Source organism: Streptomyces sp. TSRI0107 (assembly GCF_001905845.1).
GTDB lineage: Bacteria > Actinomycetota > Actinomycetes > Streptomycetales > Streptomycetaceae > Streptomyces.
Genome location: NZ_LIVZ01000003.1, coordinates 288357 through 399609 on the forward strand (window position 1 = coordinate 288357; position 111253 = coordinate 399609).

Sequence of the window (111253 nt, forward strand, 5' to 3'; positions counted from 1 at the left end):
GCCGCGAGCGTGTCGTTCAGCTCCATCCTGCTGCCGTTCGGCCTCGGCGCGGCACTGGCGCTGTATCTGATGCGGGACCACGGCACCGCGGACCGGACGGCGTTCATGCTGTTCATGGGCATCGCCATGTCGATCACCGCCTTCCCGGTGCTGGCCCGCATCCTCACCGACCGGGGCATGGCGGGCACCCCCTTGGGTGTGCTGGCTCTAGCGTGCGCGTCGATCGACGACGTCCTCGCCTGGTCGCTGCTCGCGGCCGTGGTCGCCATCAGCGGCTCGGCCGGCCCCGACCAGTGGCGGATCCTGCTGGCCCTCCCCTATCTGCTGGGCATGCTCTTCGTGCTGCGCCCTCTGCTGCACCGGGTCATGGGCCGCCGTACCGCCGGCGGGCTGACTCCGACCCTGTTCGCCTGCATACTGGCGGGCCTGCTGCTGTCCGCCGCCGCCACCGAGTGGCTGGGCCTGCACTACATCTTCGGCGCGTTCCTCTTCGGCGTGATCCTCCCGCGCACCGGCACCGAACGGCTCCGCGGCGCGGTGCACGAACGCCTCGGCCAGATGAGCAACACCCTGCTGCTGCCGGTGTTCTTCCTGGTGGCCGGCCTCCAGGTCGACCTGTCGGGGCTCGACGCGAGCGGGCTCGGCGACCTCGGGCTGATCCTTCTGGTGGCCGTGGGCGGCAAGTTCGCCGGCGCCTTCACCGCAGCCAGCCTGAACCGGATGCCGGTGCGCCAGTCCGCCGCGCTGGCGACCCTGATGAACACCCGCGGCCTGACGGAGCTGATCGTCCTGAACGTGGGTCTGCAACTGGGCATCATCGGCCAGGAGCTCTACTCGCTGATGGTCGTCATGGCCGTGGTGACGACCGCGATGGCGGGCCCCCTGCTGAGCCGGCTCCTGGGCCGCCCCACCGGGAACGATCCCGCGGGCCCCACCGGTTCCGCCGACTCCGCCGAGTCCGGCAGGACACCGGGACGCGCCGCTTACGGACCTGCCGCCGAGCCGGCCGTCAAGGAGGTGTGACCGCCGACACGCCCAACGGCCACCGTGAGATGGATCACAACTCCCGGGTGCAGCGCTGTGCGGTGTCCAGCGCCTTTACCAGGGTGTAAGGATTCATCAGGGGTGGGACGGTGAGGATGCAGCGATTTCGGGCAGAGGGCTTCGACGACTTCGTCGCTGCCCGGTGGTCGGCGTTGCTCCACGTCGCGCGACTCCTCACCGGCGGCGACCGGCAGCGGGCCGAGGACCTGGTGCAGGAGTCCCTGGTCAAGCTGTGGTTCGCCTGGCCCAAGGTCGCGGATCAGGCCCCGGAGGCGTACGTCCGCCAGGTCCTCGTGCGGACGGCGGCGCGGTCGGCCCGGCGACGGTGGTGGGGTGAGCGGCCCGTCGACGAGCTGCCCGACCGGCCCGGCCCCGGGGACGTGTCGTCGGACGTCGCCGAACGGTCCCGTCTGGAGGCGGCGTTGGCGCTGCTGACGCCGAAGCAGCGGGCCGCGGTGGTGCTGCGCTACTGCGAGGATCTGCCCGACTCGCAGGTCGCTCAGGCGCTGGGCTGCCCGGTGGGCACCGCCCGCTCGCACGCCTCACGGGGAGTCGCCCGGCTGCGTCAGATCCTTTCCGAGACCGTCAGGGCCGTGGGGTGAAGGGAGACGCCATGGACGACTTCGAGCGGGAGCTGGCGCAGCTGATGCGCGACACCCGGCAGTACACCCCCTTCGAGCCCCCGCACCGGCAGCGGTTGCACGAGGGCATCCGGGCCGAACGCCGCGTCCGGCTGCTGTGGCGGGCGGGCGGCTCCGCCGTGGCGGTGGCCGGACTGAGCATCGCGCTCGCGGTGCTGCCCGGCGTGCTGACCCGGGCGCAGCCCGCCGAGCCCCGGCCGCTGCCGGCGACCAGTCCCCGCCCCTCGGCCACCACGGAACCCGCCAGCCGACCCCCCGAGCCGAGCGTCACCCCGTCCGTTCCCCCGTCGACCACTCCGCCCGTGACCGGGAGCGGCGGCGCGACGCCCGAGGGGACGACGCCCCCGGCCACCGTCCCGCCCTCGTCGACGGGCTCCGGGGGCCGGACGGTGTCGGCGCCGCCCCCGTCGTCGGAGCCGCCGCCTCCGCCGACGCCCACGGCGACGCCGTCGGCCCCCGAACGCACGCAGGAGGCGTCCCCGTCGGTGAGTGTCCACGCGGAGTCGACCTAGAACGGCCCCGCGTCGCCCCGGCAGGGGCTCCGTCCGTTCCACCGGCCCGTGGTACGCCACCGCGCAAGCCGGGCTCCACCTCTCCCCCAGTCGTCACCCCTGGGCGCCCGCGGGCGTGCCACGGGCCGGAAAGAAACTGTGAACCAGCCATGAAGACCGCAGGGCAGTCCGCCCGCACAGACCGCCGGACGTCCGAACCGGCCCCGGCAGCGCTGCCGCGCCGCGCGCCGCTGCCCGCGCATCATCCGGATCCCGTGCTGGACGTGGTCGTCCCCGTGTTCAACGAGGAGAACGACCTGGAGCCGTGTGTGCGGCGCCTCCACGCCCACCTTGCGGAAACCTTTCCGTACCCGTTCCGGATCACCATCGCGGACAACGCGAGCACGGACCGGACTCCGCGGATCGCGGCCCGGCTGGTCGCGGAACTGCCCGACACCGACTGGATCCGGCTGGACGAGAAGGGGCGGGGACGGGCCCTGCACGCCGCCTGGTCGCGCTCCTCCGCCCCGGTGCTGGCCTATCTGGACGTGGACCTGTCCACCGACCTCGCGGCGCTGCTGCCGCTGGTCGCGCCGCTCATATCGGGCCACTCGGACATCGCGATCGGCACCCGGCTGGCCCGCGGCTCCCGGGTGGTGCGCGGCCCGAAACGGGAGTTCATCTCGCGCTGCTACAACACGCTGCTGCGCGGCACGCTCGCCGTCGGTTTCTCCGACGCGCAGTGCGGGTTCAAGGCGGTGCGGCGGGACGTCGCCGAGCGGCTGCTGCCGCTGGTGGAGGACCAGGCGTGGTTCTTCGACACCGAACTGCTGGTGATAGCCGAGCGCGCCGGGCTGCGGATCCACGAGGTGCCGGTCGACTGGGTGGACGACCCCGACAGCCGGGTGCGGATCGTGTCCACGGCACTGGCCGACCTGCGGGGCATGGCCCGGCTCGGCCGGGCCCTGGCCCGCGGCCGGCTGCCGCTGTCCGCGCTGCACCGCAGCGAGGACCCGCTCGACGGCCCGGAGCTGCCGCCCGGACTGCTCCCGCAGCTGCTGCGGTTCGCCGCGGTGGGCGTCGCCAGCACCCTGTTCTACCTGGCGCTGTACACCGCCCTGCGGCCGGCCACCGGGGCCCAGGCCGCCAACGCGCTCGCCCTGCTGATCAGCGCGGTCGCCAACACCGCCGTGAACCGCCGCCTCACCTTCGGCATCCGGGGCCGTACCAGTGCCGTGCGCCACCAGCTCAAGGGCCTGGCCGCCTTCTTGTTCGGACTGGCCGTCACCAGCGGTTCGCTCGCCCTGCTGCACCACACCACCCCCGGGGCCGGCCGCCGGGTGGAGACCGCCACGCTGATCGCCGCCAACCTGGCCGCGACCCTGCTGCGCTTCCTCCTCTTCCGGGCCTGGGTCTTCCCCGCCCGCCATTCCCGCCGTACGACAGGACAGACCACCTCATGACCACCGCCCCGGCCCTTCCGGCCGATCCGCACACCTCCGGCGGCGATGAAACCGACCGCCGTGCCGACGAGCCGGACCTGCGGCGGCGCCTGCGCCGGGCCGCGGCGCACCACGGGCCGGTGCTGGCGACGTACGGCGTGCTGAAGCTGGCGGGCTTCGCCGTCTTCATGTACCTGCTGGACTCGGCGGGCGACTTCCGCAAGAAGCACCCGCGGTTCGGCGGCGGGGCCCACGTCTGGGACGTGCTGGGCAGCTGGGACGGCTGGTGGTACCAGCAGATAGTCCTGAACGGCTACGACCCCGCCCTGGAGCCGGTCCGCAACGCCACCGGACTGATCACCCTGGAGGGCAACTCGGCGGCGTTCTTCCCGCTGTACCCGGCGCTGATGCGCCTGGTCTCCGAGTGCACCGGCCTCGGCCCGTACGGCGCGGGCATGACCGTCTCGGTCCTCTCCTCCTTCGTGGCGGCGCTCGGCATCCACGCCGTGACCAGCCACCTCGCCGGCCGCCGGGCCGGGCTGATCGCCGTCGGCCTGTGGGCGGTGTGGCCCGGCTCGGGGTCGGAGTGGTCGGTGTACTCCGAGTCCGTGTACGTGGCGCTCGCCGCCTGGGCCTGCTACGCCGTGATGACCCGCCGCTGGCTCACCGCCGGTGTGCTGACCTTCACGGCCGGGCTCAGCCGCCCCACCGCCGTCGCGCTGATCGCCGCCCTCGGCGTCGCCGCGCTGGTGGCCGTCCTGCGCCACCGCAAGGACGGCTGGGTCCGCCCGCTCGTCGCGGTGGCGATCTCCCCGCTGGGCCTGGCCGGGTATCTCGCCTGGGTCGGCTACCGCATGGGCGACTGGAACGGCTACTCCAAGCTCCAGGACGGCGCCTGGGCCCACAAGTTCGACTATGGCCGGCATTCCCTCGACGTGCTCACGTCCGTTCCGGTGGGTCACTTCGACTATCTCTTCGCGATGCCCTTCCCGGATCTGATCGGGGTGGGTGTGGTGCTGCTGGTGCCGGTGCTGACCGTGCTGCTGCTCCAGCTGCGCCCGCCGGCCGTGCTCGTCGTCTACACGGTCGTGTCCTTCGCCATGGTGATGAGCACGCAGCAGTACTTCGCCAACGTCTCGCGCTATCTGCTCCCCCTCTTCCCGCTGTTCGTCCCGGTCGCCGTCGGTCTGCGCCGCCTCACCCGTCCGTCGCTGGCCGTGCTGCTCGGCGTCGCGGCGCTGGCCTCGGGCTCGTACGCCGGGTACGCACTCTTCGAACTCGGGGTGCCGTAGCCGGGCCCGGCCGGTACGGTCCCCCGCAGGGCGGGCCCGCGACGGTCGCGCGGGCTTCGCCACGGCACCGAGGGAGTGACGTCATGGAGCAGATGCTCGCCGCCCGCCTGCACCTTCCGAGCCGCGCCCTGCGCCTTGAGGAGGTGCCCCGCCCCCAGCCGGGGCCCGGGGAGGTGCTGGTGAAGGTGGCGGCGGCCGGTGTCTGCCTGTCCGACGTCCACCTGATCGACGGCACGCTCAGTCCTCTCCTGCTGGACGGCGACACCGTCACCCTCGGCCACGAGGTGTCCGGCACCGTCGCCGAGACCGGCGAGGGGGTCACCGCGTGGACACCGGGACAGCGCGTCGTGCTGCACGCGGGCGAGCTGCGCGACGGTGTCGTCCACACCCGCGGCGTCGACTACGACGGCGGCTGGGCCGAGTACGCCCTGTCGTCCGCGGACGCGATGACGGCGCTGCCCGACACCATCCCCTTCGAGCAGGGGGCGATCATCCCGGACGCCGTGTCCACGCCGTGGGGCGCGATCACCGTGACCGGCGAGGTCCGGCCCGCCGAGGCGGTGGGCGTGTGGGGCGTCGGCGGTCTCGGCGTGCACGCCGTGCAACTGCTGCGGGCCGTCGGGGCGTGCCCGATCGTCGCCGTGGACCCCAGCGCGGCCGCCCGGGAGCGGGCGCTGTCCGCCGGTGCCGATCTCGCGCTCGACTCCGCCGACCCGGACCTGCGCACGACGGTGGCCGGGGCGACCGGCGGGCTCGGGCTCGCCGCCGCCTTCGACTTCGCGGGCGTGCCGGCGGTGCGCGAACAGGCGCTCACCGTTCTCGCGCCCAAGGGGCGCCTCGTCCTCGTGGGGCTGACGAACCAGCCGCTCACCGTCACGCACGGCACCCGCTTCAGCTACCTCCAGCAGCGGATCCTCGGCCACTACGGCTCCGACATGCCGGTGGCGCTGCCGCAGCTGCTGCGACTGGTGAACGGCGGGCGGCTGGACTTCTCCGGGTCCGTCAGCGGCGTACTGCCCCTGGCGCGGGCCGCGGAGGCGGTGGAGCGGCTGGAGAAGAAGGCGGGCGACCCGATCCGCCTGATTCTGCGCCCCTGACGGCCGGAACGCGTCGCCCGCGGGGCCCGCCCCGGTCGTTAGGACTCCTGCACGGTTGTGCGGAGCACTCGACGATCAGAGGAGTTACGGTGGCGGATCTCGCGGACTCGGTCGAATCGATGGAGCAGCTGGCGACGGTCTGGCGTGCCATGGTGCTGGACAGGGATGCGGACGCCGACGTCCGGGATCTCCCGGGCATCGCGGTGCGCTGGGCGGACTGCCGGTTCGCGTTCTGGAACTGCGTGACGCTGACCGAGGTGGGGGCGGACGCGGCGCTGGTGGAGCGGCGGCTGGGCGAGGCGGCGGAGATCATGCGCGCGAAGAGGCATCCGGGCTTCCTGTGGGTGTTCGAGGACCTGCTCGGCACCGAGGCGCGCGCGGCCCTCCCCGCGGCGGCCGAACGAGCGGGCCTCGCCTACGCGTTCCCGGGCACCGGCATGGCCGGGGACCTGCTGCCCCTGCCCGAGCCGGCCCACCCCGACCTCACGTTCGTCCGGGTCCGCACCGACGAACAGCTGCGCGCGTACGCGGACCTCAATTCACGCGCGTACGGCTTTCCCCTGGAGGACGGGCGCGACGGGCTCGCCGGTTCGGCGCTGTGGAAGGAGGAGGTGCACGCCTATCTGGGGATGCGGGGCGACGTCCCGGTGACGTGCGCCGCGACGGTGGCGGCAGACGGCCGGCTGTTCGTCGTGCTCGTGGCCACGGACCCCCGGTGGGAGCGCAGGGGATACGGCGAGGCGGTGACGCGGAAGGCGCTGTACGAGGGCGCCCGGGCCACCGGACTGACCCGCGCGACCCTGCACGCGACCGCCGCCGGGGCGCCCGTCTACCCGCGCATCGGCTTCCGGCCGAACTCGCCCATGGGCTTCTACGGCCTGGGCTGATACGCCGCTCGGGTGGCCCCGGTGGCGCGAGCGGCCGGATCGCGCGTCTCTGGACGAAAGACGTGCGGCCGGAGGGCGAATGACCATGGAGCAGCAGGGAGAGCGCCTCGGGACCCCCCGTGCCGCCGGAATCGCCGGAGTGGTGTTCGCGGTGCTGATGGCCGCGGCGATCGTTCTGGTGCGTCTCGCCCTGCCCGGCGGGGCCGAGGGGGACGGCGTCGCCGTCGACGGCGGGCAGCGTGACTCCGTGCGGACGGCGCTGGAACTGCTGCCGTTCGCCGGAATCGCCTTCCTGTGGTTCATGGGGGCCCTGCGCGAGCAGGCTGGTGCGGGAGAGGACCGGTTCGTCGCCACCGTGTTCCTGGGCAGTGGTCTGATCTTCGTGGCCACCCTGTTCGGCTGTGGCGCGGCGGCCGGCACGGTGCTCGACGAGGGCGAGCAGGACCCGCCTTTCGGCCGCCAGTTCGCGTACGCCCTGCTGACCACGTACGCCATGCGGATGGCGGCGGTGTTCGTCATCACGACGTCGACGATCGGCCGGCGGCTCGGCGTGCTGCCGCGCCCGCTCGTGGTCCTCGGCTACCTGGCGGGGCTGATCCTGCTCGTGGTGGGCTCGAGCCTGCCCTGGTCCGAACTGGTCTTCCCGGCGTGGGCGCTGGTCGTCAGCCTGCACATCCTGCGGGGCCGGCGTCCCACTGGCCTACGGCAGTCCGCCGGCCCGGCCTGAGCCGGCCGCGCCGCTCACTCCAACGGCGTCCGCCGCGTCGCCGCGGTCCCCGCGCCACCCGAGGGTGGTCCGTGGGGGCAGCCGATCCACCGGAGAGGACCGATCCCTTGGTACGGATTTCCGTCGACCTGAACCGCTGTCAGGGGTACGCCCAGTGCGCTTTCCTCGCCCCCGACGTCTTCACCATGCACGGCGAGGAGGCGTTGCTCTACGACCCGGACGCCGACGAGGCGCAGCGCGGCAAGCTGACGCAGGCCGCCGCGGCCTGCCCCGTGCAGGCCATCCTGGTCGACTCGGTGGACGCGCCGGCCGAGGCGGTGTCCGGTGTTCGGTGACGGATCCCTGGAGCGCTTCAAGCGGGAAGGCCGCATCGTCGTCGTGGGCGCCTCGCTCGCGGGCCTGCGCGCCGCGGAGACCCTGCGGGAGAAGGGCTTCACGGGCTCACTGACGATGATCGGCGACGAGCCCCACGAGCCGTACGACCGGCCCCCGCTGTCCAAGCAGGTGCTGCTGGGCAGGGCGGCCGCCGACCGCACCGCGCTGCCCAGGCGCCGCTCCGTCGACGCGACCTGGCGGCTCGGCGTCGCGGCCACCGGCCTGGACATGGCGGCCAGGCGGGTGCGGCTGGCCGACGGCGACGAGGTGCCGTACGACCGGCTGCTGATCGCCACCGGTGTGCGGGCGCGGCCCTGGCCACGCGAGGCCGAGGCGGAACTCGACGGGGTCTTCGTGCTGCGCACCCGCGACGACGGTGCCGCGCTCGCGCGGCGGCTGGCCGAGGGGCCCGAACGGGTCCTGGTCATCGGGGCCGGGTTCACCGGCTCGGAGATCGCGTCGGCCTGCCGTGAACGCGGCCTCTCCGTCACCGTCGCCGAGCGCGGCTCGGCGCCCCTGGTCGGCGCGCTCGGCGGGGTGGTCGGCTCGGTCGCCGCCGAACTCCAGCGGGAGCACGGTGTGGACCTGCGGTGCGGTGTCATGGTGACCGCTCTGGAGGGCGACGCCTCGGGACGGGTGCGGGCCGCGCAGCTGTCCGACGGCTCCACGGTGGAGACCGACGTGGTGATCGTCTCGCTGGGCGCCCGGCGCAACACCGACTGGCTCGCCGGGTCGGGGCTCGGGGCCGGGCCCCGCGGCATCGCCTGCGACGCCGGCTGCCGCGCCTTCGACTTCCGGGGGATCGTGACCGACGACATCTACGCGGCGGGCGACGTCGCCCGCTGTCCGCACCCCCTGTTCGGCTACCAGTTCCTGTCGCTGGAGCACTGGGGCAACGCGGTGTCCCAGGCCGACATCGCGGCGCACAACATGCTCAGCGAGAGCACCGACCGCCTCCCCCACATGGAGGTGCCCGCGTTCTGGTCCTCGCAGTTCGGAGTCAACATCAAGTCGGTCGGGGTGCCGTCCCTAGGGACGGAACTCCTCGTCACCCAGGGGTCGCTGGAGGATCACCGGTTCGTCGCCGTCTACGGCTACCAGGGCCGCGTCATCGGCGCGGTCGCCTTCGACCATGCCCGGTGGCTGCCGTTCTACCAGGAGCTGATCGAACGCACCGCGCCGTTCCCGCCGCAGTTCCCGACGGTCGACCGGCGCTCGGACGGCCAGCGGCCGGTCGCCGCGGACTTCCCCGACCCGTCGGTCCCCACCCACGGTCCCACTGTGACCCTCAGCGGATACTCGCCGGCCGACCGCCGGATGACGTTCACTCCCGCGCACTGACCCGCACGGCCCGAGGACTCGCCATGACACCATCCCCGCTGCACCGGATCCTGGACTTCGCCAACCGGGCGAATCCGTACCCGATCTACGAAGAGCTGCGGAAGACGCCCGTCCACCACGAGGACGACGGGCCGTACGTCGTCAGCACCTACTACGAGATCCGCAGTCTCCTGCACGATCCAAGGATCAGTTCCGACGCGCGGAACCTGGCGTCGACCGCCCACGACCCGCTGGCCGAGCCCGCGCAGGACGACGGCGCCCTGCCGCCGAGCTTCCTGCGGCTCGACCCGCCGGAGCACGACCGGCTGCGGCGCATGACGAACCGGTCGTTCGGCCCGCCGCACTGCCCCCGCCGCGTCGACGGGATGCGCGAGGAACTGCACGGCATCGTCTCCGGCCTCATCGACGGCATCGGCGACCCGGGGCGCATCGACCTGGTGGACCAGTTCTCGTACCCGTTCCCGGTGACGGTGATCTGCCGGCTGCTCGGGGTGCCGCGCGAGGACGAGGCGCGCTTTCACACCTGGGCGGACACCATCGCCGCGAGCCTCGACCCGGATCCGGACGCGGATCCCGCCGAGCGGGGCAAGGGCGCGCACGACGCCCGTATGCAGCTGGGCATGTATCTGGCCGGTCTGATCGAGGAGCGGCGCAGGAACCCCGGGGACGACATGCTGTCCGAGCTGGCCACGGCCAAAAGCCCGGACGGCACGATGACCACGATGGAACTGCTCAGCACCGCCGCGCTGCTGCTGATCGCGGGACACGAGACGACCGTCAACCTCGTCACCAACGGCATGCTGACCCTGCTGCGCAACCCCGACGTCCTGCGGCGGCTGCGCGAGGACCCCCGGCTGGCCGTGCCCGTCGTCGAGGAGCTGCTGCGCTTCGAGCCGCCGGTGCAGCTGGTGCCGCAGCGCACCACCCTCGCCGACGTCGAGGTCCGCGGCGTCACCATCCCCAAGGGCGCCTCCCTCTGGCTGGTCCTGGCGTCCGGCAACCGCGACCCGCAGCGTTTCGAGGACCCGGACCGCTTCGACCCGGACCGTGGGGACATCCAGCACCTGGGACTGGGCAGCGGCATCCACAGCTGCTTCGGCGCGCCGCTCGCCCGGCTGGAGGCGCAGCTCGCCCTGTCGGAGCTGGCCCGCAGGCTGGAGAACCCCCGTCTGCTGGAGGACCCTCCGCCGTACCGGCAGAACGCCGTGCTACGCGGACCACGGCATCTGCACGTCGCCTGCGACGGGATCCGCCCCTGAGCAGGGCCCCTATGCTCGAAGGACGAGGTCTGCGGATGCCCGAGGCGGCATCGCTTCCGGCATGGTGATCGACTGCTCCGCGAGTGAGCGGGAAGTGGTCCGATGACGACGACCGCCGGGACCGTCCGGCGGCGTGGCGGGAGGGGACGAGTGGTACCGGTGGTCAAGGAGTGGGCGCACAGACGTCAGGCCTGGGCGGCCAGGGCCGCGCTGCTGTGTGCCGCCGCGGCGTTGTCGCTGCCGCTGGTGGAGGGGGGCATCGGCGGTCTGGTGCTGCTCGTCGTGGGCGTGGCGGGTCTGGCCGTCACCGGCGCCGCGCTGTGGTGGACGCTGTCGCGCCGGGGCGTCCTGCGGATGGCCGCCGCGACGCTGGGCCTGGTCACGCCCGTCGCGGTCGTCACCCTCTTCGCGCAGGCGAACCTGTGGTGGGTGGTGATCGTGTCCGCGCTGCTGTGGTCGGCGGCCGTGTGGAGCGGCCGGTACGCGCTGCGCACCACGGGGCTTCGGTCCAGCCGTGCCAGGGAGTACCGCACGCCGGCCCCGCAGCGGCCCGTGCTGTTGCTCAACCCGCGTTCCGGCGGCGGGAAGGTGGAGCGGTTCGGGCTGCGGGAGAAGGCCGAACGGCTCGGTGCGCGGGTGATCCTGCTCGACCCGGAGCAGCGGCAGGACGTGGTCGCCCTGGCCCGGGAGGCGGTCGCGGACGGCGCCGACCTCCTCGGCGTCGGCGGCGGCGACGGCACCCAGGCCCTGGTGGCGGCGGTGGCCGCCGAGCACGGGCTGCCGTTCATGGTGATCTCCGCCGGTACCCGCAACCACTTCGCGATGGACCTGGGCCTGGACCGCGACGACCCCGCCGCCTGCCTGGACGCGCTCAGCGACGGCGTCGAAGTGCACGTGGACCTGTGCTTCGCGGGTGACCGGCCGTTCGTCAACAACGCCTCGTTCGGGGTGTACGGGACGGTCGTGCAGAGCCCCGGCTACCGCGACGACAAGGTGGGCACGGCGCTGCAGCTGCTGCCCGACCTGCTGTCCCGGCAGCGGGGGCCGCGTCTGACGGCGACCGTCGGCCGCAGCACGATCACCGATCCGCAGGCCGTCCTGGTCAGCAACAACCCCTACCGCCTGGACGACCCGTTCGGCTTCGGCCGGCGCGCTCGGCTGGACTCGGGGCGGCTCGGAGTCGTCACCGTGAAGGTCGACAGCGCGGTCGACGCGGCGGAACTGATCCTGGATCCGCGCGGGATGAGTACGACGACGTCCCACGAGGTGGTCATCGACGCGGACGCGCCCGAGGTGGAGGCCGGTCTCGACGGCGAGGCCCTGGTCCTGCCCACCCCGGTCCGCTGCCGTGTCGAACGCCGCGCGCTGCGCGTCCGCGTGCCCCGCGAACGGCCCGGCGTCCCCGAGCTGCCGCCCCGGCTGGACTGGCGCCGGCTGCGGAAGCTGGCGGCCGCGGTGGGCCGTACGGCCGTGCCGGTCCGGTACCGCGCCGAGGGGTGGGACCGGCGGTGAGCCCCGGCTCCCGGGGCCGCCTGGCCTGCCGTTCGGGGTCGCGGTGAACCGGGCGCCGGTGCCGGCCGTGTTCCTGGACGTCCGACCGGGCCGGTGGCCCGGAGACCGGCGAGAGGAGCGGTACGTCCCGTGCCCACCGACCACGCCTGCCGTGCGGCCGCCGAGCAGGCCGCCCGCGGCCTCACCCCCGTGCGCGCGGTGCTGGTGCCCGCCGACGACGGCGATCCGCCTCCCGCCGAGGTCATGCCCGTGGTGCTGCGCAACTACCTGGGCGGGAACGCGCGGCCGCCCGCACCGAGGGTGTCGGCAGGCAGGCGTCCGGCGCCGGTGGGTCTCGCGACGGGCGCGGTCGTCGTACGGCTGTGCCTCGACGGTCTCGCCGCGGAGACGGCCGGGGCGTTGACGGCGTGGCACGCGGACCTCGGGCGCCGGCTGCGGGAGCTGCTGACCGGTCCGGGTTCGACCGGGCGGCAGGCCGACGCCTGGCAGCCCCTCACGGATCTTCAGCACCGTGCGCACGAGGTGCTGACCGTCATGGCCGACCCCGGCCGGGGTGGTCCGGCGGGACCACGGTTGGTGGCCGCCCGGTTCGACCTGCTGGAGGACGCCGTGTCCGGTGTGCTGCGGCGGATGGCCGTACCGCCCGACACCGCCGCCGTGTGCGCGGGCGCGCTCGCGGGCGCGGCCGGGTCGTTGTTCGGGCTGGCCCGGGACGCGGGCGCGGAGGGCGGGCGGTACTGACCGGCTCAGCCGAGGGTGAGGGTGGCGGCGACCGGCAGATGGTCGCTGCCGGTCTCGGGCAGCGTGCGGATGCCGGTGACGGTCGCCGAGCGGGCCATCACCTGGTCGATCCGGGCCACCGGGAACGCGGCGGGGAAACTGAGGGCGAAGCCCCGCTCCGGCACGTTCATGCGCGAGGTCAGCGGGGACAGCCCGCGGTCGTCGACCGTGCCGTTGAGGTCGCCCAGCAGGACGACGGTCCGCTGCTCCTCGGCGGCGACGGCCCGGCCCAGCAGGGCGGCGCTCTCGTCACGCCGGGCGGACGCGAGGCCGGTCGCGCGGACCCGGACCGAGGGCAGGTGCGCGACGTGGACCGCGATGTCGGCGCGCGGGGTGTGCACCACGGTCCGCAGGCCGCGGTCCCACGGCTCCACGATCCCGGCGGGTTTGATGTCGAGCGGGCGTACACCGCTGATCGGATGCCTGGACCACAGTCCGACGGTGCCCTGGACCGCGTGGTACGGGTATCGCGGCGCGAGCGCCTTCTCGTAGCGCGGCAGCGCCTCGGGCAGCAGTTCCTGCAGCGCGATGAGGTCGGGCCCGGCGTCGGCGAGGGCGCGGGCCGTGCCCTCCGGGTCGGGGTTCTCGTCGCTGACGTTGTGCTGGACGACGACCAGGTCGTGCGGGCCGGGCCGCGCCGCGGGCAGGAGCAGGCCTGCGAAGAGGTGCGTCCAGGCCGCGACCGGCAGGAGGACGGCCAGCAGGGCCAGGGCGGACCGGCGCAGCAACGCCAGGACGAACAGCAGGACGACGAGCAGGCCGAGCCACGGCAGGAAGGACTCCAGCAGACTGCCCAGCCGGCCCACCCGGTTGGGCACCGCCCGGTGGCAGGCCGGCAGCGCGGCCGTCAGCACCGAGAGCGCGGCGAGCACCCGGCCCGGCCGCCGGCGCCACGCCCACCGGGGCCGCGGCGCCGGGCCGGTCGCCGGTCCCGGAGCCACCGAGGTGGTCATCGGACCGGCTCGCGCATCATGAACACGTCGACCGGATCCTCGCTCTCGAGCGTGAACCCGTGCCGCTCGTACAGCCGTCGGGCCGGGCTGCCCCGCAACACGTTCAGCCGGACGGGGACACCGTCGCGGTCGCACCGCTCCAGGAGAGCGCGCAGCACGGCCGTACCGATCCCGCAGCCCTGGAGGCGCGGCGCCAGGTAGAAGTGCTCCAGCCAGTGGGCGTCCTCCGCCGGGCGCAGTGCCACGCTCCCGGCGAAGGCGCCGCCGACCTCGATCACCCAGGTGTGGGCCGGGTCGAAGCCGTCGCGCAGCCGTCGGCGCACCCGCTGCGCGTCGTACCGCCCGAGCCGTTCCAGATCGGCTCGCAGCACGGTCGCGCGCAGTTCGGCCACGGCGTCGACGTCCGACGCCGACGCCGGCCGTATGTCCCAGTGCGCCATGACCGCGTCAGCGGAGGAAAGTGGTGCGCATGTGCTCGTCGATGCGCTTCGTCCAGGCGTCCTGGTCCAGTTCCGCGTACTCGAACAGGTGCGGGCCGGACGAACCGGTGATCAGGTCCAGCGAGTCGGGACGGGCCACGAACACCGACTCCAGCTGGCCGGCCCGGCCGTAGTGCTGCGGGAACCAGGTCTCGATCTCCTGCCAGTAGCCGACCTTCGAGTTCTGCCCGCCCCTCGGCGTGCCGAGCTTCACCTCGGCCTCGTCGAAGCGGAAGCCCAGGTCGGCGTAGGCCTGGAGGATCGCGTCCTGCGCGGGCAGCGCGTGCACCTGGAACTCGTCGAAGTCGCCCTTGTCGACGGACTTGTCGATGGCCAGCTCGGTGCGCACCGCCACCCGCGCGCCCCGCAGCGACCGGCCGCCCAGCACATGGGTGAGCGGCATCTCCCACGGCAGCTGGACGGCGATCCGCTCGGTGCGGTGCTCGCCCGCGTGCAGGGTCAGCGGGCCGTCGACGGCCGCCGAGACGATCGTCAGCGGGTTCTCCCAGCCGGTCTCGGTCTGCTCGCGGTCCTCCGCGCGCGTCACCACGTCCAGCCGCAGCCGCTCCACCTCGACGTCCGCACCGCCGCCGCGCAGGTGGACGGTCGCCTCCAGCACGTCCCCCGGACGTACGACGGCGGTGCCGAGCACGGTGTCCACCTCGGGGGCGTTGATACCGAGCGAACTCAGGAACTTGCGGAATGCCATGACGGGTTCCCCTCCCCGGACGATCACGACGATCTTCTCCGGGGCACCCTACGCTCGGCCGGGACGAAGATCGAGGCTGGGGCGGCCCCGAACGTGATCCGCCGTGCGGCCGGGGCCGCTCAGGGGAAGTACGACTGGAGCGTGCCCCGGCGCCGGATGTCGAGGGTGGCGCAGTGGAACGAGCCGCCGAACGCCGCGTAGTGCAGCAGGTCGCAGGGGATCGGTTCGAAGCCCCATTTCTCCAGCGCGCGCAGCATGCCGGTGTGATGCCGCTCCGCGATGACCCGCCTTTCGTCGATCATGAGCACGTTCATGCTGAGCCACCGGCCGCACATCGAGGTGACCTTGAGCAGGCGGTCCCTGATGGGCTCCGGCTCCGGGGCGACCAGGATGTCCCACGAGTCCAGGATCCCGGGCAGGCGGTCGGCGTCCACGTACTCCGGGTTGATCAGCACCTTGCCGGGGGCGAGCGGCACGAACGTCGTGTCGATGTGCATGGGTGTGCGGCAGCGGCTGTCGATCTGGTGGATGCGGTAGGCGGGTCCGAGGTGGCGGCGCAGCCACTCGATGCCCATCCGGTTGGTGACGTTGCTCCGCGTGACGAACAGATCGCGTCCCGCCCGTACGAAGTCCGCCGCGTCGAACACCGGCTCGAACTCGGTGAGGATGTAGCGCATCGGCTCGCCGTCCCGGGGGATGCGGAACCCCTCCTCGAACAGCGCGTCGGTCAGCTGCGGCTTCGGCGCCGACGTCCAGCGTGCCCCGCGCCGGAAGTAGTCCTTGAGGATCGAGCGGTACGAGTGGGTCTCGAAGTACCGGCACGGCCAGGCCATCGGGGTCTCGATGATCTCGTCGCCGATCACGAGCATGCTGTCGCGCGGACAGGTGTTGCAGAAGCCGCGTGACGACCAGTCGGGCGTGCTGAAACGCTGCCGGTGGTCGACGGGGTCCGGGCGCCGGACCGTGACGCCGAGCGACCGCAGCAGGGCGATGAACTGGTCCAGCTCCTCCTGGGCGCGCTCGATCATCGCGCGCGGGTACCGGTGGCCGGCGGCGAGCCCCTGCACGCGGGCCGCCCACGGCGGCATGTTGCAGGCGACGACCGGATGACTGGAGGGGATGGTCGCGCCGTCGAGACGGCCCACGACGATCTCCTCCAGCGGGTCCCACTCGTTGTGGGAGTTGACCGGGGAGACCAGCGGTTCGACGAGGTCGGCGGTCGTGGCCGAGGGCGCCGCCATCACACGCGCCCTTCGGTCCGGGCGGCGGCACCGCAGACCGCCGCCACCACAACCGCCGTCGCTGTCGCTGTCGCTGTCGCCGTCAGAACGCCGGAACCCCGTACCAGTGCCATGCCCAACCGCCCCAGATCACACGAAATCATGATTGAGTGTAATCATTACTTCACGCTGAGTGAAGCACCGTCAGGTGAAACCTCCCTCGTCGGGAGGGAGGAGGGGCCCCAGCGGTCCGAGGTCGAGGTTGAGGTCTTCGAGAGTGAGGCCGTAGCGGTCGCACAGTTCGGCCATCCGGTCGTGGAGGAGCATCAGGGTCAGGCCCAGCCGCTCCTCCTGTTCGTCGGTCAGGTCGCCCTGGTCGACGCGGTGCAGGGCCTGCCGTTCCATCAACTGGCGCAGCAGCTCGACGAGGGTGAGGACCAGTCTGACGAGGTCGCGTTCCACCGTGTCGGGGTCGGCGTGCAGCCGTCGCAGGGCGGGCTGGCCGGCGGCCGGCGGCGTGATGTCGTCCGGCCGGGCGGGCAGCAGCGAGAACGCGCGGTTCGCGGCCTCGGTCACCTGCCGCAGCCGGTCGGCGCGCGGACGGTCAGCCGGACTCGTCATGGCCGCCTTCGTCGAGTTCCGGGGACGCCTGGGGCGGCAGCACCGGCGCCCACTGCTCCGCCAGCTGCGCCCGGACGGAGACCAGCACCGCGCGCAGCGAGATCCGCACCAGGTCGATGTCGGCGATCGACAGCACGACGTCGCCGGTGATCACCACCCCGCCGCTGAGCAGGCGGTCGAGGAGATCGATCAGCGCGACCTGCCGCCCGCTGATCGGGCGGTCGTCGTCGCGGTGGGCCGGGTGCTCCGTCATCACCGCCGCGCCCCCTCCGGCAGCGTGGTGAAGGAGTACGGCGCCCACGGGCCGGTGACCTCCACCCGTACGCCGGGCAGGTCGTCGGCGGCGTGCCGCATCCGCTCGCGGAACTCGTCGGCGAGCCGGCGCGGGACGAGATAGGCGTCGTTGGCGACGTTCCGGCCGGGCCCCTCGGCCAGGTCGCCCTGCTGCGGACGGTGCCGGGCGCGGTCCACCGCCAGTCCCCGGGCCTGCTCCTCCGTCCGCCGCACGGCGGCCTCGGCGGCCCGCCAGACGTCCTCGCGGCTTTGGTACTGCTGCCTGCGGCGCCGCAGGTACGCGCGTCCGGAGTCCGGCTCGTCGGCGGATGCGCCGGGGGAGCCGTGGCCGCCGGACGCCGGCGACGGGGCGGCCTGGGCGGGCGCGGCTTCGGCGTACACCTTCACGCCCCATTCGACGTGCCCTTCCAGCCGGTCCAGCAGCGCGGTGAAGGCCTGCTCCCGGTCGCTCAGCATCTCCTCGACGCGGGCGTCGTCGCGGTACACGGTGGCCAGTCGCAGCGGGAGGACCGTGGTGTGCGCGGCCAGCGTGTCGACGACGAGGTGGTGTGCCCGGGCCGTCGCCTCGAGCCAGTCCAGGTCCTCCAGGCGCGATCTCAGCGCCGTCTCGGAGAACTCGTCGCCGGGCACCGTGCTGACGGCGCCGGACACCGTACGGGCGCCGACCACCGTCACCGGCGCCCCGGCCACCCCGCGCACCCCGGCGAGTGCGGTACGGGCCGACGCCGTGGCCGCGCCGGGGACGACGGCGTAGACGTAGCTCAGCTGCCCGCTCACGGCTCTCGGTCCCGCCCCTCTTCGGCGCTGCGCTTGCGCCGGGGGCGCCGCGGCTCGGCGCCGGGCTCCCGCTCCGCGTCGCGGGAGCGGCGGGTGCCGCTCGATCCGCGCGGCGGCAGCTCGGCCCGGGTGTCCGACTCCTCGACGCGTTTGCGCAGCTCCCTGAGCTCGGCGCGCAGTTGCTCGTTCTGTTCCTCGAGGCTGTTCCGCTCCTCGATGGTGGGCCGGTTGTCCGCGCGTGAGGACAGCTCGGGATCGCGCTCCCACCAGTCGATGCCGATCTCCTTGGCCTTGTCCACCGAGGCCACGAGGAGGCGGAGCTTGATGGTGAGCAGCTCGATGTCGAGCAGGTTGACCTTGATGTCGCCGACGATCACGATGCCCTTGTCGAGCACCCGTTCAAGGATGTCGGCGAGGTTCGCGCCGGAGCCGGACTGCTGGCCGTACGGTGCGAGGGACCGGGACGGCGGGAAGCCGGCGGAGTCGGGCTGGGTCACGACTCACTCGGCCTGTCGTCGCGGTTCCGGTCGTCTTCTTCGTCTTCTTCGTCTTCCTCTTCCTCGTCCTCCTCGTCCCAGTCGTCCTCCTCGTCGGACGCGTAGTCCTTGTCGGAGGCGGCCGGCTGCTCCTCGTCGTCGTACTCCTCTTCTTCCTCCTCTTCGTCCTCGTCCCGCCCCTCGGGCTCCTCTTCCTCCTCTTTCTCCTCTTCCTCCTCTTCCTCCTCGTCCCGCCCCTCAGGCTCCTCTTCCTTCCCTTCCCCCTCGTCCCGCCCCTCGGGCTTCTCCTCCGCTGCCTTCTGTTCCTCCTCTTCGACCTCCTCTGGTGTGCGCACCACCTCGCCGTCCTGGATCTCGCCGCGCCAGCCACCGGTGGCCTCGCCGCGCATCATCACGAAGGTGCGGTAGAGCTTCAGATCGAGGCGTGCGCGGCGGCCCTGGGCCCGTACCAGGCCGCCGATCCGCTCGACGGGTCCCTTGGGGTAGTACCGCAGGACGAGGAGCACCTTGGTCAGGTTCTCGCCGATCGGGTGGAAGGTGACGACGCCCTTGGTGGTGGCCTTCTGGCCCTCCGACGTCCAGGCGATCCGCTCGTCGGGCACCTGCTCGGTGATCGTGCCCCGCCAGTCGCGTTTCGCCTTGGCGACCTTCACATGCCACTGCGTGGTGGTGTCGTCCGTCTGCTCCACCCCGACCACGCCCTTGGCGAACCGTCCGAACTCCTCGAACTGCGTCCACTGGTCGTAAGCCTCGCGCACGGGGACGCCCACGTCGATGTCCTCGATGATGGTCAGGCCCTTGCCCGCCGCGTCCGGGGTCTTGTCCCCCGCCCCGCCGCCCTTGAGGCTTTCGAGCCCCTGGCGTCCGACGTCCTTGGCCTTGTCCACCACGGCGTCCTTGGCGTGGACGGCGGTGCTCTTGGCGAGCGAGGTCAGCACTCCCCCTTTGGAGGGCATGTGGCCCTGGAGCAGCTTGCCGCCGCCCCGGGCGGCCGCGCCGACCAGCCCTCGCGGGCCGATGTGCGCCTCGCCCAGCCGGCGTGCGCCCTCTCCCATCCGGCGGCCCACGTCCTGCAGCATCAGCTGGACCCGGGCCTCGACGTAGCTCTGCAGTTCCTCCTTCAGCCGGTCCATGCCCTGCGGCTGCTGCCGCGCCTTGCCGCCTGCCTTGTCCGCCTTGTCCGCCTTGCCCGCCGCCGAGCCGCGTCCCTTCACGGCTTGCTCAGCCATCGTCCGGCCTCCTCGACTTTGAGGTGCCGCGGCGCGGACGGCTGCGGGCGGAAGACGCCTTCTTCGTGCCGTCGTCACCCTCGTCAGTCCCCTCGGTCTCGTCGGTACCGGTCTCCTCGGTCTCGGCAGCCTCCTCGGCCTGCTCGGCCTCGGCCTCGTCCTCTTCCTCTTCCTCGTCGGTGTCCTGGTCCTCTGCCGCGTGTGCCTTGTCCCGCAGTCCGGTCGTACGCGCGTGCAGGGCGTCGGCCAGGTTGTCGGCCTTCGCCGTGAGCACCGAGGTCGCCGCCGCCTTCCCCGCGCCCGCCAGTTCCGTCCGCACCTGCTTGGTGAGGGTGTCGACGAAGGGGGAGTCCTGGAGCATCTTGCCGACCTGCGCCGGGTTGATCCGCGAGCCGGCCAGCATCGAGCCGAGGCCGATCGCGAGCTTGCCCTTCTTCGTCCGGCCCAGCACATAGCCACCCAGGAGGGCCGCGCCGATCTTGGCGTTCTTCATGTCCTTCTTCCTTCCTCGCCCCGCGGCCCGCGGTTCGCGGGTCCGTGCGTCACGGCCCTCACTGCCCGCCACGTTGCAGGTGGTAGGCCCGGATCTCCTGCAGGCGGTCCAGCAGCGCCTGCTCCTGCGCCGCGAACTCCTCCTCGTCCAACCCGCCCTCCTCCCGCGCCCGCTCCAGGTTGATCAGGGCCTCCTGGACGGGGGCCGGGTCGTAGTACTCGTCCTCGGCCGCCTTGACCACCTTGTCGAGCACCCAGCCGATGCCCCGCACGGGGGCGAACGGCAGCAGGAACACCTCTCCGACCAGTCCCATATCGCCTCCTCGTGCCGTCCGATGCCGTTCGGTGCCCGGCTCAGACGAAGCTGTACGGCGGCAGCGGCCCCCGCAGCCGGATCTCCACGCCCTCGCCGTAGCGCTCCGCCAGGTCGCGGCAGGCCTGGCTGAACTCCTCCGCCTGTGCGTCGTCGACCAGGAAGGAGGCGTTCACGAAGTACTGTTTGGACGGCGGCGAGACCTTCTCCGTCAGCGCGAGGGGCCGCAGTGCGGCCAGGACCTCCTCGGCCAGGGCCTCGTCGCGGGCCTGCAGGCCCTGGGCCACCAGCTCCCCGAGGGCCAGCCGGTCGTCGTAGGTCCCGCTGCCGTCGCGGGTGCGCTCGTTCAGCTCCCGGGCCTGGGCGTTCTCCTCCAGGACGGCACGCAGCGCGGCGTCCTCGTCCTGGATGCCCTTGACGTTGAACTCCGCCCGCCCGGTGAGCTCGTCCAGCCGCTGCGCCAGGGCGTCGGCCCGCTCCTCCAGCAGGGCGCTCACGGCGTCCTCGTCCTGGGCGACGAACCCGAAGCCCAGCGGCAGGACGGGGCCGTCGGCCCACAGCCGCTCCGCGACACCGTGGTGCGCCATCAGGTCGTGTCGCCCGACCGAAAGGGTCTCGCCCGCCTCGCTGACGACGGCGCACACGGGGTCTCCACGGATCACCCGGAGTTCGGCGGGCGGCTCGCCCACGCCCTCGGCACCGTCCAGACGCAGGGGGTGCGATGCCTTGGTGATCGCGTACACGTACACGGCCATCGCCCGCTCACTCCTCCTCGTCCCGCGCGGAACGGCGCTCCTTCGCGGGGCGGCGGCCGGATCCGCGCTCCTCGGGTTCCTTCTCGTGCCGCCCCTTGGTGAGCGACTCGGTGACCGCCTCGACGGCGCCGGTCAGTGCTCCTTTGCTCTTGCCGCGGGCCCCGCTCTCGACGGTGCCCTGGACGATGTCGGAGAGCTGTGCCGGAGCCTTGCGGCCCGCCTCGAGGTCGAGCCGGTTGCAGGCTTCGGCGAAGCGCAGATACGTGTCGACGCTCGCGACGACGACCCGTGCGTCGATCTTCGCGATCTCGATGCCCACCAGGGACACCCGCACGAAGGCGTCGATCACCAGGCCCCGGTCGAGGACGAGTTCGAGCACGTCGTAGAGATTTCCTCCGCCGCCGCCACCACCGGCTCCGGCCACACCACTGTTGCCCTGGGGCATCACAGTCACGGTGTCTTCCCTTCCAGCGAAGGGGAACCGATCTAACGCCGCCCGTCCGTCCTGTCGATCTGCGAACGCGTGTAACGGCGCCCGCGCTCGTATGCCAGCAGCTGTCCGGCGGGGTCCAGTTCCACTCGGTAGCTGGCCATCACGCTGGTCGTCGCCGGAATGCGTTCCAGCTCCATGACCTCTACGTCGGCTTCCCAGCCCCGCTCGGTCGGCTTCAGCGACGAGACGGACTCCGGTGCCCGGCCCAACAACTCGGTGAGCTGGGCGATCGCACTGCGCATCGCCTCCGGGGCGGACACGCGCTCCTCGGCGGACTCCTGCTGTGACGGGGGACTAGCCTTGTTCGGCTCACGGTCGCTCGTGATCATTCACCTTCTCGGTCGTACTCCCATCATCAACCCTCGCGTGTGACCCACGCCACTCCTGCACCGCTCGATGTCCGAGGAGGAGCCCGGTCGCCCGGCGGCGCCGGTCCGGTCGCGGGCGTGGCGCGGGGCGGCGACGCTGGGACGGCACGGGTGGGAAGGCGCGGCGCCTCGGTTTCACGCCCGGTGATCCGCCCGGTGATCCGCCCGGGCCTGGGTACCCGCTGCGCGCGCCCCCGCGCGGGGCGGCACCAGCGGTAGAGACGACTTGAGCCCAAGGAGCAGGACGTATGAGCGAGGCCAATCCCTTGAAGCGGGTAGCCCACAAGGTCGCCGACAGCTTGCAGGGCGACGGCGGACCGGCCGACGGGATCCCCGGCAAGCCGGGTGCCGAGTCGCCGTCGGTCGCCGAACCGACCGAGCCGAGGGAGCCGCTGCCGCCCAAACCCGACCAGAGCGGCCCGGAGACCGTGTCGCCGACCGGTCAGCCCACCGGCGCCGACCAGGCCCGGATGGCCCAGTCCGGCGCTTATCTCACGACCGCCCAGGGCGCCCGGCTGTACGACACGGACCACTCGCTCAAGGCGGGACCGCGCGGACCGGTCCTGCTGCAGGACCATCACCTGCGCGAGAAGGTGATGCACTTCGACCACGAGCGGATCCCGGAGCGCGTGGTGCACGCCCGGGGCGCTGCGGCGCACGGGGTGTTCCAGGGCTACGGCACGGCGGCCTCCGTGTCCAAGGCCGCGTTCCTCGCGAAGGACGTGGAGACGCCGGTGTTCGTGCGTTTCTCCACGGTGCTGGGGTCGCGCGGGTCGGCCGACACCGTGCGCGACACCCGGGGTTTCGCGACGAAGTTCTACACCAGCGAGGGCGTCTTCGACCTGGTCGGGAACAACATCCCGGTCTTCTTCATCCAGGACGCGATCAAGTTCCCGGACGTCATCCACGCGGGGAAGCCGCATCCGGACCGGGAGATCCCGCAGGCGCAGAGCGCGCACGACACCTTCTGGGACTTCGTCAGCCTGCACACCGAGGCCACCCACCACACCCTGTGGAACATGTCCGACCGGGGCATCCCGCGCTCGTTCCGGATGATGGAGGGCTTCGGCGTCCACACGTTCCGGCTGGTGGCCGCGGACGGCGGCACCACGCTGGTGAAGTTCCACTGGAAGCCGAAGCTCGGGGTGCACTCCCAGGTGTGGGAGGAGGCGCAGATCACCAGCGGGGTGGACCCGGACTTCCACCGGCGGGACCTGGCCGACGCCATCGAGGCGGGCGCCTATCCGCAGTGGGAGCTGGGCATCCAGACGTTCCCAGACACCCCGGAGCAGACCTTCGAGGGCATCGACCTGCTGGACCCGACGAACATCGTCCCCGAGGAGCTGGCGCCGGTGCAGCCGGTCGGGCTGCTCACCCTGAACCGCAATCCGTCGAACTTCTTCGCGGAGACCGAGCAGGTCGCGTTCCACGTCGGCCATCTGGTTCCCGGGATCGACATCACCGACGACCCGCTGCTCGCGGGCCGGCTGTTCTCCTACCTGGACACGCAGATCACCCGGCTGGGCGGCCCCAACTTCCCGCAGCTGCCGATCAACCGTACGCACGCGCCGGTCAACGACATGCAGCGCGACGGCATGCACCAGACGGCGGTCCACCGGGGCGCCGCCCCCTACCGGCCGAACTCGCTCGACGGCGGGTGTCCCTTCCTGGCCGGCGCGGACACCGGGGCGTACATCGAGACGCCGGTGCGGGTGCCGGAGTCGACGAAGGTGCGGGAGGCGCCGGAGTCGTTCGCGGACCACTTCAGCCAGCCCCGCCGGTTCTGGCTGAGCATGTCGCCGGTGGAACGGGAGCACATCATCGGCGCGTACGTCTTCGAGCTCGGCAAGTGCTACGAGCAGGCCGTCAAGGAGCGGCAGCTGCAGGTGCTCGCCAACATCGACCCGGAGCTGTGCGAGCAGGTCGCCCAGGGGCTCGGCCTGCCGGCCCCGTCGCCGACCGTGCCGCTCGCCGATGTCGCGCCCAGCCCGGCGCTGTCGCAGGTGGGTGACACGTGGCCGGTCGACGGGCGGATCGTCGGCATCGTCGCCGGCGCGGACGGCGACCTGGAGGGGGTGCGCGCGGTGCGCGAGGCGGTGCTGGAGGCGGGCATGGTGCCGCTGGTCGTCGCGCCGGCCGGCGGCACCCTCGCGGCCGGTGACGGCGCGGTGACGGTGCAGCGCACGTATGTCACCGCGCGGTCGGTGGAGTTCGACGCCTTGCTGCTGGCCGGTGCTCCCGCGGTGGGCAGCGACGCGTACACCGCCCGTGACGCGAAGTCGACGCCCACCGCCGCGGAGCCGGCGACGTGCGACCCGCGGGTCCGGCTGCTGCTGGCGGAGGCGTTCCGGCACGGGAAGGCCATCGGCGCCTGGGCGGACGGCAAGGCCGCCCTCGACGCGGCGGGCGTGCCCACGGACGCGCCGGGCGTGGTCCTCGCCGACTCCCCCACCGCGGCGCTGGAGCAGGTCACCCGGCTGCTGGGCGCGCACCGGGTGTGGGAGCGGTTCTCGACCCCGGCCTGACGGGCACGCTCCGGCCGAAAGGGCCGAAAGGGCCGAAAGGGCCGAGCGGGCCGGGAGGGCCGGGAGGTACGGCACGGATCGCGGGCTGAGAGGATGGCACGGTTGATCATCGAAGGGGGATCCCGCCATGACCGTGCTCATCCTGTCCGCCGTCCTGCTGCTCGCGATCGGGGGCTGCGTGTGTGTGGTGTGGGCGGAGCGCGGCGGCCCCCGCTGGGCGCGTGTGGTGGCCCGGCTGACGGTGGGAGCGGGTGAACTGCTGAGCAAGGCGGGGCGTTCGGGCGGCAGCCGGAACAACGGCTCGGACGACTGACCGCTCCGCCACACCCCCGGCGCGCGGCCGTCCTTCGGCGGGGACGACGCGGGCCGGGAGCGACTGGGGTCAGCCGGGCAACGCTCCCGCGCCGCCGTTCGCGCTCAGCGCCGGCTCGTCCCTGCGGCGGGGCGGCAGATGCCGGTCCAGGGGCCCGCCATGGGCGCGCGTCAGCTCGCGCAGGGCGCGGTCCAGCACATATTCCAGCAGTAAGGGCGGGGTGAGGGTGCCGCTGCCGTCCGGTGGGACGAGCCAGTGCAGCGCGCCCCAGCGGCAGTGCGGGGCGGGGGCGGCGATCCAGCCGCCCTCGGTCACGTACCGGACGTCGTGGCCGGCCCAGAGGGCCGCGGGCTCGGGCGGCACCAGGAATCCGACCCGATGGCCCCGGGCGTCGAGCAGGACCGGGCCTGGGGCGACCCCGGGCAGGGCTTCGAGCAGGTCGGCGGCGTACAGTCCCAGGCGTTCCGGAACGGTCAGTACGTCCCACTGCCGCCCGGCGGCCAGCAGGTGGATCCCGGTGACGCCGTGCTGCCAGTCGTCCCGGCAGGCACGTGGGTCCTTCGCCGCGGCGGCCAGCCAGTCCAGCGCCCTCGTCCACTCCGACAGCACGATCGCCAACCTCCCGTAGCAGGATGAACACGTCGGGCGGCACTTCCGCGACGCCGGGACGTGCCGACGGCGGAGTGCGACTCGTGCCGTAGTCCAGCCGAACGCGCGGCTGGAAGGCCATATGCGTGAAGTCCTGTTCGCCGGATTCAGCGAGCGCGGGCGCGCGGAGCGGAACGGCGTCCGCTGTCACGCGCCCCCGCGTACCGCCTCACAACACCGGTGCGCGGTCGTCAGCCGACCTCCGTGCCGCCTCGTGCGGGCGAGCGGCGGGCGAAGCCCAGTACGGCGAGCAGGGTGGTCGGCTGCCGGGTGGACAGGTAGAGGTACGGCGCGGCGCAGTCCGGGTCGTCGATCTCGATGCGCAGGGCCGTCGGGACGTAGCCGCGCAGCAGCATCAGCGCGCGTACGTCGGCCCGCCGGGTGCGCCACAGGAACGCCTCCTCGGCGTCCAGGATCTCGGCCAGGCCGAGCGAGGTGAGGGGGAAGCGCAGCGAACCCGCGACGAGGTGTCCGCCCGTCACGACGATGCGGACGGCGCCGTAGACGCGCAGTGCCAGTGCCGCCAGAGCCGTCACCGTGACACATCCGCCGGCGGCGGCCACCGCTCCGAAGGGCAGCAGGGCGGCGGCGGCCATCACACCCAGCATCGCGGCGAACCAGTACCACGACCTCGGGACGCCGAGACGTTCTTCGTACAGACGCATGCCCCCACCATGTCAGCTCCGCCGGGCGGGCTGTTCACCGCCCACCGCGTCAGGCGAGTGAGGACGCCACTACGCTGGGTGCCGGACCCCGGCGAGGGCGCACGGTCCGTGTGCGTGCGGGGCCGGGCGGCGTACGCACAGTTCGGGAGGCACCCCATGGACTACTACGATCTCGGCACTCACTCCCGTCCGGTGACGACCGCGTCCGCCGAGGCCCGGCTCTGGTTCGACCGCGGCCTGGCCTGGACGTACGGCTTCCACCACGAGGAGGCCGTCCGCTGCTACGAGGCGGCCGCCGCGGCCGACCCCGACTGCGCCATGGCGTACTGGGGCATCGCCTACGCGCTCGGCCCCAACTACAACAAGCCGTGGGAGTTCTTCGACGATCAGGAACTGCCCCGAACGGTCGAGCGCACCCATGCCGCCGTGGAGCGGGCGCACGAGAAGGCGGCCGGCGCCACGCCCGTCGAGCGTGCGCTGATCGGCGCGCTGCGCGCCCGCTATCCGCAGTCCCGGCCGGTCGAGGACTGCTCGGTGTGGAACACGCCGTACGCCGACGCCATGCGCGCCGTCTACGAGCTCGCCCCCGACGACCTGGACGTCGTCACCCTGTACGCCGACGCACTGATGAACCTGACGCCCTGGCAGCTGTGGGACCTGCGCACCGGCGAGCAGGCCGAGGGCGCGCGCACGCTGGAGGCCAAGGCCGTGCTCGACCGCGCGCTCGCCACGGAGGACGGCCGCGGCCATCCGGGCGTCCTGCACATGTACATCCATCTGATGGAGATGTCCCCGACGCCGGAGGCCGCCCTGCCGGTCGCCGACCGGCTGCGCGGTCTGGTCCCGGACGCCGGTCACCTCCAGCACATGCCCTCACACCTCGAAGTGCTGTGCGGCGACTACCGGCAGGTCGTCGCGGACAACAGCCTGGCGATCGCCGCCGACGAGAAGTTCCACGAGCGTGCCGGGGCGATGAACTTCTACACGCTGTACCGGTCGCACAACTACCACTTCAAGATCTACGGGGCGATGTTCCTCGGCCAGTCCGAGACCGCCCTGCGGACGGCGGCCCAGCTGGAGGCGTCCATCCCGGAGGAGCTGCTGCGGGTGCCGAGCCCGCCCATGGCCGACTGGCTGGAAGGCTTCCTCGCCATGCGGGTGCACGTGCTGATCCGGTTCGGCCGCTGGGCCGACATCCTCGCACTGCCGCTGCCGGCGGACCGGGAGCTGTACTGCGTGACCACCGCGATGCTGCACTACGCGCGGGGCGTCGCCTTTTCCGCGACCGGCCGGATCAGCGAGGCCGAGGAGGAGCGGGAGCTGTTCCGCGCGGCGGTCGCGCGCGTCCCCGCGACGCGGATGCTGTTCAACAACACCTGCGCCGACATCCTCGCCATCGCCTCGGCCATGCTGGACGGCGAACTGGAGTACCGCAAGGGCGACTTCGACGCCGCCTTCGCCGCCCTGGAGCGGTCCATCGCCCTGGACGACGGCCTTCCCTACGACGAGCCGTGGGGCTGGATGCAGCCCACCCGGCACGCCTACGGCGCCCTGCTGCTGGAGCAGGGGCGGGTCGCCGAGGCGGAGGCCGTCTACCGGGCCGACCTCGGCCTGGACGACACTCTGCCGCGCCCCTGCCAGCACCCCGGGAACGTCTGGTCCCTGCACGGCTTCCACGAGTGCCTGCTCCGGCTGGGCAAGACGGCGGAGGCCCGGCTCGTCGCCCATCAGCTCAAGCTCGCGACCGCCCTGGCGGACGTCCCCGTCGAGTCGTCCTGCTTCTGCCGTATGGACACGGCGGCGCCGGCGGGTGCGGGGACGGGTGCGGCGGCACCGCACTGCTGCGGCGCGGACGACTGACCGCCCGGGGAGACGTCTACGCGACCCAGCAGTAGACAGCCTGGTCCCGGTGCCGGGCGCTGCCGACGAGGGCGGCCAGACCGGTCAGGATCGCCTCGGCGATCTCGGTGCGGACGACCTCGCCGTCGGCGGCGCGCCGCTCGGCCCACGCCACCGCCGCCTCCCGCAGCCGGGAGCGCTCGGCCGCGGCGAGTGCGGCGGACAGGCGTGACGAGACCGCGAAGACGACGCTCCCGCCGTCGTCCTGCTCGGCGACGAACCGGGGCTCACCGGCGTCGGCGAGTTCGTCGAAGCTGCCGCCCGCCAGCAGGCACTCCCACTCGACCACGGCCTCCTCCACGTCGAAGTTGCCGAAGGACAGCGACTCGAACGCCTGTCCCGGCCCGTGCCGAAGCGCCTCTGCCGCCGACGTGTCGTCCGGCGCGACGAAGAACTCGACGATGCTGCTCATGGTGTCGGGCGGGTCCTCTCAGCTGATGTCCAGGTCCGCGAAGTCCGCGTGGCGCAGGAAGCGCCACACCTCCCCGGCGGAGAAGGGGCACTGGGTCGCCGTGCGGTCGCGTTCGGTCCAGTAGTAGTTGCGTGCCCGGGGGTCGCTCCAGGTCTTCGTGAGGTTACGGCGGTCGACCTCCTCGTTGAACCGCCGGTACGGCTCCTCCTTCACGGTGATCGCCTTCTTGCCGTCGAGGATCAGCCGCTCGATGCATTCGAGGGCGTGGACGGTGATGAGTTCGTGGTACGTGGGGATGTTGAGCATGCTGCTGGTGTTCGGGCCGTAGATGGTCCACAGGTTCGGGAAGCCCGGCATCATGCAGCCCTTGTAGGCGCGTGCTCCGCCCTCGCTCCACAGCTCGTCCAGTGTGCGCCCGTCGCGGCCGGTGATCTTCATCGGGAAGAGGTAGTCCCGGGCGCGGAAGCCGGTCGCGTAGACGATGGCGTCCACGTCGTGCCGGGTGCCGTCGGCCGTCTCGATCCCGGTGCGGCCGATCCGGCGGATGCCGTCGGTGACGAGTGTGACGTCGTCCCGCTGGATGGCGTCGAGGACGCTGTACTCGGGGTCCACCAGGACGGGCCGGGCCGCGAGCACCGGGTGGGGCGGTGTCATCCTCGCCACGAGCGCGGGGTCGCCGAGTTTGTGTTCGAGGAAGGCGACGGCGGTGTCCCGCGCCGCCTTGTTCACGGCGCTGAGGGCGTGCGGGTCGTCGTAGTCGGGGTCGATCTCGGTGGCCGTCGCCAGCACGTTGGTCGCGTATGTGGCCCTGAACCGCGTGAAGTTGGTGTGGTACGGCATGTTCCGGTCGAGCCAGGTGACCTGGTCGGGGAAGGGCGAGCGGTAGCCGGGCACGGGGAACAGCCACTGCGGTGTGCGCTGGAAGACGGTGACGTGCCCGGCGTGCCGGGCCAGCTCCGGGACGAGCTGGTAGCCCGTGCAGCCCGTCCCGATGACCGCCACCCGTTTGCCGGCCAGGTCGGCCCCGGCCGGCCAGCGGGCGGTGTGCCAGGACGGGCCGGTGAACTCCTCGGCCCCCTCGATCCGCGGAATGTTCGGCCGGTTGAGGAAGCCGACGGCGGAGATGACGGCGTTCGAGCGGAGCGTGCGCTCCCCTCGCGGGCCCGCCACGTGGATCGTCCACGTCCCGGAGTCCTCGTCCCACTCCATCGCGCGCACCTCGGTGTCGAACACGATGTCGTCGCGGACGGCGAACTCGTCGGCGACCCATTCGAAGTACTCGGCGTTCTGCTCCGCCGGGCAGAACGGGTACGGGTAGCCGAAGTCGACGCCGTACAGGTGGGTGTAGGCGCGGCTCGGGGAGTCGACGCGGCAGCCCGGGTAGCGGTTCTCCCACCAGGTGCCTCCGACACCGGAGTTCTTCTCGACGACCGTGCAGGCGATGCCCGCCCGTTTCAGCTGGACGGCCGCGTTGAGGCCGCCCATGCCCGCGCCGATGACCGTGACGTGGAAGTCCGCCAGCCGTTCGGGGGGCGGCGGGGCCTGCCAGTGCAGGGCGCGGGCCCACGGGTCGAGGGCCAGGTCCTCCAGCCACAGCCCCATGTCCTCCTCGGGGATCTCCTCGCCCGCCGCCAGGGCCAGGCTGACCGGCAGGCGCTCGGCGGGACCGGGCTCGATGTGACCGGCTCCGGCGTCACGGTAGGCCTTGAGGAAGCGCGCCGCCTTGTGCCACAGGAGCGCGGTGTCCTCCGCGCCGACCGGGACTTTCATCTCGAGCACGCCCGCCGGCACGGTCGTCACCTTCGTCGCCGCGAGTTCGTCGTCGCCGGTCAACTGGTACAGCAGGCCCCGCAGCACCATCGGGTCGGCGTACCGGACGGCGTCCTCGATGGTCTCGTCGGTCGCGTCGAGCAATTCCTTGCGGGTCCCGCCTTCAAGCGTCGCCATGCGTCGTTCCTTCCGGCACGGGGTCATCGGAGGCCGCGGGCGGTGGTCCTCCGGGGACCACCGCCCGCCGCGCCGAGCCTGGCACCGCGCCCTAAAGCCGCCGCGCACGGCGGCTCAGCCGCCGAACAGCACCCGTCTGCCGGTGGTGAAGCGGCGCAGGGTCTCCGGCAGCGGCCGTACGCCGATGCCGGGTGAGGCCGGCACGGTGAGGTGGCCGTCGCGCAGGACGAACGGTTCGGTGACGTCCTCGGCGAAGTACCGGCTGGAGGCCGAGGTGTCGCCGGGCAGGGTGAAGCCGGGCAGGGCCGCGAGCGCCAGGTTGGGGGCACGTCCGATGCCGGTCTCCAGCATGCCTCCGCACCAGGCGGGGACGCCGTGTGCCGCCGCGACGTCGTGGACGCGCCGGGCCTCCAGGTAGCCGCCGACCCGGGCGGGTTTGACGTTCACGACCCGGCAGGCGTCCATGGCGATGGCGGAGGCGGTGTCCCGGGCGGAGTGCAGGGACTCGTCGAGGCAGACGGGTGTGGCGATCCGCTGTTGCAGCAGGGCGTGCGCGTGGAGGTTGTTCTCCTCCAGCGGCTCCTCGATGAGCAGCAGCCCGAACTCGTCCAGCCTGCGCAGGTGTTCGGCGTCGGCGAGGGTGTAGGCCGTGTTGGCGTCGACCTGGAGGGGGAGCCCGTCGCCGAAGCGTTCGCGCACGGCCCGTACCGGTTCGACGTCCCAGCCCGGCTCTATCTTCAGCTTGATGCGCAGATAGCCCTCGGCGAGGTAGCCCTCGACCTCGTCGAGGAGTGCGGGCACCGAGTCGCGGATGCCGACCGAGACCCCGGCGGGCACCCGGTCGCGGACGGCGCCGAGGAAGGTGGCCAGCGGCATGTCGTGGGCCCGCAGTTCGGCGTCGAGCACGGCGGTTTCGAGGGCGGCCTTGGCCAGCTCGTGGCCCTTGATCCTCGCGAGCGCGGGGGCGAGCGCGGCGGTGGTGAGCCGGGGCAGCGCGGCGGCTCGGGGCAGCAGGAAGTCGCGCAGGACGATCTCGGCTCCGGCGACGAACTCCGGGCAGTACAGCGGTTCCGGGTCGGCCGCGAACTCGGACCAGCCCTCGGCCTCGTCGGTGACGACGTGCAGCAGGAAGGTGTCCTTGCTGGTCATGACGCCGAACGAGGTGCGGAACGGGGTGACGAGGGGGATGGCCACATGGAGGAGTTCCACGCGTTCGAGCTTCATCGGGGACCGGCCTCCTCGCCGCCTCGGGTCAGGGTGTACCAGCCGTCGCGGCTCATCCCGGTCACGGTGAAGCCCTCGGCGAACGCCTCGGTGAACACCTCCCGGACGGCGTGCCGCCAGCGCCGGGCCAGCGCGGGGTCGGCGGCGCGGAGCGCGACCGCGTCGGCGGGCACCCGGCACCGGAGGTGCCGGTCGCCGGCGTCCCGCCCGGCCAGCGGTCCGCCGTCGGGGGCGCGGTGCGTGATCCGGGCGGGCGGCGTGTCCAGCGGGGGCTCGGGGTCGGCGGGGCGGGGGGTGAGCAGGTCCCAGGTCACGGTGAGCCGGTCGCTCTCGTCGCCGTCGTTCACGCCGTCGGCCATGGGGCCGTAGAAGTCGACGAGGTACTCGGTGCCGGTGGCGCCCAGTTTGGCCAGGTTGAAGCGGGCGTTGCGGCCCACCAGGGGGTCGAACGTCCAGCGCATGGTGCGGGCGCCCCGTTCCAGTGCCCACACCCGCTGGGCCTGCTTGACGGCGTGGCCGACCCCGCGGTCGCTGGCGGCGGCCGCGGCCACCAGCGAGTACGAGTCCCGCCGCTCGGGCTCCCCGGGGACGGCCACCGACGCGCCGGCCAGCCGGTCCCCGTCGTGCGCCGCGTGCACCGCGCCCCCGGCGTGCACCAGGCTGTGCAGCACCTCCGCCGGGTAGGGCGGGATGCTGCGGGGTGTCTTCCAGACGTCGCAGAAGAAGTCGGCCACCTCGGCGATGCCGGCCACGTCGTCGACGGGGCGCAGGGTGACCCCGGCCGCGCGGGCGGCGCCCGCGGCGAGGTCGCGGATCGCGGCCGGGACGGAAGTCGTCACTCGTGTCATGGCTCAGAAGTCTGCGGTTGCCTCTCCTCGTCCGCCTTGGCCTCCCGGACAAGAGACCCGTAAGGTCATGGTGCGATCGGCCAATCCGGAGAGAGGCGCAGCCGTAGTGGAAGCCTGTACGCTCGCCGACCTGCTCGACACCCTCGGCGGCTCCGCCGTGCGGCTGCTCGTCGCGCCCGTCGGCGGGACGGCCGTCCCGGTGCACGAGGTCGTCCTGTACGACCCGCACGTGCCGCTGCCCCGCTCCCCCGGCGCTCTGCTGCTGGCCGTCGGCGTGCGCGCGGGCGCCGCCGGGCCGCTGGTGCGGGACGCCGCCGGGGCGGGCATGGCGGGGCTGGTGGTGCGGGGGGACGAGGGGCCGGTCGCGGAGGCGGAGGCGCACGGCCTGGCCCTGCTCGGCGTCGCCGGGGACCTCGCCTGGCATCAGGCGCATCTGCTGCTGGCCGCCGCCGTCGGGGCGCGGCCGTCGCCGGTGGGCAGCGACGCGGCGCTCGGTGACCTGTTCTCCCTGGCGGACGCCGTGGCCGCCTCGGCGGGCGGCGCGACCGCGATCGAGGACCGGCGCCAGCGCATCCTCGCCTACTCGACGGTGGCCGGGCAGGCCGTCGACGAGGATCGCCGGCAGGGCATCCTCGGCCTCCAGGTGCCGGACAGCCCCGAGAACACCGAGCAGTACCGGCTGCTGTTCGCCGCCGACGGCCCCGTCCGGCTGCCCGCGCTGAGCGGCGACGGCCTGCCCCGCCTGGCGGTCGCGGTGCGCGCCGGAGGCGAGACGCTGGGCTCGCTGTGGGTGGTCGACGACGGGAGTCTGGCGCCGGACGCGGAGGACGCCCTCGTCCAGGGCGCCTCGACGGCGGCGCTGTTGCTGCTGCGGGCGCGGGCGGCGCAGGAGCTCGCCCGGCATCAGCACGGCGAGCTGCTGCGCCGGCTGCTCGACGGCACCGCGGACGCGGCGACGGCCGGCCACCGGCTGGGGTTCGGGGAGGGCGCGGTGCGGGTGGCCGCGTTCGCCCTGGAGGCCGCGTCGGCCACGCCGGACGGGGAACAGACCGCGCTGCGGCTGCTGGACCTCGTACGGCTGCAGTGCGAGGCGCGGTACGGGCGGCGGGCGTGCGTGCTCGCCGACGGTGTCGTCTACGCCCTCCTGCCGGCCGCCGGGGAGCGGGGCGCGGAGCGGCACCGGCGGTTCGCCGAGGGCGTCGTGCGGCAGGCGGGGCAGGCGCTGCGGGCGCGCGTGAGGGCCGGGCTCGGCGAGGTGGTGGACCTGGAGGAGGCCGGGGCGTCCCGCGCGGACGCCGACCTGGTGCTGCGCGTCCTGGGCGACGGCCGGCCGGTGGCGACGGTGGACGAGGTCCGGCCGCGGGTCGCCCTGCTGCGGCTGTCCGAGGTCATGGCGGAGCGGCGGGAGCTGAGCGCGGGCGCGTGGCGGCGGGTGCTGGCGTACGACGAGCGGCACGGCACCGAGTACGCCCGCACCCTCGTCTGCTGGCTGGACGCCGGATGCGACATGGCGGGTGCCGCACGGCTGCTCGCCGTGCACCCCAACACGTGCCGCTACCGGCTCAAGCAGGTCCGGCAGCAGCTCGGCATCGATCTGGACGACCCCGACGAACGGCTGGTGCTGTGGCTGCAGTTGCGGACGCTGGGCGGCCTGACCGGCGGAGGCTGACCGGGCGGCGGGTGCGGTCGTTCACCCGGTCCCGGCGAGCCAGTCCCGCAGCCGCCGTTCGCACTCCCGCAGGTGCGCGACCGGTACGTACTCGCCGGCCGTGTGGGCCAGCGACGGATCGCCGGGGCCGTAGTTGAGCGCGGGCGTGCCGAGTGCGGTGAAGCGGGCGACGTCGGTCCAGCCCAGCTTGGGGCGCGGCGTGGCGCCCAGGGCCTCGACGAGGGAGGCCACGGCGTCCTGGTCGAGGCCGGGGAGGGCGCCGGGTACCGCCTCGGTGACCTCGACGCGGAAGTCGGGCTCGGGGAAACGGTCGGGCGGGAACAGCGCGCGCAGGTACTCCTCGGCCTGCCCGGGGGTGCGGCTCGGCGCGAAGCGGGCGTTGACGGTGACGACGCACTCGTCGGGGACGACGTTCCCGGCCACTCCGCTGCGCACGGCGACGGCGCTGAGCCCTTCGCGGTAGGTGAGGCCGTCGATCACGACCCGTTCCGGGGTGTGCTCGGCGAGCCGCTGGAGGACGGCCGCGGCACGGTGCGCGGCGTTGACGCCGGTCCAGGCCCGCGCGGTGTGGGCGCGTGCGCCGCGTACGGTGATGTCGGCCATCAGGACGCCCTGGCAGCCGGCCTCGACACCGGCGTCGGAGGGCTCCATGAGCACCGCGAGGTCGGCCTCGAGCAGGGCGGGGCGTTCGGTGGCGATGCGGTGCAGGCCGTTGCGGTCGCCCTCGACCTCCTCGCACTCGTAGAAGACGTACGTCACGTCGCGGTCGGCGGGCACGGGGACGGTGGCCGCGAGGCGCAGGGCGACGGCGACGCCGCCCTTCATGTCGCAGGCACCCAGCCCGTACAGCAGCTCCCCGTCCAGGCGGGACGGCAGGTTGCCGGCGGCGGGCACGGTGTCGAGGTGCCCCGCGATGATCACCCGCTGCGGGCGGCCCCGGTCCGTGCGGGCCACGACGGAGTCGCCGACGCGCTCCACCGTCAGCCAAGGCAGTCGCCGCAGCGCGTCCTCGACGGCGTCGGCGAGAGGTGCCTCCGCGCCGCTCTCGGAGGGGATGTCGACGAGGGCGCGGGTCAGGGCGACGACGTCGGCGGTGAGGTCGAGCGGGGGGCCGGGGTGGGGGCTCATCGTGGCTGCTCCAGGGGTCCAGGGGCGTGGACAGTCCCCGATGATGCGGAACGCCGGGCCGGCGGTGGTGCGCGCATCGGCCAGAATGAGCTTCCGGCCTTTGGCCGATCTCCCAACGCGGTGGGTGCGGATACTGGTGCGATGGATCAACTGCGGCGGCTGATGGGACTGGTCGACGACGTGCTGGGCCCCGGGCTCGTGGGGGCGTACCTCCATGGGTCCGCGGTGCTGGGCGGGCTGCGGCCGGCCAGCGATCTGGACGTCTTGGTGGTGTGCGAACGGCCCATGGACGGCCGGCGACGGCGGGCGCTGCTCGACGGGCTGCCGGCCGTCTCGGGCGCCGGCTCGCCGGGCGGGCCCCGGCCGGTCGAACTCACCGTCGTGGTCCGCTCCGAGGTGTGCCCGTGGCGCTGGCCGCCGGTCGGCGACTTCCTGTACGGCGAGTGGCTGCGCGACGAGTTCGAGGCGGGGGCGCTGCCCCGGCGCGGGCCGATGCCGGACCTCGCCGTGCTGATCACGATGGTCCTGTCCGGCGATCACCCCGTCACCGGACCGCCGCCCGCACGGGTCCTCGACCCCGTCCCGCACGCCGATCTGGTCCGGGCGATGACGGCGGGCCTGCCCGGACTGCTGGACGACCTGGACGCCGACACCCGCAATGTCGTGCTGACGCTGGCACGCGTCTGGACCACGCTCGCCACCGGCGAGATCCGGCCGAAGGACGCCGCGGCCGACTGGGCGCTCGCCCGGCTCCCCCCGGAGCACCGCCCGGTGCTGGAGCACGCCCGCCGGCTGTATCTCGGCTCCTCCTACTCGGAGGAGACCTGGACCGAGGAGCTGCGGGCGGGGGTACGTCCCCTTGTGGAGGCCGTGCTCACCGAGATCCGCCGGCAGCTGCCGTAACGGCCCTCACCCGCCGCAGGCCGTGCGGATGCGGTAGAACGCGCTGAGGTAGCTCGCGTGGTGGGCGGCGGAGATGATCCGCACCATCGCCTCGTCGGCCGAGCGCAGCGACGACCCGGTCAGGTTGGCGCTGCCGGTGTAGACGCGCGGGGTGAGGTCGCCGCCGAGGTCGCCGTCGATCAGCATCTGCTTGTTGTGCGGGCGCACGTCGATGCCCGGGCCGTTGGGGATGCGGCAGCGGCGGTGCTGGATGCCGGCGGCGTCGAGCTCGGCGCTGACGGCGCTGTCGGTCTCGGCGTAGAGGATGTCGATCCAGCATCCCCTGCCGCGCAGCTCGGCCAGCTTGTCGGCGACCTGGGCGCGCGAGCGGTAGAAGGTGTACGTGACGATGCGGATGTCGGTCCAGCGCTGCTGCCCGCCCGCGTCGGTGTAGGAGCACCTGATCCCGTTCAGCGCCTGGACGATGTCGTCGGTGGCCGGGTTGTTGTAGGAGCTGTCACCGCGCGGGAAGAAGTACGCGCGGTAGGCCGAGCCGGGCGGGGTCGAGAAGTACGCCCTGTTGTCGCCTCCGGCGAGGGTGCGCCCCTGGCGGAGCCGGTCGTGGTAGGTGACGTACCCGTCGTACACGGCGCCGTTCGTGAAGGTGACCGCGTCGTTGAAGGATTCGTCCTTGTACCACTGGGAGAGGTTCGAGGACGTCTGGAAGACGACCTTCGAGTAGCTGCTGCCGTCGTCGAAGGGCCCGATCCTGGAGAAGACCAGGAACTTGTTGTGGCTGTACGCCGGTTCGGGCGGGGCGACGCCCAGGCAGCCGCGCCGGACGTCGTCCACGCCGTCGGGGTCCTCGAACCGGTCGTCGCAGACGACGATCCAGGAGCGGGCGGCGGTGTCGGTGCCGAGCGCGGCCTTCAGCGACGCGTAGGGGGCGTTGGCGTACTCGTCGCCGTCGGCGTCGACATAAGTCGAGTCGTCGACGATCAGCCGTACGTCGACGCCGCGCCGGTGGGCGGCGATCAGCGCGTCGGCGACCTCCCGGTCGTTGAACTCGTACACCGAGCCGCGGATCCGCGCCCCGGCCGGTGTTCCCGCGATCAGCCGGACGAGCTGGGTGAAGATCGCCTTCCGCTGTGCCGTCGTGCCCATCGGGTCGTTGAACACCGGGCCGCCGACGACCGGCTTGGGTGCCGCGGCCGCCGGTGTGCCGCCGGCCAGCAGGAGGGCGGCGACCAGGGACAGGACCACGGTGAGGGACAGCGGCACGGCACGGGCGGTGGGCGAGGGAGTCATGGGAGCGAGCTTTCCTCGCCTCCCGGCGGCGCGCGTGCGACTTGGTGCCGAGTTCATTCGGACGGCCGACAGACGACGTCCTCAGCCGAGCGCGGGCGGAGTCCAGTCCGCGTGCCGCAGGATGGCGCGCAGCGTCGCCCCGGACGGTGCCAGCCGCATGGCGGTGTCGCGCAGCGCGGTGGCCAGGGGGTGGCGCAGTTGCTGGCCCATGCGGCCGGCTCGGCGGGCGGCGCGGGCCACGGACTGGCTGCGGGGCCGGCGCTCGGCGTCGTAGCGGGCGAGAGCCGCGGCCACGGTGGGTTCGGTGGCCAGGGCGGCGGTCAGGGTGACCGCGTCCTCCAGGGCTTGGCAGGCGCCCTGGCCGAGGTTGGGGGTCATGGCGTGGGCGGCGTCGCCGAGGAGCGCGATCCGGCCGGCGGTGAACGACGGCAAGGGGGTGGCGAGTTCGTGGATGTCGTGGTGGAGGACGGCTTCGGGCCGGGTCGCGTCGAGCAGGTCGGGGATCGGGTCGTGCCAGTCGGCGAACCGGTGGCGCATCGCGGACAGCGGGTCGGTGTGCCGTACGCCGGGCGGTGAGTTGAGCACGGCGTGCCACTCGGCCCGGCCGTCGGTGAAGGCGATGTGCCCGAACTCGGCGCCCCCGCCCCAGGTGATCTCGAAGTCGCTGTCGAGGTCGACGGGGTGCTCGGTGATGGCGCGCAGGACCGTCGACCCGCTGTAGACGGGTCCGGGGTGGTCCGGGAACAGGCCGGCGCGCAGCCGGCTGTTGACGCCGTCGGCCGCCACGACCAGGTCCGCTTCGAGGACGCCGTCCGGGACGGGCACCGTGAGCCGGTCGGGGGTGGTGTGGTCGACCGAGGTGACCTCGGCGCCGACGAGCAGCCGGTCCGGGGGCAGGGCGGCGCGCAGCAGACGGTGCAGCTCGGCGCGCGGGATGCCGACGATCGGGGTGCCCAGTTCGCGTTCGAGGGCCGCACCGTCCATACGGGCCAGCCGGGCGCCCTTGGGGGTGCGGGTGCCTCCGGTGTACTGCGGGCGCGCCGCGGCACGCACGGCCGCGCCGACGCCGAGGGCGTCCAGGGCGCGCAGTCCGTTGGCGTGCAGGGAGATCCCGGCTCCCACGTCGGCGAGGGTGGCGGCGCGTTCCACCACCGTCACCCGCCAGCCGATCAGCCGCAGGCCGACGGCGGCGGCCAGCCCTCCGATGCCGCCACCGACCACCACCGCGCTGCCGCCCGTGTCCCGCATGTCCTGGTCCCCCTTCTTCCGGGCGCGCTGCACACGCCGGGTTTCTACATCTGTAGAAGCCTCTCCGGACGCAGAAGATACTCCCGCCCTCTACAGGTGTAGAAATGGGGGGTGGCCACCGATCGACGCACCCTCCTCGCCGACGCCGCCGTCAGCGTGCTCGCCGAGCACGGCACACGGGGTCTGACGCACCGCGCCGTGGACCGGGCGGCGCGGCTCGCGCCCGGCACCACCTCCGCGTACTACCGCACCCGTCAGGCGCTGCTCACCGCACTGGTCAGGCGGCTGGTCGACCTGGACCAGGCGGAACTCCAGGAGGCCGGCGAAGCGGCACCGGCACCGCGGGACGCGGCGGAACTGGCCGCCCGCATCGCCGCGTTCTGCGAGCGGCGGCTGACCGGGGAGGGGCGGCGGCGCTCCCTCGCCCGCTACGCGTGCGCCATCGAGAGCGTGCATCACCCCGAACTGCGCGAGATCCTCGTACCGCGCGAGAACGCGGCGCTGAACCTCGTACGCGACTTCCTCGCCGCCCAGGGCGTCCCCGACCCCGCGGAACGCACCGTCACCCTGCTGACCTGCGTGGACGGACTGGTGTTCGACCGCCTGGTCGGCGGCGGGGACGCCGTCCCGGAGCAGGAGATCCGCAGGCTCGTGGAGGGGGTCCTGCGGGCCGGCTAGCCGACGCCGGCGCCGGCGGTCTCGTGCTCGCGCACCGCGATCCTGGCCAGCTTCGTCAGCATCATGCCGTTGCGGATCGCGACGACGTAGTCCACGGGGAGTCCGTGCATCCGGGTGCCGGGGCCTCGCAGAGGGTGCCAGTCGAGTTCGAAGAGCGTGTGCTCGCCCCAGGGGATCAGCCGCATGGCGATGCGGGCCGCGCCGAAGGGGTCCGCCTTCGCCTCCAGTTCCAGGCGGCGCTCGGGCTCGCAGATCCGCACGACACAGGTGTCGTCCAGGGTCAGGGCGCCGAATCCGACGCGGACGCGCAGCCGGGCGCCCACGTCCGGCCAGTCCGGGTCCGCGTCGAGCACCTGCCGGGTGCCCGTCACCCACTCCCCGTAGCGACGGCCGTCGGACAGCAGGCTCCAGACCTCGGACGGCGAACTCAGGATCAGACGGCGGTTCCGGGCCACGTCGGCCACGCTCCTTCCGGAGTACGGGGAGGCTGCGAGCCTGCTCAGCGCGCTCCTCGCAACGTAGCCGCGCGGTACGGGGCGAGCACCGGGGCCAGCGGGCCGGCCCAGCCGTTGGCGGCGTGGGGCGAGCCGGGGTGACCTGGCGCGATCGGGGCCCGGCCGGTCGCGGGCCGCCGCTCGTCCGACCAGGTGACCCCCGGTGAGGGACCCGTTCCCGGGACGTCCACTTCCGGTTCACGACCGCCCCGAGAGGATGACCCTGCGCCCTGTCGGCGCGCGCCGACGGGCGTTGCTTCTTACGATCGCGGCGTGGCACATACCTTCGACGAGCTGGTCGAGATGCAGCGCGCGGCCGACCAGGCCCACAACCGGGTCGAGGAGCTGCGGGCCCAGTACGGGTCGCCGACCCAGCCGGGCGGCTGGTCCGCGCGCCAGACCGAGACCTACGAGACGGCGTGGCGTGCCTGGCGGGATCTGGCCCGCGACATGCAGGGCGCGGTCGCCGAGTACGCGGCCGAGACGCGGGCGCCGCGGCGCGAGGTGGAGGAGGAGCTGAGGAAACAGGTCCGGTCCTCGGAGTGAAACGACGCCGAAGTGACGTCGAAGTGACGTCACCCGCCGGGAGCGGACCGGGCGCCGGTCCGGAATTCGGGCGCCGCCGTGCGCGCGACACGGCAGGATGCACCCGTGCATCACCTGCTGTGCGGGCTCGCCGCCAATCCCGCCCTGCCGGGCGCGCTGATCGACCGGCTGATCGGCCTCGCGGACGACGACGTCGACTCGGCCCTCGCCTGCCGAGCTGACCTCGGCCGGGCGCGGGCCGTCGCGCTGTCCCGGCGTGACGCGGCGATCGCGGTACGGCTCGCGTACTCGGGCGGGCTGACCGCGGCCGACGTCGATCCGGTGGCCCGGCCGGGGGCCGCGCTGGCGCTCCTGGACGAGGGGGCGGGCAGCGCGCAGTGGGCACGGCGCTTCGCCGCCGATCCGGTCGTCGAGCACCGGGAGAAGCTGGCGGCGTGTACCGGTCTGCCGCCGGACGTGACGGACGCGCTCGCCGCCGACCCGGAGACACGCGTCGTGACGGAGCTGGCGCTGTGGACGACGTCCTCCGACGTGGCCGCCCGGCTCGCCGGGCATCCGCACGCCGAGGTGCGCAGCGCGGTCGCGGCCAACGAGGCGACACCGTCGGCGGTGCTGGGGGCGCTGGTCACCGGTGACGTGCTCCCGCCCGCGCGGTGGTGCCTGGTCTGCGACCGGGAGGCCACGCCGTTCGCGCACGATCCGCACTGCGACCGGCCCGGCTGCGAGCTGCCGTCCGGTGCCGCGTGCGACGGCGGGCACGAATCCACCGTCCACGGCATGTACGAACGGGCGCTGCGGAACCCGGCCACGCCCGCCGCCGCCGTCGTGGGCTTCGCCGAGCACCCCTCGCCGGTACTGCGCTCCCTGCTCGCCGCCCGGCCCGACCTGCCGCCACCGGTGTACCGGCGCCTGGCCCACGACTCCTCCCCCGCCGTCCGCGCCGAGCTGGCGGAGAACCCGGCGATCGACGAGGCCCTGATCCGCGCGCTGGCCGAGGACCCCGGTCATGACGTGCGGCGCAGGCTGGCGCACCACCCGCGCGTGCCGCTGGACGTGCTCGCCGAGCTGGCCGACGCGACCAGGATCGGCCCGACGTCGCTGCCGCGTGTCGTCGCCGCCTCGCCCTCGGAGGTCGAGGAGCTGGCCGCGTCCCCGAATCCGACGCTGCGGATGTTCGTGGCCGCACGACGGGACCTGCCGCCCGAGATCCGCGACGCGCTCGCCGAGGACCCCGACGCGAAGGTGCTCGCCTCCATCGCCGCGCACCCCGGCCTCTCCGAGTCCCGGCTCCGCGCCATGACCGGCCGGCACGGGGCCCGGGTCATCGCCAGGGTGGCGGCCAACCCGGACGCGTCACCGGCCCTCCTGCACGACCTGGCCCGGCACCGGCCGCCGGTCCCCAAAGCGCTCCGCGAGATCGCCCGGCACCCCGCCGCCCCGGCCTCGGCGCTCCTCGCCTGCCTGGCCGACCCACGAGCACGCCCCGTCGCAGCCGCCCACCCGGCTCTGCCGCCCCAGGTCGTCGTGGACCTCCTCACGGACGACGACGAGCAGGTGGCCGAGGCCGCTGCCGCCAATCGCGCGCTGCCCGCGGCCGAGATGGCGCGCCTGGTGTCCCTGGCGGACGCGGGGGCCGGGGCCTTCTGACGCGGCTCGGCTGGTGAGCGTCCCGACTGTGAGCGTCCAGACTGTGAATTCCGCCCCATATTCCCGATCCGAGACGGGAAGCTCCCGTTCTGTACCCGCCTCTGGGTACCTTGGGTGACTGCCCGCGCCCAGCGCCGCGCCGTCGGGTGACCCTCCACACACACCTCGCCCAGGAGACTCATGCGCCCCCGAATACCCTCCGCCTCCCGCATCGCCTCTCTTCCGCCCGTCGCCCTGGCGGGCGGCGCGCTGGCCGTCGGTGTCGGCGGGCTGTATCTCACCGGGCTGCTGATCGCGGGCGGGGAGATCGAGGCGGGCACGACGGTGCGCGGTGTGGACATCGGCGGCCTGAACCACGACGAGGCCGTGCGGAAGCTGGAGCGGCACCTGTCCGCGGCCGGCTCGCGACCGATCGCCGTCGAGGTCGGCGACGACCGGGACACGGTGGATCCGCGGCAGGCCGGGCTGGCCTTCGACGCCGAGGGGACCGTCGACCGGGCGGCGCGCACCGGCCGCGACCCGTTCAGCGCGATCGGCGGGCTGTTCGGCTCGGGCGGCGCCGTCGACCCCGTGGTGAGCGTGGACGAGGACAAGGCCCGGTCCGCGCTCGGCGGGCTGGCGAAGGCGCACGACCGGACGGCGCGGGACGGCGCCGTCACCTTCGCCGGCGGCAAGGTCCGGGAGGTCACCCCGCGCACCGGGTCCGCGCTGGACGTGGACGCCGCCGTCGGCACCCTGCGTTCCGCCTTCGAGCGCGCCGAGCGCGACCCGGTCACCGTCCTGCCCACCCGTGAGACGCGGCCGGAGGTCGACGCGGACGAGGTGCGGCGGGCGGTGCGCGAGTTCGCGCGGCCGGCGATGTCGGCTCCCGTCACCCTCACCGCCGGCGGGCAGCGTTTCTCCGTCGCCCCGGCGGTCCTGGGCGAGCACCTTTCGATGCGGCCCGACGACCACGGCACGCTGCGGCCGCGGCTCGACGGCAAGGGCCTGCTCGCCGCCCCGGCGGTGGCCGAGCCGCTGGCCGAGCTTCCCAGGACGGCCGAGAACGCCGAGCTGGGGCTCGACGGCGACAAGGCCGTGGTGACCGCCGACGGCCATGCCGCCGTGGAGGTCACCGACAAGTCGCTGGGCAAGGCCGTCATGCCGCTGCTCACCAAGTCCGGCGCCGCCCGCACCGGCGATGTCTCCGCGCGTACGGTCCAGCCCGAGCTGACCCGCGAGAACGCCTCCCGGCTGGGGCTGACGGAGAAGCTGTCCTCGTTCACCGTCAACTTCGAGCAGGCCGACTACCGCACGAAGAACGTGGGCCGGGCCGTGGAGCTGATCAACGGCTCCCTCGTCAAGCCGAACGAGACCTGGAGCTTCAACCGGACCGTCGGGGAGCGCACCGCGGCCAACGGTTTCGTCGACGGCATCATGATCCTCGACGACCAGTACAAGAAGGCTCCCGGCGGCGGTGTCTCGGCCGTGGCCACGACCGTCTACAACGCGATGTTCTTCGCCGGGGTCAAGCCCGTGGAGCACGGCGCCCACTCGTTCTACATCGAGCGCTACCCGGAGGGCCGGGAGGCCACGGTCGCCTGGGGCAGCCTCGACCTGAGGTTCACCAACGACACCGGCAACGCCATCTACATCAAGGCCGAGTCCACCGAGACCTCCGTGACCGTCACCTTCCTCGGCACCAGGAAGTACGACGAGATCAAGTCGGTCAAGGGGCCGCGCACCAATGTGCAGGAGCCGACGCGGAAGGTGAGCACCGACGAGGAGTGCGTGCCGCAGACGCCGCTCGAGGGCTTCGACGTGACCGTGGAGCGGGTGTTCTACAACGACGGCCGCGAGGTGCGGCGGGAGCCGTTCCGCACGCACTACACGCCGCGCAACGAGATCGTCTGCGGCACGGCCGACGGGCTCCCTGCGGAGACCGGCGGCACCCGGTCCAGCGTCCTGGAGCCGTCCTCCACGTTCATGGACCTGATCCAGTAGTCCACGATCTGAATAGTCAACGCGGTGCTATAGCGTGGCCCGATGGCACTGCGCAACGCACTGATGGCCGCCCTCCTCAGGGGCGAGGCGTCCGGCTACGACCTCGCCAAGGAATTTGACGCCGCCGTCGCCAACTTCTGGATGGCCACCCCCCAGCAGCTCTACCGCGAGCTGGAGCGCATGGAGGCCGACGGTCTCATCGCGGCGCGGGTCGTCGAACAGGAGCGGCGGCCCAACAAGCGCGTCTTCCGGCTCACCGAGGCCGGTCTCGAGGCTGTGCGCGCCTATGTCGCCGAGCTCCCCGGGAAGCCGACGGCGATCAGGGACGAGCTGATGGTGAAGGTCCAGTGCGCCGACGTGGGCGACCTGGAGGCCGTACGAGCGGCGGTCACCGAGCGGATGGAGTGGGCCGCCGCCAAGCTCGCCCACTACGAGCGGCTGCGGGCCCGCCTGCTGGACGGGCGCACCGAGGACGAGTTCTTCGCCGAGGCCGAGCGGATCGGCCCCTACCTCACCCTGCTGCGGGGCATGTCCTTCGAGCGGGAGAACCTCCAGTGGGGCGAGATGGCCCTGCGCCGGCTCCGGCAGCGCGCGGCGGCACGCTGACGCGGGAGTTCCGACACCGGAAGTGAGCGTACGATCGTACGCCCGAGAGCGTACGAACGTACGCTTCCAAGTGTACGATCGTACGCATGGCCCAGGACCACTTCGCGGACGACCCCCGCAGCAACCTCGAACGCATGCTGGCCGGCGACCTCTACATCGCCGACGACCCCGAGATCGCCCGGCGTCAGCAGCACGCCGTGCGGCTCGCCGCCCGCTACCAGGCCGCCTACGCCGAGGACGCCGTCGCGGCCCGGCCGCTGCTCGCCGAACTGCTCGGCGCGGTCGGCGCCGACGTCGAGGTGCGCCCGCCGCTGTACGTCGACTACGGCAGCAACATCACCATCGGCGCTCGCACCTTCGTCAACTACAACCTGACCGCGCTGGACGTCGCGGCGATCACCATCGGCGAGGACTGCCAGATCGGCCCCAACGTCCAGCTGCTCACCCCGACCCACCCCCTGGAGCCGCGGCCGCGCCGCGACAAGCTGGAGGCGGCCCGTCCGATCACCATCGGCGACAACGTCTGGCTCGGGGGCGGCGCCATCGTCCTGCCCGGCGTGACCATCGGCGACAACTCCGTCGTCGGAGCCGGCGCGGTCGTCACCAAGGACGTCCCCGCGAACGTCGTGGTCGTCGGCAACCCCGCCCGCCCGGTCCGGGAGCTCTGAGGTTCCCCCGATGGCCACGGGACACGCGGATCCCCGGCGCCGCGAGCGCATCGTCGAGGCCACGCTCGACCTGATCGCCGAGGAAGGCCTGGCCGGCGTCTCCCACCGGAAGATCGCCGCGCGCGCCGGGGTGCCGCTGGGGTCGATGACGTACCACTTCGGCGGCATGGACGAACTGCTCCGGGACGCCTTCGGCCGCTTCACGGACCACATCGTCGGCGTGTTCGACGCCTACCTCGCCGCCCCGGCCGACCAGGACGAGGCCCGGGAGGCGGTGGCCGATCTCGTGCACGCGCTCTCCGAGGGGAGCCGGCGCGACCTCGTGATCACCCAGGAGCTGTACACGCTCGCGGCGCGCCGGCCCGCGTACCGGGAACTCACCCATGAGTGGATGCGCCGCAGCCGCACGCATCTGGAGAAGCACTTCCCCCCGGACACGGCACGTCAACTCGACGCTCTCATCGAGGGTCTGACCCTGCATCGCGCGCTGGCCCGCGAACCGCACGACCGGGCACTGACCCTGGAGGCCGTCACCAGGATCACCACGCCCGGCCCGGATCCTCGTCGGGAGACAACCCACAGCCCCCGTGCGGCACAGGCCTGACCCCTGTGCCGCACGGGTCTCGGGAGGCGGTCCGGCCTACCGTGCCCGGGTCCGCGACCGTTTCCGCGCCCGTTTCCGTGCCCAGCGCGGTGGCGAGGCGGGCGCGGACGCGGGCCGCGTCGGCGGGTGTGCGCAGGGGTGCGGCGGTGCGGCAGCCGGGCAGGTTGGCCTTGGCGAGGCTGCTCAGGAGGGCGCGCGGCCCGCTGTCGATGAAGGTGGTGTAGCCCGCCCGGTGCAGGGCGCGCAGGGTGTGGTCCAGCGTCATGGGTGTGGTCAGGTGGGCCGCCGCGGCGCTGCGGAGCTGGGCGGGGGTCCGTGCGGGGCGGCCGGACGTGGCCGTGTACACGGTGAGGGTGGGCGGGTCGACCGGCCGCCCGCGCAGGAGGCGGCGGTAGACGCGGTGGACGTCGGTGAGGAGGGGGTGGTGGAAGGCGGTGCGGCTGGTGAGGAGGGTGGCGCGGTGGCCGTTGTCCTGGGCTGCCCGCCGGGCGGCGGCGAGTTCGCCGGCGGGACCGGCGAGGACCGTCTGGGCGGGGGCGTTGCGGGCGGCGACCCGCACCTGGCGCAGGCCGCCGCCGGCGAGCAGGCGGGCGGTCTGGTCGGTGGTCATGTCGGTGGCGAGCAGGCCGGCCGCGGGCAGCGCCGCGTCGCGCAGCATCCGGTCGCGGACGCACAGCAGCCACGCGCCCTGGTGCACGCTGATCGCCCCGGCCACGGTGAGGGCGGCGAGGTCGCCCATGCTGTGGCCGAGCACGGCGTCGACAGGTGTGCGCAGTGACTTGAGCAGCGCGCCGGCCGAGGCGACGACCGCCGCGTAGGTGGCGAGGTCGAAGGCCAGCGGGTGCCGGGCCAGGAGTTCGTCGGGGCCGGGTGCGGCGGGGTCGGTGAGAAGGTGGCCCACCGGCGGTCCGGGGCGTCCCAGGGCGCTGGTCAGGGTGTCGACGGTGCGCAGGACGTCCCGTACCGCGGGCAGGTGGTGGAGGTGGCGGAGGGCGCCCGGGAGGTAGGCGCCCTGTCCCGGGCACATGAGCACGGTGCCGGGTGATCCGCCGGCGGGGGCGGGATCCTGACGGGTCATGAGGCGGTGCGGAAGGCCAGCGCCACGTTGTGGCCGCCGAACCCCATGCTGGTGCTGACGGCGGCCAGCGGCCCGGAGGGCAGCGGGACGGGCTCCGGGCCGACGACGTTCAGTTCGATCGCCGGGTCCAGGCGTTCCAGGGTGCAGTCGGGCGGCGCGGTCCGCTCGCGCAGGGCGAGCACCGTCATGACGGCCTCGATCGCTCCCGCGGCTCCCAGCGTGTGCCCGAGAGCGGCCTTGATCGCGCTGACCGGTACGTCGTCCAGCGCCGCCCCGAACACGCCGCGCAGCGCCTGCGCCTCGCCGAGGTCGCCGAGCGGCGTGGAGGTGGCGTGGGCGTTGATGTGCCGGACCTCGTCCGGGGGGAGCGCCGCGTCCTCGAGGGCCGCGGTGATCGCCGCGGCGCAGCCGGTTCCGCCGGGGGCGGGCTGGGCGACGTGATGGCTGTCGTTGGTGATGCCGGCGCCGGTCAGGTAGCCGTACACGCGGGCCCCGCGGGCCGCCGCGTGGGCGACGCTCTCCAGGACGAGGATGCCGGCGCCCTCCCCCATGACGAAGCCGTCGCGGTCTGCGTCGAAGGGGCGGGAGGCCCTTTTGGGTTCGTCGTGCCGCCGGGAGAGCGCCTGCAGGCGGGCGAACCCGGCGAAGGCGACCGGCACCAGAGCGGACTCGGTGCCGCCGGCGACCACCAGGTCGGCGTGGCCGGCCCGGATCATGGCGAGGGCCTGGGCGAGGGCTTCGGCGCCCGCGGCGCAGGCGCTGACCGGAGCGTGCACCCCGGCCTTGGCACCGACCATCAGGCCCACCTCGGCGGCCGGGTGGTTGGGCAGCATCATCGGGATCGTGCGCGGAGCGACCCGGTCGGGCCCGCCTTCCTCCAGGCGCCGGTTCTGTTCCACGATGGTGCCGAGGCCGCCGAGTCCCACGCCCACGGTCGCGGCGACGCGGGTGCCGGCCGCGGCGAGTTCGGGCCGCTTGGGGAGTCCCGCGTCCCGCAGCGCCTCCTGGGCGGCCACCAGGGCGAGCTGGGCCGAGCGGTCGCAGTGCGCGGCTTTCGCGGGTGACAGCACCGACCGGGGGTCGACCGCCGCGGTCGCGGCGAGGTGGACCCGCGCGGGCCCGTTCGGCGGGCCGATCTCGATACGGTCGATGCCGCACTTCCCGGCGAGCAGGGCCGTCCAGGTCGACGGCACGTCACCGCCGAGGGCGGTGGTCGCGCCCAGGCCCGTGATGGCGGCGACCGCGTTCCCGGGGGCCGGATCGTGCGGGTGGCGCATGCTCACGAGGGCTCCCCGGCGGGCGCGGGTACGACGGTGGCGAGATGGTCGACGATCTGACGCACCGTCGTGAGCCGTTCGGCGTCCTCCACGGGGACCTCGATCTGCCAGTGGTCCTCGATGGCGGCGACCAGTTCCAGCCGGGCCAGGGAGTCGACGCCCAGGTCGTCCCGCAGCGAGCTGTCGAGCTCGACGTCCTCGACGGACAGGTCCTCGACCGTCGCCGCCAGCAGCTCCCGCACTACGTCGAACAGCTCGCGTTCCTCGGTGGTCGTCACGGGGGTTCCTCCTCGTGTGGGTCGGCGGGCGGGGCCGGGGCAGTGGGCGTCGCCCGCTCCGGCGCTCTGCCGGTCGCATGCCGACAGCTTTTCCGAGCATCCGGAACGGCAAGCCGCACTTGAGGAGGGACGAGGGAGCATCCGGTGCAGCGAAGGGGCGCCTCACCGGCGGCGTCGGCCTCAGCACGCGTTCGGGCGCCCCGCCTGCCGGTCAGGGTGGTGTGCGGTTCGCGCGTAAAGGACGCCGGCGGTCGTGCGGCCGTGTCAGGCGGGCGGGACGCCGAGGTGGCGCAGGGCCGATGCCGCCGCGCCGGCGCCGCACATCCCGTGGGCTCCGGCGCCGGGCGGGGCGGCGGCCGAGCAGAGGAAGACGCCGGGGACGCCGGTGGTATAGGGGTCGAGTGACAGGCAGGCGCCGAGGACGAGCCGGCGGACGGTCTGGGCGCCGGTGAGGATGTCGCCGCCGGCGAAGTTCGGGTTCGCGGCGGCGAGGTCGGCGGGGCGGGTGACGTGCTGCCCGACGACGCGTTCGCGGACGCCGGGGGCGAACCGCTCGATCTGCCGCAGGATCGCCTCGGTGGCGTCGCCGTCGTAGCCGTTCGGGACGTGGGCGTACGCCCACACGGGGTGCACGTCGCCGACCGAGCGGGACGGGTCGGCGAGGTACTGCTGGCCGACGAGGACGAAGGGCCGTTCGGGCATCCGGCCGGCCGTCACGTCCCGCTCCGCCCGTGCCACCTCGGCGAGCGGGCCGCCCAGATGCACGGTGCCGGCCCGTCGGGCGTGCTCGTTCGTCCAGGGCACGCCGCCCTCCACCGCGAGGTCCAGCTTGAACGCGCCGGGGCCGCGACGGAAGCGCCGGTAGGCGGCGCGCACGCGGGGCGGGAGCCGGTCGCCGTAGACGCGGGCGACCTGGCCGGGGTCGAGGTCGAGGAGGGTCACGTCGGCGGGCGGGAGCCGGGTGTGGTCGGTGACGTGTACGCCGGTGTGGATCGTCCCGCCGTACCGGCGGAGCACGGCCGTCAGGGCGTGGGCGATGGAGCGGGAGCCGCCCTCCGCGACCGCCCAGCCTGCCGCGTGGCCGGAGGCGAGGAGGCCGAGGCCCACGGCCGAGGTGAACGGGTGGGAGAGCGGCCGGAACGCGTGCGCCGCGACGCCCGCCCACAGGGCCCGGGCGCGAGGGGTGCGGAACAGGCGGGCCAGGGCGGTGGCGGGCAGGGCGGTGGGCAGGCCGAAGCGGGCCAGCAGCAGCGGGTGGTCCGGGACGCGCAGCAGCGGTCCCATCACGTCCTCGGCGAGGGCGTCCCACCGGCGGGCCGACGGTCCGACGAGGGCCCGGTAGCGGTCGCCGTCGGCGCCGAGGCCGCGGGCGGTGTCCTCGACGGAGCGCAGCAGCACCCCGGCCGTGCCGTCGTCCAGCGGGTGGACGCAGTCGACGTCGGGCCACCGCCAGCGCAGGCCGTGGTGTTCCAGGCCGAGGGAGCGGAACGCCGGGGAGGTGACCCCCATGGGGTGGATGGCCGAGCAGTGGTCGTGCAGCAGTCCGGGCAGGATCGCCTCGTGGCCGCGGGTGCCGCCGCCGACCTCGTCGGCCGCCTCCAGGACGGTGACCTCCAGGCCCGCCTTCGCCAGAAGGGCGGCTGCGGTGAGACCGTTCGGGCCGCCGCCCACGACGACCGCGGACGTCATGACGCCGGGTCCGGCTCGCTCAGTGGAATCACCCTTCCGCCGCACGGCACAGGCCTGTGAGCAACGTTTCCCTCAGGCTAGGACCGTCGACCGCACCCGGCCAAGCAGGCTTGCACCCAGGGGGTGTCTCGCCGAGCATCCCGGGCTCGCTCGATCCGCCGGACGCCGGCCCGGCCGGGGTGTCCTGACGTTTGACCTCAAGTGGACTTGAGTTTCTACGGTGACGGGGCAGTCGCCACCCGGAACGAAAGGCCCCGCCATGTCGGCCACACAGCTCTCCGACGCCGAACTCGCCGCGCAGCCCGCCGCGTACTGGACCGGGCTCGCCTACGAATCGCTCATCGCGTTCACCCGGGCGCGGCAGGCGGAGCTCGGCTACACGCAGCCGCAGTTCTGGCTGCTGCGGAACCTGTCACGCGAGGACCTGTCCCCCGACGGCCGGGGCATGACCGTGCCGGAGCTTCGGCAGGCCATGGCGTCCTATCTGAGGCCGGAGGACGATCTCGCGGCCGAGGCGGAGGTGCTGCTGGAACGGGGCTGGCTGTCCCGTGACGCGGACGGGCGGTGGTGGCTGACCAAGGCGGGGGAAGCGGCCCGGGTCGATCTGAAGCAGCACGCCCCGGCCATCCGGGCGCGCATCCACGAGGGCGTCGACGACGCCGACTACGTCACCGCGCTGAAGGTCCTCCAGCGGATGATCCACAACACGAGCCAGGCCTGACGCCCCGACCGCCCGCACTCGGACCCGCCTCCACCACCACGGATTCGAACGTGTTCAATTGGCGCGTCGACATGTGTGGGGAGGGGCCGGGGATGGGCGGATTCAGGCCACGCGGGTGGGGTCGCGCGCTGGGCGGCGTCACGATCGCGCTGACCGTGACGGCCGGGTGCGGGCCGTACCAGTACTACGGGGGTACGGGGGTGCACGACGCCACGGAGGCGGAGGTCGCGGGGAGCTGGGTGAACGTCGAGGACACCCGGGTCACCCTCCACCGGGACGGCACGGCCGTCGTCCGGCGGCTCGACGGCCACGACTTCGACTTCGACGACGGCTGGCGCCTGTCGGGGACCGGCACCTGGGAACTGACCGACGACAGCGAGGGCCAGGAGGTGCACCTCGCCCTGACGACCCGGTCCGGCGTCGAGACACGCGCCGACGCCGAGAAGGCCGACGACGGCTCCGTCCGGCTCGACCCGCCCGAGACGTACGCGTGGGACCTGTACGTGGACCGCGATCGGCACGAGAAGGTACGGCTGTTCTTCTTCTACGGCGACCCCGACGCCGGCAACTCCTACGTGCTGTCGCGCCCGCGCGGGTGAGATGACGACGGCTCTGGGTACCGGTGCGCTCGCGTATTCAACTGCCATGGGCGTCCCGCCCGGTGACCAGACGCCTTGCGGCGCCTCGAAACGTACGGCCCACTGCTCCGCTCGACGTTCTCATGGCGAACGCCGGGCCACTTCACCCTCGGCGCCGACGGGGGACTACGCAGATGCCGCCCTGCGCCGCACGGCCTGACGGGCGGGCGCAGGCGAGTACGCGCGATACCAGGCGTACGCACATATAGGGCTCTTGCAATAGCCCGCGCATGCAAGTATTGTCTTCGCATGTAAGGCGCGCTTGCATCCAGGGATGCGGCGCTCACGCGGGGCTGCTCCGGCCCCTCCCCCCACATCTCGCAAAGGCACTTCTCATGTCGCTCAAGAGCATCCTTCCCGGCCGCCTCGGCTTCGGCACCGCCCCGCTCGGCAACATGTTCCGCGCGATCCCCGACGACGAGGCCCGCGCCACCGTCGAGGCCGCCTGGGACCACGGCATCCGCTTCTACGACACCGCTCCCTTCTACGGCGCCGGTCTTGCCGAGGAGCGGCTGGGCGACGTCCTGGCGGCCAAGCCGCGCGACACGTACGTCCTGTCCACCAAGGTCGGACGCGTCATCCTCGACGAGCACGAGACCGACGTACCCGACTTCGGCGAGAAGGGCGGCCTGTTCGAGCACGGCAACCCGAACAAGATCCTCCACGAGTGGACCGCCGAGGCCACCGAGCGTGCCATCGAGGGCAGCCTCAAGCGCCTGGGCACCGACCGGCTCGACATCGTCTGGGTCCACGACATCGCCCAGGACTTCCACGGCGACGCGTGGATCGGCAAGTTCGAGGAGGCCCGCACCGGCGCCTTCCGCGTGCTGTCGCGGCTGCGCGACGAGGGCGTGATCAAGGCCTGGGGCCTGGGCGTCAACAAGACCGAGCCCATCGAGCTGACCCTCGCCCTCGACGAGCCGCAGCCCGACGGCTTCCTCCTCGCGGGCCGCTACACCCTCCTCGACCACGACCACGCCCTCCAGCGCCTGCTCCCCATGGCACAGGAGCAGGGCGTCGACATGGTCGTCGGCGGCCCGTACAGCTCCGGGATCCTCGCCGGCGGCACCCACTTCGAGTACCAGCGGGCCCCCGCCGAGATCATCGAGCGAGTCGGCAAGCTGAAGGCGCTGGCCGCCGAGCACGGCGTCAGCATCAAGGCCGCCGCCCTGCAGTTCTCCCTCGCCCACCCGGCGTCCGCCGCCGTCATCCCCGGCACCACCCGCCCCAGCCGCATCGCCGAGGACACCGCGGCCCTGAACGAGACGATCCCCGCCGCGTTCTGGACCGACCTGCGCGCCGCCGGCCTGGTCAGCCCGGCCGCCCCGCTCCCGAACAACGCCTGACCCCACACAGCAACAGGAGCACCACCATGGCTTCCACGTCCGTCTCCCGCGTCGTCCCCGCATCCCCCCAGGAGGTCTGGAACCTCATCGGCGGCTTCGACGCACTCCCGGACTGGCTCCCGTACATCCCCGAGAGCACCGCACTCGACGGCGGCCGCGTCCGCCGCCTGACCAACCCCGAGGGCAACGTCATCATCGAGCGCCTGGTCGGCTTCAACGAGGCGGAGCGCCACTACAGCTACGCCATCCTCGAAGCGCCGTTCCCCGTCGACGGCTACGTCTCCACCCTCCGCGTCCACACGGTCCCCGGCCGCGACGACGTCGCCGAGGTGCAGTGGTCCGGACGCTTCAACCCCAAGGGCGCCACCGAGCAGGAAGTCGTCGACCTCTTCACCGGCATCTACGCCGACGGCCTCGACGCCCTCCACCGGACGCTCGCAACCTGAGCACCCGCCACACCCTCATAGGGTTCGGACCTATCCTTGGCCAGCCGCATCCGGAAGGAGGCACGGACCCCATGACCGCGACGGACCCCGCGCTCACCGCCCTCGCCAACGGCTGGGGCGCCCTGTCCCTGCTGCACGGCAGGATCGAGACGCACATCGAGCGCGCCCTGCAGTTCCGGCACGACCTCAGCGTGCGGGAGTACTCACTGCTCGACGTACTCAGCCGCCAGCACGACGGCGAAGGCGGTCACCTGCAGATGAGGCAGGTCGCCGATGCGGTCGTACTCAGCCAGAGCGCGACCACCCGCCTGGTCAGCCGCCTGGAGGAGCGCGGCCTGCTGTCCCGGTATCTGTGCCCGACCGATCGGCGCGGCATCTACACCGACGTCACCGAGAGCGGCCTGAGGCTCCTGGAGGAGGCCCGGCCGACGAACGACGCCGCCCTTCGGGAGGCGCTCGACGGCGCGGCCACGAACCCGGAGCTGGCGTCGCTCGTCGCGGCCGTGGAAGCGGTGCGGGCCCCGCGCTGAGCCACCGCCCTCCCTTCCGTCGGGGCGGGCGCGGAGGAGACGGCCGGGCGGCGCCTGGAGGAGGTGTCGCCGTAGGGCACGGCCCGTGAACCCTCCCGGTACCCGGCGCGCACAGCGCTACCGCGACAGGTGGCGCAGCGCCACCGCCGCGTGCAGGGCGGCGCCGGCCGCCAGGGCCGGTTCGTCGAAGACCACTCGGTTGGAGTGACAGTCGGGCGCCTCCTCGGCGGAGGTGCCCGGCCGGCGTGCGCCGAGGAAGGCCATCACGCCGGGGACGCGGCGCAGGACGTACGAGAAGTCCTCCGCGCCCATGAACGGCTCCGGCAGCTCCTCGACCAGGTCGGCGCCGAGCAGCGCCGCGGCGGTGTCGCGGACGGTCCCGGCGACCTCCGGGTCGTTGACGACGGGCGGATAGCCCTCGATCAGATCCACGTCGACGTCCGCCCCGTGCGCGGCGGCCACATGCCGGGCGACACGCTCGACGCCCTCGCGCACACGGCGCCGGGTCTGCGGGGTCAGGGTGCGGAAGGTGCCGTGCAGTTCGGCGGTCTCCGGGATGATGTTCGTGGTCGTCCCCGCGTGGATCGAGGCGATGGTGATCACGGCGGGGTCGAAGACGTGCACGCTGCGGGTCGCCAGCGTCTGCAGCGCCTGGACGATCTCGCAGGCCACCGGGATCGGGTCGAGGGCCGTGTGCGGCGCCGAGGCGTGGCCGGAACGGCCGCGGACGGTCAGGTGGATCTGGTCGGAGGCGGCGAAGGTCGGGCCGGGGCGCAGCCGGACGGTGCCGCTCTCGAACCGCGTGGTGACGTGCAGGGCGAACGCCGCGACGATCCCGGCGCCGTCCGGGGTCTCCAGCAGCCCCTCCTCGATCATGTACCGGGCGCCTCCGTCGGTCTCCTCCGCCGGCTGGAACATGAACAGCACCCGCCCCGCCAGCTCCGCCCGCCGCGCGGCGAGCAGCCGGGCGGCGCCGACCAGCATCGCCGTGTGCAGATCGTGGCCGCAGGCGTGCATGGCGCCGGGCACCTCGGAGGCGAACTCCAGGCCGGTCTCCTCCTGTTGGGGCAGGGCGTCCATGTCGCCGCGGAGCAGGACGGTGGGCCCGGGGCGGGCGCCCTCCAGTACGGCGGTGACCGAGGTCAGCCGGTCGCCCGTGGTCACCGTCAGCCCCAGACCGCCGAGGGCGTCGAGCACCGTGCGCTGCGTCCGGGGCAGCTTGAGGCCCACTTCGGGGGCGCGGTGCAGACGGCGGCGCACGGCGACGATCCCGGGCAGCAGCACGCGGGCGTCGTCGAGCAGGCGGACGGGAGCGGCGTCGGTCATGCTGCCTCCTCTGGTGCGGCGAGCGCTCGGTCGGCCCGGAATGCCTGCCCACCCGGTCGGTCCTTCACGCGGCACTCCTCTAGCATGGCCCGGAGGCCGCCGCCGGCGGCCGAACGGGGAGGGCGTGATGGTGTACAGGCCGGTCGACGGAGAGGTGTCCGTGCACTACGGCCAGATCTACGTCGAGAGCGCGGACGAGGAATCGGTCGAACTGCACGACTGCTTCGCCGGTCAGACGTCGGGGCTGTGCGGAGCCGCGGTGCCCGGGATGCTGTTCCTGATCACCGGGCTGCACACCGGCGACGTGGGCTTCACCGTCGAGGTGCACGACCGCGCCCCCGTGCTCGACCCGGTGTGGGAGGACGTCGTCGAGGTGTCGTACCGGCCTCGTTCCGCGGACGTCTCCCTCAATGAGTGGGGCGGCGGGGCGAGCTATCCGCTCGGTCTGGAGGAGACCGACTACCGGGTGCGCTACAGCGCGCTGGGCATGGACCGGGGCAGCGAGCTGGACACCCGGATCGAGGAGGCGCAGGCGGACCGCTACCTCCTCCAGTTCTGGCCGGCTCCGCCCGAGCCGGACCGCGTCCTGCGGCAGACGGCGAGCGTGGCCGCCTACTGGCACGGCGTCGCCCGCGGCGAGCCCGCGTCCAGGATCACCGAACGCGCCTGAGCCGAACGCCGGGCCCGCGCCGAGGAGAAGCGCGCCGAGCGGGAGCGGCAGGTCGAACTTGAACGCCGGTAGTGGGGCGGGCGGTTGCCGAGCGACACCCCACGTGGGTCACGCCCTGCCCGCCGGGTGACGCCGGACGAGCGGGCTACGCGTCGGTGCCGTGATCGGCCTCGGCCGGCCGGGGCGCCCGGCCGTCGGCTGACTCCAGCAGCCGCAGCGCTGGCGGGTTGATGGCTTGCGGCGCCCCCTGGTAGTCGTACTGGAAGAGGGCGATGCCGTGCTGCGAGGCCCACGCGACGGCCGGCGGGGTGTAGCCGGCCAGTGAGAAGAACAGGGCCTCCCGCTCCTTGGCGGTGGCGACGCCGTGCAGCTGCTGGACGGTCGGGCGGGTGGTGGGGCTGCCCTCCATCTTCACCTGGGCCAGGCCCGCTTCGGAGATGACGTCGATCCCCTCGTCGGCGCCGACGGGCGTGGCCACCGCGTCGGTGAAGCCCAGGTACCGCATCCAGTCGACGGCGATGAGTTCGGCGTCCCGCGCGGTGCGGATCAGCCGTGGCTCGGGCCGGCCCGCCGCAGGCGCGGCCGGTGCGGGGAGGGCCGCGGCCTCTTCCCTGGCGGCGAGGGCGGTCCGCAGCGAAGGGTTGTCCAGGAAGGAGAAGAGCACGTCCCCGACCTGCAGTCCCCTGCCTTCGATCACGTCGTCGGGATCGGGGTCGTACCTGTAGGACGTGCCTCTGTCCGACACGGCCGCTCCGCGGTCGGTGAGGATCAGCAGGGCCGGGCGCTTCCCGGACCCGACGGCCGCCGAGAGGGCGACGCACAGGATGCGCTCGTCGACCGCGACATGCCGTCGAGCGAGCCGCTCCGCCTCGGCCCGGACCCGGGGGTCGCGTGCCGCGCCGGTCCCCGACAGGCAGTACGCGATCGCTTCCTCCTGCGGTGTTCCCCGCTCCGGCAGGCCGTCGAGCAGCTGACGTACCGCGCGCCGCAGTGCCTTGGCCGCTCTGGCCGCCTCACCGGCGGCGGCCTCCCGCTGCTCCCGCTCGCGCTGCCGCTCGGCGAGTGCGGCCTTCCTCTCCTGGATCCTGGCCTGCCGGGCCGCTTGAGCCGTGCTCCGGGCGCTGTTGCGCCGGCCCGCCGGGGTGCGGTCGAGTATCCATGCGGTGATTCCCGCGACCGCGGTGACAGCCAGGGAGATCGCCGCGACGACCTCGGAGAACAACATCGCGACCAGCGCGACGAGGAACGCGACGATGGCCACGAGGATGAGCGACAACTCGATCCCCGCCACCCAGTTGTCCACCGGCGAGATCCGAGCCGTGCTCTTGTCACCGCCGGCGGCTCGGGTGTCGCTCTGCGAGGAGCGCGAGTCCGCCGGCGCCCGGCCGGACCCGGGGCATGCCTGCCCTTGCACCTTGTGGGAGACGATGCGTCCCTTGCCCAAGGGCAGCTGCATCCGACAGACCGAACATATGCCGAGCGGCACTGCTTCCCCCCGCACCCCTTGCTTCGAAAGTGAGCAGACTTTAACCGATCCGGCCGGCGCCGACGTCACCAGACATGACGCTATGGGGACCGAGGGGCGTCGCAGAGCACGCCCGCCCGGCAGGCGTCCCGGTACGAGGACTCGTAGGCCCGTTCACCGGCGCCCTTCGCGCCGAGGATGAGCCCGCAGACGGCGGCGGCCAGCACGAGCTGGCTGATGGCGACGGTGCGCGCCCTGCGGAGCGCGGCCACGACGGCGAGGACCAGGGCGGCGGCCGGCACGAAAGCGGCCTTGCGCAGGTAGGGGCCGGGCCGGTCACCGTAGCTCTGCGGGTCCCACGACCAGTAGGTCGCGGCCCAGGACAGCCAGATCACGGCCAGGACCGCCAGCTCGACGACGATCAGGACCGTGGCGGCGCCGCGACCGGAACGTTCGGTGTCTGCACTCACCCGGCGACGGTCCCCCGGCGGGCGCGCGCTGTCATGAGTACCCGTACTCAAACCCGGTCGGCACACAGTCGGATGTAACGGCTGCTACATTTCCTGATGTGCCGACCATGGAAGCGGACGTGCGCTGGCTCGTCCTCGTGATCAGGATCCCCGCCGAGCCCTCCCGTCACCGGGTGGCCGTCTGGCGGGAGCTGCGCCGCATCGGCGCCCTCTCCCTCGGGCAGGGCGTCTGGGCGGTGCCCGACGTGCCGGTCTTCGCCGACGGTGTCGCCCGGGCCCTGGAGCTCACCGACAAGTCGGGCGGTCTCGCGCTCACCCTCAACGCCTCCGGCCGCGGCCCCGAGGACGCCGCCCGCTTCCAGGCGATGTTCACCGCGGCGCGCTCCGCCGACTGGTCCGAGTTCCTGGCGGACTGCGGCAAGTTCGAGGACGAGATCGCCAAGGAGATCCGCAACGCCAAGTTCACCCTCGCCGAACTGGAGGAGGAGGAGCAGTCCCTGGAGCGGCTGCGCCGCTGGCACCGCGACCTCACCGCCCGCGACGTCTTCGGCGCGCCGGAGGCCGCCGAGGCCGCGGCTCGCCTCAAGACCTGCGTGGCCGTGTGCGAGGACTACGCCGAGCGGGTCTTCGCCGTCCTGCACGAAGCCCCGGAGGACCTCGGATGACCGCCACCGCTCCCACGCAGGCGGCGCCCGCCCGCCGCATGTGGCCGCTGTACGCCGCCGGGTTCACGACGGCCTTCGGCGCGCACGGCATCGCCGCCAACCTCGGCGGCTTCTCCGACGACGCCGTCACCTCCCTGCTCGTCCTCGGCGGGCTCCTCGCCCTCTACGACGGCGCCGAGGTCGTCCTCAAACCGGTCTTCGGCACCCTCGCCGACCGCATCGGCGCCAAGCCCGTTCTCGTCGGCGGCCTCGTCGCGTTCGCCGCCGCCTCCGCCCTGTACGTCATGGCCGACAGCCCCGGCTGGCTCTGGGCCGCCCGCCTCGGCCAGGGCGCCGCCGCCTCCGCGTTCTCGCCGTCCGCCTCCGCGCTCGTCGCACGTCTCAACCCGGCCGCCAAGCGCGGCCGCGCCTTCGGCAGCTACGGCTTCCACAAGTCCGTCGGCTACACCCTCGGCCCCCTGCTCGGCGGGCTGCTGGTGTGGGCCGGCGGTCTGCGGCTGCTCTTCACCGTGCTCGCCGTGCTCGGTGCCGGGGTCGCGGTGTGGGCGGCGGTCGCCGTGCCGGCCGTGCCGCCGCTGCCCAAGCAGCGCCAGACGGTCCTCGACCTGGCGCGCCGGCTCTCCGACCCGGTCTTCCTCGGCCCCACGGCCGCGCTCGCCGCCGCGACCGCCGCGCTGTCCGTCGGCGTGGGCTTCCTGCCCGTCTCGGGCGCCGCCGCCGGACTCGGCACCATCGCCACCGGCGCCGCAGTATCCGTCCTCGCGGCCACCGCCGCCTTCGTCCAGCCCTACGCCGGACGCGCCCTCGACAGCGGGCGGCTGACCACCGGTACCGGTCTCGCCGCCGGCCTGGCCGTCACCGCCGCCGGCCTCGGCTGCGCCATGCTGCCCGGCCTCACGGGGGTGCTCCTCGCCGCCGCCCTCATCGGCGCCGGCACCGGCCTGATCACCCCGCTCGGCTTCGCCGCACTCGCCACCCGCACTCCCGAGGAACGCATGGGGCAGACCATGGGCGCCGCCGAACTCGGCCGCGAACTCGGTGACGCCGGCGGCCCCCTCCTCGTCGCGGCGGTCGCCACCGTCGCCACCCTCACGTACGGCTACGCCGCCCTGGCCGTCCTCGTCGCCCTCGGCGCCGCGGTGGCTGTCGTACAGCGCAAGGGGGCGATAGCCGGCGCGGGCCGGGCCGGATAGCGCACCGCCGCCGCCCGTTCCGGTCAGTGCAGGGACCAGATGTGCATCGCGGACTCGGTGGTGGTGCACCACATCCGATGGCGGTGGGGAGGCCGGACACCGGGAACGGGTAGGTGACCGGTTCGAGCGGGCGGGGCGGGTCGGTGCGGAGCAGCCAGTGCCGGCCCTCGCCCCATTCCTCGTCGGTCTCGACGGTCCCGGTGAGGACGGTGGTCTCGTCGAGGAAGCCGCCCGCCCAGTCCCACGCGAGCCAGAGCTCGTCGGCGTCCGGGTCCGCGTCGGGGTGCGGCGGGACAGTGGTCTCGGCGTCCCACCGTCCCAGGGCGGCGCCGTCCTCGGTGCGCAGGACGGCGAGGGCGTCCTGGTCGTGGTCGACGGTGAGGAGCCGGTCGCCGGACGGGCTCACGTCCATCAGGACCAGGTCCTGGTCCTCGAAGTGGTCGACGGTCAGCCGCTCGCCGTCCCAGCGCCCCCAGCGCAGCGGCGCCCCGTCCTGCCCCTCCCCGATGGTCAGCCCCATCTGCGCCGGGTCCGGATGCGGCACGTGGACGCTCCCGGCGGCCGCCGACCGGGCGTCCACCCGCGCGAGGACCCGCCCGTCGCGGGCGTCCAGCACCAGCCACTCGTCCACGGTCTCGCCGTCCAGCGGCCCTTCGGACAGCGGCCCGCGGACGTGTGCCCACACCAGGCGCCCGTCGGACGAGAAGGCTGCGGATCCCCGGTCGGGGTAGCGGTGGTCGCGGTCGTCCGCGTACTCCTCGAAGGAGCGGTGCATCTCCCGGCACGCGCCGTACCAGCAGCCGTGCCGGACCTCCCAGCGCACCGCGCCCGTGGGATCCACGGCGCGCACCGCGTGCACGCCCGTGAAGACGGCCAGGCCGCCGTCCGGCGCCACCGCGCTCGATCCGAACCGCAGTGGCCAGGGAGCCGGGAAGCGCAGGGCGTCCCCCGTCGCGCGGAAGTCGCCGTCCAGCCGCTGCACGACCAGCTCGTCGTCGCCGCGTTGCACCAGCGTGCGCCCTCCCGCCGACCTCACCAGCTCCGCCGAGGTGCGGGGATTCGTGAACAGGGTCGGCAGGGTGGCGACGAGTCGGGCGGGCTGGGACGGCACGTGAACTCCCCGTGTGTGGTGACGGACAGCACGCACCGTACGTCACGGCACCGACAAGGACCCGCTGCCGTAGGGCGCGTACAGATCGAGCAGCCGGGTGCGGGCGGCGTACAGGCGGTGGGCGAGTACCAGGCCGACCCAGCGGGCGACCGCCTCGCCCATGCCGGGCTCGGTGCGGCACAGCGCCCGGACGGCCTCGGCGTCGAACTCCCAGGCGCGCACCGGGGTGGCCGCCTCGGCGCCCAGCTGCCACACGTGCGGCGGATAGAGCCAGGAGCAGCCGACGAGGTCGCCGAAGCCCAGGGTCTCGATGACGGCGGGGCGCCGGCCGGGGACGCGCAGGTCGAGGGCGACCGTGCCGGTGCGGACGATCCAGAAGCGGTCGGCCCTGCCGCCCTCTTCGAACAGGCGGGCGCCCTGCGGGACGGTCACCCCGCGGGCGACGGACATCAGCGTGCCCCGGTGCTCGGTGGGCAAGGCCCGGTTCATCCGGGGTGTGGTCGTGGTGGTCATGGAACTGCGCCTCCTCGTACGGCGGCCGAAGCGTGGTCGCCCCGGCTGTACGGCACCTGAGGACAGCGTCGGTCACGGGCGCGGCGGACGGCTTGGGCCGAGCGGCCCTGTCCGGCGTGCCGGTGGGCTCTCGTCCGGGCCGCCCAGCCGGCCGGGCCCGGGTGTGCCGCCCGTGCTCCGCCGAGTGGTCCGGTCGGCCCCGTGGCACAGGGCCGAAGGTCCCTGTTCGCGGGGGACGGAGGTCCCCGATGCGTGGGGCCGGTGGTCCCGGGTGCCGGGGCCGGTGGTCCCGATCCCCTGGGCTGGTGGTCCTCCGTTGCCGGTCAGCGCCCCGGAACCGGCCGGAACGCTCGAATCCGGTTGCTATACAGAGGCGGCGGACCGCTCCACCCGGCGCGGTCGCCGCCTTCTCCGTTTCCCGCCCCGTCCAGGGAGGCTTCATGCTGTCCGCAGAGTCCGCCGCCGTCATACGCGCCACGCTGCCCGCCGTGGGCGGCGCGCTCGACGAGATCACCGAGCGCTTCTACGGGGAGCTGTTCCGCGACCACCCCGAGCTGCTGGACGGCATGTTCAACCGGGGCAACCAGGCCGTCGGCAGCCAGCGCCGGGCCCTGGCCGGGGCGGTGGCCGGCTTCGCGACCGCGCTGCTCGCGAACCCCGACGCCCGCCCGGACGCCCTGCTGCAGAGGATCGCCCACAAGCACACCGCGGTGGGTGTCACCGAGGACCAGTACACGGTCGTGCACAAGTACCTGTTCGGGGCGATCGCCGAGGTGCTGGGCGACGCGGTGACGGCGGAGGTGGCCGCGGCCTGGGACGAGGTGTACTGGCTGATGGCCGGCGCGCTGATCGCCCTGGAGGCGCGGATCTACCAGGGCGCGGGCGTGGAGCCGGGCGACATCTGGCGGCCGTGGACCGTCGTCGAGCGCCGCGAGGAGACCGCGGACGTGGTGTCGTTCCTGCTGCGGCCCGCCGACGGCGAGCCCGCGCCGCCGGCCCGCGCCGGGCAGTACGTCAGCGTCCGGGCGACCATGCCGGACGGGGTGCGCCAGCTGCGGCAGTACAGCCTGTCCGCCGACCCGGGCGGCCAGCTCCGCCGTATCACCGTCAAGCGGGTCGCGGGCGGCGAGGGCGCCCCGGACGGCGAGGTGTCGAACCTGCTGCACGGCACGGTGCGGGTCGGGGACGAGCTGACCCTCTCCGCGCCGTTCGGCGACGTGGTCCTCGACGAGACCGGCACCCCGCTCGTCCTCGTGTCGGCGGGCATCGGCTGCACTCCCCTGGTCGGGATGCTCGCCCGGCTCGCCGCGACCGGTTCGGAGCGCCCCGTCCAGGTGCTGCACGCCGACCGCTCCCCCGACGAGCACGCCCTGCGCGCCGAGACGCGCCTGCTGGCCGACCGGCTGCCGCACGCGCAGACCGTGTTCTGGTACGAGCGCCCCGGCGCCGCCGAGCCCGACGCCCGCACCGGTCTGATGGACCTCTCCGAGGTGACGGTCCCCGCCGACGCGACCGTGTACCTGTGCGGCCCCCTGCCGTTCATGCGCGCCGTCCGTTCGCAGCTGCTGGAGCAGGGAGTCGCCCCGCAGCGCATCCGCTACGAGGTGTTCGGCCCGGACCTGTGGCAGGCGGACGCCGCCTGACCTCCGGCTGAGACGCGGACCGCCGTCCGCGGCGCTGGGGGGTGTCCCGTCGATCAGGCCGGATCAGGGAGGTGCCAGGCGCCGCGAGCCCGGCATGATCGGCGAGACGCCCCCTATCAGGGAGTGACAGGCACCCGCCAGCACAGCCGGGTGCCGCCGGACGGCGGTGTCGTCCAGGTCAGCTCGCCGCCGAGCTGGGCGGCCCGTTCCGCCATGTTGCGCAGTCCGCTGCGGCGGCCCTCGGCGGGGATGCCGACGCCGTCGTCGGAGACCTCAAGCCGCAGCTCCCTCGCGTCGGTCTCCAGGACCACGTCGGCGCGGCCCGCGCGGGCGTGGCGGGCGACGTTGGTCAGTGCCTCGGAGAGGACGGCGACGACGTGGTCGGCGGTCTCCTTGGGCACGCGCGTGTCCAGGAGGCCGTCCATCCGCAGGCTGGGCGAGAAGCCCAGGACGGGGGCGGCCTCCCCGACCACGCGGGCCGCGCGGGCGCGCAGGCCGGTGCCGGCGCCGTTCCCGCGGGAGCGCAGACCGAAGATCGTCGAGCGGATGATCTTGATGGTCTCGTCCAGGTCGTCCACCGCGCGTGTCACCCGTTCCGCGGCCCCCGGGTGCTCGATGAAGCGGCCGGCGCTCTGCAGCGTCATACCGGTCGCGAACAGCCGCTGGATCGCCAGGTCGTGCAGGTCGCGGGCGATCCGGTCGCGGTCCTGGAGCACGGCGATCCGCTCGGCGTCCCGGCGCCGCTCGGCCAGTTCCATGGCGACCGCGGCCTGCCCGGCGAAGGACTCCAGCGGCTCGGTCCGGTGCCGGGAGAACGCCGCCTGGCCCGCCTCGCGGACCAGCAGGACGACACCGCGTACGCCGTCACCGCTGCCGATGGGGACCGCGACCGCCGGGCCGAGTCCGGCGAACCTCGGGGGGCCGGTCGAGACGCGGTCGTCCTGGGCGATGTCCGGGGTGGTGACGGTGGCGGCGTCGGCGAAGGCCCGGCCGATGAGGCTCGCGTCCACCGGCAGCACCAGCCCCCGGTGCACCTCGGCCTCCTCGCCGAGGGCGAGTTCGACGGTGAGGGTCCCGGTGTCCTCCATGGGCACCGCGACCACCGCGAGCGCCGCCCCGGTGATCTCCCGGGCGCGTTCGGCGATGAGGCCCAGCACCTCGCTCCGGCCGCTGCCGGACATGATGCTGTGGGTGATCTCCGCGCTGGCCCGCAGCCACCGCTCCCGCAGCCGGGACTCCTCGTAGAGACGGGCGTTGTCGATGGCCACGCCGGCCGCCACGGCCAGCGTGGCCAGCACCGACTCGTCCTCCTCGTCGAACTGCGCCCCGCCCCGCTTCTCGGTCAGGTAGAGGTTGCCGAAGATCTGGTCGCGGACCCGGATGGGGACGCCGACGAAGGTGTTCATGGGCGGGTGGTGGGGCGGGAAGCCGTACGAGGCGGCGTGCTCGGACAGCTTCGCCAGCCGCAGCGGCTCGGGGTGCCGGATCAGTTCGCCGAGGATGCCGTGGCCCTCGGGGAAGTTGCCGATCTCGGCGATCTGGTCGTCGGTGACGCCGACGGTGTAGAAGTCCGACAGCCGTCTGCCGTCGGGGCCGATCACGCCGAGGGCCGCGTACCGGGCGTCCACGAGTGCCGCCGCGGCCTGCACGATGCCGCGCAGCACCTGCTGGAGGTCGAGTTCGCGCCCGACCGACAGCACCGCTTCCAGCAGGTTGTGCACGCGGTCCCGGGTGCCGCGGGCGGCGTCCAGGCGTGCCTGGACCTCCTCCAGCAGTTCGTCCAGCCGAAGCTGGGGCAGCCGGATGCGTGCCTCGCCCGGCTCCGCGCCGCTCACCACCCGTGTTCCCTCCAGGCCTCGTCTCGTGTGCGCCCTCCGCCCGGACGCGTCCGCCGCCTCTCCTGCCACCGTAGACCGGGCCGGGAGCGGGCGGCTCAGAGGCCGCGGCCGTCCTGCCGGAGCCGGTCCTGGGCCTGGCTGGCGATGACGGCGGCCTGGACGCGCCGTTCGACGCCGAGCTTGGCCAGGAGGCGGGAGATGTGGTTCTTGACGGTCTTCTCGGCGAGGAACAGCTGCTGTCCGATCTGCCGGTTGGTCAGGCCCTCGCCGACCAGGGCGAGGATCTCGCGTTCCCGGTCGGTCAGCGCGGGCAGGGCGTCCGGTTCCTGCTGCGGCTGGTCGGCGCCGCGCAGCCGGGCCATGACCCGGCTGGTGGCGCTCGGGTCGAGCAGGGACTGGCCGCGGGCCACCGTGCGGACCGCGGTGACCAGGTCGGAGCCCTGGATCTGCTTCAGAACGTATCCGGAGGCGCCCGCCATGATCGAGTCGAGCAGGGCCTCCTCGTCGTCGAAGGAGGTCAGCATCAGGCAGGCCAGGCCGGGCATCCGTGAGCGCAGTTCACGGCAGACGGTGACGCCGTCGCCGTCGGGGAGCCGGACGTCGAGGACGGCTACGTCCGGTCGCAGCGCCGGTACCCGCACCAGCGCCTGTTCGACGGTGGCGGCCTCGCCGACGACGTCGATGTCCGGTTCGTCGTCCAGCAGGTCGCGCACCCCGCGCCGGACCACCTCGTGGTCGTCCAGCAGGAAGACGCGTACCGGTCCGTCGGGCCCGGGCCGCTCGCTGTCCGCCATCGCTCGCTCCTCGTCCTGGTTCCGCGGGGCCCCCGCGCTGCACGGGTTCCCCTTCAGGATCCTTCTCGTCACAGGGCCGGATGGCCAGGGCCGTTCGGCCCTGATCGCGACCGGACCCGAAGACCGCTACGCCTTCGAGACCTCGTCGAGCACCTCCCGGATCACATGCCGGGCGTTGCCCGCCATCGCCGGGTTCGTCTCCCGGTAGTACGGCAGCGCGATCACGGCCTGCGAGAGCGTCCGCGCCCGGCCGCGCAGCCAGGTCGCGTCGTCGACGTCCAGTGCCTCCCGGAACACCTGCCTGGCCTCGGCCGGCAGCAGGTTCCACGCCGGGAACAGGTCGCAGGCCGGATCGCCGACGCCCATGCAACCGAAGTCGATCACCGAGGTCAGCCGGCCCCCGTCCACGAGCAGGTTGCCCGGCATGAGGTCGGCGTGCAGCCACACCGGGGGCCCGTCCCAGTCCGGGGCCCGCAGCGCCTCCTGCCATACGGCGGCCACGGCGTCGCAGTCGACGCCTTCCTGCGGGACGGCGCGCAGCTGCTCGATCGCCGCCCGGGTCTCCGCGTCGAGGGAGGCGACCGGCCCGCCGCGATGGGCCGTCGGCGCTCCCGGCAGGGTGACGCCGCGGACCGCCGTCACGAACGCGGCGAGGTCCGCGGCCAGCGCCACCGGCTCGGTCAGCGCTCCCGCCTCGGGGTTCTCCCCCGGCAGCCACCGGTACACCGACCACGGCCACGGATACCCCTCGCCGGGCTCGCCGGCCGCCAGCACCTCGGGGACGGGGGTGGGCAGCAGCGGCGCGAGACGCGGCAGCCAGTACTGTTCGAGCGCCACGTCCGCGACGCCGCCCCGCGTCAGCGGGAGCCGTACGGTCATCTCGTCGCCGAGCCGGTACACGGCGTTCACCGTGCCGCCGGACGGGAACCGCGTCAGCGGCAGCTCCGCCCACCGGGGGAACTGCTCCGCGATCAGCCGCCGTACGAGGTCGTCGTCCACGCCGTGGTCCGTCATGCGGCGTCGTCCGTCTCGTGGAGCCGTATGTCCCGGTTGGCGAAGTGGTGGCCGCCGACCGCGGCTCGGACCGCCTTGCGCGCCATGCCCGTCCCCCCTTTGTCCGATTGTCGTCCGGCCTGGTCGGAGCCGGTGATCGTCGAGGTTAACGGGTACGGCCGCCCGCCGGGGCGCCGGGACGTCACGGCCGCCGGAGTGCGGGAGGGCACCCGGCGGCCGTGCGGGGGTCACATGTCGGCGGCGTCCACGACGTCGCCGAGGTCGACGAACTTGAAGCCGGTCGCGGTGCGGGTGCCGCCCTCGCCGTCGGAGACCTCGGGGGTCTCATGGCCGTCCTGGACGACCAGCAGGCCGTTCGGGTAGCGGCGGCCCAGCGGGGCGTTCAGGACGGCGGCGCCGTCGCACTCCTCCGAACCGTCGAGCGTCGCCGAGGCGGCACCGACGCGGAAGCCGCCCTCGTACTCGTTGTCCTCGCTCACCTCGCGGTCGTACAGGGCGAAGGTGTCGTCGCCCTGGCTGGAGGCGAGGAGGTAGCCGTCGCCGTCGGACTCCTGGAACAGGGTCAGGCCCTCGACGTCGGCGGTCAGCCGCTCGCCGCCGTAGCCGGGGTCGGCGCCCGCCGTGCACTCCTCGGTCGCCTCGTCGTAGACGCCGGGCACACCGAACTCGCGGACCTTGTCGACCAGGACCGGCTTGGTGGTGAGGTCGGCGCGCACCCGCCAGATGCCGATGTCCTCCTGACCGGCGTAGAGGGTGCCGGTCGCCGGGTCCACCACCATGCCCTCGACCTGCGGGAGCTCACCCGGTTCCGCGCACGGCGACCAGCTGGTGCCGTCCGGGAGGCGGAAGGACGACGGGAGGTCGAGGGTGCGGACCTTGCGGTAGCCGACGGTGCCGCTCGCCGTGGGGGTCAGCTCGACGAGCGCGACGCGGGTCCGTTCCCGCTGGCTGACCAGGGCGTAGGTGCGTCCGGTGGCCTTGTCCTGCCAGGTGGCGAGGCCGTACGCGGTGCGCTGGTCGTTGATCTCGGCCTGGTCGGCGGAGAACACCGGGGCGGCGGCCGGGTCGGTGATGTCGGTCAGCGGGGCGCCCGGCCTGGACGGGTCGATGCGGTAGATCCGCAGCCGGTCGTTGCCGCGGTCGCTGACGACGGCCACGTCGGCGCGGCCGGCGGAGGTGCGCAGTCCGGTGACGAGGTCGACGTTGTTGAAACGGCCGGGGGCGTCGTCCTCGGCGGGCGGACGCGGGGCGGGCAGCGACTGCACCAGGCGGGCGTCCAGGTCGTACACGCGCAGGCCGCCCTCCTTGGCGGTCGCGACGACGAGGCTGCGGTCCGGGTCGGCCGCGTTGCGCCAGATCGCCGGGTCGTCCGCGTCGGAGTTGCCGCCCGCCTCGTCGTCGTACAGCGCGGGGGTCTCGCTGACGGGGGTGACCGTGGGGAGCGCCTCGTCGTCGGCCCCGGCCGGGGTGACGGCCAGGAGGGTGAGCACGGCGGTGCCCAGGGCGAGGGCGGCGGTTCTGCGCGGAGTGCGGTGCGTTGTCACAAGCGCTTCCTTCATCGGTGTCGAGGACATGCCGATGCTGCGGGCGGTAGATGGCGCGGAGGAGACCAAGATCTGTACACACGGTCGAGGGCGTCGGTTTCCAGCCAGACGGAATGTGTAACTCAGATCACACGGGAAGCTTTCAACCGGACATTTCCGGCTCCGCTGCGATTACCGAATATCGAACGCGGCTCAAACAGTTTTGGAAGGCAAGTTTCATTGCCTCGATCAACCTTCGAAACGCAGGCAGTTGCCCCCGTCACACCCTTGAATAGATGGATCATGAAGCTTTCGGGCCCTGGATGTATCGCACAGTCGACACGGAAACCGCAGCACTTAACGTCCTGTTCATGACTCAGCTGGACGCACGGCCCATGGCCGGAAACACAGGCGAAGAGGGCCCCGGCCACGGCATGCGTGCCAAAGGGCTGAGCGGCAACTCCGTCGGGCTGCTGGGCAGCGCCGTCATCGGCGTCTCCACCGTGGCCCCGGTCTACTGCCTGACCTCCACCCTCGGGTCCACCGCCGGCGAGGTCGGACTGCAGATGCCGGCGGTGTTCCTCGCCGGCTTCCTGCCGATGCTGCTCGTCGCGTTCGCCTACCGCGAGCTGAACAAGGTCATGCCGGACTGCGGCACCTCCTTCACCTGGACGGTGAAGGCGTTCGGCCCGAAGGTGGGCTGGATGTGCGGCTGGGGGCTGGTGATCGCCACGATCATCGTGCTCTCGAACCTCGCGGGTGTGGCGACCTCGTACTTCTGGCTGCTCGCCGGTGAGATCACCGGCAGCGAGGACGTGGCCGCCCTCGACGGGAACAAGGCGGTGCACATCGTCACCTGCCTGGCGCTGGTCGCCATCGCGACCGTGATCAGCTATCGCGGGATGACCGCGACCAAGGGCGTGCAGTACGCGCTGGTCGGGCTCCAGCTGGTGGTCCTCGCCCTGTTCGTCGCGATGGCGTTCGGGAAGGCCGGCAGCGCCGACTTCCCGACCTCGGCGGACTTCTCCTGGTCCTGGATGAACCCCTTCGCGGTGCAGTCGTTCGGCGCCTTCACCGCCGGACTGTCGCTGTCGATCTTCATGTACTGGGGCTGGGACGCCTGTCTCACCGCCAACGAGGAGACCAGCGGCAGCGCCAAGACGCCGGGCCGCGCGGCGCTGCTCGCCATGGTGGTGCTGGTCGGCTCGTACCTGGCCACCGGTGTGGCCGCGCAGATGGTCGTCGGCTCCGGCGACAAGGGGCTGGGACTCGCCAACCCCGACACCTCCGACAACGTCTTCGCCGCGCTGGCCGGTCCGGTGATGGGCTCGGCGCTGGGCATCCTGCTCTTCGTGGCCGTCCTCGCCTCGGCGGCGGCCAGCCTGCAGACCACGTTCATCCCGGTCGCCCGCACGGTCCTCGCGATGTCCACGTACGAGGCGCTGCCCGCCTCCTACGCCAAGGTCCACGAGCGATTCCGCACCCCGGGCCGCGCCACGGTCATGGCCGGTGTCGCGACCGGCGTGTTCTACACGGTGATGACGCTGGTCAGCGAGCACGTGCTGGTCGACACGATCTACGCGCTCGGCCTGATGATCTGCTTCTACTACGCCCTCACCGCGTTCGCCTGCGTCTGGTACTTCCGCGCCGAGGTGCTGCGCTCCGGCCGCGACCTGCTCTTCAAGGGCCTCTTCCCGCTGGTGGGCGGGCTGCTGCTGAGCGCGGTCTTCGCCAAGACGCTGATCGACATGTGGAATCCGGAGTACGGCAGCGGCTCCTCGGTCCTCGGCGTGGGCTCGGTGTTCGTGATCGGCGTGGGCCTGCTGCTCCTCGGTGTGGTGATCATGTACTGGATGCGGTGGCGCAACCCGGCGTTCTTCCAGGGCAGGACCCTCACCACGGAGACGCCGTCGCTGGTCGCCGAGGACTGACGGCCGACCTGACCGCAGACGAACGGCGGGGCACCCCGGGGGTGCCCCGCCGTTCGTTCGTGATCTGCTTCCACGATGTTCCCGCACTGCTGCGCCGAGATGGCCGACCGGGTGAACCGGCACTGCGACCGGCACGACGACCCCTCCTCCTGCCCGGACGCGTTGATCTCGTACACCCCCCGGTTCCGGGAGTACGCGCTGATCGTCCACGACGGCGGCACGTCGGGCGTCGGCATCGCGTTCTGCCCCTGGTGCGGGCGGCGGCTGCCCGAGTCGCTGCGGGACCGGTGGTTCGACGAACTCGAACGCCTCGGCGTCGACCCCTGGGAGGACCGGGTCCCTCCCGAGTTCGAGGAAGACCGCTGGTTCACCGCACCCGGTGAAGGGTTCACCGCACCCGGCGAAGGGTTCGGCGCGCCCGGCGAAAACCACCTGCCGCCGCGGGAGCACCAGCCCTAGCGTTGCGTCATGAGCCTGTGGAGTCTCGACCGATACCGCGCCGAAATCCTCGTCCAGACCGACCTGCTGCGCTCCCTCCTCGGCGGCGCCGACCCGGCGGCCCGCGTACCGACCTGCCCCGAATGGAACCTCGGCCAGCTCGCACGGCACGTCGGCGGCAACCACCGCTGGGCCGACACGATCGTGCGCACCCGGGCCACCGGGCCGGTCTCCACGGAACTGGTCGACGAGGTGTTCCACTACGGCGACGAGGACCCGGCGGTGCTGGACGCCTGGCTCGCCGACGGCGCCCGGCGGCTCACGGACGCGCTGGCGGACGCCGGGCCCGAGGCGCGCGTGTGGACCGTCGTACCGGATCAGCCCCTGGTCTTCTGGGCGCGCCGCATGCTGCACGAGACCGTCGTCCACCGCGCCGACGCGGCGTGGACGGTGGGCGCCCGCTACGAGGTCGAGCCGGCGGTGGCGCGGGACGCGCTGGACGAGTGGATGTCGTTCGGCTCCGTGCCCGAGACGTACGACCCGTCGCTCGCCCGGCCCCTGCTCGGTCCCGGCCGCACCCTCGCCTTCCAGGCCGCCGACGCTCCCGACGGAAGCTGGTTCGTTAATCTCACCGGTGACGTGCCGCGCTGGCGGCGCGGCGGGGGCGAGGCCGCCGTCACCGTCCGGGCGGCCCTCGCCGACCTGCTGCTCCTGGTCTACGGGCGCCCCGTGCACGACCGGACGAGCGTCGACGGCGACCGGGACCTGCTCGGACTGTGGCTGGAGCGGACCGGCTTCTGGCTGCACGAGTGAGCGAATCCCGGACGGGGTTACTCGGGGGGCATGGCGAAGCTGCATCTTCCCGGGCGTGCCGGGCACAACGACAAGCTCGACGACCGCAAGCCGACTCCGGAGGAGGCCGGTCCCGGCCCGGAGGTGGAACGGGACGCACCCGAGACCCCGGCCAAGCTGCCGAAAGGTGCCTGGAAGGCGGTGCTGAAGGGCAGCCTCAAGGAGTTCAAGGACGACGAGCTGGCCGACCGCGCGGCGGCGCTGACGTACTACGGGGTGCTGGCGCTGTTCCCGGCCCTGCTGGTGCTGGTGTCGCTGCTCGGCCTCTCCGGCAAATCGACCACGGACAAGGTGCTGGACAACCTGCAGTCGCTGGCGCCCGGCCCCGCCAGGGACATCATCACCCGGGCCGTCGAGCAGCTTCAGGGCAACGCGGGCACCGGTTCCCTGGTGGCGGTCATCGGTCTGGTGGTGGCGGTGTGGTCCGCGTCCGGCTACGTGGCGGCGTTCATGCGGACCGCGAACGCGGTGTACGACATCCCGGAGGGGCGGCCGGTGTGGGCGATCCTGCCGGTGCGGCTCGGGGTGACCGTGGCCCTGATGGTGATGGCGCTGATCAGCGCGCTGATCGTGGTGTTCACCGGGGGTGTCGCGCGCCGGGCGGGCGATCTCCTCGGAGTCGGGGACACCGCGCTGACGGTCTGGGCGATCGCCAAGTGGCCCGTGCTGCTCGTGCTGGTCACCCTCATGATCGCGCTGCTGTACTGGGCCGCCCCGAACGCCCGGGTGCGCGGCTGGCGGTGGATCACCCCGGGCAGTTTCCTCGCCCTGGTGATCTGGATGATCGCGTCCACGGGGTTCGCCTTCTACGTCGCGAACTTCGGCTCGTACAACAAGACGTACGGGACGATGGCGGCCGTCATCATCTTCCTCATCTGGCTGTGGATCACCAACCTGGCGATCCTCCTCGGCCTGGAGTTCGACGCGGAGACGGCACGCCAGCGCGCGATCGCCGGCGGCCATCCCCCGGAGCAGGAGCCCTACACCGAGCCGCGCTCGACCCGTACTTGGGACGACGACGAGCCGCCCGGCGGTCGCTAGGGGGGCCGTCGCCCGGCAGGCGCACAGAGAGCGGGAAGACCATGACGAACGGACCCAGGGAAACGAACGGCCCCAGGGACAGACGTGCCTTCGGTGACCAACCCGGCCGGCCCCACGGCGCCGGCACACGCGAGCGTACGGAGTACACCGGGCGATACGTGGTCCAGGTCGTACAGAGCGACCAGGAGAGCGCGTTGAACGCCCTGCGCTCCCAGGCCGGCATAGGGCCCGTCGAGCGCGTCCGGGCAACCGAGCCCGAAGGCGTCTCCGAACTCCTGGAGCGCCCCGGCGCGTCCGTGTACTACGAGGAACTCGGCGTCGTGGTCGTGGAGGTCCGGCCCGAACAACGCCACGCACTGATGGTCGCGGCCGAACAGGAGTCCTCGATCATCGCGGCGGAACCGGAGCGCATGGTCTATGCCGCCGCTCCGATCATCGCACCGAACACGGCGCCGACCGAGTTCTTCCCGGCCTACCGCAGCGACGAGGATGTGGTCGAACGGCATACCCAAGCCCAAATGGGCCCCGGTCTCGGGCCCGGCGTGGGATGAACAGGCCCTGACCTGGGGGCTGCAGGCGATCCGGGCGAGCCTGTCGGGTCTGACCGGCCGCGGTGTCAAGATCGCCGTCCTCGACACCGGTGTCGACACCGAGCACCCGGACCTCGCCGGTCGTATCGAGGCGACGGCCTGCTTCGTGGCGGGCGAAACCGTGGCGGACGGCAACGGTCACGGCACGCACTGCGCCGGGACGGCGGCCGGCCCGGCACAGCCCTCTCGGGGTCCACGCTACGGCGTGGCCTGCGACGCCGGGATTCTCGCGGCGAAGGTGCTCAGCGACGCGGGCACCGGCACCGACGGCCAGATCCTGGCGGGCATCGCCTGGGCCGTCGCGCACGGCGCCCAGGTGATCTCCATGTCGCTCGGCGCACCCGTCTGGCCGGGTGCACTCTTCCCGCAGACGTACGAGCAAGCCGCCCGGTGCGCGCTCCGCCACCAAGCGGTGACGGTCGCCGCCGCCGGCGACGACAGCAATCGGCCCACATACGTCCAGCCCGTCAGCCGGCCCGCCAACTGCCCTTCCGTCCTCGGAGTCGCCGCACTCGACAAGACGCTCACGGCGACGTACTTCTCCAACGGCGGCATCAACATCCCGGGCGGCGAGGTCGACATCGCCGCGCCCGGCAGGGACGTGCGCTCGGCCGCGCCGGACGGGTGGTACCGGACACTGAGCGGCACCAGCACCGCCACCGCGCACGTCGCGGGTGTCATCGCGCTGCTCGCCCAGGCGCACCCCGACGCTTCCGCGGCCGACCTCAAGTCCCTGTTGCCGGCCGGCGCCTTCCCGCTGGCTCAGCCCGCCAGGGACGTGGGAGCGGGCCTGGTCCAGGCGCCGTGACCAGAGAACGGCGGCGAAGCCCGCACCACAGCCGTCGCGCGCGTTCGATTCGTTCCCACTAGACTGGACGTGTACCCCAAAGGGGTCATCACATGACACCTCACTCAGAGGTATGACCCATGTCCGGGCACGTCTTCGTGGTCAATTGCCTGCCCGTCGGTCACGGCGACTGCATTCTCGTCGAGTACGGCGATCAGAGGAACCCGGCCCGTGTCCTCATCGACGGCGGGCCCGCCCGGTCCTATCAGGCCCTGCGTGACGCCATCGGCGAACTTCCGCCGGACAGACGCCGTTTCGACTTGCTGGTGGTCACCCATATCGACACGGATCACATCGACGGTGTGCTCATTCTTCTCCAAGACGAGGAGCTGGGTGCCGAGTTCGACGATGTGTGGTTCAACGGCTGGCCGCAGCTGAAGTCGCTCTCCGCCGGCCGAGCGCGGGACGTCTTCGCTCCGCCGCAGGGCGAGTTCCTCGGTCATCTCCTGCACGCACGGGGCCAGGCGTGGAACCGCTCGTTCGCAGCGGACCGCGGATGCGTGATGGTCGCGGATCGGGGGCCGCTGCCCGCACGGGAGCTGCCCGGGGGCGCGACGATCACGCTGCTGTCCCCGCGCGAGGAGAACCTGCTGAAGCTGCGGCGGACATGGGTCGAGGCGCTCCGGGATGCCGGGATGCGGCCTGGCGACTGGGACCAGGCCAAGGCTCGGCTCGACGCACGCGCCGAGTACCGGCCGCGGGCTCCTCGGGACGATGTGTACGCCACCAGGAAGTTCGGTTCCGACACATCCGCGGCGAACGGGGCGAGCATCGCGTTCGTCCTCGACTACCGGGGCCGCAGAGTGCTGTTCGGCGCGGACGCGCACGTGTCCGTGCTCACCGAGGGGCTGAGGCGTCTCGCCGACGGCCTGGGGGTCCTGCGTGTGCCCCTGGACGCCGTGAAGCTCTCTCATCACGGCAGCATGGCCAACATCGACGGCACGTTCCTCGACACGATCGACGTCTCACGTTTCCTGCTGTCGACCAACGGGGCGTATTTCCGGCACCCGGATCCGGAGACCATCCTGCTCCTCGCGGAGCGTGCGCCGGGAGCCGAAGTCCGGTTCAACTACCGCTGCCGCACGACCGAGGTGTGGGAGCGGCCCGGCGCGGCACCGGGCGGGGGAATCCGCGCGGTGTACCCGCCCGAAGGCCAGGTGCTGGACCTGGGATCGTGACGGTCCGGCGAAGGAGAGCGCGATGGCGCCGTCGGATTTCGAGAAGCTCGACATGGAGGTGCTGGCCGGCCGGCGCGACCAGCTGTGGGTCTCGGCACGTTCCCGGATGGGCGCGGTGTACGCCGTACCCCACGCCGGCTGGCGCAGGGAGCAGCTGACGGCAGCCGGCGCGCTGCTGCAGGACGCCGTGTGGCATGGTGATGAGGCCACCGCAGAAGCAGAACACACCGGGAAACAGCTTCAGGACCTCCTCTTCGGGGACACTGATGTGCTCGCCCTCTTCCAGCGCACCCGTGGCGCCGCGGCCGACGCGGGTCGGCCACTCGTCGTCCGCATACTGAGCGCACCCCATGACATCGCCGCGTTCCCCTGGGAACTGACGCTCGACCCCGAAGGCGGCCGGACGTCCGGCGGCGGGACGTACCTGACCCTGGCGCCGGACGTGCACATCATCAGGCTCGCCCGCACCCGGACGTATCCGGTGCGCGCCCGCCCGATCGAACCACCCCTGCGCATCCTGGTCGTGCTGTCCAGCCCTGAGGGCGACCAGATCCCGTTCGACCTGTACGAGGAAAAGAGGATCCTCCTGAACGAGCTCACCCCGCTCGTGCACAGCGGCAAGATCGTCGTGGATGTGGAGGACCGGCCCAGCCTCGACAACCTCCACCGGTGCATCAGCGGCCGGACGCGCGGCTACCACGTCGTGCACTATCTGGGGCACGCCAGCCAGTCGGGCCTGGTACTGGAGACCGGCAGGGGCTCGCCACGCGACGTCACGGCGGAGCAGTTCACCAGCTTGCTGCAGGGCTGCCCGGACCTGCGACTCGTGGTCTACGCCGGCTGCCTCACCGCAGGCCCCCCGCAGCCCGCGAGCCCGCGTCGGCGGTCGGAGGAGAACTGGCGCGCGTCACCCAGCATCGCGGACCTGAGTGCCAGGACGGCGGCGCCGGTCGTGGTCGGTATGCAGGCTGTGCTGCCGTTCCCGACACAGCGCATCTTCGCCCGCATTTTCTACCGATCGCTGGCAGGTGGACGGGACCTCGCCGGCGCCGTCCAGCTCGCCCGCGGCGCCGTTCGCGGCGACGAGTTCGTCGGAGGCTTCCTCGACTGGGCCGTCCCGGCGCTCTTCGTCGGCGGTGACGAACCAGGGCCTCTCCTCGGCGTGTCCGTGCCCTCGACAGCCACGCCACGCCCCGTACGCCGGGAGCTGAAGCTCGGGCTGGAGGAAGAGGAGCGCTCGCTGCTCAGCCGGCCTGTGTCCCTTCGGCAGGCGATGAGCATCGTCAGCGGCCGGAGCTCCTCCCGCGCTCTCCTGGTCACCGGCACGCCGGACCTGCGCACCCCCTTCGTGGCCCGGATCCTGGAGGATCTAGGCGACGACGTCTCGCTGGTTCTGTATGTCCACGCCCAGGAGTTCAAGGACGAACCGGATCCGGTGGGCCGGCTCTGCACCTGGATCACCGAGTTGCTCACGGGGCTCGACCGTCGGGCACGGCAGCCGCACAAGAGCTGGCGCAGCCACGACTGGTGGAAACGCATACTCGAAGAACTCGTCGCCGTGCCCGCGGTCCTCGCGTTCGACGGCCTTGAGGATCTCTCCGACACGGCCGCGAAGGAGCTCGGCGGTGTGTTCCGGGAACTGGCGCTGCGCCGCGGACGGGCACGCCTGGTCCTGGCCGGCATGGTCGACATGAATCGCTTCCTGGGTGACCGCGCCACGCGATACGCCCAGCAGATCCTCTTGCGTCCCTTGGAATGGACACAGGTCGAACGGTGGATCCGCTGGAACGTCCCCGAACTCCTGCGTCATCAGGACAGGCTCGAACGGTGGTACACGGAAGGCTTCCAGGAGGACTTCACGCTGTGGACGCGGCTCGCGGAAAGGACCGCCAACCGCCCCGCGGCAGACCCCCAGAGCATTGTCAACGAACTGCTCGCCACCCGCTCCCCCGCCCCCCTGGACCGTGCCGCCCCACCTCTGCTGGCCGCCCTCGCCCACCCGGACACGGCGGGCTGTGCCGAGGAGTTCGCCGGCTGGATGACCGCCCTGGCCAACAGGAAACGGGTGGGGGGAAAGGTCGTGGTCTCCGGTGGCACGGGCGAGCCGTCCTCCATCGCCGCGCTGTCACCGGTCGATTCGCCCTTCGCAGGGCAGCGCACGGCCACTGACACCGACGCCGTGCGCTGGACGCAGGAGGCACTGACGGACGGCGCGAACGTGCTGCTGCTGGATTTCGGCAGACCGGGACCTTCGGCCATCTGGGACGGCATCTGCCGTCGGCTGAGGCAACAGGGCGTGCTGGTGATCGGCGTCGGCGGGGACCGGGGTGACGAGGAGATCCGCTATCCCCCGTGGTGTCCCGACGTCCTCACGGTCGGCTCGCTGACCGGCGGAAGACCTCCACGTTCGGCGATGTGGAAGCCGTCCGCGGGGAAGCCGGAGATCTTCGCCGCCGAGAGCCTCGCCTGGGCCGACCCCCCTCCCGCTTTCGCGCAACTGCGTCACGGCAGCCATCAGGCGGCCCTGGGCGTGCTGGCCGCCGCGCTCCTGGTCTGGTCGGTGGACAGGACACTCACCGGCGAGGGCGTGCGTGACATTCTGCTGAGGACGGCTCCGCCCGGAAAGGCGCAACGCGACGGCGAGGCCGCGCACTTCCGAGCGCTGAACTTGGATGCCGCGCTGGAGCACGCCCGCGTCCGTCTGCTGGCGAAGGTCCTCGCGCACGGCCGGGCCGGCAGACGGGAACTGGTAGCGGCCACCGGTCTGTCCCCCGGACTGGTGAGTGATCTGCTCGCTCAGCAGCAAGCCGCTCACCGCGTACGCCGGGTCGTGACGGAGGAGGGAGAGAAGTACGAACTGATCGAGACGCCCCCCGACAGATAGGCCCTCGTGCCAGGAAGACATGCCCTCGGAGACTGTGATGGGCAAGAACATCGTGATGTGCCTGGACGGCACCGGCAACCAGCTCAAGGCCCGCGGCAACACCAATGTCGTCAGGCTCTACCAGATGCTCGATCTACACGACCCCGCCGTGCAGATCGCCTACTACGACCCGGGCGTCGGCACGTTCTCCGCCACCGGCGCCTGGACGCTCCCCGCCCGCAAATTCTCCCGTCTCCTCGGGCTCGCCTTCGGCTCCGGACTCAGGACGAACCTCGCCGAGGCCTACACGTATCTGATGCACCATTACGAATCCGGCGACCGGATCTACCTCTTCGGCTTCAGTCGGGGCGCATACACCGCCCGGGCTCTCGCGGGTCTCCTCAAGGCGGTCGGTCTGCTCCGACCGGGCTCGGAGAACCTCGTCCCCTACGCCATCTCGGTATACGCCAAGAGCCGGAACTGGACCGAGGACGACTGGGATCAACTGCACCGGTTCGCCGACGCGTTCAGCAGGAAGGTGGACGAACGGACCGGAGTCCCCGTGCATTTCATGGGGCTGTGGGACTCGGTGAAGGCCGCCGGGCTGCTGCGCTGGAATCTGCGGTGGCTCCATACCAGGCGCGTCCCCAACGTCGGCCGTCTCCGGCACGCCGTCGCCATCGACGAGAAGCGCCGACCGTACGAGGAGTATCTGGTTCTGCCCCCGAAGAAACCGGGGGCACCGGGCCCGCTGATCGAGCAGGTCTGGTTCGCCGGGGTCCACTCCGACGTGGGCGGCACCTTCGACGACGACCCCAAGCTGCCCACCATCGCTCTCAAATGGATCGTGGACGGCGCGCTCGACTCCCGGCTCCTGCTCAAGAAGGGGGCTTACGCGAAGCACTTCACCTTGGACTCCGGCCACGCGCTCGGCACGATCCACCGCATGGGAGCCGTGTGGGCTCTGCTCACCTACCGGCGCCGCCGTGTCCCCGAAGACGCCGGGGTACACGCGAGTGTACGGCTGCGCATCGAGTCCGACGCCGGGTACGGACGACGCGTCCCGAGGAATGTGACGTGGGCTGACAAGGACTGGCTGACCCCCGATCCCCGAGCCGCCTGACGTCCGCAGCGGTCGTCGTGTGGTCCGCGGGACCGGCTTCAGCGCCAAGCACTGCCCTCGCCCGTGCCAACAACGGCTCAACGACAGTCCAGGAATCGCCCATGCACGACCATGATTCGGTAGCACTGCCGACCGGGCGGCGGTTCGGACATACGTTCTTCGCCGTGATTCTCGACGACACCCTGTCCGGAGCCGCCGAGGCGGCTCCCGCCCGCCGCCTTCTGCTGCGCGCCGCCGTGACCGGAGCCGCCGTGGCCGGCGCCGGGCTCGCACTGGACGTCTCGCCCGCGGCCGCCGCCCCGCCCGCCGCCCGGCCGCGGCCGGCCACCGCCCGGGAAGCGCTGCGGGAGCTGGCCGCCGGGAACCGGCGCTGGCGCACCTACCGGGAGCAGCACCCGGACGAGACCCCGGCCGTGCGGCAGGCGCTGACGTCGGGGCAGCACCCGTTCGCGATCGTGCTCGGCTGCATCGACTCGCGGGTGCCGCCGGAACTGGTCTTCGACCAGGGGCTCGGCGACCTGATCACCGTGCGCAGCGCCGGGGAGGTGCTGGACGAGGCGGTTCTCGGCAGCATCGCCTACGGGGTGCTGGAGCTGGGGATACCGCTGATCGTGGTGCTGGGCCACCAGTCGTGCGGGGCCGTGCGGGCCGCCGTGGAGGCGGACGAGTCGGGTGGGCCGCTGCCCGCCCACATCCAGTACCTGGCCGACCAGATAGCCCCGGCGATCGACCGCGGCACCGAGGGCGACGCCCGCGTCGACGCGACGATAGACGCCAACATACGGCTCGTGCGGTCCCGGCTCGCGGCGGACAAGGATCTCGCCGAGCGGGAGGCGGACGGGCGGCTGTCGATCGTCGGCGCGCGGTACGAGCTGACCAGCCAGCTGGTGCACCGCGTCGCCTGACGGACGATCACCCGGTGGCGCCGGACGCGGCGCCACCGCTCCCGTGCTCCTGCCTCAGCTCCCTGTCGTGGTGTTCGTCGGCCTCAGCCTCCGCAGGAGGGGCCAGGCCAGCAGCACCGCGATCACCGCGTACACCGTCACCGCGAACGGGGTGTCGACCAGGCCGGTGACGCTGCCGTCGCTGATCTGCAGGGCCCGGCGGAGCTGCTGCTCGGCGTTGGGGCCCAGGATGACGCCGATGACGGCGGGCAGGACGGGCAGGCCGTAGCGGCGCATGCCGTAGCCGATGAGGCCGATGACCAGCAGGATGACCAGGTCGACGACTTCGCCGCCCACCGCGTAGGCGCCGACGGCCGCGAAGAACAGGATGCCCGCGTAGAGGTACGGCCTGGGGATGCGCAGGAGCCTCGCCCAGAGCGGGGCCAGCGGCAGGTTGAGGGCGAGCAGCAGCACCATGCCGACGAAGAGGGACGCGATGAGGCCCCACACCAGTTCCGGTTCGCGTTCGAAGAGCAGCGGGCCGGGCTGGATGCCGTACTGCTGGAACGCGGCCAGCATGACGGCGGCGACGGCTGTGGTCGGCAGGCCGAGGGTCAGCATGGACACGAGGGTGCCGGCCGCCGAGGCGGAGGCGGCCGACTCGGGTCCGGCGACGCCCTCGATGGCCCCCTTGTTCCACTCGTCCTTGTGCTTCGACAGCCGTTTCTCCGTGACGTACGACAGGAAGGTGGGGATCTCGGCCCCGCCCGCCGGGATCGCGCCGAACGGGAAGCCGATGAACGGGCCGCGCAGCCAGGACTTCCAGGTGCGTCTCACATCGCCGCGGCCGAGCCACGGGCGGCCCACCGGGATCGGTTCGCCGGGCGTGCGCCGCAGGTGCGCCGCCACCCACAGGGCCTCGCCGATGGCGAACAGGCCGACCGCGACGATCACCACGTCGACGCCGTCGGCGAGCTGGAGCGAACCGAAGGTGAGCCGCTGCTGCCCGGTCATCTGGTCCAGGCCGACCAGGCCGAGGGTGAGTCCGATCAGCAGGGAGGCGAGGCCGCGGACGCGGGAGGAGCCGAGGACCGAGGTGACGGCGATGAAAGCCAGCACCATGAGGGCGAAGTAGTCCGGCGCGCCGATGCCGACGGCGAGCTCGGCGACGGTCGGGGCGAGCACCACCAGCAGGATCGTGCCGACCATGCCGCCGGCGAAGTGGCCGATGGCGGCGGCCGCGAGGGCCTGTGCGCCGCGCCCCGACTTCGCCATCGGGTTGCCTTCGATGGCGGCGACGACGGCCGCGCTCTCGCCGGGTGTGTTGAGGAGGATGGAGGTGGTGGAGCCGCCGAACATAGCGCCGTAGTAGATGCCCGCGAACATGATGAACGCGCCGATGGGGTCGAGTCCGTACGTCACCGGCAGCAGCAGCGCGACCGCCATGGCGGGCCCGATGCCGGGCAGGACGCCGATCGCGGTGCCGAGGAGTACGCCGAGGGCGGCCCACAGGAGGTTGAGCGGGGTGAGAGCGGTCCCGAAGCCGTCCAGGAGGGAGTCGAGGGCGTTCATGTCACAGGACTCCCATCAGCGGGCCGCCGGGCAGCGGCACCCCGAGCAGGTGGTCGAAGACGACGTAGGTGACGAGGGAGAGGACGGCCGCGATCAGCGGGTCGCGGTCGGTGCGGCGGCTGCCGAGGGCGAACGCGGCGCCCCAGAAGAGCAGGGCGCCCGCGGCGGGGAAGCCGAGGGGTTCGATGAGGACGGCGGAGCCGAGGAAGACGCCCGCGAGCAGCAGCACGGTGCGCCAGTCGGCGGGCTCGGACAGGTCGACGTCCTCGCCGGTCTCGGCCTGGCCGCGGCCGCCGCGCAGCACGTCGACGGCGAGCAGGGCGGAGATCAGCAGCAGGCCGGCGCCGACGACGACGGGCACGGTCCGCGGGCCGACGGGGCCGCGCTGGGCGATGTCGGCGTCCATGGTCAGGGCGTCGGTCAGGACCAGCACGCCGAGGGCCAGCAGCAGGGCGCAGACGCCGAGTTCGGAGTGGTCGCGCAGCCAGGAGCGGCGGGCCGGGGCGGGCGGCGCGGGTGTGTCGGTGGCCGGTGTCGTCACAGTCCCAGCTCCTTCAGTACGGAGACCACGCGCCGGTCCTGGGCGTCGAGGAACGCGCCGAACCGGTCGCCGGTGAGGAAGGCGTCGTCCCAGCCGTTCTCGCGCAGGGACCGCCGCCACTCGGGCGAGTCGTGCAGCGCCTCGATCAGCCGGATCAGCTTGTCGCGTTCGGCTTCGGTGAGGCCGGGCGGGGCGACGACGCCGCGCCAGTTGGTGAAGTTCACGTCGTAGCCCGCCTCGCGGAGCGTGGGGGCGTCGAGGCCGTCGACGCGCTCGGGCCCGGTGACGGCGAGCAGGCGCAGCTCGCCCGACTTGATCTGGTCGAGGTATTCGCCGACGCCGGAGACACCGAAGGCGACCTTGTTGCCGAGGATGGAGGCGAGGAGTTCGCCGCCGCCGTCGAAGGGGACGTAGTTGACGTCCTTCGGGGAGATCCCGGCGGCCCGGGCCATCAGCATCGGCGCCAGATGGTCGGGGCCGCCGGGGGCCGAGCCGCCGCCCACGGGCAGCTTGCCGGGGTCGGCCTTCCAGGCGTCGATCAGGTCGTCGACGGTCCGGTACGGCGAGTCCTTCGCGACCACCACGACGTCCTGTTCCTCGGTGAGGCGGGCGATGGGGGTGGTGTCGGCGAGGGTCTTCGGCGCGTCGTTGGAGCGCACGGCGCCGACGACGCCGAGCCCCATCGACATCGCCAGCTTGCCGTTGCCGTGCTCGCTCACCAGCCGGGTCAGGCCGACGGTGCCGCCGGCCCCGGGGAGGTTGAACACCTCGATGTTCGGGGTGAGGCCGGCGTCCTCGGCGTTGCGGGCGGCGGTGCGCGCGGTGATGTCGTAGCCGCCGCCGGGGGTGTTGGGGACCATGAAGCGCAGGCCGGGGATGCGTGTGCCGGTCTCGGCGCCGCTGCCGGTGGCCAGCAGCGGTGGTCCCAGCAGCACGAGCAGGGCGGCGCCGAGCAGGGCGAGGGGGGTGCGCAGGCGCACGAAGGCCACCACCTGTCGGTCGGATCGGGAGGGAGGTGGCCACATGGTGCCCGGGGGCGGGCGGGCTGTCGCGCTTGTGGAGGCAACGATGGTTGTGGTCGTTGTGGTCGGGGCGGAGAGGCCCGGTGGACTCCTGCACGATCAGCGGCTCGTCCCCTCGCCGCCTAAAGGGAACGGAATTTGCCTAAAGGCTTTAGGCATGCGCATAATCCATTCAGGCGGAGTCCTGGTCAGGCAGACTCCGGGGAGGCAGAGAGCGGAACGGCATGGCACGCGTGGGACTGACCGCCGTGCGTCTGATCCAGGCGGGCGCCGAGCTGGCCGACGAGGTCGGCTTCGACCAGGTGACCCTCTCGGCGCTCGCCCGGCGGTTCGACGTCAAGGTCGCGAGCCTGTACTCCCACCTGCGCAACTCGCAGGAACTCAGAACCGGGATCGCGCTGCTCGCCCTGGAGGAACTCGCCGACCGCGCCGCCGACGCGCTCGCCGGGCGGGCCGGCAAGGATGCCCTCACCGCGTTCGCGAACGTCTACCGCGACTACGCCCGAGAGCACCCCGGCCGGTATGCAGCGGCCCGGCTGCGGCTCGACCCCGAGACGGCGGCCGCCGGTGCCGGCGTACGGCATGCGCGGATGACGCGGGCGATCCTGCGCGGCTACGACCTGACGGAACCGGACGAGACCCACGCGGTCCGCATGCTGGGCAGCGTGTTCCACGGCTACGTGAGCCTGGAGCTGAGCGGCGGCTTCAGCCACAGCGAACCCGACTCCGAGGAGACCTGGGCGCGCGTCCTCGACGCCCTCGACGCCCTGCTGCGCAACTGGCCCGCGCAGTGACCCCCGACCACCCCCCACCGGCGGAGATCATGAACACCCCTTGGATCACGACCCCTCTCACCGCGGACCTCCTGCGCGGCGCCCTCGACCTGGAACACACCGAGCACGGGGTGCTGCCGCACCGGCTGCCCGCCCGGGCCCGCGCGCAGTACGCCGATCCGCTGCTCGCCTCGGCGGAGACCCAGCCGTCCGGCGTACGGCTGGTGTTCCGCACCCGCGCCACCGCCGTGGAGCTGGACACGCTGCCCACCAAGCGGGTCTACGTCGGCGCCCCGCCCCGCCCGGACGGCGTCTACGACCTGCTCGTCGACGGCGAGCCGGCCGGGCGGGGCACCGTGGCCGGCGGCAACACCCTGACCATCGACATGACGACCGGGTCCTTCGAGTCCCGGTCCGGACCGGCCGGCACGGTCCGCTTCGACGGACTGCCCGACCGGGCCAAGGTCGTCGAGATCTGGCTGCCGCACAACGAGACCACCGAACTCGTCGCCCTGCGCACGGACGCCCCCGTGGAGCCCGTGCCCATGGACGGGGAGCGGCCGGTGTGGCTGCACCACGGCAGCTCGATCAGCCACGGCTCCGACGCCGCCAGCCCCACCACCACGTGGCCCGCGCTCGCCGCGTCCCTGGGCGGGGCGGAGCTGGTCAACCTGGGCTTCGGCGGCAGCGCCCTGCTCGACCCGTTCACGGCGCGGGTGATGCGGGACACCCCCGCCGATCTGATCAGCCTGAAGATCGGCATCAACCTGGTGAACCTCGACGTGATGCGGCTGCGGGCCTTCACCCCCGCCGTCCACGGATTCCTCGACACCCTCCGGGACGGTCACTCCACCACCCCGCTGCTGGTGATCTCCCCCATCCTGTGCCCCATCCACGAGGACACCCCGGGCCCCGGCGTCCCGGACTTCTCCACCCTCAAAACGGGTCAGCTCCGGTTCCGGGCGACCGGAGACCCCGAGGAGCGCGCCTTCGGCAAGCTCACCCTGAACGTCATCCGCGACGAACTCGCCAGGATCGTCGAGCAGCGCGCCGCCGAGGATCCGCACCTGCACTACCTGGACGGCCGCACCCTCTACGGCGAGGCCGACGCCGCCGAGCTGCCGCTGCCGGACGGCCTGCACCCGGACGCCGCCACCCACCGCCGCATGGGCGAGCGCTTCGCCCGGCTGGCGTTCGGCACGGGAGGCCCCTTCGCGGGCGGGGGTTCCTGAGCGCGGAGCGCGAACCCCGCGCCGCCCCTCCGCCCCGCTCACCCTGAGTCCGTGTCCTGAGCCCCTGGAGGCCGACGTCAATGTCAGGTAGCCTGACATTGACGCTCTCAGCCGGAGGCTCCCCATGACCATCGAGTACGCCACCCCCTACCGCTCCCGCTCGTTCATCCCGCCCGAGCCGGGCAAGCCGTACTTCATCGAGAAGGGCATGGGCGACCGGGCCCATCTCTTCGGCGACCTGATCACGATCTACGCGGGCGGGGAGCAGACCGAGAACACCTTCAACTTCTTCACCGCCGAGGGACCGAAGGGCAAGCTCATCCCGGCCCACTCGCACCCCGACACCTACGAGGTCTTCTACATCGCCCACGGCGCGGTACGGCTGTTCGTGGAGGACCTGGAGGGCGAGCAGCACGAACGGCTGCTCACACCGGGCGACTTCGGCTTCGTACCGAAGAACTGCCCGCACGCCTACCGCATGGAACGCCATCACTCGCTGATCGTCGGTGTGGCCGCCGGTCCGGGCGGCACCTTCGAGCGGTTCTTCGAGACGCTGGGCACACCGGCCGACGAACTCGGCCTGCCCGCCCGGCCGTACGTGCCCGAGCCGGAGAAGTTCGCCACCGTGCCGCGGCAGTACGACGTGCGGTTCCTCCCCGACCACCAGTGGCGCACGGAAAGCGGACAGCCGTGACCTACCTCCAGGTACTGCTCGCGGGTGGGCTGGTGGGCGTGCTCTACGGCGCGCTGCGCGTGACGTCGCCCGCCCCGCCGCCGGTCGCCCTGTTCGGGCTGCTGGGGATGCTGCTGGGCCAGTCGCTGATGGGGGCGGTGCTGTGAGCGCCGCCGGCGGCGCCACCCGGCTCCGGTCGCCGCGCACCGCCGCGTTCCTGCGCGCGGCTGCCGTCTCGTTCGCCGCGGGACTGCTGATGGGCGCCGTCTACTGGCTGCTCGGCATCCGCTCCCCCGCCCCACCGCTGCTCGGCCTGACCGGGCTGCTCGGCATCGTCGTCGGCGAGCGGGCGGTGCGGGCCGCCTGCGGCCGGTCGCGGCGCCCCGCCTCCGCCGCGCGGGACGAGGATCCCGCCCCCGAGAAGGACTCCCACCCATGAGCCTCACCGCCGACTCCCCCGCCGGCTCTCCCGTCGACCGTCCCGGATTCGTCGACGTCCACGCCCACTTCGTCACCGACTCCTACGTCCGGCGGGCCCGGGCCGCCGGCCACGAGTTCCCCGACGGCGTGCCCGCCTGGCCCGCCTGGTCGGCGCGGGCGCATCTGGAGCTGATGGACCGCAGCGGCATCGCCACGGCCGTGCTGTCGGTCTCCTCGCCGGGTGTGCACTTCGGTGACGCCGCCGCCGCGCGGGCCCTCGCGCGCGAGGTGAACGAGGGCGGCGCCGGGATCGTCGCCGGACACCCGGACCGCTTCGGCCTGTTCGCCTCGCTGCCGCTGCCCGACGTGGACGGCGCCCTCGCGGAGATCGCGTACGCCTTCGACACGCTCGGCGCGGACGGTGTGGTCCTGGAGACCAACACCCACGGCGTCTACCTCGGCGACCCGCGACTGGAGCCGGTCTTCGCCGAACTGGACCGGCGTTCCGCGGTCGTCTTCCTCCACCCCACCTCGCCGGTGTGCTGGGAGCGGTCCGCGCTCGGCCGGCCGCGCCCCATGGTGGAGTTCGTCTTCGACACCGCGCGGACCGTCACCGACCTGCTCTTCGCTGGCACCCTGGCCAGGCACCCGCGGCTGAAGGTGATCGTGCCGCACTGCGGCGGGGCACTGCCCGTGCTGGCCGACCGGATCAACGGTTTCATGCGGCTGTTCATGCCGGCCGACCAGGAGGCCCCCGACGCCGTCGCCCAACTGCGCGGCCTCTACTACGACCTCGCGGGCCCCGCCTTCCCACGTCAGGTGCCCGCCCTGCTGGGACTGGCCGACCCGGAGCGGCTGCTCTACGGCAGCGACTACTGCTGGACGCCTGCCCCCGCGGCCGAGGCGCACGCCGCGTCCTTCGACACCGCGCCCGCCCCGGTGGACGGCGCCACCTGGCGCTCGCTGACCACCGCCAACGCGCGCGCCCTGCTGCCGCGCCTCGCCCGCTGACGTCCACGAACGACCACACCCAGGGAGACGCCCATGGCGGAATCCGCCCCTTCCTTCCCGCTGGAACTCCTCGCGCCGCCCGACCCCGCCCGCCTCCCCCTGCCGCCCGCCGCCCGCGCCGATGCCGGGGTGCGGCTGCTGCGCGGTGCCGCCTACGCCGTACCCGAGGGCAGCCGTCCGCTGGAGATGGACCTGTGGCTGCCCGCCGAGCCGTCCGGTCCGTCGCCGGTGGTGGTGTTCGTGCACGGCGGTGCCTGGCGCACCGGGCTGCGCGACGACGCGGGTCCCCGCTTCCGGCAGTGGGCGCCGGGGCCGTTCGCCCGGCTGGTGCGGGCCGGGTTCGCCGTCGCCTGCCCGGACTACCGGCTCAGCGGCGAGGCCCCGTACCCCGCCCAGCTCGACGACCTGCGTTCCGCCCTGGCCTGGCTGCACACCCGCTCCGCCGAACTGGGCCTGGACACCTCCCGGACCGTGCTGTGGGGCGAGTCGGCCGGCGGGCACCTCGCGGCCCTGGCCGCGCTCACCGCCGCGGCCCGCCCCGGTACGGCCGGCGTGCGCGGCTGCGCGGTCTGGTACGCCCCGTCCGACCTCACCCGGCTCGCCGAGGACCACCCGCCCGGTGCCTTCGACCCGGCCGACCCCGCCTCGTTCGAGGCGCTGCTGATCGGCGCGGCGCTCGCCGACGCTCCCGGACGGGCGCGTGCCGCCAGCCCGGTGCACCGGGTGACAGCCGGCGCGCCGCCGTTCCTCGTGCTGCACGGCACCGCCGACACGGTCGTCCCGCACGCCCAGGGCGAACGGCTGGCGACGGCGCTGCGGGAGGCGGGCGTCCCGGTCGACTTCCGGCCCGTCGAGGGCGGCGACCATCTGTGGGTCGGGTTGTCGGAAGAAGAAGTCGAGAGCTGCTTCGCCGCGACCGTGGAGTTCGCCGCGCGATGCGGCGGCCAGGGGACGGAGCGGCGTCCGGAGGTGTAGGGGTGGGGCGGGCGGCAGCGAACGGGCGGGGCTCGGGGGTGGATAATTCCCTCGTCCGTCGTCCTCCGAGGCCCTGAGGAGCCATGAGTCACCGCGCCGCCAATCTCCCCCAACTGCTCGGCGAGGCCCGTCGCTGGTTCGAGGACGCGCTGTTCGCGAGCATGGAGGCCGCCGGGGAGCAGCCGGTGACCACCGCCCAGGCGTCCGTCTTCGCGATGCTCGACGCCGAGGGCACGACCGTCTCGGAGCTGGCCCGCCGGATCGGCGTCACCCGGCAGACGGTCCACCAGGCCGTGCACGGGCTGATCGACATGGGGCTGCTGGAGCAGGTCCCCGACCCCGGCTCCGCCCGCCGCCGGCTGATCCGCACCACCCCGGAGGGCCTGCGCGTCCACGAGCGCGCGCAGGCCGTGATCGCGGTCGTCGAGTCGGCCCTCGCCGACCGCATCGGCCGCTCCGGCGTCGAGGCCCTGCGGCAGGCGCTGACGGCCGACTGGGGTGAGCCGCCGCTCGTCACGGCACCCTGAGCACGTCGCCCCTCTGGCGTCCGACCGGCCGGTCTGCGAACGTCACGGCGGCGGGACCACCACACGCCGAGCCGTGGTCCCGGCACGCCTGACCGTCAGCCACCCCGTCGACGCGGTGGCGGAAGGAGCGGACCGATGATCACTGCGGCGTCCCGTACGACTGCCGTCCCCGATGCGTCCGGTGCGGCCATGGACACGATCGGCGTCCTGGTCGTCGACGACGACTTCAGGGTGGCGAAGGTGCATCGCGCCTACGTGGAACGCGTCCGGCCGTTCCGGGTGGTGGGCGTCGCGGGCAGCGGCGAGGAGGCCGTCGGCGCGGTGGACGAGCTGCGCCCCGACCTGGTGCTGCTCGACCTGTACCTGCCCGACGTCTTCGGCCTCGACGTCATCCCCCGGCTGCGCTCCGCCGGGCACGACTGCGACGTGATGGTGATCAGCGCCGCGCGGGAGGCGGACGCGGTGCGCGGCGCCGTGCGCCAGGGGGTCGTGGACTATCTCCTCAAGCCGTTCGAGTTCGCCGACCTGCGGGCGCGGCTGGGGCGGTACGTGGCCCAGCGGGGCCGGCTGGAGAGCGCCGTCGTGCGCGGCCAGGCGGACGTGGACCGGGTGCTGGCGGGGGCGGCCGCACCGGCGCCGATCGCCGCGTGCGCCCTGCCGAAAGGGATGAGCGTCGAGACCGCCGAGCTGGTGGAACGCGCCCTGCGCGGCGCCGACGGCACCCTCTCCGCGAGCGAGTGCGCCGCGCTGACCGGGCTGTCACGGGTCAGCGCCCGCCGCTATCTGGAGCACTTCCATACGACGGGCAGCGCCGAGGTGTCGCTGCGGTACGGCGTGGCGGGGCGGCCGGAGCGGCGCTACGGCTGGCGCGGGTGAGGCCCCTCGGGTGGCGTTGCGGGGCCCGTGCTCAGGCGATGAGTGCCTGGTCCGGTCCCAGCCGGGCCACGAGGTGGGCGTGGTGCAGGCCGGCGACGGGGGCGAGCAGGTCGGGGTGGCGGAGCAGGGCCGCTGCCTGCCAGTCCCGGTCTCCGGGCTCCAGCAGACGCCGGTACTCCAGCGGCGTACCGGCCGGCTCCGTCGCCTCGGTGACCGCGGTCACCGCCAGGCGGGCCAGCTCGGGGTCGGTGAGCAGGCAGGCGGCCCAGCTGGCCACGACCTCGTCCACCCAGGTGCGCCAGGCGGTGTCGGCCGTGTCCGCGCCGACGGCCGTGTCCGCGCCGGTGACCCAGTCCAGGCGGGCCGAGCCGCCCGGCCCGGCCATCGCCACCAGGGCGGCGTCGGTCCGGGTGGGGTAGCGCAGCAGAGCCGCGGCGGTGACGGCCTGCCGCGCCTGCACCTCGCACAGGGCCTCGGCCAGGGCACCGCCGGACGCCGGGTAGGCACGGGTCAGCCATTGAGCGGTCGCCGCTATGAGCGGGGAGAGATGGGTGAGCACTGGCGGGCCGTCCGAACTGCCGGGGACAAGGACCGGACAAAACGGTAGCCGCCGACCTGCCGGGAGGAACGTGGCGTGGATCTCTTCCAGGGCGTGGCCTGGAACACATTCGCGGCGGATCTGGAGGGCTGGGGGTTGTCCAGACACTGAGCCGGGCGCCGCGCGGTGGTCACATGAGGCCGGCCGCCACCGTCGCCCCCAGCTCCCAGCACGCCTCGAGGTCGGCCTTGCCGGGTTCGCCGGTCACGGTCACCGGCTCGGCCGCGCGGCGCCACGCCAGGCCGGTCGTGATCGACTCGATGCCCCGGACGGCTCCGGTGACATCGCTGCCGCCGTGCACGTAGTAGCCGAAGGGCCGGCCTCGGGTCTCGTCCAGGCAGGGGTAGTAGACCTGGTCGAAGAAGTGCTTGAGGGCGCCGGACATGTAGCCGAGGTTGGCGGGCGTGCCCAGCAGATAGCCGTCGGCGGCGAGCACGTCCGACGCCGTCGCGGAGAGGGCCGCGCGCCGCTCCACGCGGACGTTCTCGATCTCCGGCGTCGTCGCCCCGGCGAGGACGGCTTCGAGGATCGCCTGGCAGTTGGGCGACGGGGTGTGATGCACGATCAGCAAGGTGGGCACGGCCGAACCTTAACGCCCGTTGTCATCGCCGTCCCCCGGGTGCGACGATGCCCGGCACCACCATGCGGAGGAGGCACAGTGACCGACGGGGACCGGCAGCCGGACGCCGCGGCGGCGTTCGACGCACTCGGCGCCGCCTACGAGAAGGCGTTCGCGGGATCCGAGGCGCATCGGGCGTCGCTGGAATGGCTGCTGGAACGGCTCGCGCCGGGCAGCCGGGTGCTGGACGTGGGCAGCGGGACGGGGCGGCCTACCGCCGAGACGCTGGCCGCGGCGGGGCACCGGGTGCTGGGGGTCGATCTCTCCCCCGTGATGGTCGAGTTGGCGGCGCGGCAGGTGCCCGACGCCGAGTTCCGGCGTGCCGACATCCGGGAACTGCCCCTCACGGACGGCTCCTACGACGCGGTCTGCGTGTACTTCTCCCTGCTGCAGATGTCCCGCGCGCAGCAGTCCGAGGTCGTCGGCCGCCTGGTGCGGGCGCTGCGGCCCGGCGGGCACATGGTGCTGGCCACCGTGCCGCTCGACGTGGAGGGCGTCGACGCGGTGTTCATGGGTCAGCCGGTCCGCGTGACCAGCTTCGCCGCCGGTGACTTCACCGCGCTGGCGGACGCGGCGGGCCTGACGGTGCTCCGGGAGGAGCAGACGCTGTTCACGCCGGCCCACCCCGAGGCCGTACCGGAGCCGCATCTGTTCCTGTACGCCCGGCGCGACTGACGCCGGGCGGCGCGGGACGATGGCTGTGACACCACGCGTGAGGGAGTCCGGCCATGCGGGTACCGGCGATCGTCGAGGCTCCGTCCGTGCTCGGTCTGCGGCCGTCCGGCGTCCAGGACCTGCCGTGCGCCCTGCTCGGCGCGGGCCTGGCGGACCTTCCCGGGTCCGTGCGGGCGGGACGGGTCGAGCCGCCGCCGTACGACGCCCGGCGCGACCCCGGTACCGGCGTGCTCAACCCGGCCGGCATCGCGGAGTACTCCGTGCGTCTCGCGGACGTGGTCGGCGGTGTCCTCGACGCGGGGCGCTTCCCCGTCGTCCTCGGCGGCGACTGCAGCATCCTGCTCGGCAACCTGCTCGCCCTGCGCCGCCGGGGCAGGCACGGCCTGCTGTTCCTCGACGGCCACACCGACTTCTACCAGCCGTCGGCGGAACCGGTCGGGGAGGTCGCGTCCATGGAGCTGGCCCTGGCCACGGGGCGCGGGCCACGGCGGCTGACCGACCTGGAGGGGCGCGGTCCCCTGCTGCGGGACGAGGACGTCGTGGTCCTGGGGTTCCGTGACGCCGGTGAATCCGCTCGGGCGGGGATGCAGCCGCTGCCGCCGGGGCTGTACGCCGTCGGCCTGGACGGCGTCCGGGCGGTCGGCGCCGGGGCGGCGGCCCGCGAGGCGGTGGCACGGCTCGGTGCCGTCCGGTACTGGGTCCACCTCGACGTGGACGTGCTCGACGACGCGGTGATGCCGGCGGTCGACTACCGGCAGCCCGACGGGCTGACCTGGGCGGAGCTGGAGGAGGTGCTGGGCACGGCGCTGACCGGCGAGCGGGCCGTCGGCCTCGATGTCACGATCTTCAACCCGCGCCTCGATCCCGACGGATCCATCGCCGCCCGTCTGACGCGGTGCCTGCGCCAGGCGCTGGCGGGAACGGCCGGGACGTCTGCCTGACCGCCCTGCCGCCCGCTCGGCGCGGGTCGAGCACGACGGCCGGTGCGGACACGCCTGGGGCGCCCCGTACGCGAACACGCCTGGGGCGCCCCTTCCGCGGGGCGCCCCAGGCCTGGACCGACGGCGGTGTGCGTCAGTGGTAGGCGTGGACGACGGCGTGGCCCTTGCCGCGGCCGATCATCCACTTGTTGACCGGCGTGGTGATCACGAAGGCGACCGCGAAGCCACCCAGCAGGGCGAACCAGAACAGCCCCTCCGAGAGATGGGCGTCCATCGCACCCGGGGTGAGCGCGATGATCGCGTTGTCGACCAGTTCCATCACCGCGATCGAGACGGTGTCCGCGGCGAGCGCCACCTTCAGCGCGCTCTTGAAGTCCAGCCCGGCCCGCAGGACCGCGAACAGGGTGAACGAGTAACCGAAGAGGAACGCCAGCCCGATCGCCAGGACCATGGTCTGCACATTGCCCCACATCAGGGCGGTGCCGATCACCATGCCGAGGATCTCGCCGATGGCGCACCCGGTGAGGCAGTGCAGCGTCGCCTTCACGGCCATGCCCCACGAAGCCGGACCGTGCCCATGTCCGTGACCGTGCGCGTGACCTTCGCCGTGCCCGGTGTGCTCGGCCTGGTGGGCGCTGTGGTGGTGATGAGCGGTGTGGTCCATGACGTTCTCCCCAAATCCCGTCCGGCGGGGCGATGTCTCTTCCGGCCCCACGTCTCGGACTATATACCCCCTGGGGGTATGCGCGCCAGAGTTGTCGTGAGGCACTTGGTACGGTCGGGGCGCGGGGCGGACGCCCGGCGGGCGAAGAGAGGAACGAGCGTGCGCGCGAAGCGGTACGTACGGGCGGGCGGGGCCTTCGGGCAACTGCTGCTCGTCGCCGCCCTCACGCTCGGCGTCTTCGTGATGCACACGCTCGGACACCCGGAGGAGCACTCCGGCACGGCGATGTCCGCCACGTCCCATGCCGCACCGCACGACGCCCGCCCCGCCGCCGCGCCGGCGGACCCGGCCGCCCACTCGGCGGCCACCCACGAGCCGCCGACGGGGATGGACATGCTCTCGCTGTGCGTGGCGGTTCTGTTCGGCGCCTGGGCGCTCGCCTCACTGCTGCGCTCGGCGTTCGTCCGGCATGGCGAGTGGCTGGCGCGCCTGCTCGGCCGGCTGGCCGCCGCGCTGCGACCCAACCCGCCCCCTCGCGGCCCCGATCTCACCCAGTTGTCGGTCCTGCGGCTGTAGGCCGAACCGCCTCCGCGGGCGTGCGCACCTGCGCCGTCCGGCGGCTTCGCGCGCCCGCACAGCCAGCGGAAACAGCCAACAGCACCGACGTACGAGGTGACATCCACCATGACTGCCTTCACACGCACCAAGTACCGCACTTCCGCCACCCGTCTCGCCGCAGCGGCGGCAGCGGTGAGCGCCGGAGTCCTGCTCCTCACCGCCTGCGGAGGCGACGGGGACGGGAACCAGGGCGGGAACGAGGCCGGCACGAGCGGCTTCAACGACGCCGACGTCCTCTTCGCGCAGCAGATGATCCCGCACCACGAGCAGGCCCTGGAGATGGCACGGCTCGTCGACGGCCGGGCCGACGACGAGGAGATCAAGGACATCGCCGGGAAGATCGAGCAGGCCCAGGACCCGGAGATCCGGACCTTGAAGGGCTGGCTGAAGAGCTGGAAGCAGCCGACCGCCGCGGAGTCGGCGTCCGGGATGAACCACGGGAGCCACGGCGGCGACGGCGGGGACGAGAGCGCCGGGATGATGTCCGACGCGGACATGGCGGAGCTGAAGGGCCTCAAGGGCGCCGCGTTCGACAGGGCGTTCGCCGAGATGATGATCGAACATCACAACGGGGCCGTCGCCATGGCCGAGGACGAGCGGCGGGACGGCCGCAACGGCGAGGCGAAGGGGATGGCCGACGACATCGTCGAGAGCCAGTCCGCCGAGATCGAGCGGCTGCAGGGCGTCCTCGACCGGCTCTGATCGCGTGCAGGACCTCACGGCCCCGCACGGCGCGCCGGCTTCGGCCCGCGTCAGTCGTGCGGGGCCTTCCCGCTGACCCGGTGGTCGGCGTGACTGAGGGCCTCCAGGACGAGCCGGCGCAGATGGCCGTCGCGCAGGCGGTAGTGGATGTGCCGGCCCTCGCGCCGGGACTCGACCAGCCCGGCGAGGCGGAGCTTCGCCAGGTGCTGGCTGACCGCCGTGCGCGACGCCCCGCAGCGTTCGGTCAGCGAGCCGACGTCCGACTCCCCCCGCGCCAGGAGCCACAGCAGGTGCAGACGGGTCGGCTCGGACAGCATCGCGAACACCTCGGCGGCCTCGGCGAGGCGCGCGCTGTCCGGTGGGCGCAGATGCGCCTCGCGTGCGGGTGGGGCGGGCTCGCGGGCAGGCATGCGGTACAGCCTAGAACCGCGCAGCTCGGCACGGCCGCCCACTGAAGGCTGACTTATCCCTCTCATAAGGCTGCCTTATGAGCCCATAGATAGGACCCGCGTACCGACTTAGGCTTGCCTTAGCTTAGGCTTCCCCACGAGTCGCTTGTCGTCACTCGAAGGGAACCTGATCATGCCCCGCCCCCTGCGGGTAGCCATCGTCGGAGCCGGCCCCGCCGGGATCTACGCCGCCGACGCCCTGCTCAAGTCCGAGGTGGCCGCCGAGCCCGGCGTGTCCATCGACCTCTTCGAGCGGATGCCGGCGCCGTTCGGCCTCATCCGTTACGGCGTCGCCCCCGACCACCCCCGGATCAAGGGCATCATCACCGCCCTCCACCAGGTGCTCGACAAGCCGCAGATCCGCCTTTTCGGCAACGTCGACTACGGCACCGACATCAGCCTGGACGACCTGCGTTCGTTCTACGACGCGGTGATCTTCTCCACCGGTGCGACGGCCGACCGCGCCCTCCCCATCCCGGGCATCGACCTCGACGGCTCCTACGGCGCAGCCGACTTCGTCTCCTGGTACGACGGCCACCCGGACGTGCCGCGCACCTGGCCGCTGGAGGCGGAGAAGGTCGCCGTCCTCGGCGTCGGCAACGTCGCGCTCGACATCGCGCGCATCCTCGCCAAGACGGCGGACGAACTGCTGCCGACCGAGATCCCGCCGAACGTCTACGAGGGGCTGAAGGCCAACAAGGCCCTCGAGGTCCACGTCTTCGGCCGCCGCGGCCCGGCGCAGGCGAAGTTCAGCCCGATGGAGCTGCGCGAGCTGGACCACTCCCCCAACATCGAGGTCATCGTCGACCCGGAGGACATCGACTACGACGAGGGCTCGATCGAGACCCGGCGCGGCAACAAGCAGGCCGACATGGTCGCCAAGACCCTCGAGAACTGGGCGATCCGCGACGTCGGCGACCGTCCGCACAAGCTCTTCCTGCACTTCTTCGAGTCGCCCACCGAGATCCTCGGTGAGGACGGCAAGGTCGTGGGCCTGCGCACCGAGCGCACCGAGCTGGACGGCACCGGCAACGTCAAGGGCACCGGCAAGTTCACGGACTGGGACGTCGACGCGGTCTACCGCGCGGTGGGCTACCTCTCCGACAAGCTCCCGAAGCTGCCCTGGGACCTCGACTCCGGCACGGTGCCCGACGAGGGCGGCCGGGTCATCGAGGAGGGCGGCGCCCACCTGCAGTCGGTGTACGTCACCGGCTGGATCCGGCGCGGCCCGGTGGGTCTCATCGGCCACACCAAGGGTGACGCCAACGAGACCGTCGCCAACCTGCTGGACGACTTCGCTGGCGGCCGTCTGCAGACGCCCGAGGCGCCCGAGCCCGAGGCCGTCGAGGCCTTCCTGGCCGAGCGGGACATCCGCTTCACCACCTGGGAGGGCTGGTACAAGCTGGACGCCGCCGAGAAGGCGCTGGGCGAGCCGCAGGGCCGCGAGCGCGTGAAGATCGTCGAGCGTGAGGACATGCTCAAGGCGAGCGGCGCGTAAGCACGTACGGCGCGCCGAGTGCGCGTCGGCCAGGGGCCCGGCGGCTGTGGTGCCGCCGGGCCCCTTCTCGTCTCGTCGACACGTCAACTCGCCGGGTACCCCGGTTGATCTCCACCCGACCCCGGCGACGATACTGGCAGCTGCACGACGCCCCCGCTCACAGATGGACCCATGTCGACCTCCACCACCGACCGCCCCACGACTCCCCCCACGGTGTGGCTGGCTCGCGGCCGCCATGTCGGTACCGCCGCCGAGGAGGTGCTGCGACGCAATCTGCGCGACCTCAAAGAGCGCGGCGTGATCCACGATCACATGGAGCCGCCCGAGACGGAGGGCGCCCGTGAGCGGGTCTTCGAGGCCCGCTGGCTGGTCGCCGGGGAGGTGACCGTACGGGCCCGGCTGGCCCTCTCGGACGCCTCGGACGGCGGCCGGGAGTGGGTGCTCGCCGCCGAGGCGGAGGCCGCCTGGGACCTCCAGTGGCCGTCACCCGTGACCATGTTCTGGCCCGAAGGCCCCGACGGCCCGGACAGCCCTGACGCCCCGACAGCCGGCTGGGACCGGGCGAGCGGTTCCGAACTGCGGCTCCGCGACATCAATCCGCTGCCGGCCGACGACAAGGACCTGCGGCGCGTCCTGCGCAACGCCGCGCCCGACACCTGGACGGTCCATGTCGTCGTGCACGAGGCCATGACCCCGGACGAGAGCGGCCGGCGCCCGCTGAGCCCGCTGCTGCCGCCGGGAGTGCGGCACCGCGTGGTGGAGCACCGCGCCGCCCCGCACCAGCTGCGCGCCGTGAACTGGGCGCTGCGGGAGTTCGGCGTGGAGGTGCCGCGCGGCGGCGCCGTGGTCCTGCCCGGCATCCCCGCCCCGGAGGGGTACGACCGGGGCCGCTTCGCCGTGCGCAGCGTCTTCCTGGACGGCTCCCGGCCCACCGAGCTGATCGACGCGGTGACCCGTTTCGCCCGCGCGCCGAGGCCGCTGCCGAAGGGCGCCGACGAGGTGCTGACCGCGCTACGCGAGGACTGGCACCTGCTGACGCTGGAGGAGGAGCTGGAGCGCGAGCGGGCCCTGGTGGCCATGTACGCCGAGGCGCTGGAGGCCATGACCAAGTCCCGTGACCTGTACCGGGAGGCCGCCGAGCGGGCGAACGAGGCGCTGGCCGCCTACCGGGAGTCCGCCGCCGCGGCGTCCCTCCCCGCCCCGCGCGAGCAGGAGCGGAATCAGGACACCCAGCCCGTCTCCCCGTTCCAGCAGCTGACCCGCACGCTGGAACGCCTCAAGGGCGGCGGAAAGGCCAAGCGCGCCGCCACGCCCGAAGCCCGGACGGACACCGAGGACCGGACCGGGACGCCCGGGCCCGAAGCGCCGTAGCGGACACCGGGCCGGGCGAGCCGACGGTACGGATCGGCGCCCGGCCGGTTCCCGATCCTCGCATTCCTCGCTTTCTTCCTCCCCCTCCCTTCCCAGGCGTCCACCCGGCCCCTCCTCCTCCGCGCCCGCGCGACAGGTCGGGACCTGTGAGGCAATACCGGAGCCGTATCAGGGAATTGGAGGAGTGGACGGCCCATCACGCACTCGTTCCTACGCTCCGCGCACTCGCCGGACCTCAGGCCGGTCGCCTCTCCGTAATCCTCGCCGGACTCAACCGCGGGGCGCCCTGAACCGTCTCAGGTTCAGGGCGCCCGCACCCAGAAGAACTACGGAGCGTAAGGAAACCAACCAGGCGTTCGATTCGTATAAGTCCATGAAAGCCCTGGAGATCCAGCGGGCGCGGTCAGGTAGTCGGCCCGCCGCGGCTTCACCGGGGCAGCACCGACGAGGGAGAGACGATGCAACCGTTCGCGCTCAACTACGCACGCCCGGCGGCGGAGTTGGACGTCGCCACCCCCTATGCCTACGACCCCGGACGGCAGCTGAACGTGCTGTTCGACGGCCGGATCGCCGCCACCGATCACGCCTTGCTCCGGGAACTGGGGACCACGACGTCCACGGCGGGCTCCAAGACTCATTTCGACGACTGACCACGGACCGTCGAAGATGACCGTACTGATCCTGACCAGCGACCAGGACGTGACGGCCGACATGGTCGTCGTGCACCTCCACGCGTCCGGAGTGCCGGTGGTCCGGCTCGACCCCGCCGATCTGACCGGCGGGGTCGCCCTCTCGGGGGAATTCGTGCACGGCTCCTTCCGGGGCCATCTGTGGTCCGCCGGCCGGCTGGTGGGCATGGACGGGCTGCGGTCCGTATGGGTGCGGCGGCCGGGCGCTCCGGCCGCCCACGCGGCCACGCCGTCCGCCTGGCTGACCGAGGAGTCCTCACAGGCGCTCTACGGCATGCTGCGCGGCACCGGCGTCCGCTGGATGAACCATCCCGACGCGGCTCGCCGGGCCCGCCACAAGCCGTGGCAGCTGCGCCTCGCCCAGCGCAGCGGGCTGCCCGTACCGGCCACGCTGATCACGACGTTCCCGCAGGCGGCGCGGGCCTTCGCCGAGCGCTTCCCGGATCTGGTGGTCAAGCCGGTCTCGGGCGCGCATCCGCAGGAGCCGCCGCGCGCCGTGCCGACCAGCCGGGTGGCGCCCGGCACCGACTTCGCCGCGGTCGCGTTCGGGCCGACGCTGTTGCAGCGGCGGATCGCCAAGCGGGCCGACATCCGGCTCACGGCGGTGGGCGAGCGGCTGCTGGCCGCCCGCAAGGAGACCCCGCCCGACGCCGACCCAGACGACGTCGACGTACGTTTCGCCGAGCCCGCCGCGCCCTGGGCGGAGACCGAGGTCCCGCCGCGGATCGCCGAGGCGGTGCACGGGTACCTGCGGGAGGCGGAACTGGCGTACGGCGCCTTCGACTTCGTCGAGGACGCCGACGGCACCTGGTGGTTCCTGGAGTGCAACCAGTCGGGGCAGTTCGGGTTCGTGGAGGTCGACACGGGCCAGCCGATCGCCCGGACGATCGCCGAGTGGCTGGCCCGGCCCGCTCCAGGGCGACCGGAGCGGACGTGCGACGCCGGTACCACGGTTCCCTGACCGTGGTACCGGCGTCGCACGGGGTACGGCGGTGTCGTACGGCGGGGTCAGACCGCCAGCGACAGGCCGCTGTCCTCGTCCGGGTCCGCCGCCCGGCCGTCGGTCAGCAGAGCGTCCGCCTTGGCGATGGCGTCACGGATGTCTGTAGTGCCCATCATCACGCAGAGCGTGTAGCTGACGTCATCCAACTCACGTGCTGTGGCCGCACTCTCCCGCTCCGCCTGGGCGATCTGCAGGGTCGCGTACCGGGTCAGCAGCTTTCTGACGACCTTCGGGTCCGGTACAAGCACGGGGCGCCCCTCTCTCGGCTTTTTCGCTGCGTATGCCCGGTGGGTGCCGGACCAATCACCTCCGGTGAGCGCCGGGCGCAATTGACGCGATACCGTTGCCCGACGCCTGTGCGCCGGGCGGTCGAGGGGCGGTCTCAGGCGGCTTGTCCGCTGTGCAGCGCCGCGTACGCGCCACCCCGGCGGAGCAGTTCCTCATGGGTGCCGATCTCCTCGATCCGGCCGTCGCCCATCACCACGATCCGGTCCGCGCCCCGCACGGTGGACAGCCGGTGCGCCACGACGAAGGTGGTACGGCCGTGCAGCAGTCGGGCGAGCGCCTCCTGGACGAGCGCCTCGGAGCGGGTGTCCAGGGCGGAGGTCGCCTCGTCGAGGACCAGCACCTTCGGGTCCCGGATCAGGGCGCGGGCGATGGCGAGCCGCTGCCGCTGACCGCCCGACAGCCGCGCCCCGTGCTCCCCGACCAGGGTGTCGAGGCCCTTGGGCAACCGGTCGACGAACTCCAGGGCGTTGGCGTCCCGCAGCGCCGCGCGGACGGTCTCCTCGTCGGCGTCGTCCATGCCGTAGGCGACGTTGTCGCGGACGGTGCCGTCGAAGAGGATCGACTCCTGCGGGACCACCGACACGAACCGCCGGTAGGTGCGCAGGTCGAGGCCGGTCATGTCGGCGCCGTCGAGCAGCAGCCGGCCCGAGGTGGGGCGGATGAACCCGATGACCAGGTTGAGGACGGTGGACTTGCCGGCGCCTGAGGCGCCCACCAGGGCGATGGTCTCGCCGGGGGTGACGTCGAGGGTGAAGTCGCGGACCGCGGCGCGACCGCCGTCGTAGGCGTAGCCGACGCCCTCGAAGGTGACGGCGCCGCGCAGCGAGGTGACCTCGGTCTTGCCCTCGTTGTCCTCCAGTTCGGGGGCCTGGAGCACTTCGCCGACCGAGCGGACCGACTCCAGGCCCTTGGATATGACCGGGGTCAGTCCGGCCAGCGTGGTCACCGAGTTGGTGAGGGTGGTGAGGAAGGCGCTGAGCATGACGACGTCGCCGGGGGTGACGCCCCAGACGCCGTAATACGAGATGAGCGCGGCGCCGGCGAGCACCAGGACGCCGACCACGTTGAGCACCACCCAGGCCAGTGAGCCGAACCGGCCGTTGACGAGGTCGAGGCGCATCCCGGAGGTGAGCAGCCGGCGCAGGGTGCCGTCCATGCGGCGCAGGGCCTTGCCCTCCAGGCCGTGGGCGCGGGTGACCGGGATGAGGCGGGTCATCTCGGTCACCCGGGACGACAGGGTCTCCACCTCGTGCCGGAAGTGTTCGTTGTGGGTGCGCAGCCGGGACCGCAGCCGGGCGACGAGGAGGGCGGCGGCGGGCACGACGATCAGGAAGACGGGGAGGAACTCGGGCGTGCGGACGGCGATGATGACCAGGCCGCCGATGAGCACGGTGGTGGCGCCGAGCCCCTGCTCCGCGGTCTGCTGGACCATCTGCTCGACCGTCTCGACGTCCCGGACCACCTTGGCCTGCAGGACGCCGGCGCTGACCCGGGAGTGGTAGCCGATGGACAGCTGCTGCATGCGGGTGCACAGCGCGGAGCGCAGGGCGGTGCCCATGCGGCGGACGCTGCCGTACAGGAGGCGGACGTAGAGCACGTGCAGCGGATAGTTGACCAGCAGGATGAAGAGGATGACCCCGGTGCTGGTGAAGAGCCGGCCGATGGGCTGGTGCTGGACGACCGTGTCGATGATGGACGCGGTGATCAGCGGGAGCAGCCAGATCGGGCTGTGTTTGAAGGTGAAGACGGCGACCGCGGCGGCCAGGCGCCGGCGGTCGGCGCGGAAGAGGTAGGCGAGGGTGCGAATCGGGTGTTCGCCCCGGTAGCGGTGGTCGAGCGGTTGTTCCAACGGCGATGCCATCGGTGGTGTTCCTCTCCGGTGACCTTGTGGATTCCGGGTGGCCTTCAGGAAGCGCTTTCTGCCCTGTTCGGCCAGGGGTACACCACCGCGCGGCGGTCGGGTCGGAGTGTCCGCAGCGTGAGACCGGTCGAGGCGCTACACGCCGAGGGTGCGGGCGAGTTCGGTGGTCGCGCGGGCGACCTCGGTGTCCTGCTCGTCCATCAGGGACCCGAGGGTGCCGCGCCGCTCACGCACGGCCTGGCGGGCCGCGCGCTCCCACACCACCGGGTTCTCGCGGCGGTTGAGCAGCTTGGGGTAGGCGCTGGCGGTGTGCTCCCACTGCCGGGCCTCGGCGATGCTGGCGAGCAGCCGGATGATCTGGGGGCGGCAGGAGACGTGGGGCAGCTGGGCCAGCTCCCACAGGAAGGGGACCGTGGCGGCAGTCGCCTGCTCGACGACGAAGCCGTACTGGCAGATACGGTTCCGCAGCTCGCCCAGTGCGGCCGTCGCCGTGTCGGCGCTGCCCCGGGCGATGTCGTCGAGCAGCCCCGGGATGGCGGCGGCGGAGCCGGTGGAGTCCTGGATCTCGTGCCACGGCACATCGCCGAGCGACGCCAGGATCGCGGGGTGCTCGGAGCGCTCGGTGCCGGGGTGTCCCGTCGAAGCGGTGCGCATGGCGTGGGGCCTTTCCGCAGCGGTCATGGCAGTAACGAGGGGGTGGTCGACGGCCCGTCCGCCGGCGGTCGGTGTCCGACCTCCGAACGGCCCGGGGGCGACCAGTCCCGCGGGGTGCCGCCCCGGGTGGCGGCCAGTGCCTCGACCATGCCTTCCACGCCGGTGGTGACCAGCGGTTCGGCGGACCTGTGCTGCGCGGGTGAGGGCACGGCAGCTCCCTGATGCGACGTCATGGTCGGGCGTCTCCCAGCGGGTTGACGCGCGGTCTATTATCCACGCCGTAGGCCGTCGCGTGCAATTGCACGAGAAATTGCGCGCGTTTCCGGATAGGCGGCTGATGACGTGGGCACAGACCACGGCGAACCCGAAGGCACCCCGGACACCAGGGAGAGATCGATGTCACCCGTACCGAACGGAGTACCTGCCAGCACGCTGGACACCCAGTGGATCAAGAGCCGGCACAGCAACGCGGAGGGCAACTGCGTCGAGGTCGCCCCGCTGGCCGACGGCGCCGTCGCCCTGCGCAACTCCCGCGACCCCGACGGGCCCGCCCTCGTGTACACGGCGGCCGAGGTGGCGGCGTTCCTGGCCGGCGCCAAGGACGGGGAGTTCGACCACCTGGTGTGAGGCGCGGGACCCGCGCGGGCCGCGGCGTCGCACCACCGTCAACACCCCGCGCTCTCCCGGCATATGCGGCGCCGGGATGCGGGACTGCGCTAAGCTGTCCCTCTCTTCTGCCTGCATTTCCGGGAGTCGGGATGTCCGCCGAGTCGCAACGTGTGGTGCGCCTCCGGCCCTATCTGGACCGGGCCGAACCCGCACCCACCCTGCTGAAGATGCTGGTCGGCGTCCAGTTGGCGGGTCTGCGCGAGGATGCCGGGCTGGCCCAGGACCAGGCGGCCCGCGCCCTCGGCTTCAGTCCGGCGAAGCTGTCCAGGATCGAGGCGGGCAAGGGCCGCAAACCGCCGACCGAGACGGACGTGCGGGCCCTGCTGCGGCTTTACGAGGTGGACGAGCACGAGTCGTCCGTCCTGCTGGAGCTGCTGCGCCGGGCCGGGGAGCCGGGCTGGTGGCAGCGGTACGACAAGCGGTTGATGCCGGAGTGGTTCGACCGGCTCGTCGGGCTCCAGGAGGCCGCCGCCGCGATCCGTACCTTCGAGATCCAGTACGTACCTGGCCTCCTCCAGACTCCGGCGTACACCCAGGCGGTGGTCCGCCGAGGCCTGCCGGTCGCGCCGGAGAAGGAAGTGCTCCGGCGTGTCGAACTGCGCACCCGCCGCGCCGAGTTGCTGCACCGGCCGGACGCCCCGCAGCTGTGGGCGATCGTCGACGAGTCGGTGCTGCTGCGGGTGCTCGGCAGCAAGGCCGTGATGCGTGAACAACTGACGCATCTGATCGAGATGGCCCAGCGGCCGAACGTCACGCTTCAGGTGGTGCCACTGGACGTCACGAACGCCTCGGCACCCTCCATCCCGATCACCTACCTCCGCTTCGGCGGCCTCGACCTGCCGGACGTCGTCTACCTCGAGCACATCCGCAGCGCGAACTTCCTCGAGGACCGCGACGAGACGGAGGAGTACCGAGTAGCCCTCGACCGACTCGCCGACGAGGCCCTGACCCCGAAGGACTCGCTGACCCTGCTCAGCGAGACGATGGAGCTGCGCTATCCGGCCGAGTGACGGCCCCGGCGGCCGGAGACCCCACTAGGGCTTGCGGGCCACTCCGCCGAACTCGATCCACTCGTGGGTGAGCTGACGGGGGGCCACCTCCGAGTCGGGGCGCCAGGTGGAGACCTCCACCAGGCCCGGCTCCAGGATCTCCAGACCCTCGAACCACTCGGCGACGTCCTTCGGCTCGCGTACGCGGCCCCAGTGGCCCTGGGTGGCCTGGGCCATGAAGTCGGTGACGAACTTGCGGACCTCGGGGTCCTCGCTCACCAGCTGGCACATCAGCAGGAAGCTGCCCGGCGCGAGCCGTTCGGTGACGCGGCGGACCACGGCGAGCGGTCCGTCGGTGTCGCTGTCCGGGATGCAGTGGAAGACCGAGTTGAAGAGCACGGCGACCGGCTGGTCGAAGTCGATCAGACGGCGGGTCTCCGGGTGGTCGAAGATCGCCTCGGTCTCGCGCATGTCCGCGTGGATGACGGTGGTGCGCTCGTCCTGCTCCAGCAGCGCGCGGCCGTGGACCAGCACCATCGGGTCGTTGTCGACGTACACCACGTGGGCGCTGGGATCGTGGCGCTGGGCGACCTGGTGGACGTTGTCCTGGGTCGGCAGGCCGGAGCCGTGGTCGAGGAACTGCCGGATGCCGTGCTCCTCGGCGAGCGTCCGGACGACCCGCTGGAGGAAGCGCCGGTTGTTCAGCGCGAGCCGGCGGGTGCTGGGGACGACCTTGTCCAGTTCCTCGCAGGCCGCGCGGTCCGCGGCGTAGTTGTCCTTGCCGCCGAGGTAGTAGTCGTACATCCGCGCGGCGGTAGGGATGTTGGCGTCGATCTCCGTGGAGAGCTGCTTACCGGTGTTCATGGTTCCCCCAGCTTCGTGCCGCGCCGCGCCGCATGGCCTCACAGGCTGCACATCCTAGGGATCCACCGGTGACGGATGCCAGTGGATGGCGGAATCCGCCGGGAAGGTGATCCGTACCGGACCACCTTCCCAAGCGCGTTGCGTGGCTTACGAGTTCAGGTACTCCTCGACGCCCGGCGCGGCGTGCGCCTCCTCCACGACCACCATGTTGCCGACCGCCTTCGCGTCCGGCTTGAGCACGTACGTCTCGACGCTGGCGGGACGGTCGACCTCGGAGAAGTTCTGCGGGGTGCCGAGGCCGGTGTCGGCGACCTTCTGGGCGCGGTGGGCCTTCACCACGTCCTCCCTGGCCAGGCTGCCCGCCTCGCAGGCCTTCTTCAGGTCGGTGCCGAGCAACTGCGCCGCGTTGTAGCCGGAGAGCACACCGGAGTCGACCGGCGAACCCGGGAACTTCTTCTCGTACGCGGCCACCATCTTCTTGACGCCGGGCAGGTCCGAGCTGACCGCCGGGGCGGCGCTGACCACGCTCAGCATGCCCTCCAGGGCCTTCGCCGCGGGCGTCTTCATCAGCTGGGGCGCGAAGCCGGGGGCGCTGCTGACGATGGGCACGCGCAGTCCGCGCGAGGCGGCGACCCCGGCGAGGGAGGCGGTCTGGGCGGGGCCGGCGCTGATCAGGACCGCCTTCACCCCGGCCTTGCGCAGCGCGGACACCTGGGCGGACAGGTCGGTGTCGGTGGCCTTGATCTTCTGGTCGGCGATCTTCAGGCCCGCGCGCTTCGCGGCCCAGGTGGAGCCCTCCAGGGCGTTGGCGCCGTAGTCGCCCTCGAAGTAGACGTGGCCGATGGTGTCGCCCTTCTTCAGGCCCTTGGTGCGGGTGAGGAAGTCGACCGCGGCGATCATGTCGACGTCGTAGGTGGTGCCGATGACCTGCACGGAGTCCTTGCCGAGCAGGGACGCGGCCCAGGCCTGCGGGAAGGTGAGCAGGTCGTCGCGCTCGATGTCGTCGATCAGGGCGGCGACCACCGGGGAGCCGATGACCTGCGGCAGGGCGACGACGTCGGGCGACAGGTCGGCGTACGCGGTGACGGCCTTCTGGACGTCGTAGCCGTGGTCCTCGACGACGATCTCGACCTTGCGGCCGCAGATGCCGCCGGCCGCGTTGGTCTCGTCGGCCCACATCTTCTGCGCCTGCACGATGCTCTTGCCGAGGGTGGCGTAGGGGCCGGTGAGGTCGGTGAGGGCGCCCAGCCGGATGCGGTCGTCGGTGACGCCGGGGCCGGTCTTGACGCCGTCGGCGGCGGCCTCGGCCTTGCCGTCGTCCGCCTTGGAGCTGCAGCCCGCGAGCAGCAGTGCCGCGACGGCCGAGGCGACCAGGGTCTTGGTGGTGCGGGAGGTGTTCACGGGGTGTGCTCCTTGGGTCGTGCGGGTGAGGCGAGGGCGGGAGTGGCGGGTTCGCGGCGGCGCGCCGTGCGGGCGCGCAGCCGGCGGGCTAGTCCGTGCAGGCCGTCGGGGGCGTACAGAAGGATCAGGACGATCGCGGCGCCGTAGAGGTAGCGGGCGGCCTCGGTGGGGCCGACGGCTCCCCCGGTGCCGCCGGGGGCGGCGACCAGCGGCAGATGGTCCGCGTACCGGGTCATCAGCAGGGGGAGCGCGGTGACGAACACGGCTCCCGCGGTGGCTCCGGCGACCGAGCCGAGACCGCCGATGACGATCATGGCGAGGTAGTCGACGGAGAGGGCGAGTCCGAAGTAGTCGGGCACGATGCGGCGGAAGCCGAGCGCGAGCAGCGCTCCGGCGAGGCCCGCGTACATCGAGGAGACGACGAACGCGGCCGAGCGGTAGCGGGCCACGTCGACCCCCATGACGGCGGCCGCGGTCTCGCTGTCGCGTACGGCCACCAGGGCGCGGCCGGGGCGTCCGCGCAGGATGCCGCGGGCGGTGAACCAGGTGAGCGCGAACAGCGCGAGCCCCAGGTACCACAGGCGTTCCTCGGCGCCGAACGGCACGCCCAGCACGACGAGTTCGGGGTCGGTGTCGGCGAAGGTGAAGCCGCCGACGCTCAGCGGCGGGACGGAGCGGCCGTTGAAGCCGCCGGTGACGGAGTCCGCGGTGAGCAGGACGTGGTGGCCGAGGAAGACCAGGGCGAGGGTGGCCACGCCCAGGTAGATGCCCTTGACCCGGCCGGCGACCGGGCTGAACAGGCCGCCCGCGGCTCCGGCGAGGAGCACCGCGAGGACGAGGGCGAGCGCGGGCGGCAGGCCGGGGCCGGGTTCGCCGGCCAGCCAGGCGTAGCCGTAGGCGCCGACGGCGAGGAAGAAGGCGTGGCCGAGGGAGAGCTGGCCGGCGGTGCCCGCCAGCAGTCCGAGGCCGACCGCGCCGATGGCGGCCGCCATGGCGAACAGGCCGATCCGCAGCCAGAAGGCGTCCAGGTAGAACGGGAGGGCGGCGAGGAGCAGGGCGGGCAGCAGGAACCGGCCGCGCTTGAGGAGGTCAGACACGGACCGCTCCCTTCGCGCCGAACAGCCCGGTGGGCCGTACGAGGAGGACGAGGACCATCACGGCGTACGGGGCGACGTCGCCGAAGCCCTCGCCGAGCACGTGCAGTTCGGACTGGTAGCCGGCGACCAGGGCCTCGGTCAGGCCGATCAGGAGGCTGCCCGCCAGGGCGCCGGGCGGGGAGGCCATGCCGCCGAGGATCGCGGCGGGGAAGGCCTTCAGGGCGATCTGCCCGGTGGTGCGTTCCAGGCCGGGCGCCGGGAACGCGGCGAGGAACACGGCGGCGAGCGCGGCGAGCGCCCCGGCCAGGCACCAGGCGAGCATGCGCACCCGGTTCAGCCGTACGCCCATCAGGGCCGCCGCCTCCAGGTCCTCGGACGCGGCCCGCAGCGACAGGCCCCAGGCGGTGTACCGGAAGAGGGCGAAGACCGCGCCGATGACGACGGCGGACACCGCGATCGCGGCGAGGCGGCTGTCGGCGACGGTCACCGAGCCGATCTCGGTGACCGAGTCGCCCCAGGGGTCGCCGAGGGTGAGCAGGTCGCCGCCGATGCGCCGGGCGAGGTCGGTGACCAGGACGATGTCGACGCCGATGGTCACGATGGTCTGCACATGGGCGGCGCGCGGGTCGCGGTCGCCGCCGCGCAGCAGCAGGCGGTCCATGGCGCCGGCCACGAGCCCCGTCACCAGGACGGCCGCCGCGAGGGCGCCGGCGAAGCCGAGGTCGTCGTGGAGCACGGCGGTGAGGTAGCCGCCGAGCAGCAGCAGGGAGCCGTGGGCGAAGTTGAGCACGCCGGACGCCTTGAAGATGACGACGAAGCCGAGCGCGACCAGGGCGTAGACCGCGCCGAGGGCGAGGCCGTTGAGCAGGTGGTCCAGGAAGCCGGTCATGCCGCGTCCTCCCCCGTCTCGCCGGTGCCGAGGTAGGCGCGCAGCACCTCGGGGTCGCGCCGCACCTCCTCGGGGGTGCCGTGGGCGATGGCGCGGCCGAAGTCGAGGACGGTGACCTCGTCGGCGAGCCGCATCACGAGGCCCATGTCGTGCTCCACGAGCAGGACGGACAGGCCCAGGCGCTCGCGGACGTCCCGGATCACCTCGGCGGTGCGGACGCGTTCGGCGCCGTTCATGCCGGCGACCGGCTCGTCGAGGAGCAGCACGCGCGGCTCCAGGCAGAGGGCGCGGGCGAACTCCACGCGCTTGCGGTCGCCGTAGGACAGGACCGCGACGGGTGTGTCGAAGTGGTCGCCGAGACCGGTGAGTTCGGCGATCTCGCGGGCGCGTTCCCGGTGCTCGCGCTGTTCGCGCAGCGCGCCGGGCAGGCGCAGGGCACTGGTGGCGAAGCCCGCGCGGGTCAGGGCATGGCGGCCGAGCATCAGGTTGTCGGCGACGGTGCCCTCGGTGGTGACGATGTTCTGGAAGGTGCGGGCCACGCCCAGGCGGGCGATGCGGTGCGGGGCGAGCCGGGTCAGCTCGGTGCCGCCGAGCCGGACGGTGCCGGACGCGGGGCGGCACAGGCCGGACAGGACGTTGAAGCAGGTGGACTTGCCCGCCCCGTTGGGTCCGATCACCGCGTGCACCGAGCCGGGGGCCACGGTGAAGGAGACGGCGTCGAGGGCGGTGAGACCGGCGAACCGGACGGTGACGTCCTGGACGGCCAGCTCGGGCGGCGAAGTGGTGCGGTCGGTCACGCGGCCCCCTGACCGTCTTCGGACTCGCCGAGGTAGAGGCGGCGTACGGCGTCCGTGCTGGCGAGTTCGTCGGCGGGGCCGGACAGGCGGACCTCGCCGACCTCCAGGACGTAGGCGTGCGTCGCGAGCGACAGCGCCATGCCGGCGTTCTGCTCGACCAGCAGCACGGCCGTGCCCTGCTCGTTGATCTCCCGGATCACGTCGGCGATCCGGTTCACCATCAGCGGGGCGAGGCCGAGGGACGGCTCGTCCAGCAGGAGCAGCCGCGGGGCGGCCATCAGGGCGCGGCCGATCGCCAGCATCTGCTGCTCGCCGCCGGAGAGCAGCCCGGCGGCCTGCCCGGTGCGCTCGGCGAGACGGGGGAAGAGCGCGAAGACGCGGTCGCGGGCCTCGCGGACCTGGGCGGGGCTGCGCCGGCCGAGGCCGAGCCCGCCGGCGCGCAGGTTCTCGTCGACCGAGAGACCGGCGAACACCCGCCTGCCCTCGGGGACCTGGACGACTCCGGCACGGACCGCCGCGACCGGGTCCTGGCCGTCGAGCTCGGTGTCGCCGTAGCGGACCCGGCCGCCCGTGATCGTGCCGCGGTGCAGGCGCAGGGTGCCGGAGACCGCCCGCAGCAGGGTGGTCTTCCCGGCGCCGTTGGCGCCCAGCAGTGTCACCACGCCGCCTTGCGGGACGGTCAGGGACACCGAGCGGAGTGCGGACAGCGCGCGGCCGTACGTCACGTCGAGGCCGTCGACGTGCAGTGCGGGCTCGTCGTCCGGTGGGCTTTCAGGCATCGCGGCTCCTCGGGTCCGTACCGCGCGGGCACGGATGTTCGGTGGAAGGGGAGCTCACGACAGCACGGGCGGCGGAGGGCGGTACAGGGTTCTCGGGGTGGTGGGTGCGCGGTCCCAGTCGGTGGGGCGGGGCGTTGTGCGGATGCCCAGGGGGCGGGCGCGTGGGGCGACGGCTGGCCGCGTACGGGCTACGGCCTACGGCCGATTGATGACTGGCGACTGGCGACTGCCTACGGCCGACCACCGACCGCCGACCACCTACGGCCGACTGGCGACTGGCGACTGGCGACTGGCGACTGCCTACGATCGACCGCTGACCGCCTACGGCCGACCGGCGACCGGCGACCGGCGACCGGCGACCGGCGACTGCCTACAGCGAAGGGGCCAGGCGCCGGCGCGTGCTGTCGGCCGGGCCCGGCCCCTCGGGGCAGGCGTTTCGTCGGGTCGTCGTCTTCAGGCTGTCGTCAGGTTGTCGTCAGTCGTCGTCGGATCGTCGTCAGGGTCGGCCGGGGCGGAGCAGGCGGCGGGCCGTCAGGGCGAGGCTGATCTCGACCAGGTCGGACGGGCGGGCCAGGGAGCGTTCGGTCAGCTGCTCGAAGCGGCGCAGGCGGTTGAGGACGGTGTTGCGGTGGCAGTACAGGCGCTCGCCCGCGCGCTGCGCGGAGCCGTCGCAGGCCAGCCAGGTGGCCACGGTGTCCAGCAGGACCTCGCGGTCGGCGGGCTCCACCCGCTCCAGCGGGCCGAGGACCCGGTCGGCGAGGGTGGTGCCGAGTTCCGGGGACGACACGACGAGGGCCGCGGGCAGGTGCTCGGTGAGCCGGATCGTGCCACCGTCCGTGGGGCACATCCGCAGCGCAGTGTCGGCGAGTCTGCGGGCCTCGCCGACGGAGGCCAGCCCCTCCACGGCACCGCCGACGCCGATTCTGGCCCCCGGCCCGCCGGTCGGCTCCGGGACGCCCTCGTCGCCGTCGCGGTCGTCGTCGCCGAGCAGCACGATGCCGTAGTCGACGTCCACGCCCGCGTGCCAGTGGACCCGCGCCCCGCCCCGCACCACGGCGGCGCCCCGGGTGCCGCCGAGGCCGCCGTCGGCGACCGCGACGACGACGTACCGGCCGTGCTCCGGCATCTCCAGGGCCCGCGCCGTCTCCGGCAGGTCGGCGATGCGGCTGGTGCCGTCGAGGAGCGCGGAGGCCAGCAGCCGGACGCGGTTCTCGCGTCGCCAGGTCAGCTGTCGTTCGACCTGCCGGTAGGCGTCGGTGACGATGGTGCAGTGCTCGTCGACGAAGTTCCACACGTCGGCCGCGACATGGACGAGCAGCCGCACGTCCTCGGGCGCTCGCCGGGAGGTCTCCTCGACCAGCCCCTGCCACACCAGTGATCCGCCCAGCCGGAACGCGTGCAGCACCGCGTCCAGCGGCAGTCCCTGCTCGGCGCGGACGGCGCCGATCCGCCATGAGCAGCGGCGGGCCGCGTCGCGGGCGCCGCGCGGGTCGAGCAGCGAGGCCACGCTG

118 protein-coding genes (2 of these 118 only partly in view) are annotated in these 111253 nt (G+C 72.9%); 63 read left to right on the forward strand and 55 right to left on the reverse strand.

All coding sequences use genetic code 11. The features are described from left to right. The 13 genes from AMK31_RS08205 to AMK31_RS08265 form a co-directional block, all read left to right on the forward strand. Positions 1-1023: the 3' portion of a cation:proton antiporter domain-containing protein gene (locus tag AMK31_RS08205; RefSeq protein ID WP_079186765.1), read on the forward strand. The gene continues 291 nt to the left of window position 1, outside the view; 1023 of the gene's 1314 nt are visible here — the last part of the coding sequence; the start codon falls outside the window, past its left edge; the stop codon is at positions 1021-1023. 116 nt (positions 1024-1139) lie between these two features. Next, the gene (locus AMK31_RS08210) at positions 1140-1646 is read left to right on the forward strand and encodes a SigE family RNA polymerase sigma factor (protein WP_073939713.1); all 507 of its coding nucleotides are present in this window, start codon (positions 1140-1142) and stop codon (positions 1644-1646) included. A gap of 11 nt (positions 1647-1657) precedes the next feature. Continuing rightward, positions 1658-2197, forward strand: coding sequence for a hypothetical protein (locus AMK31_RS08215; protein WP_073939714.1), 540 nt, complete (start codon positions 1658-1660; stop codon positions 2195-2197). 149 nt (positions 2198-2346) lie between these two features. After that, entirely contained in the window at positions 2347-3639 is a 1293-nt protein-coding gene (locus AMK31_RS08220) for a bifunctional glycosyltransferase family 2/GtrA family protein (protein WP_079186766.1), read from the forward strand. Next, positions 3636-4910: a hypothetical protein gene (locus AMK31_RS08225; protein WP_241842583.1), complete on the forward strand. Its 1275-nt coding sequence runs from the start codon at positions 3636-3638 to the stop codon at positions 4908-4910. The genes AMK31_RS08220 and AMK31_RS08225 overlap by 4 nt, the downstream gene beginning before the upstream one ends. 83 nt (positions 4911-4993) lie before the next feature. After that, positions 4994-6007 (forward strand): zinc-binding dehydrogenase, encoded by a 1014-nt coding sequence (locus AMK31_RS08230; protein ID WP_073939715.1) that lies wholly within the window; start codon positions 4994-4996, stop codon positions 6005-6007. A gap of 89 nt (positions 6008-6096) precedes the next feature. Beyond that, complete coding sequence (locus tag AMK31_RS08235; RefSeq protein ID WP_079186767.1) at positions 6097-6894, forward strand: GNAT family N-acetyltransferase; 798 nt, start codon at positions 6097-6099, stop codon at positions 6892-6894. Between the two features lie 85 nt (positions 6895-6979). Further along, on the forward strand, positions 6980-7621 hold the full coding sequence (locus tag AMK31_RS08240) for a hypothetical protein (protein ID WP_073940121.1): 642 nt from the start codon (positions 6980-6982) through the stop codon (positions 7619-7621). A 107-nt stretch (positions 7622-7728) separates the two neighbouring features. Continuing rightward, positions 7729-7956, forward strand: coding sequence for a ferredoxin (locus AMK31_RS08245; RefSeq protein ID WP_073939716.1), 228 nt, complete (start codon positions 7729-7731; stop codon positions 7954-7956). Continuing rightward, positions 7946-9337, forward strand: coding sequence for an NAD(P)/FAD-dependent oxidoreductase (locus AMK31_RS08250; protein WP_073939717.1), 1392 nt, complete (start codon positions 7946-7948; stop codon positions 9335-9337). The genes AMK31_RS08245 and AMK31_RS08250 overlap by 11 nt, the downstream gene beginning before the upstream one ends. A 23-nt stretch (positions 9338-9360) precedes the next feature. Next, a complete protein-coding gene (locus tag AMK31_RS08255) occupies positions 9361-10596 on the forward strand; it encodes a cytochrome P450 (RefSeq protein ID WP_073939718.1) in 1236 nt (411 codons plus the stop codon). Positions 10597-10698: 102 nt separating this feature from the next. Then, positions 10699-12108: a diacylglycerol/lipid kinase family protein gene (locus tag AMK31_RS08260; protein WP_079186768.1), complete on the forward strand. Its 1410-nt coding sequence runs from the start codon at positions 10699-10701 to the stop codon at positions 12106-12108. A 129-nt stretch (positions 12109-12237) separates the two neighbouring features. Then, positions 12238-12849: a hypothetical protein gene (locus AMK31_RS08265; RefSeq protein ID WP_073939720.1), complete on the forward strand. Its 612-nt coding sequence runs from the start codon at positions 12238-12240 to the stop codon at positions 12847-12849. A 5-nt stretch (positions 12850-12854) separates the two neighbouring features. Here the strand turns inward: AMK31_RS08265 and AMK31_RS08270 are convergent, their stop codons facing one another. The 14 genes from AMK31_RS08270 to AMK31_RS08335 form a co-directional block, all read right to left on the reverse strand. Then, entirely contained in the window at positions 12855-13841 is a 987-nt protein-coding gene (locus AMK31_RS08270; protein WP_073939721.1) for an endonuclease/exonuclease/phosphatase family protein, read from the reverse strand. Beyond that, the gene (locus tag AMK31_RS08275; protein WP_073939722.1) at positions 13838-14281 is read right to left on the reverse strand and encodes a GNAT family N-acetyltransferase; all 444 of its coding nucleotides are present in this window, start codon (positions 14279-14281) and stop codon (positions 13838-13840) included. Before AMK31_RS08275 ends, AMK31_RS08270 begins: the two co-directional genes overlap by 4 nt. Positions 14282-14288: 7 nt before the next feature. After that, positions 14289-15029 carry a sporulation protein gene (locus AMK31_RS08280; protein WP_073939723.1) on the reverse strand — a complete coding sequence of 247 codons (741 nt, stop codon included), beginning with the start codon at positions 15027-15029 and terminating at the stop codon, positions 14289-14291. A 119-nt stretch (positions 15030-15148) separates the two neighbouring features. Beyond that, complete coding sequence (locus AMK31_RS08285) at positions 15149-16270, reverse strand: amidinotransferase (protein WP_073939724.1); 1122 nt, start codon at positions 16268-16270, stop codon at positions 15149-15151. Positions 16271-16453: 183 nt separating this feature from the next. Then, a complete protein-coding gene (locus AMK31_RS08290) occupies positions 16454-16870 on the reverse strand; it encodes a gas vesicle protein K (RefSeq protein WP_073939725.1) in 417 nt (138 codons plus the stop codon). Then, the gene (locus AMK31_RS08295) at positions 16854-17123 is read right to left on the reverse strand and encodes a gas vesicle protein (RefSeq protein WP_073939726.1); all 270 of its coding nucleotides are present in this window, start codon (positions 17121-17123) and stop codon (positions 16854-16856) included. Before AMK31_RS08295 ends, AMK31_RS08290 begins: the two co-directional genes overlap by 17 nt. Next, the gene (locus AMK31_RS08300; protein WP_073939727.1) at positions 17123-17941 is read right to left on the reverse strand and encodes a GvpL/GvpF family gas vesicle protein; all 819 of its coding nucleotides are present in this window, start codon (positions 17939-17941) and stop codon (positions 17123-17125) included. Before AMK31_RS08300 ends, AMK31_RS08295 begins: the two co-directional genes overlap by 1 nt. Continuing rightward, on the reverse strand, positions 17938-18438 hold the full coding sequence (locus AMK31_RS08305) for a gas vesicle protein (protein ID WP_073939728.1): 501 nt from the start codon (positions 18436-18438) through the stop codon (positions 17938-17940). The genes AMK31_RS08300 and AMK31_RS08305 overlap by 4 nt, the downstream gene beginning before the upstream one ends. Then, complete coding sequence (locus AMK31_RS08310) at positions 18435-19667, reverse strand: SRPBCC family protein (RefSeq protein ID WP_073939729.1); 1233 nt, start codon at positions 19665-19667, stop codon at positions 18435-18437. The genes AMK31_RS08305 and AMK31_RS08310 overlap by 4 nt, the downstream gene beginning before the upstream one ends. Continuing rightward, on the reverse strand, positions 19660-20160 hold the full coding sequence (locus AMK31_RS08315) for a hypothetical protein (protein WP_073939730.1): 501 nt from the start codon (positions 20158-20160) through the stop codon (positions 19660-19662). Before AMK31_RS08315 ends, AMK31_RS08310 begins: the two co-directional genes overlap by 8 nt. A gap of 58 nt (positions 20161-20218) precedes the next feature. Beyond that, positions 20219-20473: a gas vesicle protein GvpG gene (locus AMK31_RS08320; RefSeq protein ID WP_073939731.1), complete on the reverse strand. Its 255-nt coding sequence runs from the start codon at positions 20471-20473 to the stop codon at positions 20219-20221. A 40-nt stretch (positions 20474-20513) separates the two neighbouring features. Beyond that, a complete protein-coding gene (locus tag AMK31_RS08325; RefSeq protein WP_073939732.1) occupies positions 20514-21227 on the reverse strand; it encodes a GvpL/GvpF family gas vesicle protein in 714 nt (237 codons plus the stop codon). A 7-nt stretch (positions 21228-21234) separates the two neighbouring features. Beyond that, on the reverse strand, positions 21235-21681 hold the full coding sequence (locus AMK31_RS08330; RefSeq protein WP_385310384.1) for a gas vesicle structural protein GvpA: 447 nt from the start codon (positions 21679-21681) through the stop codon (positions 21235-21237). A 32-nt stretch (positions 21682-21713) separates the two neighbouring features. Continuing rightward, entirely contained in the window at positions 21714-22049 is a 336-nt protein-coding gene (locus AMK31_RS08335; protein WP_073939734.1) for a gas vesicle protein GvpO, read from the reverse strand. Positions 22050-22336: 287 nt separating this feature from the next. Between AMK31_RS08335 and AMK31_RS08340 the strand changes: the two genes are divergently transcribed. Both AMK31_RS08340 and AMK31_RS08345 read left to right on the forward strand, forming a co-directional pair. Beyond that, positions 22337-24613 carry a catalase gene (locus tag AMK31_RS08340; protein WP_073939735.1) on the forward strand — a complete coding sequence of 759 codons (2277 nt, stop codon included), beginning with the start codon at positions 22337-22339 and terminating at the stop codon, positions 24611-24613. Between the two features lie 127 nt (positions 24614-24740). Next, on the forward strand, positions 24741-24926 hold the full coding sequence (locus AMK31_RS08345) for a hypothetical protein (RefSeq protein ID WP_073939736.1): 186 nt from the start codon (positions 24741-24743) through the stop codon (positions 24924-24926). Positions 24927-24995: 69 nt separating this feature from the next. On the opposite strand, the gene AMK31_RS08350 is transcribed toward AMK31_RS08345, so the two are convergent. Both AMK31_RS08350 and AMK31_RS08355 read right to left on the reverse strand, forming a co-directional pair. Then, positions 24996-25535, reverse strand: a complete 540-nt coding sequence (locus AMK31_RS08350; RefSeq protein WP_198948449.1) for a hypothetical protein — start codon at positions 25533-25535, stop codon at positions 24996-24998. Positions 25536-25765: 230 nt separating this feature from the next. Continuing rightward, the gene (locus AMK31_RS08355) at positions 25766-26239 is read right to left on the reverse strand and encodes a DUF3093 domain-containing protein (protein WP_073939738.1); all 474 of its coding nucleotides are present in this window, start codon (positions 26237-26239) and stop codon (positions 25766-25768) included. Between the two features lie 156 nt (positions 26240-26395). Here AMK31_RS08355 and AMK31_RS08360 point away from each other — a divergent pair, with 156 nt between their 5' ends. Continuing rightward, positions 26396-28099 (forward strand): hypothetical protein, encoded by a 1704-nt coding sequence (locus tag AMK31_RS08360; RefSeq protein WP_073939739.1) that lies wholly within the window; start codon positions 26396-26398, stop codon positions 28097-28099. Positions 28100-28115: 16 nt separating this feature from the next. Here AMK31_RS08360 and AMK31_RS08365 read toward each other — a convergent pair whose 3' ends face one another. From AMK31_RS08365 to AMK31_RS08380, 4 genes are all read right to left on the reverse strand, one after another. Beyond that, complete coding sequence (locus AMK31_RS08365) at positions 28116-28550, reverse strand: hypothetical protein (protein ID WP_073939740.1); 435 nt, start codon at positions 28548-28550, stop codon at positions 28116-28118. An 18-nt stretch (positions 28551-28568) separates the two neighbouring features. After that, entirely contained in the window at positions 28569-30497 is a 1929-nt protein-coding gene (locus tag AMK31_RS08370) for a flavin-containing monooxygenase (protein WP_073939741.1), read from the reverse strand. Between the two features lie 114 nt (positions 30498-30611). Beyond that, entirely contained in the window at positions 30612-31721 is a 1110-nt protein-coding gene (gene menC, locus AMK31_RS08375) for an o-succinylbenzoate synthase (protein ID WP_073939742.1), read from the reverse strand. Continuing rightward, positions 31718-32569 (reverse strand): chorismate synthase, encoded by an 852-nt coding sequence (locus AMK31_RS08380; protein ID WP_073939743.1) that lies wholly within the window; start codon positions 32567-32569, stop codon positions 31718-31720. Before AMK31_RS08380 ends, menC begins: the two co-directional genes overlap by 4 nt. A gap of 106 nt (positions 32570-32675) precedes the next feature. On the opposite strand from AMK31_RS08380, the gene AMK31_RS08385 reads away from it, so the two are divergent. Next, positions 32676-34238 (forward strand): PucR family transcriptional regulator, encoded by a 1563-nt coding sequence (locus AMK31_RS08385; protein ID WP_073939744.1) that lies wholly within the window; start codon positions 32676-32678, stop codon positions 34236-34238. Positions 34239-34259: 21 nt separating this feature from the next. Here the strand turns inward: AMK31_RS08385 and dapE are convergent, their stop codons facing one another. Then, positions 34260-35366 (reverse strand): succinyl-diaminopimelate desuccinylase, encoded by a 1107-nt coding sequence (gene dapE, locus AMK31_RS08390; RefSeq protein WP_073939745.1) that lies wholly within the window; start codon positions 35364-35366, stop codon positions 34260-34262. A 141-nt stretch (positions 35367-35507) separates the two neighbouring features. Here dapE and AMK31_RS08395 point away from each other — a divergent pair, with 141 nt between their 5' ends. Then, entirely contained in the window at positions 35508-36269 is a 762-nt protein-coding gene (locus tag AMK31_RS08395) for an aminoglycoside adenylyltransferase family protein (RefSeq protein ID WP_073939746.1), read from the forward strand. Between the two features lie 6 nt (positions 36270-36275). Here AMK31_RS08395 and AMK31_RS08400 read toward each other — a convergent pair whose 3' ends face one another. Both AMK31_RS08400 and AMK31_RS08405 read right to left on the reverse strand, forming a co-directional pair. Next, complete coding sequence (locus tag AMK31_RS08400; RefSeq protein ID WP_073939747.1) at positions 36276-37556, reverse strand: phospholipase D-like domain-containing protein; 1281 nt, start codon at positions 37554-37556, stop codon at positions 36276-36278. 81 nt (positions 37557-37637) lie between these two features. Continuing rightward, a complete protein-coding gene (locus AMK31_RS08405; RefSeq protein ID WP_073940122.1) occupies positions 37638-38804 on the reverse strand; it encodes an FAD-dependent monooxygenase in 1167 nt (388 codons plus the stop codon). 111 nt (positions 38805-38915) lie between these two features. Here AMK31_RS08405 and AMK31_RS08410 point away from each other — a divergent pair, with 111 nt between their 5' ends. Next, the gene (locus AMK31_RS08410) at positions 38916-39482 is read left to right on the forward strand and encodes a TetR/AcrR family transcriptional regulator (protein WP_073939748.1); all 567 of its coding nucleotides are present in this window, start codon (positions 38916-38918) and stop codon (positions 39480-39482) included. On the opposite strand, the gene AMK31_RS08415 is transcribed toward AMK31_RS08410, so the two are convergent. Continuing rightward, positions 39479-39937: an SRPBCC family protein gene (locus AMK31_RS08415; RefSeq protein WP_107468566.1), complete on the reverse strand. Its 459-nt coding sequence runs from the start codon at positions 39935-39937 to the stop codon at positions 39479-39481. The genes AMK31_RS08410 and AMK31_RS08415 overlap by 4 nt on opposite strands. Before the next feature lie 312 nt (positions 39938-40249). On the opposite strand from AMK31_RS08415, the gene AMK31_RS08420 reads away from it, so the two are divergent. From AMK31_RS08420 to AMK31_RS08445, 6 genes are all read left to right on the forward strand, one after another. Further along, positions 40250-40522, forward strand: a complete 273-nt coding sequence (locus AMK31_RS08420) for a hypothetical protein (RefSeq protein WP_073939749.1) — start codon at positions 40250-40252, stop codon at positions 40520-40522. A gap of 105 nt (positions 40523-40627) precedes the next feature. Beyond that, complete coding sequence (locus tag AMK31_RS08425) at positions 40628-42169, forward strand: hypothetical protein (protein WP_073939750.1); 1542 nt, start codon at positions 40628-40630, stop codon at positions 42167-42169. 180 nt (positions 42170-42349) lie between these two features. Beyond that, a complete protein-coding gene (locus AMK31_RS08430) occupies positions 42350-44152 on the forward strand; it encodes a VanW family protein (RefSeq protein WP_079186769.1) in 1803 nt (600 codons plus the stop codon). A gap of 42 nt (positions 44153-44194) precedes the next feature. Further along, positions 44195-44758, forward strand: coding sequence for a PadR family transcriptional regulator (locus AMK31_RS08435; RefSeq protein ID WP_073939751.1), 564 nt, complete (start codon positions 44195-44197; stop codon positions 44756-44758). A gap of 86 nt (positions 44759-44844) precedes the next feature. Further along, a complete protein-coding gene (locus AMK31_RS08440; RefSeq protein ID WP_073939752.1) occupies positions 44845-45426 on the forward strand; it encodes a sugar O-acetyltransferase in 582 nt (193 codons plus the stop codon). 10 nt (positions 45427-45436) lie between these two features. Next, positions 45437-46030, forward strand: coding sequence for a TetR/AcrR family transcriptional regulator (locus AMK31_RS08445; RefSeq protein ID WP_073939753.1), 594 nt, complete (start codon positions 45437-45439; stop codon positions 46028-46030). Here AMK31_RS08445 and AMK31_RS08450 read toward each other — a convergent pair. From AMK31_RS08450 to AMK31_RS08465, 4 genes are all read right to left on the reverse strand, one after another. After that, positions 45966-47108 (reverse strand): ACP S-malonyltransferase, encoded by a 1143-nt coding sequence (locus AMK31_RS08450; RefSeq protein ID WP_073939754.1) that lies wholly within the window; start codon positions 47106-47108, stop codon positions 45966-45968. The two genes, AMK31_RS08445 and AMK31_RS08450, sit on opposite strands and share 65 nt — an antisense overlap. Beyond that, the gene (locus AMK31_RS08455) at positions 47105-48385 is read right to left on the reverse strand and encodes a beta-ketoacyl-[acyl-carrier-protein] synthase family protein (protein ID WP_073939755.1); all 1281 of its coding nucleotides are present in this window, start codon (positions 48383-48385) and stop codon (positions 47105-47107) included. Before AMK31_RS08455 ends, AMK31_RS08450 begins: the two co-directional genes overlap by 4 nt. Positions 48386-48387: 2 nt before the next feature. Then, complete coding sequence (locus tag AMK31_RS39120; RefSeq protein WP_241842584.1) at positions 48388-48663, reverse strand: acyl carrier protein; 276 nt, start codon at positions 48661-48663, stop codon at positions 48388-48390. A 264-nt stretch (positions 48664-48927) separates the two neighbouring features. Continuing rightward, on the reverse strand, positions 48928-50352 hold the full coding sequence (locus AMK31_RS08465) for a phytoene desaturase family protein (protein ID WP_073939756.1): 1425 nt from the start codon (positions 50350-50352) through the stop codon (positions 48928-48930). Between the two features lie 259 nt (positions 50353-50611). Here AMK31_RS08465 and AMK31_RS08470 point away from each other — a divergent pair, with 259 nt between their 5' ends. From AMK31_RS08470 to AMK31_RS08490, 5 genes are all read left to right on the forward strand, one after another. Beyond that, positions 50612-51073 (forward strand): MarR family winged helix-turn-helix transcriptional regulator, encoded by a 462-nt coding sequence (locus AMK31_RS08470; RefSeq protein WP_073939757.1) that lies wholly within the window; start codon positions 50612-50614, stop codon positions 51071-51073. A gap of 92 nt (positions 51074-51165) precedes the next feature. Continuing rightward, positions 51166-51672, forward strand: coding sequence for a hypothetical protein (locus AMK31_RS08475; protein WP_073939758.1), 507 nt, complete (start codon positions 51166-51168; stop codon positions 51670-51672). A gap of 374 nt (positions 51673-52046) precedes the next feature. Beyond that, positions 52047-53057: an aldo/keto reductase gene (locus AMK31_RS08480; RefSeq protein WP_073939759.1), complete on the forward strand. Its 1011-nt coding sequence runs from the start codon at positions 52047-52049 to the stop codon at positions 53055-53057. A gap of 26 nt (positions 53058-53083) precedes the next feature. After that, positions 53084-53503, forward strand: coding sequence for an SRPBCC family protein (locus AMK31_RS08485; protein WP_073939760.1), 420 nt, complete (start codon positions 53084-53086; stop codon positions 53501-53503). Between the two features lie 71 nt (positions 53504-53574). After that, complete coding sequence (locus AMK31_RS08490; RefSeq protein WP_073939761.1) at positions 53575-54033, forward strand: MarR family winged helix-turn-helix transcriptional regulator; 459 nt, start codon at positions 53575-53577, stop codon at positions 54031-54033. 117 nt (positions 54034-54150) lie between these two features. On the opposite strand, the gene AMK31_RS08495 is transcribed toward AMK31_RS08490, so the two are convergent. Then, positions 54151-55359, reverse strand: coding sequence for a M20 metallopeptidase family protein (locus AMK31_RS08495; RefSeq protein WP_073939762.1), 1209 nt, complete (start codon positions 55357-55359; stop codon positions 54151-54153). A 127-nt stretch (positions 55360-55486) separates the two neighbouring features. On the opposite strand from AMK31_RS08495, the gene AMK31_RS08500 reads away from it, so the two are divergent. Continuing rightward, positions 55487-56029 (forward strand): hypothetical protein, encoded by a 543-nt coding sequence (locus AMK31_RS08500; protein WP_107468553.1) that lies wholly within the window; start codon positions 55487-55489, stop codon positions 56027-56029. A gap of 145 nt (positions 56030-56174) precedes the next feature. Here the strand turns inward: AMK31_RS08500 and AMK31_RS08505 are convergent, their stop codons facing one another. Beyond that, positions 56175-57485, reverse strand: a complete 1311-nt coding sequence (locus AMK31_RS08505) for a restriction endonuclease (RefSeq protein ID WP_073939764.1) — start codon at positions 57483-57485, stop codon at positions 56175-56177. 110 nt (positions 57486-57595) lie between these two features. Beyond that, positions 57596-57964, reverse strand: a complete 369-nt coding sequence (locus AMK31_RS08510; protein WP_073939765.1) for a DUF6234 family protein — start codon at positions 57962-57964, stop codon at positions 57596-57598. 107 nt (positions 57965-58071) lie between these two features. Here AMK31_RS08510 and AMK31_RS08515 point away from each other — a divergent pair, with 107 nt between their 5' ends. Then, a complete protein-coding gene (locus AMK31_RS08515; protein ID WP_073939766.1) occupies positions 58072-58629 on the forward strand; it encodes a Chromate resistance protein ChrB in 558 nt (185 codons plus the stop codon). Further along, positions 58626-59822 (forward strand): MFS transporter, encoded by a 1197-nt coding sequence (locus tag AMK31_RS08520; protein ID WP_198948450.1) that lies wholly within the window; start codon positions 58626-58628, stop codon positions 59820-59822. The genes AMK31_RS08515 and AMK31_RS08520 overlap by 4 nt, the downstream gene beginning before the upstream one ends. On the opposite strand, the gene AMK31_RS08525 is transcribed toward AMK31_RS08520, so the two are convergent. Both AMK31_RS08525 and AMK31_RS08530 read right to left on the reverse strand, forming a co-directional pair. Continuing rightward, a complete protein-coding gene (locus tag AMK31_RS08525) occupies positions 59719-60933 on the reverse strand; it encodes a hypothetical protein (protein ID WP_241842585.1) in 1215 nt (404 codons plus the stop codon). The genes AMK31_RS08520 and AMK31_RS08525 overlap by 104 nt on opposite strands. Positions 60934-60975: 42 nt before the next feature. Next, entirely contained in the window at positions 60976-61446 is a 471-nt protein-coding gene (locus tag AMK31_RS08530) for a Crp/Fnr family transcriptional regulator (protein WP_073939767.1), read from the reverse strand. 440 nt (positions 61447-61886) lie between these two features. Between AMK31_RS08530 and AMK31_RS08535 the strand changes: the two genes are divergently transcribed. After that, entirely contained in the window at positions 61887-63089 is a 1203-nt protein-coding gene (locus tag AMK31_RS08535; protein ID WP_073939768.1) for a globin domain-containing protein, read from the forward strand. Between the two features lie 116 nt (positions 63090-63205). Here the strand turns inward: AMK31_RS08535 and AMK31_RS08540 are convergent, their stop codons facing one another. From AMK31_RS08540 to AMK31_RS08555, 4 genes are all read right to left on the reverse strand, one after another. Further along, complete coding sequence (locus tag AMK31_RS08540) at positions 63206-64924, reverse strand: sensor histidine kinase (RefSeq protein WP_385310365.1); 1719 nt, start codon at positions 64922-64924, stop codon at positions 63206-63208. 98 nt (positions 64925-65022) lie between these two features. Next, positions 65023-65721: a response regulator gene (locus AMK31_RS08545; RefSeq protein WP_073939770.1), complete on the reverse strand. Its 699-nt coding sequence runs from the start codon at positions 65719-65721 to the stop codon at positions 65023-65025. 126 nt (positions 65722-65847) lie between these two features. After that, a complete protein-coding gene (locus AMK31_RS08550; RefSeq protein ID WP_073939771.1) occupies positions 65848-66735 on the reverse strand; it encodes an aminoglycoside phosphotransferase family protein in 888 nt (295 codons plus the stop codon). Positions 66736-66962: 227 nt separating this feature from the next. Next, positions 66963-68279 carry a phytase gene (locus AMK31_RS08555; protein ID WP_241842586.1) on the reverse strand — a complete coding sequence of 439 codons (1317 nt, stop codon included), beginning with the start codon at positions 68277-68279 and terminating at the stop codon, positions 66963-66965. Positions 68280-68629: 350 nt separating this feature from the next. On the opposite strand from AMK31_RS08555, the gene AMK31_RS08560 reads away from it, so the two are divergent. The 10 genes from AMK31_RS08560 (at position 68630) to AMK31_RS08600 (ending at position 80026) form a co-directional block, all read left to right on the forward strand. Continuing rightward, the gene (locus AMK31_RS08560; RefSeq protein ID WP_073939773.1) at positions 68630-70189 is read left to right on the forward strand and encodes an APC family permease; all 1560 of its coding nucleotides are present in this window, start codon (positions 68630-68632) and stop codon (positions 70187-70189) included. A 75-nt stretch (positions 70190-70264) separates the two neighbouring features. Next, entirely contained in the window at positions 70265-70648 is a 384-nt protein-coding gene (locus tag AMK31_RS08565; RefSeq protein ID WP_073939774.1) for a DUF6980 family protein, read from the forward strand. Positions 70649-70657: 9 nt separating this feature from the next. Further along, a complete protein-coding gene (locus AMK31_RS08570; RefSeq protein WP_073939775.1) occupies positions 70658-71440 on the forward strand; it encodes a maleylpyruvate isomerase family mycothiol-dependent enzyme in 783 nt (260 codons plus the stop codon). Positions 71441-71470: 30 nt separating this feature from the next. Next, positions 71471-72520, forward strand: a complete 1050-nt coding sequence (locus tag AMK31_RS08575) for a YihY/virulence factor BrkB family protein (RefSeq protein WP_073939776.1) — start codon at positions 71471-71473, stop codon at positions 72518-72520. 194 nt (positions 72521-72714) lie between these two features. Continuing rightward, entirely contained in the window at positions 72715-73071 is a 357-nt protein-coding gene (locus AMK31_RS41415) for a hypothetical protein (protein WP_241842587.1), read from the forward strand. Continuing rightward, positions 73010-73918, forward strand: coding sequence for a S8 family serine peptidase (locus tag AMK31_RS08580; RefSeq protein ID WP_241842588.1), 909 nt, complete (start codon positions 73010-73012; stop codon positions 73916-73918). Before AMK31_RS41415 ends, AMK31_RS08580 begins: the two co-directional genes overlap by 62 nt. A 119-nt stretch (positions 73919-74037) precedes the next feature. Next, a complete protein-coding gene (locus AMK31_RS08585) occupies positions 74038-75135 on the forward strand; it encodes a ComEC/Rec2 family competence protein (RefSeq protein WP_073939777.1) in 1098 nt (365 codons plus the stop codon). A 22-nt stretch (positions 75136-75157) separates the two neighbouring features. Then, positions 75158-78019 (forward strand): CHAT domain-containing protein, encoded by a 2862-nt coding sequence (locus AMK31_RS08590; RefSeq protein WP_073939778.1) that lies wholly within the window; start codon positions 75158-75160, stop codon positions 78017-78019. 19 nt (positions 78020-78038) lie between these two features. Then, a complete protein-coding gene (locus tag AMK31_RS08595) occupies positions 78039-79121 on the forward strand; it encodes a DUF2235 domain-containing protein (protein ID WP_241842589.1) in 1083 nt (360 codons plus the stop codon). A gap of 164 nt (positions 79122-79285) precedes the next feature. Next, positions 79286-80026 carry a carbonic anhydrase gene (locus AMK31_RS08600; RefSeq protein WP_073940126.1) on the forward strand — a complete coding sequence of 247 codons (741 nt, stop codon included), beginning with the start codon at positions 79286-79288 and terminating at the stop codon, positions 80024-80026. Positions 80027-80080: 54 nt separating this feature from the next. Here AMK31_RS08600 and AMK31_RS08605 read toward each other — a convergent pair whose 3' ends face one another. The 3 genes from AMK31_RS08605 to AMK31_RS08615 are packed head-to-tail and all read right to left on the reverse strand — an operon-like array spanning position 80081 to position 83098. Beyond that, positions 80081-81577, reverse strand: a complete 1497-nt coding sequence (locus tag AMK31_RS08605; protein WP_073939780.1) for a tripartite tricarboxylate transporter permease — start codon at positions 81575-81577, stop codon at positions 80081-80083. A gap of 1 nt (position 81578) precedes the next feature. Further along, entirely contained in the window at positions 81579-82118 is a 540-nt protein-coding gene (locus tag AMK31_RS08610) for a tripartite tricarboxylate transporter TctB family protein (protein ID WP_073939781.1), read from the reverse strand. Next, complete coding sequence (locus tag AMK31_RS08615; RefSeq protein WP_073940127.1) at positions 82115-83098, reverse strand: Bug family tripartite tricarboxylate transporter substrate binding protein; 984 nt, start codon at positions 83096-83098, stop codon at positions 82115-82117. Before AMK31_RS08615 ends, AMK31_RS08610 begins: the two co-directional genes overlap by 4 nt. Before the next feature lie 266 nt (positions 83099-83364). On the opposite strand from AMK31_RS08615, the gene AMK31_RS08620 reads away from it, so the two are divergent. From AMK31_RS08620 to AMK31_RS08660, 9 genes are all read left to right on the forward strand, one after another. After that, a complete protein-coding gene (locus AMK31_RS08620; RefSeq protein WP_073939782.1) occupies positions 83365-83934 on the forward strand; it encodes a TetR/AcrR family transcriptional regulator in 570 nt (189 codons plus the stop codon). A gap of 29 nt (positions 83935-83963) precedes the next feature. Continuing rightward, a complete protein-coding gene (locus tag AMK31_RS08625; RefSeq protein ID WP_073939783.1) occupies positions 83964-85145 on the forward strand; it encodes a GDSL-type esterase/lipase family protein in 1182 nt (393 codons plus the stop codon). Between the two features lie 124 nt (positions 85146-85269). After that, positions 85270-85839 carry a quercetin 2,3-dioxygenase gene (locus AMK31_RS08630; protein WP_073939784.1) on the forward strand — a complete coding sequence of 190 codons (570 nt, stop codon included), beginning with the start codon at positions 85270-85272 and terminating at the stop codon, positions 85837-85839. Then, entirely contained in the window at positions 85836-85985 is a 150-nt protein-coding gene (locus AMK31_RS08635) for a DUF1427 family protein (RefSeq protein ID WP_073939785.1), read from the forward strand. Before AMK31_RS08630 ends, AMK31_RS08635 begins: the two co-directional genes overlap by 4 nt. Then, entirely contained in the window at positions 85982-86257 is a 276-nt protein-coding gene (locus tag AMK31_RS08640; RefSeq protein ID WP_241842590.1) for a DUF1427 family protein, read from the forward strand. The genes AMK31_RS08635 and AMK31_RS08640 overlap by 4 nt, the downstream gene beginning before the upstream one ends. Continuing rightward, positions 86254-87249 carry an amidohydrolase family protein gene (locus tag AMK31_RS08645; protein WP_073939786.1) on the forward strand — a complete coding sequence of 332 codons (996 nt, stop codon included), beginning with the start codon at positions 86254-86256 and terminating at the stop codon, positions 87247-87249. The genes AMK31_RS08640 and AMK31_RS08645 overlap by 4 nt, the downstream gene beginning before the upstream one ends. A 33-nt stretch (positions 87250-87282) precedes the next feature. Then, on the forward strand, positions 87283-88224 hold the full coding sequence (locus AMK31_RS08650) for an alpha/beta hydrolase (protein WP_073939787.1): 942 nt from the start codon (positions 87283-87285) through the stop codon (positions 88222-88224). A gap of 83 nt (positions 88225-88307) precedes the next feature. After that, entirely contained in the window at positions 88308-88751 is a 444-nt protein-coding gene (locus AMK31_RS08655) for a MarR family winged helix-turn-helix transcriptional regulator (protein ID WP_073939788.1), read from the forward strand. A 135-nt stretch (positions 88752-88886) separates the two neighbouring features. After that, complete coding sequence (locus AMK31_RS08660) at positions 88887-89627, forward strand: response regulator (protein ID WP_079186774.1); 741 nt, start codon at positions 88887-88889, stop codon at positions 89625-89627. Between the two features lie 31 nt (positions 89628-89658). On the opposite strand, the gene AMK31_RS08665 is transcribed toward AMK31_RS08660, so the two are convergent. Further along, complete coding sequence (locus tag AMK31_RS08665; RefSeq protein WP_073939789.1) at positions 89659-90186, reverse strand: hypothetical protein; 528 nt, start codon at positions 90184-90186, stop codon at positions 89659-89661. 169 nt (positions 90187-90355) lie between these two features. Further along, on the reverse strand, positions 90356-90805 hold the full coding sequence (locus AMK31_RS08670) for a flavodoxin family protein (protein ID WP_073939790.1): 450 nt from the start codon (positions 90803-90805) through the stop codon (positions 90356-90358). 78 nt (positions 90806-90883) lie between these two features. On the opposite strand from AMK31_RS08670, the gene AMK31_RS08675 reads away from it, so the two are divergent. Then, positions 90884-91519, forward strand: coding sequence for a class I SAM-dependent methyltransferase (locus tag AMK31_RS08675; RefSeq protein WP_073939791.1), 636 nt, complete (start codon positions 90884-90886; stop codon positions 91517-91519). Between the two features lie 53 nt (positions 91520-91572). Continuing rightward, positions 91573-92460 carry an arginase family protein gene (locus AMK31_RS08680; RefSeq protein ID WP_073939792.1) on the forward strand — a complete coding sequence of 296 codons (888 nt, stop codon included), beginning with the start codon at positions 91573-91575 and terminating at the stop codon, positions 92458-92460. 133 nt (positions 92461-92593) lie between these two features. On the opposite strand, the gene AMK31_RS08685 is transcribed toward AMK31_RS08680, so the two are convergent. Beyond that, positions 92594-93124, reverse strand: a complete 531-nt coding sequence (locus tag AMK31_RS08685) for a DUF4396 domain-containing protein (RefSeq protein ID WP_073939793.1) — start codon at positions 93122-93124, stop codon at positions 92594-92596. 159 nt (positions 93125-93283) lie between these two features. Here AMK31_RS08685 and AMK31_RS08690 point away from each other — a divergent pair, with 159 nt between their 5' ends. Further along, positions 93284-93700: a DUF6153 family protein gene (locus AMK31_RS08690; protein ID WP_073939794.1), complete on the forward strand. Its 417-nt coding sequence runs from the start codon at positions 93284-93286 to the stop codon at positions 93698-93700. Positions 93701-93808: 108 nt separating this feature from the next. Beyond that, positions 93809-94444, forward strand: coding sequence for a DUF305 domain-containing protein (locus AMK31_RS08695; protein WP_073939795.1), 636 nt, complete (start codon positions 93809-93811; stop codon positions 94442-94444). A 50-nt stretch (positions 94445-94494) separates the two neighbouring features. Here AMK31_RS08695 and AMK31_RS08700 read toward each other — a convergent pair whose 3' ends face one another. Further along, complete coding sequence (locus tag AMK31_RS08700) at positions 94495-94854, reverse strand: ArsR/SmtB family transcription factor (protein ID WP_073939796.1); 360 nt, start codon at positions 94852-94854, stop codon at positions 94495-94497. A 172-nt stretch (positions 94855-95026) separates the two neighbouring features. On the opposite strand from AMK31_RS08700, the gene AMK31_RS08705 reads away from it, so the two are divergent. The 4 genes from AMK31_RS08705 (at position 95027) to tgmB (ending at position 99412) form a co-directional block, all read left to right on the forward strand. Beyond that, the gene (locus AMK31_RS08705; protein ID WP_073939797.1) at positions 95027-96391 is read left to right on the forward strand and encodes an FAD-dependent oxidoreductase; all 1365 of its coding nucleotides are present in this window, start codon (positions 95027-95029) and stop codon (positions 96389-96391) included. Between the two features lie 171 nt (positions 96392-96562). Further along, complete coding sequence (locus tag AMK31_RS08710) at positions 96563-97762, forward strand: hypothetical protein (protein ID WP_073939798.1); 1200 nt, start codon at positions 96563-96565, stop codon at positions 97760-97762. A 458-nt stretch (positions 97763-98220) separates the two neighbouring features. After that, entirely contained in the window at positions 98221-98412 is a 192-nt protein-coding gene (gene tgmA / locus AMK31_RS08715; protein WP_073939799.1) for a putative ATP-grasp-modified RiPP, read from the forward strand. Between the two features lie 16 nt (positions 98413-98428). After that, positions 98429-99412, forward strand: coding sequence for an ATP-grasp ribosomal peptide maturase (tgmB, locus tag AMK31_RS08720; protein WP_073939800.1), 984 nt, complete (start codon positions 98429-98431; stop codon positions 99410-99412). A gap of 47 nt (positions 99413-99459) precedes the next feature. Here the strand turns inward: tgmB and AMK31_RS08725 are convergent, their stop codons facing one another. The 4 genes from AMK31_RS08725 to AMK31_RS08740 form a co-directional block, all read right to left on the reverse strand. Further along, entirely contained in the window at positions 99460-99702 is a 243-nt protein-coding gene (locus tag AMK31_RS08725; protein WP_073939801.1) for a DUF5133 domain-containing protein, read from the reverse strand. Positions 99703-99836: 134 nt separating this feature from the next. After that, positions 99837-101603 carry an ABC transporter ATP-binding protein gene (locus AMK31_RS08730; protein WP_073939802.1) on the reverse strand — a complete coding sequence of 589 codons (1767 nt, stop codon included), beginning with the start codon at positions 101601-101603 and terminating at the stop codon, positions 99837-99839. 135 nt (positions 101604-101738) lie between these two features. Continuing rightward, the gene (locus tag AMK31_RS08735; RefSeq protein ID WP_073939803.1) at positions 101739-102257 is read right to left on the reverse strand and encodes a hypothetical protein; all 519 of its coding nucleotides are present in this window, start codon (positions 102255-102257) and stop codon (positions 101739-101741) included. A gap of 23 nt (positions 102258-102280) precedes the next feature. Further along, positions 102281-102466: a hypothetical protein gene (locus AMK31_RS08740; protein ID WP_073939804.1), complete on the reverse strand. Its 186-nt coding sequence runs from the start codon at positions 102464-102466 to the stop codon at positions 102281-102283. A gap of 187 nt (positions 102467-102653) precedes the next feature. Between AMK31_RS08740 and AMK31_RS08745 the strand changes: the two genes are divergently transcribed. After that, positions 102654-102884 (forward strand): DUF397 domain-containing protein, encoded by a 231-nt coding sequence (locus tag AMK31_RS08745; protein ID WP_073939805.1) that lies wholly within the window; start codon positions 102654-102656, stop codon positions 102882-102884. Between the two features lie 131 nt (positions 102885-103015). Continuing rightward, the gene (locus tag AMK31_RS08750) at positions 103016-103936 is read left to right on the forward strand and encodes a helix-turn-helix domain-containing protein (protein ID WP_073939806.1); all 921 of its coding nucleotides are present in this window, start codon (positions 103016-103018) and stop codon (positions 103934-103936) included. A 24-nt stretch (positions 103937-103960) separates the two neighbouring features. Here the strand turns inward: AMK31_RS08750 and AMK31_RS08755 are convergent, their stop codons facing one another. From AMK31_RS08755 to AMK31_RS08785, 7 genes are all read right to left on the reverse strand, one after another. Continuing rightward, complete coding sequence (locus tag AMK31_RS08755) at positions 103961-104779, reverse strand: SAM-dependent methyltransferase (RefSeq protein ID WP_073939807.1); 819 nt, start codon at positions 104777-104779, stop codon at positions 103961-103963. Between the two features lie 147 nt (positions 104780-104926). Beyond that, positions 104927-106180 (reverse strand): ABC transporter substrate-binding protein, encoded by a 1254-nt coding sequence (locus tag AMK31_RS08760; protein WP_073939808.1) that lies wholly within the window; start codon positions 106178-106180, stop codon positions 104927-104929. Then, positions 106177-107277, reverse strand: coding sequence for a branched-chain amino acid ABC transporter permease (locus AMK31_RS08765; protein WP_073939809.1), 1101 nt, complete (start codon positions 107275-107277; stop codon positions 106177-106179). The genes AMK31_RS08760 and AMK31_RS08765 overlap by 4 nt, the downstream gene beginning before the upstream one ends. Continuing rightward, positions 107270-108166 (reverse strand): branched-chain amino acid ABC transporter permease, encoded by an 897-nt coding sequence (locus AMK31_RS08770; RefSeq protein WP_073939810.1) that lies wholly within the window; start codon positions 108164-108166, stop codon positions 107270-107272. Before AMK31_RS08770 ends, AMK31_RS08765 begins: the two co-directional genes overlap by 8 nt. Further along, positions 108163-108963 carry an ABC transporter ATP-binding protein gene (locus AMK31_RS08775; RefSeq protein WP_073939811.1) on the reverse strand — a complete coding sequence of 267 codons (801 nt, stop codon included), beginning with the start codon at positions 108961-108963 and terminating at the stop codon, positions 108163-108165. The genes AMK31_RS08770 and AMK31_RS08775 overlap by 4 nt, the downstream gene beginning before the upstream one ends. Next, entirely contained in the window at positions 108960-109742 is a 783-nt protein-coding gene (locus tag AMK31_RS08780) for an ABC transporter ATP-binding protein (protein ID WP_073939812.1), read from the reverse strand. The genes AMK31_RS08775 and AMK31_RS08780 overlap by 4 nt, the downstream gene beginning before the upstream one ends. Positions 109743-110238: 496 nt before the next feature. Next, positions 110239-111253 carry the 3' portion of a PucR family transcriptional regulator gene (locus AMK31_RS08785; protein WP_073939813.1) on the reverse strand. It continues 266 nt past the right edge of the window, so 1015 of the gene's 1281 nt are visible here — the last part of the coding sequence; the start codon falls outside the window, past its right edge; the stop codon is at positions 110239-110241.

Coding starts and splice junctions, on each gene's coding strand:
- AMK31_RS08210 (WP_073939713.1), top strand. CDS start 1,140: ATGCAGCGATTTCGGGCAGAGGGCTTCGACGACTTCGTCGCTGCCCGG.
- AMK31_RS08215 (WP_073939714.1), top strand. CDS start 1,658: ATGGACGACTTCGAGCGGGAGCTGGCGCAGCTGATGCGCGACACCCGG.
- AMK31_RS08220 (WP_079186766.1), top strand. CDS start 2,347: ATGAAGACCGCAGGGCAGTCCGCCCGCACAGACCGCCGGACGTCCGAA.
- AMK31_RS08225 (WP_241842583.1), top strand. CDS start 3,636: ATGACCACCGCCCCGGCCCTTCCGGCCGATCCGCACACCTCCGGCGGC.
- AMK31_RS08230 (WP_073939715.1), top strand. CDS start 4,994: ATGGAGCAGATGCTCGCCGCCCGCCTGCACCTTCCGAGCCGCGCCCTG.
- AMK31_RS08240 (WP_073940121.1), top strand. CDS start 6,980: ATGGAGCAGCAGGGAGAGCGCCTCGGGACCCCCCGTGCCGCCGGAATC.
- AMK31_RS08255 (WP_073939718.1), top strand. CDS start 9,361: ATGACACCATCCCCGCTGCACCGGATCCTGGACTTCGCCAACCGGGCG.
- AMK31_RS08260 (WP_079186768.1), top strand. CDS start 10,699: ATGACGACGACCGCCGGGACCGTCCGGCGGCGTGGCGGGAGGGGACGA.
- AMK31_RS08270 (WP_073939721.1), bottom strand. CDS start 13,841: ATGACCACCTCGGTGGCTCCGGGACCGGCGACCGGCCCGGCGCCGCGG.
- AMK31_RS08275 (WP_073939722.1), bottom strand. CDS start 14,281: ATGGCGCACTGGGACATACGGCCGGCGTCGGCGTCGGACGTCGACGCC.
- AMK31_RS08280 (WP_073939723.1), bottom strand. CDS start 15,029: ATGGCATTCCGCAAGTTCCTGAGTTCGCTCGGTATCAACGCCCCCGAG.
- AMK31_RS08285 (WP_073939724.1), bottom strand. CDS start 16,270: ATGGCGGCGCCCTCGGCCACGACCGCCGACCTCGTCGAACCGCTGGTC.
- AMK31_RS08290 (WP_073939725.1), bottom strand. CDS start 16,870: ATGACGAGTCCGGCTGACCGTCCGCGCGCCGACCGGCTGCGGCAGGTG.
- AMK31_RS08295 (WP_073939726.1), bottom strand. CDS start 17,123: ATGACGGAGCACCCGGCCCACCGCGACGACGACCGCCCGATCAGCGGG.
- AMK31_RS08310 (WP_073939729.1), bottom strand. CDS start 19,667: ATGGCTGAGCAAGCCGTGAAGGGACGCGGCTCGGCGGCGGGCAAGGCG.
- AMK31_RS08315 (WP_073939730.1), bottom strand. CDS start 20,160: ATGAAGAACGCCAAGATCGGCGCGGCCCTCCTGGGTGGCTATGTGCTG.
- AMK31_RS08320 (WP_073939731.1), bottom strand. CDS start 20,473: ATGGGACTGGTCGGAGAGGTGTTCCTGCTGCCGTTCGCCCCCGTGCGG.
- AMK31_RS08325 (WP_073939732.1), bottom strand. CDS start 21,227: ATGGCCGTGTACGTGTACGCGATCACCAAGGCATCGCACCCCCTGCGT.
- AMK31_RS08335 (WP_073939734.1), bottom strand. CDS start 22,049: ATGATCACGAGCGACCGTGAGCCGAACAAGGCTAGTCCCCCGTCACAG.
- AMK31_RS08340 (WP_073939735.1), top strand. CDS start 22,337: ATGAGCGAGGCCAATCCCTTGAAGCGGGTAGCCCACAAGGTCGCCGAC.
- AMK31_RS08345 (WP_073939736.1), top strand. CDS start 24,741: ATGACCGTGCTCATCCTGTCCGCCGTCCTGCTGCTCGCGATCGGGGGC.
- AMK31_RS08355 (WP_073939738.1), bottom strand. CDS start 26,239: ATGCGTCTGTACGAAGAACGTCTCGGCGTCCCGAGGTCGTGGTACTGG.
- AMK31_RS08360 (WP_073939739.1), top strand. CDS start 26,396: ATGGACTACTACGATCTCGGCACTCACTCCCGTCCGGTGACGACCGCG.
- AMK31_RS08365 (WP_073939740.1), bottom strand. CDS start 28,550: ATGAGCAGCATCGTCGAGTTCTTCGTCGCGCCGGACGACACGTCGGCG.
- AMK31_RS08370 (WP_073939741.1), bottom strand. CDS start 30,497: ATGGCGACGCTTGAAGGCGGGACCCGCAAGGAATTGCTCGACGCGACC.
- menC (WP_073939742.1), bottom strand. CDS start 31,721: ATGAAGCTCGAACGCGTGGAACTCCTCCATGTGGCCATCCCCCTCGTC.
- AMK31_RS08380 (WP_073939743.1), bottom strand. CDS start 32,569: ATGACACGAGTGACGACTTCCGTCCCGGCCGCGATCCGCGACCTCGCC.
- dapE (WP_073939745.1), bottom strand. CDS start 35,366: ATGAGCCCCCACCCCGGCCCCCCGCTCGACCTCACCGCCGACGTCGTC.
- AMK31_RS08395 (WP_073939746.1), top strand. CDS start 35,508: ATGGATCAACTGCGGCGGCTGATGGGACTGGTCGACGACGTGCTGGGC.
- AMK31_RS08400 (WP_073939747.1), bottom strand. CDS start 37,556: ATGACTCCCTCGCCCACCGCCCGTGCCGTGCCGCTGTCCCTCACCGTG.
- AMK31_RS08405 (WP_073940122.1), bottom strand. CDS start 38,804: ATGCGGGACACGGGCGGCAGCGCGGTGGTGGTCGGTGGCGGCATCGGA.
- AMK31_RS08430 (WP_079186769.1), top strand. CDS start 42,350: ATGCGCCCCCGAATACCCTCCGCCTCCCGCATCGCCTCTCTTCCGCCC.
- AMK31_RS08435 (WP_073939751.1), top strand. CDS start 44,195: ATGGCACTGCGCAACGCACTGATGGCCGCCCTCCTCAGGGGCGAGGCG.
- AMK31_RS08440 (WP_073939752.1), top strand. CDS start 44,845: ATGGCCCAGGACCACTTCGCGGACGACCCCCGCAGCAACCTCGAACGC.
- AMK31_RS08445 (WP_073939753.1), top strand. CDS start 45,437: ATGGCCACGGGACACGCGGATCCCCGGCGCCGCGAGCGCATCGTCGAG.
- AMK31_RS08450 (WP_073939754.1), bottom strand. CDS start 47,108: ATGACCCGTCAGGATCCCGCCCCCGCCGGCGGATCACCCGGCACCGTG.
- AMK31_RS08455 (WP_073939755.1), bottom strand. CDS start 48,385: ATGCGCCACCCGCACGATCCGGCCCCCGGGAACGCGGTCGCCGCCATC.
- AMK31_RS08465 (WP_073939756.1), bottom strand. CDS start 50,352: ATGACGTCCGCGGTCGTCGTGGGCGGCGGCCCGAACGGTCTCACCGCA.
- AMK31_RS08470 (WP_073939757.1), top strand. CDS start 50,612: ATGTCGGCCACACAGCTCTCCGACGCCGAACTCGCCGCGCAGCCCGCC.
- AMK31_RS08475 (WP_073939758.1), top strand. CDS start 51,166: ATGGGCGGATTCAGGCCACGCGGGTGGGGTCGCGCGCTGGGCGGCGTC.
- AMK31_RS08480 (WP_073939759.1), top strand. CDS start 52,047: ATGTCGCTCAAGAGCATCCTTCCCGGCCGCCTCGGCTTCGGCACCGCC.
- AMK31_RS08485 (WP_073939760.1), top strand. CDS start 53,084: ATGGCTTCCACGTCCGTCTCCCGCGTCGTCCCCGCATCCCCCCAGGAG.
- AMK31_RS08490 (WP_073939761.1), top strand. CDS start 53,575: ATGACCGCGACGGACCCCGCGCTCACCGCCCTCGCCAACGGCTGGGGC.
- AMK31_RS08495 (WP_073939762.1), bottom strand. CDS start 55,359: ATGACCGACGCCGCTCCCGTCCGCCTGCTCGACGACGCCCGCGTGCTG.
- AMK31_RS08500 (WP_107468553.1), top strand. CDS start 55,487: ATGGTGTACAGGCCGGTCGACGGAGAGGTGTCCGTGCACTACGGCCAG.
- AMK31_RS08505 (WP_073939764.1), bottom strand. CDS start 57,485: ATGCAGCTGCCCTTGGGCAAGGGACGCATCGTCTCCCACAAGGTGCAA.
- AMK31_RS08515 (WP_073939766.1), top strand. CDS start 58,072: ATGGAAGCGGACGTGCGCTGGCTCGTCCTCGTGATCAGGATCCCCGCC.
- AMK31_RS08520 (WP_198948450.1), top strand. CDS start 58,626: ATGACCGCCACCGCTCCCACGCAGGCGGCGCCCGCCCGCCGCATGTGG.
- AMK31_RS08530 (WP_073939767.1), bottom strand. CDS start 61,446: ATGACCACCACGACCACACCCCGGATGAACCGGGCCTTGCCCACCGAG.
- AMK31_RS08535 (WP_073939768.1), top strand. CDS start 61,887: ATGCTGTCCGCAGAGTCCGCCGCCGTCATACGCGCCACGCTGCCCGCC.
- AMK31_RS08545 (WP_073939770.1), bottom strand. CDS start 65,721: ATGGCGGACAGCGAGCGGCCCGGGCCCGACGGACCGGTACGCGTCTTC.
- AMK31_RS08550 (WP_073939771.1), bottom strand. CDS start 66,735: ATGACGGACCACGGCGTGGACGACGACCTCGTACGGCGGCTGATCGCG.
- AMK31_RS08560 (WP_073939773.1), top strand. CDS start 68,630: ATGACTCAGCTGGACGCACGGCCCATGGCCGGAAACACAGGCGAAGAG.
- AMK31_RS08565 (WP_073939774.1), top strand. CDS start 70,265: ATGTTCCCGCACTGCTGCGCCGAGATGGCCGACCGGGTGAACCGGCAC.
- AMK31_RS08570 (WP_073939775.1), top strand. CDS start 70,658: ATGAGCCTGTGGAGTCTCGACCGATACCGCGCCGAAATCCTCGTCCAG.
- AMK31_RS08575 (WP_073939776.1), top strand. CDS start 71,471: ATGGCGAAGCTGCATCTTCCCGGGCGTGCCGGGCACAACGACAAGCTC.
- AMK31_RS08580 (WP_241842588.1), top strand. CDS start 73,010: ATGTGGTCGAACGGCATACCCAAGCCCAAATGGGCCCCGGTCTCGGGC.
- AMK31_RS08585 (WP_073939777.1), top strand. CDS start 74,038: ATGTCCGGGCACGTCTTCGTGGTCAATTGCCTGCCCGTCGGTCACGGC.
- AMK31_RS08590 (WP_073939778.1), top strand. CDS start 75,158: ATGGCGCCGTCGGATTTCGAGAAGCTCGACATGGAGGTGCTGGCCGGC.
- AMK31_RS08595 (WP_241842589.1), top strand. CDS start 78,039: ATGCCCTCGGAGACTGTGATGGGCAAGAACATCGTGATGTGCCTGGAC.
- AMK31_RS08605 (WP_073939780.1), bottom strand. CDS start 81,577: ATGAACGCCCTCGACTCCCTCCTGGACGGCTTCGGGACCGCTCTCACC.
- AMK31_RS08620 (WP_073939782.1), top strand. CDS start 83,365: ATGGCACGCGTGGGACTGACCGCCGTGCGTCTGATCCAGGCGGGCGCC.
- AMK31_RS08625 (WP_073939783.1), top strand. CDS start 83,964: ATGAACACCCCTTGGATCACGACCCCTCTCACCGCGGACCTCCTGCGC.
- AMK31_RS08630 (WP_073939784.1), top strand. CDS start 85,270: ATGACCATCGAGTACGCCACCCCCTACCGCTCCCGCTCGTTCATCCCG.
- AMK31_RS08645 (WP_073939786.1), top strand. CDS start 86,254: ATGAGCCTCACCGCCGACTCCCCCGCCGGCTCTCCCGTCGACCGTCCC.
- AMK31_RS08650 (WP_073939787.1), top strand. CDS start 87,283: ATGGCGGAATCCGCCCCTTCCTTCCCGCTGGAACTCCTCGCGCCGCCC.
- AMK31_RS08655 (WP_073939788.1), top strand. CDS start 88,308: ATGAGTCACCGCGCCGCCAATCTCCCCCAACTGCTCGGCGAGGCCCGT.
- AMK31_RS08660 (WP_079186774.1), top strand. CDS start 88,887: ATGATCACTGCGGCGTCCCGTACGACTGCCGTCCCCGATGCGTCCGGT.
- AMK31_RS08680 (WP_073939792.1), top strand. CDS start 91,573: ATGCGGGTACCGGCGATCGTCGAGGCTCCGTCCGTGCTCGGTCTGCGG.
- AMK31_RS08685 (WP_073939793.1), bottom strand. CDS start 93,124: ATGGACCACACCGCTCATCACCACCACAGCGCCCACCAGGCCGAGCAC.
- AMK31_RS08695 (WP_073939795.1), top strand. CDS start 93,809: ATGACTGCCTTCACACGCACCAAGTACCGCACTTCCGCCACCCGTCTC.
- AMK31_RS08700 (WP_073939796.1), bottom strand. CDS start 94,854: ATGCCTGCCCGCGAGCCCGCCCCACCCGCACGCGAGGCGCATCTGCGC.
- AMK31_RS08705 (WP_073939797.1), top strand. CDS start 95,027: ATGCCCCGCCCCCTGCGGGTAGCCATCGTCGGAGCCGGCCCCGCCGGG.
- AMK31_RS08710 (WP_073939798.1), top strand. CDS start 96,563: ATGTCGACCTCCACCACCGACCGCCCCACGACTCCCCCCACGGTGTGG.
- tgmA (WP_073939799.1), top strand. CDS start 98,221: ATGCAACCGTTCGCGCTCAACTACGCACGCCCGGCGGCGGAGTTGGAC.
- tgmB (WP_073939800.1), top strand. CDS start 98,429: ATGACCGTACTGATCCTGACCAGCGACCAGGACGTGACGGCCGACATG.
- AMK31_RS08730 (WP_073939802.1), bottom strand. CDS start 101,603: ATGGCATCGCCGTTGGAACAACCGCTCGACCACCGCTACCGGGGCGAA.
- AMK31_RS08735 (WP_073939803.1), bottom strand. CDS start 102,257: ATGCGCACCGCTTCGACGGGACACCCCGGCACCGAGCGCTCCGAGCAC.
- AMK31_RS08745 (WP_073939805.1), top strand. CDS start 102,654: ATGTCACCCGTACCGAACGGAGTACCTGCCAGCACGCTGGACACCCAG.
- AMK31_RS08750 (WP_073939806.1), top strand. CDS start 103,016: ATGTCCGCCGAGTCGCAACGTGTGGTGCGCCTCCGGCCCTATCTGGAC.
- AMK31_RS08755 (WP_073939807.1), bottom strand. CDS start 104,779: ATGAACACCGGTAAGCAGCTCTCCACGGAGATCGACGCCAACATCCCT.
- AMK31_RS08770 (WP_073939810.1), bottom strand. CDS start 108,166: ATGACCGGCTTCCTGGACCACCTGCTCAACGGCCTCGCCCTCGGCGCG.
- AMK31_RS08780 (WP_073939812.1), bottom strand. CDS start 109,742: ATGCCTGAAAGCCCACCGGACGACGAGCCCGCACTGCACGTCGACGGC.